Origin of the sequence: Azospirillum griseum, assembly GCF_003966125.1 — a bacterium.
GTDB lineage: Bacteria > Pseudomonadota > Alphaproteobacteria > Azospirillales > Azospirillaceae > Azospirillum > Azospirillum griseum.
Window position 1 is genome coordinate 1 of record NZ_RXMA01000007.1, and the last position, 115343, is coordinate 115343.

Consider the following 115343-nt stretch of genomic DNA (forward strand, 5'->3'; position numbering starts at 1 on the left):
CGTCATGTTCGGCGAGCGTTTCTCAAAGGCGATGAGCGCCTGAGATTAAAACCCGCCCCGCCGAGCACGAAATTCCGGATAGTCCCCGTATCGCTCAGAAATTTCCCCTCTAGGTCAGATAGGTCTTTAGGCGTAGTCCATGGAATATCGCCATCCCAATACTCAGCAACTTCGCTCTTTGGCGTAGCTCCTCCGACAATACGAGCGCATTCTTTTAATGCAACGATAGGCCACGTCATCCCAGCATCGCCTCCAGCTTGCTCAGCCCGTCGCTGATGTCCGCCTCCAACCGCCGCAGATCGGCGATGATGGCGGCGGGGCTTTCGTGGGCGACCTCTTCGTGTTCCACCTGCTTGTAGCGGTTCAGCGACAGGTCATAGGTGCCGGTGGCGGCGATGTCGGCCTTGGGCACGCAAAAGCTCTGCGCCGTGCGCGGGTTGTTCCGTTCCGCGCCGTCACGCTCGGCCCAGCGGGCCAGCGCGTCGGGCAGGTTGTTCTTGTCATGATCGCCGGATTCCAGCGCCATGGCCGGGATCGGCCCCTGTTTTTCCGGGGGCAGCAGGTCGGCGCGCTTGTCATCCAGGCTGAAGCCATCGGCCTGGAGATCATAGAACCACACATGGTCGGTGCCGCCCACCCCGGTCTTGGTGAAGAACAGGATGGCGGTGGACACACCGGCGTAGGGGCGGAACACGCCCGACGGCAGTTTCAGCACCGCGTCCAGCTTGTGCCGTTCCACCAGCGTCTCGCGCAACGCCTTGTGCGCGGTGGACGATCCGAACAGCACGCCGTCCGGCACGATCACCGCCGCCCGCCCGCCGGTTTTCATCAGGCGCAGGAACAGGGCGATGAACAGCAGCTCCGTCTTCTTGGTCTTGACGATCTGCTGCAAATCCTTGGCCGTCTGTTCGTAATCCAGCGACCCGGCAAAGGGCGGGTTGGCCAGGATCAGGGAATAGCGCCCGGCGTCGCCGTCATGCTCCTGCGCCAGACTGTCGCGATAGCTGACATCCGGGTTTTCCACCCCGTGCAGCACCATGTTCATCGACCCGATGCGCAGCATGGTCGGATCGAAATCAAAGCCGTGGAACAGGCCGCTGTGGAAATGCCGACGCAGCCTCTCATCCCGGAACAGGGCCGGGTGTTTCCCCCGCAGATATTCGCCCGCCGCCACCAGGAAACCGCAGGTGCCCGCCGCCGGATCGCAGATCACATCCTGCGGCGTCGGTGCGGTCATCTCCACCATCAACTGGATGATGTGGCGCGGGGTGCGGAACTGGCCGTTCTGTCCGGCGCTGGCGATCTTGCCCAGCATGTACTCGTACAGGTCGCCCTTGGTGTCGCGATCCTCCATCGGGATCTTGTCCAGCAGGTCGACGGCCTTGGCCAGCAGGGCGGCGTTGGAAAAGCCCAGGCGCGCGTCGCGCATGTGCTCGCCATAGCTCGACCCCTCCTCCCCCATCTGGCGCAGGAAGGGGAACACGCGGTCGGCCACCACCTCCATCATGGCGCGGGCCTCGAAATTCCGGAAGCGCGACCAGCGCAGGTCCGACCAGTCACACCCCTGCGCATCCTGCCCATCGGGGAAGATGCGCCGTTCCATCGGGATGCCCAGATTGGCGGCCTTGTTCTCCTCCAGCGTGTGCAGATCGTCCAGCCGCTTGATGAACAGCAGGTAGGTGATCTGTTCGATCACCGACAATGGGTTCGACACCCCGCCCGACCAGAAGGCGTTCCAGATTTGATCGACCTTGTTCCGAATGTCACCCGTCAGCATGCCGCCTCTGCACCCATTGGAAGATTTGCCCGCCATCGGTTTCTAGCATAGCCAATCCCCAAAAGGGTGCGTGATCCTTTTTCTGCAATCGCACGAAGTATGGATGGCGGGGCATGGATGGCGGGCATGTCGACCGGATCGGGTCGGCCCGCACACCGCCGCCGGACACCGCTGCGTCACCGCCGGTCAGGACGGTTGCGGGGCGTCGGCCAGGGGCGCGGGCTGGCCCGAAGGCGGCACCGGCGCCGCCGCCGGAGGCGGTTCGCTGGGGGTGGGGTGGGGCGGATGGGTGGGGCCGGTGACAACATCGAAATCGAACATGGGAACCTCCTCGTGTGGAAAACGAGGCCGCCCCGCGATCCGTTTGGGATCCGTCCTGATTTGGATTGAATGCCGTACCGCCGGGTACACAACACGAAAGCCGCCTCAAGGACTTGGGGCGGCTTCGGGATGGGGCAACGTGTGCGCGATCCTAGGCCGCCGGGTTAAACCAGCGGCCAAAATATCGGGACAGGCCCGAAGACGAGAGGATGAGCGCGTGTTGCATGGGCGAACCCTAACCCAGCCGGTGGGCGTTTGCCAAGCGATTCTTGCCCTGGGGCGAACCGTGCGGCGAACAGGGCTTCCTCCTCCACCGGCCCACCCGCAAGGCTCCATACCTGTTGGGTATTGATTTCGGATGCAAACGGTCTTGGACGCCCACAAATCCCTGCGGCAATCTCGCGACGGATCAATCGACAATCCGCACCACACAGCGATCGGGGACAGCGTCGTGACGACAATCGAGCGGGTTGAAACCTTCATTCTGGATCTGCCCACCATCCGCCAGCATGTGTTGGCGATGGCGACGATGAAGACGCAATCCGTCGTTCTGGTCCGCATCACCGCGTCCGACGGCGTGGTCGGCTGGGGCGAGGGGACGACCATCGGCGGTCTGAGCTATGGCGAGGAGTCGGTGGAGGGGATGGCGCTGGCCATCGACACCTACATGACCCCGCTGCTGATCGGGCTGGACGCCGACGCGGTCGGCGCGGCGATGGCGCGGGTCGGGGTGTTCGTCCAGGGCAACAACACCGCCAAATGCGCGGTCGAAACCGCGTTGCAGGACGGTGCCGCCCGGCGGTTGGGCGTGCCGCTGTCCAGCCTGTTCGGCGGGCGGGTGCGCGACCGCATGGCCTGCGCCTGGACCCTGGCCAGCGGCCAATCCGATCTGGACATCGCCGAGGCCGAACGGCTGCTCGACGCCCGCCGCCACAACATTTTCAAGCTGAAGATCGGCAAGCGCGCGCTGGCCGACGACATCGCCCACATCGCCGCGATCAAGCGCGCGCTGGGCAACCGCGCCAGCGTCCGGGTGGACGTCAACCAGGCCTGGAGCGTGACGGAGGCCCGGCGCGGGCTGGCCGCCCTGGCCGACGCCGGGGCCGATCTGGTCGAACAGCCGGTGCGCCGCCAGCATCTGGCCGCGCTCGCCCAACTGACACGGGATTTCCCCATCGCGGTGATGGCCGACGAAATCCTGCGCGGGCCGGAGGACGCCTTTCGCGTGGCGGCGGCGGGCGGGGCGGATGTCTTTTCCGTCAAGCTCTCGCAATCGGGCGGCGTCGGCCCGGCGGCCAAGGTCGCCGCCATCGCCGAGGCCGCCGGGATCGGCCTGTATGGCGGGACCATGATCGAAACCGGGGTGGGCACGGCGGCGGCGGCCCAGCTTTTCGCCACCGTCCCCCGGCTGGACTGGGGAACCGAGCTGTTCGGCCCCCTGCTGTTCACCGACGAGCTGTTGACCGCGCCCCTGCGGTACGAGGATTTCACCCTGATCGTGCCGGACGGGCCGGGCATCGGGGTGGACATCGACCCCGCGCGGCTGGACGATCTGCGCCGAGACCGGCGGCGCTCCGTCCATGTCGCGCGGGCCACCACCCACGCGGGAGAGTGACCCCATGCTGTTTCATGTGACGATGACCGTGCGCCTGCCCGCCGACATGCCGCCGGACGTCGCGGCCGATCTGAAGGCGCGGGAAAAGACGCTCGCCGCCGATCTGCAACGGGCGGGCAAATGGCGTCACCTGTGGCGGGTGGCCGGGCAATACGCCAACGTCAGCGTGTTCGACGTCGCCGACAACGGCGAGCTGCACGATCTTCTGATCGGCCTGCCGCTGTTCCCCTACATGGACATCGCGGTGACGCCGCTGTGCCGACACCCCTCCTCGGTGCGCGACGGCGACGCCTGACCGCCCACCATCCCAACAATCAAAAGCAAGCGACCCCCTAGGGAGACTCCAAGCCATGCAAGCCAAGGACATCGACGCGCTGCTGACCCGTTTCGCCCAGCCGACGGAGGGCAAGACGCCCAACCCGCGCGTCAAGGCCATCGTCGACCGGATCGTCCGCGACCTGTTCCACACGATGAACGATTTCGATGTGACCCCCGATGAGTTTTGGGCCGCCTGCAACTATCTGACCGAGCTGTGCAAGGGCAACGAGATCGGGTTGCTGGCTCCGGGGTTGGGCTTCGAGCATTTCATCGATTTGCAGGTGGAGGAGCGCGAGGCCGCCGCCGGTCTGAACGGCCACGGAACCCCGCGCACCATCGAAGGCCCGCTGCACGTCGTCGGCGCGCCGGAGTTCGAGGGCAACGCCCGCATCGACGACGGTCTGGACACCGAGGCCGAGCCGCTGTTCATGTCCGGGACCGTGCGCGACGGGACCGGCAAGCCGATTCCCCACGCGGTGGTGGAGGTCTGGCACGCCAACAGCATGGGCAATTATTCGATCTTCGACAGCTCGCAAACCCCGTTCAACAACCGGGGCACGATCAAGACCGGGGCCGATGGCCGCTATGCCTTCCGCTCGATCATGCCGTCGGGCTACGCCTGCCCGCCGGGCAGCCGCACGCTGTTCCTGCTGGATCTGCTGGGCCGCCACGGTGCCCGCCCGGCCCACATCCACTTTTTCGTCAGCGCGCCGGGTTATCGCAAGCTGACCACCCAGATCAACATCCAGGGCGATCCGCTGATCGACGACGATTTCGCCTTCGCCACCCGCGATGGTCTGGTCCCGGAGTTGCGCCACGTCAGCGATCCGACGGCGATGGAGGCCCGTGGCGTCGATCGGCCCTTTGCCGAGATCGCCTTTGATTTCCGGCTGGTCGAGGCGCGCGACGGCCTGCCGAGCGATCTGGTGGACCGTCCGCGCGTGGCCGCCTGATCCCCTGCCTGTTCCGGCACAGCCGAACCCCGCCCATCCGGCGGGGTTCGGTCGTTTCCACTCCCCGCAAGAGGCTGCTGCCAACCGGTCCATTTTTTGCTTAGACTCCTCATTGTTGCGAAGACCGTTCCCATCCCAGAGGATGCGCTGTCATGGCCCTGAATCCCGCTCTTCACGCTCAAAACGCGTCCGCGCTGCGCCTGTGCCGTGTGTTCGAAACGCCGGATCTGGACGACGCGCGCGAGCGGATTTCCAAGGTGATGCAGCCGCACACGCTGGTGGCGGGTGGGCGGCGGGGCGGCCGGTCCTCGCACATGGATTTCCTCAAGATGAAGGGCATGGGGATCGGCACGATCCAGTTTGGCGAGGCGTCGATCACCGTGCCGCCGCTGGATGACTATTATCTGGCCATTCTCTGCCTCAGCGGCAGCGCGGAAATCCGCATGGGACGCGACAGCTACGCGGTGGATCACGCCAACGGCGTGTTTTGCGCGCCGGGCAGCGCCATCGCCGGGCGCTTCTCCCCCGATTGCGAACAGCTGGTGCTGAAGATCGACCGCCAGCGCTTCGCCGCCTTCACCGGCCCGCGTCCGGTGCGGCTGGGCGCGCGGCTCGACCTGCGCAGCCCGCGCCTGACGCCGTGGCTGGTGGCGCTGCGCAGCGTCATCGGCGATCCCGACACCGTGCGCCTGATCCAAAGCGACCCGCTGGTCGCCGCCGAATACGAGCAATTGGTGCTGCGCCTGTTCCTGGCCGGGCAGGAGGAGGCCGACGCGCGCGAGCGGTCGGATCGGGTTTCGGGCGCGCGCCCGGCCTCGGTGCGGCGGGCCATCGCCTTTTTGCAGGAGAACGCCAGCGCGGCCATCACCCTGGCCGACATCGCCCAGGCCGCCGGGGTGCCGGAACGCACGCTGCACGATTCCTTCAAGCGCTTTGAAGGGGTCAGCCCGCTGCGCTATCTGCGCGATCTGCGGCTGGACGAGGTGCAGCGGCGGCTGCGCGCGGGTGATGAGGCCAACGTGACGACCATCGCCTTCAACGCCGGTTTCACCCATCTGGGTCGCTTTGCCCAGGAGTATGCCGAACGGTTTGGCGAACGCCCGTCCGACACACTGCGCCGCGCGCGCGGGTGAGGCGCGCGCGGCGAGGGGGAGCGCCTTCTCACATGTGCAGATAGGCGCTTTGCACGTCGTCGGCCTGTTTCAGCGCGTCGCTGCTGCCGCTCCACACCGTGCGGCCCTTTTCGATGACCGCGCAGTTGTCGGCCAGTCGCAGCACCGCCGACAGGTTCTTGTCCACCAGCAGGATGGACAGCCCTTCCCGTTTCAGGATGTCGAGCACCGCCCAAATCTCGCCCCGGATCACCGGGGCCAACCCCTCGGTCGCCTCGTCCAGGATCAGCAGGCGGGGGTTGGTCATCAGCGCCCGGCCGATGGCGAGCATTTGCTGTTCGCCGCCCGACAGGCGGTTGCCCAGATTGCGTCGGCGCTCCTTCAGCCGGGGGAACAGGTCCCACACCGCTTCCAGCGTCCAGCGCGCCGGGCCATCGCCGGGCGCGGCGGCGGTGGCGACAAGGTTTTCCTCCACCGTCAGGGTGGGGAAGATCTGGCGGCCTTCCGGGACCAGCCCCACCCCCAGCCGGGCGACGCGGTGGGAGGGCAAACGGCTGGTGTCCCGGCCGTCCAGGGTGACGACCCCGCCCCAGCGGGGAATCATCCCCATCAGGGCGGAAATGGTGGTGGTCTTGCCCATGCCGTTGCGGCCCAGCAGGGCCAGCACCTGTCCGGCCTGGATGGACAGCGACACGTCGAACAGAACCTGGCTCTGGCCGTAACCGGCGGTGAGATGATCGATGTTCAGCATCACGCCAACGCGTCCTCTCCAAGATAGGCGGTGCGGACCTCCGGGTGGCTGCGGATCTCGTCCACCGTGCCGGTGACGATGATGCGGCCATAGACCAGAACGGAAATGCGGTCGGCCAGCGCGAACACGGCCTGCATGTCGTGCTCCACCAGCAGGATGCCGTAGCGGCGGCGCAGGTCGCGCAGGATGCCGATCAGCCGGTCGGTCTCCTCCGGCCCGGCTCCGGCCAGCGGTTCGTCCAGCAGCAGCAGGCGGGGATTCATCGCGATGGCGATGGCCAACTCAAGCTGGCGTTTCTCGCCGTGCGACAGGGCGGCGGCGGGGGTGCCGGCCACCCGCCCCAGCCCGACGGTGTCCAGCGCGGCGCGGGCCTCGTCGTTCAGGGCCGTTTCGGCGCTGACCGGTCGCAGGAAGCGGAAGGAGGAGCCGCTGCGCGCCTGCACCGCGAGCGCGACGTTGTCCAGCGCGGTGAAGCCGGGAACGACGCTGGTGATCTGGAAGCTGCGCGCCAGCCCCAGCCGGGCGCGGCGTTCAAACGGCAGGGCGGTCACGTCGCGCCCGACAAAGCGGATGCTTCCGCGATCCGGGCGCAGGGTTCCGCTGATCTGGTGGATGAGCGTGGTCTTGCCCGCCCCGTTGGGGCCGATGATCGCGTGGATCTCCCCCGGTCGAACGGTCAGCGACAGGTCGGAGGTGACGGCCAGCGCGCCAAAGCTTTTGCACAGCCCGTTCAACTCCAGCAAGGGTTCGTCAGGCATTGGCGTTTCTCCGGGTCCAGGGCAGGAGGCGCAGGGCGGCGCGCGTGCGTGGGATCACGCCGATCAGGCCGCCATGCAGGAACAGAACCGACAGAACCAGCAGCGGCCCGAACACCAGCCGCCAATAGACCAGCAGGTGCGACAGCCATTCCTCCAGCAGCACGATGGCCAGCGCGCCCAGGATCGCCCCGCTCAACGAACCGACCCCGCCCAGGATGACCATGAACATCAGCTCGCCCGACCGGGTCCAGGACAGCAGCGCGGGGGAGACGAACTCCGACGCGTTGGCCAGCAAGGCCCCGGCCAGACCGCTGACCGCCCCCGCCAGCGTGTAGGCGACCAGCCGGTAGGGGTAGGGCTGGAACCCCACCGCCAGAACCCGTTGCGGGTTCTCCTTGGCCGCGCGCAGCACCCGGCCGAAACGGCTGGCCAGCAGCCGCGAACAGCCCAGCCACACCAGCGCCAGCAGGGCCAGGCACAGGAAATGGAAGGTCAGGCGGTTGTCGAGAATCCGCGCTCCCAGCCATTCGGTGCGGGCGTAGAGCGTGTATCCGTCGTCACCCCCCAGGCTGGAGAAGGAGGACGCGGTGAAAAAGGCCATCTGGCCAAAGGCCAAGGTGATCATGATGAAATGCACGCCGCTGGTGCGCAGCGACACCGCCCCGGTGACGAGGGCGAAAAGGGCCGCCGCCGCGATGGCCGCCGGGAAGACGATCACCCCCTCGCTGACGCCCGCCGCGTCGAAGGCGACGACGGTGTAGGCCCCCACCCCCATCATCGCGGCGTGGCCCAGACTGACCAGCCCGGCCCCGCCGATCAACAGCGACAGGCTGACCGCCGCCATCCCCAGGATCATCGCGCGGGCCAGCAGGCTGAGGGCGAAGCCGTCGCCAAAACCCAGGAAGGGGGCCGCCGCCAGCGCCAGCAGCGCGGCCAGCGGCAGGCTGTGCGTGCGAAGTTGGCCGATCATGCGCGCGCCCCCGGAAACAGCCCCGCCGGGCGGAAGAAGAGAATGCCCGCCATCGCGATGTAGACGAGCATGGAGGCCAGCGCCGCCCCGGTCTGCCGCGCGGCGGACGGATCCAGCACCAGCCGCAGCGCGTCCGGCAGCATGGCCCGCCCGATGGTGTCGAGCAGCCCGACCAGCAGCGCGGCGATGAAGGCCCCCCGGATCGACCCGACGCCGCCGATCACGATGACGACGAAGCACAGGATCAACACGGTGTCGCCCATGCCCGGAGCCACCGGAAAGATCGGGCTGGCCAGCGCTCCGGCGAATCCCGCCAGCATCGCGCCAAAGGCAAAGACGACGGTGAACAGGCGGCGGATGTCCACCCCCAGCGCGGCCACCATCGCCGGGTGGGTTGCCCCCGCCCGCACCAGCATCCCCGCCCGCGTCCGTTCCACCAGAAACCACAGCAGCAGCGGAACCACCACGCCGACGCCGATGATGATGAGCCGGTAGGTGGGGTAGAGCAGACCGCCGACGATCTCCACCCCGCCCAGCGGCCCGCCGGTCAGGGCTGTCGGCTCCAGCACGGTTTGCGGGGCGCTGCCCCACAACGCGCGCGTCGCCTCCTCCACCGTCAGGATGACGCCGAAGGTGGCGAGCACCTGACTGAGATGGTCGCGGCGGTAGAGATGCCGGAACACCAGCCATTCCAGCGCCAGACCGACCAGCAGCGCCACCGGCAACGCCAGCAGCGCGCCCAGCCAGAAACTGCCGGTCCACACCCCCAGCGTGGCGGCAACATAGGCCCCCAGCATGTATTGGACCCCATGGGCCAGATTGATGAGGTCCATGACGCCGAACACCAGACTGAGTCCGGCGGCCACCAGAAACAACAACACCCCGAATTGCAGGCCGTTCAGCGCCTGCACGAGCAGCATCGACATGGCAAAGCCCCCTTGTCCGTCGGTCGGCGCGTCACCCCATCCGGCAGGCGGCGGCGTAGCTGTCGGTGTCGGCGGTCAGCACCTTGCGCACGGTTTCGGTCTGGAACTTGCCGTCGGGCCGCTTGGCGACCTTGCACAGCCAGAAATCCTGAATCGGGAAGTGGTTGGTCCCCAGCCGCAGCGCCCCGCGCACCGATGGGAATTCCCCGCTTTCCAGTGCGGCGCGCAGGGCGGGCTTGTTGGCGACGTCGCCCTTGGTCTTGCGGATCGCCGCGTCCAGCATGTGGGCGGCGTCATAGGCGTGGGCGGCGAAGTTCGACGGGACATAGCCATAGGCGGCCTCGAACTCCTGCACGAAACGGCGGCTGTGCGGGTTGTCCACATTAGGCGCCCAGGTGGCGGCGGTGAAGAAATCCAGCGCGGCGTCGCCCTGCGCGGGCAGGGTCGATTCATCGACGGTGAAGGTGGACAGGAAGGGAATGCCCGCCAACCCGGCCTGGCGGTACTGCCGCACCAGATTGACGCCCAGCGCGCCGGGCATGAAGGTGAAGATGGCGTCGGGCTTGGCGGCGGCGATCTTGGTGATCTCGGTCGAAAAATCGAGCTGGCTCAGCGGAACATAGATTTCGTCCACCACCTCGCCCTTGTAGCGGCTGCGGAACCCGGCCACCGCGTCCTTGCCCGCCTGATAGTTCGGAACCAGCACGAAGACCCGCTTGTACCCGGCGTCCTGGGCGGCCTGCCCCATCGCCGCGTGCGGCTGGTCGTTCTGATAGGCGCTGCTGAACAGGAAGGGGTTGCAGCCCTTGCCCGCCACGGTGGACGGCCCGGCGTTGGCGGTGATGAGGAAGGTGTTGCTTTCCGTCACCGGCCGGACGATGGCCTGCAACATGTTGCTGAAGACAACGCCGACCACCGCGTCCACCTTGTCGCGCTCCAGCGCCGCGCGCACTTTCGACACGGCGACGTCGGGTTTCAGCTCGTCGTCGATCACCAGCGTTTCCACCGCGCGGCCGCCCAACTGGTTGCCCAGCCGCGTCACCCCGGCGAGCCAGCCGTCGCGCAGATGGGTGCCGAGCGCGGCCCCCGGACCCGACAGCGTGGCGACGAAGGCGATCTTCACCGCCGGGCTTTGCGCGCGCAGGATCGACGGGGTGAAACCAAAACCTCCGGCGGCCACGGTGGCGGCGGTCGTGGTGAGAAAGCGGCGGCGGTTGATCGGGTGATCGTTCATCGTGATTGTCCCTGTGTTCGGATGTGTTTGGGGCACACGCCCCCCGCCCGGCTTTGGCGTCCGTGTCTCTGGCGGCGCACCGGTTGTGTGGGGAGCGTTTCGGTGGGGCCGGCGCGTGGCCGGAAACGGTCAGCGCGTTGGTTGGCGGTCGGGGTTCGGGCGGCTGGGCAGGCGTTGCACCGGGATGGTGGTGTCGGCCCAGGCGTCGGGGTCCGGCGCGTGGCCGTCCTCCAGCATCTTGCGCAGCACCCGCAGGTCGCGGGCGGCGTTGACGGCCACCGCCCCCACCGCGCGCCCGGCAGCGTCCAGCATCAGCCAACAGCCGCTTCCGGTTTCCGGTGCGCCACGGGGCAGGGCGTTGGTCCCCTGACCGGGCAGCCCCAGCATCTGGATGTTGAGCCCGTACTGGTCGGACCAGAACCACGGAACCTCGGCGTACCGCGCCGTTCCGCCCAGGGCCGCCTTGGCGGCGACGATGGCCTGATTTTGGGCGTTGGCCCAGGATTCCAGGCGCAGGGTGGCCCCGGCAAAGCCGTTGGGATGGCGGGCGACGTCCCCGGCGGCGAACACGCGCGGGTCGGAGGTGCGGCCCTGCGCGTCCACGACGATGCCGTCGTCGAGTTCCAGCCCCATGGCGGCGGCCAAGCCGACCTCCGGCTCGATGCCGATGCCGACCAGGGCAAGGTCGCCCGCCACCGTCTCGCCGTTCGCCAGGGTCGCGGTGACGCCGGTCGCCGTGGCGGCCAGGGCGGACACCCCGACGCCCGTCACCACCCGCACCCCGTGGGAGTCGTGCAGTGCCCGCAGCCAGTCGGACACCACCGGCGGCATGGTGCGGGCGCACAGGCGCGGGGCGGCCTCCACCACCGTCACCGCCAGCCCCAGTTTGCGGGCGGTGGCGGCCACCTCCAGCCCGATCCAGCCGCCGCCCAGCACCAACAGCCGCTCGGCCCCGCCCAGCGCCGCCCGCAACCGTTCGGAATCGGCCAGGGTGCGCAGGGTGTGGATGCGCTCCGACGGCGTGGACTCCAGGCCGGGGATGCGCCGCACCCGCCCGCCGGTGGCGAGATACAGCGTGTCATAGGTCACGGTCCGCCCGTCGGCGGTGGTGACGAGGCGGCGCTCCCGGTCCACCGACACCACCGGATGGCCCAGCCAGCATTCGATCCCGGCGCTGGCGGCCAGATCGGCCCCCAACAGGGTGATGGCCTCGACGCTGCCGGTTCCTTGCAGAAACTCCTTGGACAAGGCGGGGCGTTCGTAGGGCCAGCGCGGTTCGTCACCGATCAGCACCAGCCGCCCGGCAAAGCCCTCCGTCCGCAGGGTGCGGGCGATCCAGGCGGCGGCCTGCCCGCCACCGATCACGACATGGGTGGAGGTTGGGGAGTGGGTGGAGGCTGGGAGTTCACTGTCCATGATCGGCCTCAGCCCCCCAGCGCGACTTCAACGCGGTCGCCGACCACCCGCACGGGGTAGCTGCGCACCGCTTCGGTGATGGGGGCGGAGCGGGGCGCGCCGTTGCGGATGTCGATCAGGCCCTGGTGCAGCGGGCATTCGACGCAGCCGTTTTCGACGAAACCGTCGGACAGCCGGGCCGCCCCGTGGGAACAGAGATCGTGCAGGGCGAAAAATGCGCCCTCCTGCCGGAACAGGGCGACCGGCACACCGGCGATGCAAAGCGCCATCACCTCGTCATCGCCCAGGGCGTCGGTGGCGGCGGCGTCGTGCCATTCGGCCATGGTTGGGGACTCCTTGTGGGTCACGGATCGGGGTGGGTCACGGATCGGGCGGTCGATCCGGTGCGCTCAGATCGGGTAGGCCAGCAGGGTTTGCACCCGGCTGGTGTCGTAGACGCAGCGCTTGGATTTGAAGCGCAGCCCGTCCGGCGTGCGGACGACGTGGTCGAGGTAGCGCCCGGCCTGGAACACTGTGGATTCCCCCGCCGCCGAGGTGTTGATGACCACATAGCTGGTCTGGCAGCGGTAGCCGTCGGCCCCGTCGCCGGTCCATTCCAGGCCCGACAGGCAATGGCGGTAGACCGGCTGTTCGAAGATGTTGGCGTTGCGCAGGGCGACCACCCGGTCGCGCAGCATGCGGGCGTTGTCGCAATGCATGATCGGGGCGGGCAGGCCCAGATCCTCGTTCTCCTTCGAGATGATCTGATACAGACAATCCTCGGTGAACAGGGTCGGCCATTCCTCCATCCGGTCGTTGTCGATGATGGAGACGTAGCGGTCCTGGAGCGCGCTCAATTCCAGGCGGGTCATCAGGTCGTTCATGCCGGTCACTCCGCCGCGACGCTGGGCGTGTCAAAGCCCATCAAATGTTGGTAGCCGACCCAGAAACGCCGGATCAGGTTTTCGGTGATGAGGGTGTTCTGTTCCTCCGGGGCGGAGCGGGCCATTTCAATGACGGAGGTCTTGTGACCGTCGCGCACCGTGCCGCGCTGGACCAGTTCGGTCGCCTCGGTGTCTTCCATCGAGATGTAACCGGCCGGGCCGACGAGATTGGCCTGCTTGATCCGCAGCGCCCGCATCTCCGGCGTGTCGTCCTCATAGCCGAAGAAGTGGAAGACCAGCTCGAAATGGTCCGGTCCCTTGGGCAGCAATTGGCGGGCGACGAGCGTGTTGTGGATCTGCTGGATGACCAGTTGCGGGAAGATCGGCTGGATGTGGTTGGTGGTGATCTCCTCAAACTCCGGCTCCAGCGCCAGCAGCGAGTCATCCTCCAGATGGAAACCCTCGTCGTAGGAGCGGATTTTCTGCGCCTTGTAATCGGCGGAGTTCACATCCTCCTCGCTTTTCGACACATAGATGATGCTGTGCAGCCCGTGGGTGGCGTCGGGGATGCAGCGCGCCTTCATGCCGACGCGGAAGATGTTGAAGGTGGTGTGGAACAGGTGCAGCAGGCTGGCGTGGTAGGGGTCCTTGACGTTTTCGAAATACAGCTTCCAATTGCTGTCCGAATATTGCCGGGTGCAGCCCAGATAGACGACCGGCTTTGAGAAGATGCGGTCGATGAAGGGGCGCATTTCCGCGCCGATGTAGTCGGCCAGCGGGCCGACGCTGTCGCTGAAGGTGGCGAAGACCAGACCGCGATAGCTCTCCACCCGCAACTGATGCAGGTTGTGCTTGGTCGGGTCGAAATCCTTCGGCATGCCGGTGGCCCCCTTCTGGCCGCGCCGAAACGGAACGCCCTGAAGATTGCCCGCCGCGTTGAAGCTCCACTGGTGATAGACGCAGCTGTGCGACAGCGCGTTGCCGCGCGCCTTGCGGCAGACCATCGCCCCACGGTGGGAGCAGCGGTTGACCCAGGCGGCCAGCCCGCCATCCTCGGTGCGGGTCATCACGACCGGCGTGTCACCGACGAAGGTGCTCTTGTAATCGCCCACCTTGGGGATTTCCGCCTCAAGACCCAGAAAGTTCCAGGTCGGGCCGCGATAGATGCGCTCCTGCTCCAGCGCGTAAATCTCTTCGGAACTGAACACCGTGTAGGGAACACGGGACCCATCGGGATTGGGGAACACGGCCAGACGGCCTTCGGCGCATTGCTCAGTCATCAAGCTTTTCCTCTGACCCTGGATGGTCACGGGACATCGACCACCCTCCAGACCGGAAAAGCTTGGCAGAGGAGCGGCGGGGCGGACTATCCGCTGCGCGCATCCGGGTCCCGGCGTTATCCGAAAAACGCAACAATCGCCAAATGGAAATCCACAATTTCAATGCAGATATAAGCGTTGCCAAAAGAAAGCGCAGGGGATGAATGGATTTTGCTCAAGTCGCTGAAATATTGAGCTGCAGTGCAGCAAGGACAATTTTTGATCTCACTCCTCGACCATCGCCAACAGCGCGGCGGTTGCCTCGTTGTCATCGCCAGCGCGCGTGCTGACGATCATCGGCGAGGTGACGCCGGCGTCGGCGATGGGTCGGTAAATCAGATCGGCGCGCGACACCGACGCGGTTTCCGGGACCAGACACAGCCCGACCCCGCAGGCGACCAGCCCCAGCGCGGTTTGCAATTCCCCCGCCTCCACCACCGCGCTGGGCAGCAGATCGCGGTCGCGGAACAGCGCCAGCACCTGATCGGCGTAGCTGGGCCGGGGTTTGCGCGGGTAGACCAGCAGGGTTTCGCCCAGCAGGGCGGCCAGCGGCACCGGCCCGCTGTCGGTGGCGAGCGGGGACTCGCAGGACACCGCAACCACCAGCGGTTCGTCGCGCAACACCCGCTGGGCGATGCCGGATTCCTGGAAGGACAGCCGCCCGAAACCGACGGCGATGCGGTGGTCGCGCAAGGCGGGCAACTGTTCCAGCGTCGTCATTTCGATCAGGCGCACATCCAGATCGGGGCGGGAGGCGCGGAAGCGGCGCAGCACGCGCGGCAGCGACCCGTAAATGATCGAACCGACGAAGCCGATGGGATAGACGGTGCGGCGCGATCCACCCAGCGCCCGCAGGCTCCAATGAATCTCGTCCACCCGGTCCAGCACCTGCACGGCGTGCTCGTACAGCAGGCGTCCGGCCTCGGTCAGCTCCAGCGGGCGGGATCCACGCACCAGCAGTTCGGCCCCGACCTCCTCCTCCAACTGGCGGATCTGGCGGCTCAGGGGCGGTTGGGCGATGTGCAGCCGCTCCGCCGCGCGGGTGAAGCTGCGCTCCGCCGCCACCATCTGGAAATAGCGCAAATGCCGCAGTTCCATTCGCGCACCCATCGCCGCTTGTCGTTGTCGTGGAGCCACTTTGCCCGCAAAAGCGCGGATTCGCCAAGCTCCGCGCCTGCGTCGCGGATGCGCTCCATGCGGTGACGGTGACGGGGCACCGCCACCGCATGGAGATCGGGCGTCAGTGCTGGATCGCGGGTTCGGCGGCCTCCGCCTTCCGGCCCGCGCGGGCCAGCAGCAGGGTCAGGGCGGCCGACAACACCAGCAACCCGGCGACGAAATACAGCCCGCCCAGATAGCTGCCGGTCGTGTCCTTGATCCAACCGATCATCGTCGGGCCGACGAAGCCGCCCAGATTGCCGATGGAGTTGATCGTGGCGATGCCCGCCGCCGCCGCCGATCCCGACAGGAACAGGGTGGGCATGCTCCACAGCGGCGGCTTGGCGGAGCTGATGCCGATGTTGACCAGCGTCAGCGCGGCCAGCACGGTGACGACCGTCGTGGCGTATCCGGCGAAGGCCAACCCCGCCGCCGCGACCAGACAGGCCAACACCACATGCCAGGTCCGTTCGCCGGTGCGGTCGGAATGGCGCGCCCACAGCACCATGGCACCAACCGCGACGATGGCGGGAATCGCGTTCAGGAAACCAACCTGCATCGAAGTGAGGCCAAACTCCTTGATGATCTGCGGCGACCAGATGCCCAGCGTGTAGAGACCGGCCGAGGTGCCGAAATACACCAGGGACAGCGCCAGCACCCGCAGATCGGCCAGACCGCGCCACACGCTGTGGCTGGCGGCGGACGCCTTGCCCGCGTTTTCGGCGGCCATCGCGGCGATCAGCCAGTTGCGCTCCTCCGCGTCCAGCCAATCGGCCTTCTCGGGCCGGTCAGTCATATAGACCAGGACCACGCCGCCCAGCAGCACCGCCGGAACCGCTTCGATCAGGAACATCCACTGCCACCCGGCCAGCCCCATCAGCCCGTGCATCTCCAGCAGCGCCCCGGAGATCGGTGATCCCAAGGCGGTGGACAGCGGGGCGGCGGCCATGAAGATCGCGGTCACGGCGGCGCGGCGGCGGGCCGGAAACCAATAGCTGAGATACAGGATGATGCCGGGAAAGAACCCGGCCTCCGCCACACCCAGCAGGAAGCGCAGGATGTAAAAGCTGGTGCTGCCCTGCACGAAGGCCATCCCGGCCGACACGATCCCCCACGTCACCATGACGCGGGCGATCCAGATCCGCGCGCCCACCTTGTGCAGGATCAGGTTGGACGGCACTTCGAACAGGAAATAGCCCAGAAAGAAAATCCCGGCCCCGAAACCGAAGACCGCCGGTGAAAATCCCAAATCCTTGTTCATCGTCAGTGCGGCAAAGCCAATGTTCACACGATCAATGAATGCGATGAAATAGAGCAGCATGATGAAAGGAATGATGCGCCAAGACACCTTGCGCATGACACGCGTTTCGAGCGCGCTGTCCATTGCACGTCTCCCTCAAATTGTCGTTGTTTGTGGTGTTCGGATGATCGTGCAGCGCTGCGGTGCCCAACGGTTTATCAGTGAACCGAACAGTGGGAAACCGCATGGCATTGTACAAAAAAATGGTATAATCCCCCCAGACGCAGAAGGGGGAATGGCGCGTGGATCTGCATCAGTTGCGTTGCTTCCTCGCCGTGGCGGAGGAGCTGCATTTCGGTCGCGCCGCCCAGCGTCTGGGCATGCTGCCGTCCGCCCTGGGCCGTCACATCCGCTTGCTGGAAGAGGATCTGGGGACCCGGCTGATGAACCGGACCACGCGCAGCGTCGCTTTGACCGACGATGGGGCCTGCTTGTTGGAGGAGGCGCGCGCGCTGTTGCTGCAGGCGGACCGTCTGGCCGCGCGTTTCCGGTCGGGCGCGCGGGTCCAGACCTCCGTCTTGCGGGTGGGGGCGATCGACAGCGCGGCGGCGGGGCTGTTGCCGATGCTGCTTCAGGATTTCCGCGCCCGCCACCCGGACGTCGTCGTGCAGCTGACGGAGGACAAGACCATCCGCCTGTTGCCCCGGCTGCGGTCCGGGCGGCTCGATCTGGCCTTTGTCCGCCCGCCCGAGCAGCCGGATCGGGCGCTGGACGCGCTGTTCCTGTTTCACGAAACGGTCGTCGTCGCCTTGCCCGCCGATCACCCGCTGACCGGTCGGTCCAGCCTGCGGATCGAGGACATCGCCGACCAGCCGGTGATCGTGCCCGAACGGCGATCACGCCCGCACAGCCACGATCTGACGATGAAGCTGTTCGCCGAAGCCGGGCATCAGGCCCGCGTCGCCCAACTGGCCGAAGAAAAGCAAACCATCATCAATCTGGTCGGGGCCGGGTTGGGGGTCGCCATCGTCCCCCGTTGGACCGCGCGGATGGCCCCGCCCAGCGTTCGGTTCATCCCGTTGGAGGGGGTGGGCGGCGCGCCGGTGGATCGGTTGCCGTTGGCGGCGGCCTGGATGCGCGGGACCCGCGACCCGCTGCGCGACCGCATGCTCGACACGCTGCGCGACCAGCTCGCGCGCTACGCCGATCAGGCCTGACCACCAACAAAGGGCCACGAAAAACCCCCGGCGAGGCGGTGCTCACCGGGGGAGTGCGGGGGGAATGGCTGACCGGAAAGGCCGGAGCGGCGCGTCAGCGGATGAAGCCGACCTGGCTTTTGATGCGGTCCAGGATCGGCCCCTTCTTTTCGTTGAAACGGGCCTTGTTCTGTTCGAACAGGTTGTTGCCCTTGGTGTCGATGGAGATGATGAGCGGCCCGAACTCGTTGACCTTGTTGATCCACATGGTTTCGGGCATGCCCAGATCCTGCCACTCGGCCCCTTCGATCCTCTCCACCTGGGTGGCGGCCAGAACGGCGCAGCCGCCGGGGAACACGGCGTGGACGGCCTTGTGTTCGGCGCAGCCCTCGGCGGTTTCCGGCCCCATGCCGCCCTTGCCGATAACCAGCTTCACGCCGGTTTCCTTGATGAATTGCTTTTCAAACTTCTCCATCCGCATGGAGGTCGTCGGCCCGATGGAGACCATTTCGAACTCACCGGCCTCGTTCTTTTTCACGATGGGGCCGGCGTGGAAGATCGCCCCGCCTTTCAGATCGACGGGCAGTTCGCGCCCCTGGTCGATCAGGCGGCGGTGGGCGACGTCGCGGCACGTCACCAGACGCCCGGTGAGATACACGATGTCGCCGATCTTCAGATCCGCGAGATCCTCGTCCTTGATCGGGGTGGTCAGGATCTTTTTCACAGCGTCACCCCTTCGTGCGACAGGATGTTGTAAGACAGATCGGCGTTGAACTTGATGCGCCCGCGCCGGTGCGCCCAGCAGCCGGTCGACACCGCGACGCCGATGGTGGAGGGGTGGCGGGCCGAGGATTCGATGTTCACGCCCATCACGCTGCTGTTGCCGGTCAGGCCCTGCGGACCGATGCCCAATTCGTTCAGGCCCTCTTCCAGCAGCGTTTCCATCTTGGCGGCGTTGGCGTTGGGGTGGCGGGAATCCACCGGGCGCAGGATCGCCTTTTTCGACAGGCGCGCGGCGGTTTCCGCCGAGGTGGACACCCCGACCCCGACCAGCAGCGGCGGGCAGGCGTTGATCCCGCGCGAGGTGACGACGTCGAACACGAAGTCGGCCACGCCTTCATAGCCCTGACCGGGCATCAGCACGGTGGAGGCTCCGGGCAGGGTGCAGCCGCCGCCCGCCATGTAGACGTCGATGATGGCGCTGTCCTCGTTCGGGACGATTTCCCAATCCAGCCAGGGAATCCGCGATCCGGTGTTGGTGCCGGTGTTCTTCTCGTCAAACGCCTCGACCGCGTTGTGGCGCAGCGGCCCGAGTTTGGTGGCCCCGAGCGTGGCGTTGCGCAGGATCTCCTCCAACTCGCCCAGCAGCGGGAATTTCGCGCCGACGGTGATGAAATACTGGATGACGCCGGTGTCCTGGCAACTCGGGCGGTTGAGCTTGTCGGCGGCCTCCTGGTTCGCGGCCATCGAATCGAACAGGACGTTGGCCATCTCGTTCGTTTCTTTGCTGCGCAGGTCGGCCAGCTTCCCTTTCACATCGGTCGGAAGGCGTTTGCCGATGTAAGAGGTGAATTTGGTCATGACATCCGTCATGACCTCAACGGGTGATTGCTCGGTCACGGTCCCTACCTCATGGCTTTCTTGTCAAGGCCGACGTCCGGCGCGTCCGCTCTCGATTCAACAGTAAGCCTTTGATCGGGATGCCTTAAATCACCAATGATTATACAAAAATTTCAAACAATCCCACGCGCCCAGCGCCGCCACAGCGCGCGATAGACCCGCTCCATCTGCCGGGCCTTGTGCGGGCCGTTCAGGAAGGGGGCGGCGGCGATCCGGGCGCGCAGGGTGGCGCGCAGGGCGGTCAGGCGCGCCGGATCGGCGGCCAACGCGGCGGCGATGGCGACGTAGGAGTCGTCGTCGGTGGCGATCAAATCCGGCAGATCCAGCGCCGACAGCAGCGACGCCGACCAGCGGCTCATCATGTTGGCGCCGGGTCGCGTGACCACCGGAACGCCCATCCACAACGCCTCGAAACTGGTCGTCGCCCCGCAGAAGGGGAAGGGATCCAGCGCGATGTCGATGCCGTGATAGAGCGCCAGATGATGGCGGCGGTCCTGCACGCTGGCGGGGGTGAGAACGCGGGCGGGATCGACGCCCTGGTCGGCCACCATCGCGCGGGCGCGGGCCGCCAATTCCGGCGCAGCGTAGAGATTTTTGTATTTCAGCACCAGCCGGGAGCCGGGAACCGCCCGCAACACCCGGCCCCACAGCGCCAGCACGGCGTCCGATTGCTTGGCCGGGTTGTTGAAGCTGCCGAAGGTGACGCCGCCGCGCGCCAGCAGGGGCGGCGGTTCGGGCGGCGGGGCGTCGTCGATGGGGGGATAGGCGAACAGGGTGGGCAGGCGGATCGGCCGTTCGGCGAAGGATTCGGCGTCGGCCGGGGCGAAGCGCCCGCGCGGCGTCATCACCCGGTCGGTGATGAGGTAATCCATCGCCGACAGGCCGCTGGTCGCCCCGTCATACAGGCTGATCTGCACCGGTGCGGCGCGGTGGGCGGCGACCAACGGGCGGTTGGAATCGAAGCGTCCGGCGACGATCACCAGCACGTCGATGCCGTCGGCGCGGACGCGCGCCGCCGTTTCGGCATCCGACAAGCCACCGACCTCGCGCCAGCGGTCCATCAACGGGCGCAGGCGTTCGGTCGTCTCGTCCGGGCGGGCGACGTGGGCGTAGGCGGTGATCTCGAACCGTTGGTGGTCGTGGTTGGCCAGGATCGGTTCCAGATTGCGCGCCACCGGGTGGCTGCGGAAATCGGCGGACAGATAGCCGACGCGCAGGCGGCGGTTCGGATCACGATCGTTTGCGCAAGGTCGGGAGCTTGCGTACAGCGGGGCAGCGTGCAGCCGTTCGAACCGCCGGTGTTCGGCAAAGCGCATCGCCTCTGTCCAGCCCGGATCGTAGAGGATGGAGGAGAGCAGGTTGCGGTGGGCGTCCACATTGTCCGGTTCCAGCGCCTGCGCCCGGCGGTAGCCCGCCGTCGCCTCGGCGTAACGGGCGGTGGCGCGCACGATGCTGGACAGGTTGCACAGGGCGTCCCGGTGGGTGGGGTCGAGCACCAGCGTGTGGCGGTAGCCCTCCGCCGCCGCGTCGATCCGCCCCAGCTCCTGCAAATCCAAGGCGCGGTTGAAGGCGGTTCCGACCTGATCGGGGGCCAGGATCAAGGCCCGGCGGTACGCCCCCACCCCGTCACCCGCGCGGTCCAGCCCGCGCAGGGTGTGGCCCAGGTTGAACCAGGGTTCGGCCAGATCGGGGCGCAGCGCCACCACGGTGCGCAAGGGGGCCAGCGCGTCGGTCGGGCGCCGGTCGGCCAGACGCAGCAGGGCCAGATTGGCCCAGGCCCGATGATCGCTCCACAGCAGGCGGACGGTGCGGCGGTAAGCGCCGTCGGCCAGCGCTGGATCGTTGGGCGCGCTCGTCACCGCCAAGGCGAACTGCGCCTCGGCGTCGTCGGGGTGCGCGATGGTCCAGCGGGTGAAGGCGCGCACCGCCCCGGCCCGGTCGCCCGCCGCCAGACGGCAGGTTCCCAGCGCGTTCCACAGGATGGGTTCGCCCCCGCCCAACCGGATGGCTTCGGCGGCGGCCTCCGCCGCCTCGGTCTGGCGACCGCGCGCGTGAAGCTGTTGGGCCAGCCCGCGCCACGCCCCGGCCAAGCGGGGATCGAGCTTCAGCGCGTGTTGGTAATGGCGCAACCCGGCGTCGCTGGTCTGTGGCAGCCGGTTGCCGAGATTGACGTGCGCGCCGCTCAGGCCCGGATCGCCCACCACCGCCCGGCGCAGCGCCGTGGTGCTGTCGTCCAACCGCCCCAAGGCGGCCAGCGCCAGGGCCTGATGATACCAGGCCGCCCCGAAACCGGGGTCGATCCGGCCCGCGCGGGCGAAGCTGTCGGCGGCCTCCGCCGTGCGGCCCAGGGCGCGCAGGGCCAGGCCCCGGTTGTTGGCGGCGGCCGCGTGGCGCGGGTTGGCGTCCAGCGCGCGGGCGAAGGCGTCCGCCGCCGCCGCCCGCTGGCCCAGCCGGTCGAGCAGAACGCCGTGGTTGAACTGGGTGTCGGCGTGGCCGGGATCGAGCGCGGCGGCGCGGCCATAGGCGTCCGCCGCCTCGACCACCCGGCCCAACCGGTCGAGCGCCATGGCGTGATGGCGGTGGAACTCGGCCACCGTCGGATTGTGGTCAATGGCGCGGCCAATGTGATCGGCGGCGACGTCGAAGGCCCCGCACTGGGCGGCCAGCACCCCGAACAGGTGGAGCGCCGCCGCGTTGTCGGGATCGACGTCCAGGATCCGCCGGTACAGCGTTTCCGCCTCCGCCAGCCGCCCGGACTGGTGATGGTCGGCGGCGACGGCGAGGGCTTCGGCGACGGTGGCCATGGCGAGAGTGTTGACCTTGCACAGGAGCGTTGGACGCGGGTGGCGTGGCGGTCAGGATAGTGGAAGGGACGGAGTTGCGGCTATGGTGCTGTGTGTTTGCACGCGGACGCAACGCGTTCAAGCGCCGACGCGAGGGCCGTTGGTCAGGCACCGACCATGATTGGGCAGGGTCTTGATGGCCACATTGGTGGTGATGAGGATTTTGTCTGAACGGTCTTAAGGGAAAATTTGGGGAGTCGCATGAACAATCAAAATTGGGCCGTTCTTGTCCCGGAGTTGACGTGCAGGAACATTGACGTCAGCAAGAAGTTTTACTGCAACATTGTCGGGTTTTCGATGACGTTTGAGCGTGAAGAAGATCGTTTCATCTATCTTGACCTGGGCGGCGCGCAGCTGATGTTGGAGGAGAGGCACGAAGGCAGTTGGGAGACCGGGCCACTCGCTCCCCCCTTTGGTCGGGGAATCAATCTTCAGATCGAGGTTGAGGCGCTCCAACCGATTTTGGACCGATTCGCCCAGGCGGGCCTGTCCCTCTTCCGGGAGGCGGAGGAGGTTTGGTACCGAGAAGACGACATCGAGCATGGCCAGATCGAGGCGCTTGCTCAAGATCCCGACGGCTATCTTCTGCGGTTCGTCGAAATTCTCGGCACGCGCCCCGTTGCGTCCCCTGGCCCAGCGTGATGCGGGGCGGAAACCGATGCGCTTTGGTCGTCAGCCCCGCGTGACGATGCCGCGACCGGGCAGGGCGTCGCGCCCGTGGGGGCTGGTCAGATCCAGCAGCGGCCCCTTGGGCACGATGCCGGTCGGGTTGACGGTGGCGATGGAGTAATAGCCCGCCTTGATGTCGTCGATCCGCACCGTGTCGGCCACGCCCGGCCATTGGTACAGCTCGCGCAGATAGCCCGACAGGTTGGGGCAATCGGCGATGCGGTGCAGGTTGCATTTGAACGCGCCGTGATAGGCGGCGTCAAAGCGCACCAGCGTCACGAACAGCCGCCAATCGGCTTCCGTCAGCCAGTCGCCGACCAGATAGCGGTTCCGCCCCAGATGGTCTTCCAACCGCGCCAGCGTGGCAAACAGGGCGTCAAAGGCGCTGTCGTAGCTGCTCTGCGACTTGGCGAAGCCGCAGCGGTAGACACCGTTGTTGACGGTTTCGTAAATCAGCGCGTTCCACTGGTCGATGTCCGCGCGCAGCGCTTCGGGGTAGAAATCCAGCCGGTTGCCGGTCAACCCATCGAAGGCGCTGTTCAGGATGCGCAGGATGTCGGCGGATTCGTTGTTGACGATGCGCCCGTCCCGCCGATCCCACAGCACCGGAACCGACACCTTGCCGCTGTAGGTCGGATCGCTGGCGGTGTAGAGCTGGTGCTGAAAGCGGAAGCGCGGCAGGTGCGGTCCGGCGTCCTCGTCGGTGGGGTAGGTCCAGCCATCCTCACCCAGCACGGGCAGGGACACCGACAGGCCGATGATCCCTTCCAACCCCTTCAACGCGCGCAGGATCAGCGTGCGCGACGCCCAGGGGCAGAGGTAGGAGACATAGAGGTGATAGCGCCCGGCCTCGGCGGGGCGGGTCGGAGTGCCGTCGGCGTCGGGCGCGCCGTCCGGGGTGATCCAGCCGCGAAAGCGCGTCGGTTCCCGGTGAAAGGCCCCGTTCTTGATCTCGCTGGCGGCGACGTCGCCCTTGACCCACACCCCGTTGACCAGTTCCGGCATCGTCATCCCCGTCGGCAAACATCGGCAAAACAGACCGGCGCGGCGGATCGCTCCGCCGCGCCGGTCGTCGCAACCGCTTACTTGGTGGCTTCGGCTTCGATCAGCAGTTCGATGTCGTCGCCGATGTAGGGCGCGCCGTACTTCATGCCGAAATCGGTGCGCTTCAGCGTGCCGCGCGCCGAGAAGCCAACGGTGTCCAGCTTCGACGCCGGGCTGTTGCCTTCCTTGTTGAAGGTGACGGTCAGCGTCACCGGCTTGGTCACGCCCAGCATGGTGAAGTCGCCGGTCAGCGTCCCGGTCTTGTCACCGGTCTTGACGATCTTCGTGCTCTTGAAGGTCAGCTTCGGGAATTCCTTCACGTTGAAGAAATCCGGGGAGCGCAGGTGCTCGTCGCGCTTGGCGTGGTTGGTGTCCACGCTGGCGGCGTCGATGGTCATCGTCACGCTGCTCTTGTCCACGGCGTCCTTGTCAAAGCTGACGTCGCCCGAGGCGGTGTTGAAGCGGCCGATCAGGTTGGAGAAGCCCAGATGGTTGACGATGAACGCCACGCTGAGGTGGCCGGGATCGACCTTGTAGGCGACCGGGGCGGCAAAGGCCGGGGCGCTGGTCAGGGCGGCGAACAGCAGGGCGGCGGACGCGATCTTCTTCATGGAGACAGACTTTCCTGTGTGTGTGGTGTGAGGACGAAGAGAGGAAAAAGGAAGCAGAAGGGTGGCGGGGCGGCGGCGTCAGTAGGGCGACGCCTCGCCCCCGCTCAGCAGGAAGGCGGCGGCGATGGCGGCCAGCGCCGGAACCACCGCCAGAACGGTGACGGCGACCGTCGCCAGCGCCGGGCCGAACCCGGTCATGCCGATCGGCAGGCGACGGCGCAGGGCGTCGGCGGCGAGTGCGGGCAGGGCGATCAGCAGGGTGGTCGATTCCGCCTGGGTGAACAGGGTCAGGATGGTGGCGATCAGCACCGGCAGCGCCAGCGCCACCCGGCCCGACACGCCCCAGACATGGCGCTCGGTCGGCCAGTTCCACAGCAGGAATCCGCCGGTCGCGGCGGTCAGCGCCAGACCCAATTGGGCGATGGAGGCCGACGAGCCGATCAGCGCGGTGACGCCGACGGCCAGCGCCAGCGCCAGCAGGACGGCCGCCGGGCCGGTGGTCTTCTCCGCGCCCGACAGGGAGTCGGCGAAGGCCACCCACAGCCCGACGGCGGCCAGCACCACCAGGGTGACGAAGGCCCGCGCGGAGTCCAGCGCCGGAAGCGCGATCCAGACCAGCGCTGCGACGAACCACAGCCCGATCAGGGTGGAGGCCGCGCGGCCCCGCAGGCCCAGCGCGTCGGCCACCAGACCCAGCGCGAAGCCGACAACCACCGACCAGAACAGCTTGCCCATGCTCGACGGCGGCGGCAGTGCTGGCAGGCCGACCACCAGCAGGAACAGCGCCAGAAAGGCGAGCGCGATCCCCCCGCTGGCCAACAGCCGCCCGTTCCGCGCGCCGCCGACCAGGCGCAGCAGGCCCACCGCCAGCAGGCCCAGCAGCAGCGGCAGAACGCTGGATTGGACAAAGGGATCGTTCAGAAGGTCGGACATGACGAACTCATGCATCGTGAGAGTGAAACGCAGTCGCGTGAGTCTCTGGACGCCGCTGTGCGCTCCGTTATTCCCTCAGACCTTACACTGTGCGAAAATAAGCATGAATTCCGAATTGGCGCATAAGGTGTCTGCATGAACGCACAGAACGATTGGGACGACGTGCGCTATTTCCTGGCGGTGGCCCGGCAAGGCTCGTTGTCGGCGGCGGCTCGTCAGCTTGGGGTCAACCATTCCACTGTGCTGCGCCGCATCGCCGGGCTGGAGGGGGCCATGGGGGTGCGGCTGTTCGACAAGCTGCCGCGCGGCTATGTCCTGACGGCGGCGGGGGAGGAGATGCACCGCACCGCGCTGGCGATGGAAGAGACGCTGGCGGCGGCCAGTTTGCGCCTGTCCGGGCGCGACGCCCAGATCGACGGGACCCTGCGCGTCACCACGGTGGACATCATTGCCCTGCACGTCCTGCCCCGGCATCTCGCGGCCTTCCGCCAGCGCCATCCCGGCATCCGCGTCGATGTGACCATCGCCGAAGCGTCGCTCAGCCTGACCCGGCGCGAGGCGGACATCGCCATCCGCCTGATCGGCCAGCCACCGGACACGCTGGTGGGGCGGGTGGTGTCGGGGCTGGCCTTCGCCCCCTACGCCGCCGCGCCGCTGGCCGAGCGCCACGGCGACGCGCCGTTGAGCGCGGCCGCGTGGGCGAGCGTGGACGAAAGCTTTGATCACACCAGCATGGCCCGGTGGATGAAGGCCACGATTCCGGCGGAGCGCATCGCCTACCGCGTCAATTCGGTGGCCGCCCTGGTGGAGGGGGTGCGGGCCGGGTTGGGTTTCGGCCTGCTGCCCTGCGCGCTGGCCGACCGCATGCCCGACCTGCGCCGCGTCGGCCCGGCGGTGGAGGACAGCGGAATCAAGATGTGGCTGCTGACCCACCGCGACCTGCGCATGATGGGCCGTGTCCGCGCCTTCCTCGATTTCATGGCAACGGCGCTGGCCGGGGACCGCGATCTGTTGGAAGGGCGGGGCGGGCAACCCTGACAGCGTTGCTGGTTCGACTGTTGCGGGTGACGCTGTTCCGGGGCAGGCGCGTCCTTGCGCCATCGCCCCGGTCCCTGCGGGTCATCGGCGTGATCGCTGTCGCCGCAGCGGCGTGTGCCTGGAATTCACTCACCGGCCCATTGACTGCCTGTTTCTTATGCGGATGGCCTCACGCGATCATCCCGCGATGGTGGGGGAGCAGACCCTGTCTTCATCGTCAAAATTTGTCTCACTGGACAGGTTTTCCAACGTCTGAAACAATGGTGGGTATTCGGACTGTTCAGCCATCCCACCAATCTGGCCCGCCTTTTGCTGCTGGATCGGGTGAGAGACGCCAACGCGAGGACGCCGCCCCGTGCCAGCCGCCCCATCCCCCTCCCTGCCTCCCGCCCTGACCGCCGTTCCGCCCCCAGCGCCGTTCGCCGAACCGGGGGCGGAACCGGGGCGGACCATCGTCGACGTCCGCAACCTGACCCTGACCTATCAGGCCGCCGATCATCCGGTGTACGCCCTGAGCGACGTCAGCCTGTCGATTGCCCAGGGTGATTTCATCTCGCTGATCGGTCCCAGCGGCTGCGGCAAGACCACGCTGATGCGCGTCATCGCCGATCTGGAACAGCCCACCGGCGGAACCGTGCTGGTCAACGGGATGACGCCGGAACAGGCGCGGCTGAAGCGGGCCTATGGCTATGTCTTCCAGGCTCCGGCGCTCTACCCGTGGCGCACGGTGGAACGCAACGTCACCCTGCCGTTGGAGATCATGGGGATCCCGCGCGGCGAACGCCAGACCCGCGCCCGCGAGCAGCTGGAGCGCGTCGGGCTGGCCGGGTTCGAGCGCAAATTCCCCTGGCAACTCTCCGGCGGCATGCAGCAACGGGTGTCCATCGCCCGCGCCCTGGCCTTCAACCCCGACCTGCTGCTGATGGACGAACCCTTTGGCGCGCTGGATGAAATCACCCGCGACCATCTGAATCTGCAGCTGACCCAATTGTGGCGGCGCACCCGCAAGACCTGCGTCTTCGTCACCCATTCGATTGCGGAGGCGGTGTTCCTGTCCACCCGCATCGTGGTGATGAGTCCGCGCCCGGGCCGGATCCTCGACGTCATCGACTGCGCGCGGGATCTGCCGCCGGAACGCACGCTCGACATCCGCGAGTCGCCGGAGTTCCAGCGCATCGCCCACCGCGTCCGTGAAGGGCTGATGGAGGGGCATTCCTATGACGACTGACCGGATCCTGCCGGTGGCGGCGATGTCGCTGGCCATTCTGGTGCTGTGGTACGCCGGGGCGCTGTGGCTGAACGGCCCGCAGGCGGTGGAGGCGTTGAACCGGCTGGGCGACGGTTGGGGGACCGCCGATTTCGTTCGCCAAGCCTTCGCCATGAAGCGCCCGATCCTGCCCACCCCCGATCAGGTGGCGGTGGAGCTGTTCCAATCCCTGACCGGCACGCCCGTCACCCACATCCGCAACCTGCTGTACCACACCGGCGTCACCGCCGGATCGGCGCTGACCGGCTTTGCCATGGGCGTGGTTTTGGGCGTGGTGCTGGCCGTCGGCATCGTTCAGGTGCGGACGCTGGAAGCCAGCCTGCTGCCCTGGGTCATCGCCTCGCAAACCGTGCCGATCCTGGCGATTGCCCCGATGATCGTCGTCATCCTGGGCAACATGGGCTTCACCGGCCTGCTGCCCAAGGCGATCATCAGCATGTATCTGTGCTTTTTCCCCATCACGATCGGCATGGTCAAGGGGCTGCGCTCCGCCGATCCGCTGGCGCTTGATCTGATGCGCACCTACAGCGCGGGCACCGGCCAGACCTTCCGCCTGCTGCGTCTGCCGTCCTCGCTGCCCTTTCTGTTCGCCAGCCTGAAGGTGGCGGTGGCCGCCAGCGTCGTCGGCGCGATCGTGGGCGAATTGCCAACCGGCGGCCAGGCCGGGTTGGGCGCGCGCCTGCTGTCGGGATCTTATTACGGCCAGACCGTGCAGATCTGGAGCGCGCTGGTGATGGCGGCCCTGCTGGGGGTGGCGCTGGTCGCGGCGGTTGGTGTGGCCGAACGGGCGCTGGTGCGCTCCGGCCCGGGAGGTGGACGATGATCGGAGTGGCCTCTCGCCAACCGCGCCCCGCGATGGCCCCCGGGCCGCTGGTGGCGCTGCTCGCCCCGCTGTTGCCGCTGGGCGGCGTGGCCGGGCACAGCGTGGGTTTTGTGGACAGCCCGGTGGCCGTGGCCGGGCTGGTCCTGCTGGTGGGGACGCTGCTGCTGCGCCGGTTGGCCGTCGGCGCGTTGTCGGAAGCGGTGATCTTGTCGGTCGGAGTCGCGGCGGGCTATGGTGCGACGCTGCGGTTGCTGGCGGACGGCCTGGCCCCGGACGCCGGGCTGTGGTTGCTTCTGCTGGGCGCAACCCTGCTGCTGGGGCGAGTGCTGCGTCTGCTGGCGGAGGTGAGCGGCCCGGCCCGCCACGCCTGCCCGGCGCTGTTCGGGCTGGCCATCCTGCTGCTGTGGGAGATTCTGACCCGTGGCCTTCAGGTGCCCGCCATTCTGCTGCCGCCGCCCAGCGCCATCGCCGCCGCCTTTGCCACCAACGCCGCCGATCTGTGGGACGATTTCCGTCAAACCGTGCTGATTTCGGTGCTGCGCGGCTATCTGCTGGGGTGCGGGGCGGGATTCGCCGTGGCGATTCTCGCCGACCGGGTCCCGTTCCTGGCGCGCGGCCTGCTGCCGCTGGGCAATCTGGCCAGCGCCATCCCGGTGGTGGGCGTCGCGCCGATCATGGTGATGTGGTTCGGCTTCGATTGGCAATCGAAGGCGGCGGTCATCGTCGTCATGACTTTTTTCCCCATGCTCATCAACACGTTGGCCGGTTTGGCCAGCGCCGAGCGCATTCAGTTGGATCTGATGCGTTCCTACGCCGCAGGCTATTGGCGCAGCCTGTTGCTGTTGCGGTTGCCCTGCGCCTTGCCCTTCCTGTTCAACGGGTTGAAGATCAACTCGACCTTGGCCCTGATCGGGGCCATCGTGGCGGAGTTCTTCGGCACCCCGGTGGTTGGGATGGGTTTCCGCATCTCGACCCAGGTGGCGCGGATGAATCTGGATGTGGTGTGGGCGTCGATCACGGTCGCGGCCCTCACCGGATCCCTGCTCTACGGCGCGCTCGCCCTGGCGGAGCGCCGTGTCACCGCCTGGCACCCTTCGTTCCGCAAACGCTGATCTGTTTTCGCCTGCTCTGTTTTCGTCGAACACCGTCCGCTCACGCCAACTCACCAACAGCCGAGGACCATTCGCGATGAAGACCCTTGCTTCCGCCCTTCTGCTCGCCGCCACCGCGCTGACCGGTTTCTCCGCTGCGGCTTCGGCCGCTGACAAGCTGACCCTGCAACTGAAATGGGTCACGCAGGCCCAGTTCGCCGGTTATTACGTTGCGGCGGAAAAGGGCTTTTACAAGGACGCCGGGCTGGATGTGATGATCAAGGCGGGCGGCCCCGACATCAACCCGACGCAGGTCATCGCCGCCGGGGGGGCGGATGTGATCGTCGATTGGATGCCGTCGGCCCTGGCCACCCGTGAAAAGGGCGTGCCGCTGGTCAACATCGCCCAGTTCTTCCAGACCTCCGGCATGATGCTGACCTGTCGCAAGGACGCCAAGATCAGCGATCCGAAGGATTTCAAGGGCAACACGCTGGGCGTCTGGTTCTCCGGCAACGAATACCCGTTCCTGTCCTGGATGAGCAAGCTGGGCCTGTCCACCTCCGGTTCCTCACCGGATGTGAAGGTGCTGAAGCAGGGCTTCAACGTCGATCCGCTGTTGCAGAAGCAGGCGGCCTGCATTTCGACGATGACCTACAACGAATATTGGCAGTTGATCGAAGCCGGGATGAAGCCGGAAGACCTCGTCGTCTTCAAATACCAGGACCAGGGCGTGGCGACGCTGGAAGACGGGCTGTACACCACCGACAAGCAGCTGTCCGATCCGAAGATGGTGGAAAAGCTGGCGAAGTTCGTCAAGGCGTCGGCCAAGGGCTGGGAATACGCCGCCAAGAATCAGGCCGAGGCCGTCACCATCGTGCTGAACGCCGACACCACCGGCGCGCAGACCAAGGAACACCAGACGACGATGATGCAGGAGGTCGCCAAGCTGATCGCGGGCGGCAAGAAGGGGACCGGCTACCTCGACCCGGCGGATTTCGACCGCACCGTGTCGATCCTGATGTCGGGCGCCTCGGCCCCGGTCATCACCAAGAAGCCGGAAGGGGCCTTCAGCCACGCCGTGTTTGACGCGGCGGCCAAGCTGTAAACGGTGATGGCCCCGCCGCGTGTCCGCGCGGCGGGGCCATCCTTCTCATGAAGGTTACTCGAACACGGCTTCGCGCGGCTCGATGTCGCCATAGGCCATCTTCAAAAAGGCGTCGATGGTCAGATCGGCGTCGAGCAGCGCGCCATGGTGGGAAAAGCGGTCGCTGCGATCCAGCCACAGCCGATCGCACAGGGCGTCGAGCGAGCCGGAGGCACCCGGGAACCGCTCGTGCGACATCTCCTTGGTGCAGATGAAACGCTGTTCGGGGAAGAATTGCTCGCCCCAGCCGATGCGACCACCCCGGGCGAATTCGTAGTTCAGGTAATCCATCTCGTTTTCATAGGCGTGGGCGACCATCAGGTCGTCGCCGATGAAGGCCACCAGCTCGTCGGCGATCTGGGGAAAGCGCGGGGCCGTCTTCAGATCGTTGGGGCGGATGTTGTGGACCTTGATCGAATCGGGGTGGATCGGCGCGTCGGGGTTGACGCGGCTTTCCCAGGTCCGCCCCTTCACCCAATTGGCCCCGTCGCGCACAACCTCGATGCAGCCGATTTCAATGACGACACCGGGCTGGCGCATCCCCTTGGGGGCCTTGCGGATGTCCTCCAGACGGGGAATGCGGCGTCCGGTCGTTTCGATGTCGATGGCGATCAGCCGGTTGCGGTCTTCCCACGGTTGCGCGGCCATGGCGGCGTGTTCCTCGCGTGTGTGATGGTTCGAAAACGGAAAGAGCGGCATCGGACCACGCTTCGTTCCGGTTGTCGAGCCTTTGGCCCGCCCGGCCTGTTTTTCACACGCGCGGTTCAGATCGGGCGTGCGCCCAACCGCTCCCGCCAATGGGCCACGCGGGCCTTGAGCCAGGCCTGACGGGCAAAGGCCAGATCCTCCTTTGGCATCCGTTCCAATGATTCAAAGGTGAAGCCATCCGGGCCGTGCTGGTTCCAGGCCTGTTGCACATCCCGGTGCGGGTCGCCGCCGGTGCGCAGCGAGAACCACAGGCGGTTTTGCACGCTGTCCAGCGTCTGCGTTTCCCCGACCCAAATCTGGTCGGTCGGGACGCAACGGATGGCGTAGATCCCGGCTTGCGCCGTGCGTTCCTTGTAGGCGGTGATGGCGGCTTTTCGCGCATTCTGAGTCACGGGTGGTCTCCGTCGCGTGGGCAATGCGGCGGTAATACACCCGGATAAAATTCGAAACAACTATTTTATCCGGGTGTTATATGGCAACTGGACATTGCAGGCGTGCCCCCGCAAGGCCGTCATTGCCACCCTCACACCCGAACAAAGTCACCCAACGCCAATCGCATCAAATCCGCTGGACGACCACCTTGCCCTTTGCGCGGCCCGTGGCGAGAGAGCGGAGGGCCTCTTGCGCCTGATCGAACGGAAACATCTGGTCGATCACCGGACAAACACCGCGTTCATCGATGATCTTGCCAATCTCGGCCAACTGTTCCCCATCGGGGCGAACAAACAAAAGGGAATAGTGGATATCGTTTTTCTGAGAGTCTGATTCGAAAATAATCAGAACGGTATCAACACCTTGCGATACGCCGAATGAGATCCTGCCCCCTGCAATGGTGCAGGTGAGGCTGTGGGGAACCGGCCCGCCGCAGCGCCCTTCGATGGCTGGTGTAGGCGGGTCCGTTCTCCACAGCGGGGTGGTCATCGCGGTTCTTTGATAGAGTCTGATCACCACACCTCAACCCATACGAAGGGTGACCACGATGACCGACAAGATGATGGCGCTTTGGAGGACGTGACGCCTCGCACGTTGCGACACAGGGCCGCCACCTGAATGGCCGAAGCGGACGTTCCGATGCTGATGGTTTCACGCTTCCTCGGGCACACCGATTCGTCGACGACCGAGCGTGTCTACGCCCATGATTCGACCGGCTATCTGGTGTCAGCGCGGGAGGCTTTGGATCGCCGCCGGTAGGTCACTGCCCCGAACACACCCCCAACCTGGGGAAAGTTTCGTCGTAACCTATTGCGAGGATTGGCGGACCCGACGAGATTCGAACTCATGACCTCTGCCTTCGGAGGGCAGCGCTCTATCCAGCTGAGCTACGGGTCCGTCGCCTGCGGATGCGGACCATAGCGCAAGGGATCCGCCAACGCAAACACTTAGAACAAAAAAAATCGCGCTGGATGACACCCCTTGGATCAGGCCACATCCAGCCGGGCTTCGCGAAGCGCGGCCAGGAAATCGGTGAAGGTGTCGCCCTGGATGGCGATGTGGCGTTTGGTGATGTCGCGGGCGGCTGCCGGATCACCGGCGATGATGGCGCGCACGATGGCGTCGTGTTCGGCCCAGGACCGGCGCATCCGGCCGGGGTGGCGCAATTGCAAACGGCGGTAGGACGACACCCGGTTCCGCAAGGCCCGCGTCATCTCCTCCAAATGCCGGTTGTGGCTGCCGATATAGATGATGTCGTGGAACTCGCGGTTGGCCTGATAATAGGCTTCGACATCGCCGTTGTCGCTGACCGCCCCGCAGCGCTCATGCGCCGCCTGCAAACGCGCCTGCTCCTCCGGCGTCATCCGGCGGGCGCAGAGTTCGGCGCACAGAGCCTCCAAGTCGGCCATCACCTCGAACATCTCGATGATGTTGTCGAGGCTGAGGACGGCGACGACGGCCCCCTGGCGCGGGCGCATCTCCACCAAACCGGCCGAGGCCAATTGCGCCAGCGCCTCCCGCACCGGGGTGCGCGAGACGTTGAAGCGTTCGGCCAGCGCGCTTTCCTCCAACCGCGAACCGGGGGCCAGGCGGCCGGAAGCGATGTCCTCCTCGATCAGGTCGCGCAGTTGGTCCGCGCGGTTCTGTCTGGGTTCGCTGCGTTCGCCCACGCTGTCGCTCATGCTCGCTCCTGTCTCCCCTGTTGCGGCGCATCATAACCGGATTTCCTGCCGGAGAATACAGGAACGCGAAAACAATTGCCACACCAAACAAATTCTGGCATACACAAACCGTCATATCGCATACAAGAACTCGACAACACGATACAAACCGCGCGATACACGGAGGAAACCCCATGATGTGCACCCTCTGCGCCGACCCACCCGGCTGACCCTTTTTCCCCGACCGCCGCGCCGGTCGCTGGCCTTGCGGACCCTGTCCGCGCCACCGCCGTCGCCTTGATCCGCCGTCGCTTTGACCCGCTTGATCCAGTTGATTGGAAAGGTCCGCCCCATGATCGTTTCGCGACGCGCCCTGGTCGGCGCCGCTCTGGCCGCCCCCGCCATCATCGCCGCTTCCCGCCTGGGCTGGGCGGCGGACGCGCGCACCCTGAAGATCTCCCACCAATTCCCCGGCGGCACGCTGGAGGAGGGTGATTTCCGCGACCGCATCACCCGCCGTTTCGCCGCCGAGGTGGAAAAGCGCACCGCCGGAACCCTGCGGTTCGAGATTTACCCCAGCTCGTCGCTGATGAAGACGCTGGCCCAGTTCAGCGCGCTGCGCAAAGGGGCGCTGGATCTGTCGCTCTACCCGATGCCCTACGCCGGGGGCGAGGTGCCGGAGGCCAATCTGGGCCTGATGCCCTGCCTCGTCACCAGCTACGAACAGGGACGCCGCTGGCGCACCGCCGCCATCGGACAGGAACTGACCCGGATCATGGAGTCCAAGGGTGTGAAGCTGCTGACCTGGATCTGGCAGGCGGGCGGCACCGCCTCGCGCGCCGGGGCGGTGATGAACCCGGAGGATGTGAAGGGCATGAAGATCCGGGGCGGCAGCCGCGAGATGGACATGATGCTGAAGGCCGCCGGGGCGGCGGTCAGCACCATCCCGTCGAACGAGCTGTACGCCGGGATGCAGACCGGGGCGGTGGACGCCGCCATCACCTCCTCCACCAGCCTGATTTCCTTCAAGCTGGAGGAGTTGAGCAAGCATCTGACCGTGCCGCGCCAGAACAGCTATTGGTTCATGCTGGAACCGCTGATGATGTCGAAGACCGTCTTCGATTCCCTCACCCCCGATCAGCAGAAGGTGGTGGAGCAGGTCGGGTTGGAGATGGAAAATTTCGGCTACACTGCCGCGCAGGAGGACGACGCCCGCATCGCCCAGATTTACGGCAAGGCCGGGGTGTCCACCGCCGACATGACGGCGGACGCGGTGAAGCGCTGGACCGACATCGCCCGCGACACCGCGTGGAAGGACTTCGCCGAACGCACCAAGGACGGCGCGCGCCTGCTCAAGCTGGCGGAGCAAGCCTGATGTCGGCGGCGGAACGGAACCTCATCCTGGGCGGGGCCAGCGGGCCGGTGGTCCGCGCGCCCTCGCTGAAATGGATCGGGGCGGCGCTGTCGCTCATCAACCGGGTGGTCGTGGTGTTGGCCTCGATCGCCGTCGTGCTGGCCGGTGTGGTGCTGACGCAGGAGGCCATCACCCGCTACGCCTTTCATCACCCCGCCGATTGGCAGGATGAAATGGCGGTCTTCCTGCTGGTCGGGGCGACCTTCATGTCGGCGGCCTGGGTGCAGGCCCGGCGGGGCCATGTCTCCATCGACGCGTTGGCGGAACTGCTGCCGCCCGCCGTGGACCGGGTCCGCCGCTTTGTCGCCGATGTGGCGTCCTTCGCCTTCTGCGCCTTTTTCGCGTGGAAATCCTGGACGCTGTTTCACGAGGCCTGGGAAGACGGGATGGTCACGCATTCCACCTGGGCACCGCCGCTGTGGATTCCCTATTCCTTCATGGCCTTGGGCATGACGCTGCTGGCGCTGCAAATCCTGTTGCAGGTGCTCGACAGCCTGCTGGCGAACGGGGAGGCCGACTGATGGGCGCGCTGGAACTGGGTCTGATGTACGGGGCCGCCACCTTCGGCGTGCTGTTTTCGGGCATTCCCATCGCCTTTGCCCTGGGGCTGGTGGCGACGATCTTCATGATGATCTTCATGCCCGCCGCCGCGCTCGACACCGTGGCGCAGAATGTCTACGAGGAAATGGCCAGCATCACCCTGCTGACCATCCCGCTCTTCATCCTGAAGGGGGCGGCCATCGGCAAATCGCGGGCCGGTGCCGATCTCTATTCGGCGCTGCACGCCTGGTTGCACAAGGTGCCGGGCGGCTTGGGCGTGGCCAACGTCTTCGCCTGCGGCCTGTTCGCCGCCATGGCCGGATCCAGCCCGGCCACCTGCTCGGCCATCGGCAGCGCCGGCATCCCGGAAATGCGGCGGCGCGGCTATTCCGGCGGTTTTGCGGCGGGCATCATCGCGGCGGGCGGCACGCTGGGCATTCTGCTGCCGCCGTCGATCACCATGATCCTGTACGCGGTCGCCGCCGAACAGTCGCTGGGCCGCCTGTTCCTGGCCGGGATCGGGCCGGGGCTGCTGATGGTGGTGATGTTCGCGGTCTACGCCGTGATCCGTTTCCGCAAGGAAAAGCGGATGGCGATGGCGGAGGGGCGCTACGACTCGCCGCTGCTGAAGGAAGAGCATTTCACCACGCGGGAAAAGCTGTCGTCGCTGCCGCGCGTGCTGCCCTTCGTCGTGCTGCTGACCGGCGTGATGGTGGCGCTCTATGGCGGCTTCGCCACCCCGTCGGAAACGGCGGGGCTGGGCGGGGTGCTGGCGCTGGCGCTGGTCGCCGTCGTCTATGGGGCCTACCGGCTGGACCAGCTGGGGCCGATGCTGACCTCCACCCTGCGGGAATCGACGATGCTGATGATGATCATCGGCATGTCGCTGCTCTACTCCTACGTCATGAGCTATCTGCACATCAGCCAGAGCGCGGCGGAGGCCATCGTCGCCCTGAAGCTGTCGCGCTGGGTGTTGTTGACCGCCATCCTGCTGATGATCGTGGTGCTGGGCTTTTTCCTGCCGCCGGTGTCGATCATCCTGATGACGGCACCGATCATCCTGCCGCCGCTGCGCGCTGCCGGGTTCGATCTGATCTGGTTCGGCGTCATCATGATGGTGGTGATGGAAATGGGGCTGATCCACCCGCCGGTCGGCCTGAACATCTTCGTCATCAAGAACATCGCCCCCGACATTCCGCTGAAGGATGTGATCTGGGGGGTGATGCCCTTTGTCGGGCTGATGATCCTGTGCGTGCTGCTGCTGTGCTTTTTCCCGCAGATCGCCACGGCGCTGCCCGGCTGGGTGTACGGCGCATGACCCCTTCCCTCTCGTCCCTTTGCCACAGGATGCGCCGCATGCCGCACGCCTCATCCCTCCGTCCCTCGTCTCTCAGCCGCACCCTGGCTGGTGCTGCCCTATCGCTGGCGGTTCTTGGGGCTGGTCTGGGCGCATCCCTCACCGCCGCGCCCGCTGTCGCGCAAACGGCGGACCGCGCCGCCATCGCCAGCCGGGTGGAACTGCACCCGATCCCGTCGCTGACCCTGTCGGACTCGCAATTCCTGACCGGCGACAGCGCCGGGGCCACCCCCGTCACCGTGTCGGGCGAATTCCGCGTCGCCCAGGGCGAGGGGCGTTTGCCGGTGGTCGTGCTGATGCACGGCTCCGGCGGCATCGGCCCCAACGTCGAGATGTGGGCGCGGCTGCTGAACGCGCAGGGCATTTCCACCTTTGCCGTTGATGGCTTCACCGGGCGGGGGCTGGTCTCCACCTCCGCCGATCAGGCGCGGTTGGGCCGTCTCAACCTCATCATCGACCTCTACCGGTCGTTGGAGATCCTGGCCAAGCACCCGCGCGTCGATCCGCAACGCATCGTGCTGATGGGCTTTTCGCGCGGCGGGCAAGCCGCCTTCTACGCCTCCCTCGCCCGCTTCCACGCCTTGTGGAACCGGTCGGGGGCGGAGTTCGCCGGGTACATCCCCTTCTATCCCGATTGCGCCACCCGCTACATCGACGATCTGAAGCCGGTGGCCAAGCCGATCCACCTCATCCATGGCGCGGCGGACGATTACAACCCGCTGCGCACCTGCGCCGCCCAGGCCGAGCGTTTGCAAAAGGCCGGGGTCAACGTGACCCTGACCAGCTACCCCGACGCCCATCATGGCTTCGACACGCCGTTGAGCGACGGGCCGGTGGTGTCGGCCACCGCCCAGACGGTGCGGGAGTGCAGCATTGAGGAGCGCGCGCCGGGCCAACTGATCAACACCGCCACCAACGCGCCCTTTGCCTACACCGACGCCTGCGTGCAGAAGGGTCCGCAGGTCGGCGGCAACCCGGCGGCCCGTGCGGCGGCGCAAAAGGACGTGCTCGACCTCGTTCTGTCACTGGTCAAAAAAGGCTGATCTGGATTGGGGAGGCGCGCATCTCCCCGCTTTGAAGGGAACCATTCCACATGAGCGACAATTTTTACGACATCGTTGCGGCGCGCTTCCCCGCCAACCCCGACGCCCCCTTCATCGAACTGGGATCGGGGGCGGTGCTGAGCTACGGCGATCTCGCCGCCACCAGCGCCCGCTACGCCCATCTGCTGCGGTCGCTGGGGGTGGTCAAGGGCGACCGGGTGGCGGTGCAGGTGGAGAAATCGGCCGAGGCCGTCTTCCTCTATCTGGCCTGCCTGCGCGTCGGGGCCGCCTATCTGCCGCTGAACACCGCCTACACCCGCGCGGAGATTTCGTATTTCCTGACCGACGCCGCGCCGCGCGTCTTCGTCTGCGCCCCCACCACGGAGGAGGGGTTGCGCGACACCGCCGCCGAGGCCGGGGTCGGCACCGTCCTGACGCTGGGGGCCAACGGCGAGGGCAGCCTGAGCGAACGGGCCGCCGGCCAGCCGACCGGCTTCGACACCGTGGCTTGCGGGCCGGACGAGTTGGGGGCGATTCTCTACACCTCCGGGACCACCGGGCGGTCGAAGGGGGCGATGCTGACCCACCGCAACCTTGCCTCCAACGCGGCGACGCTGCACGCGCTGTGGGGCTTCCAGCCCGACGATGTGCTGCTGCACATGCTGCCGATCTTCCACACCCACGGCCTGTTCGTGGCGATCAACTGCGTGCTGATGAACGGCTCCTCCATGCTGTTCCAGGCGAAATTCGACGCCGACACCGTGTTCCGCCTGCTGCCGCGCGCCACCGTGATGATGGGCGTGCCGACCTTCTACACCCGCCTGCTGGCCGACGACCGGCTGACGCGGGAGGCGACGGCCCACATGCGGCTGTTCATCTCCGGCTCCGCCCCGCTGCTGGCCGACACCCATCGCGAGTTCTTCGCCCGCACCGGCAAGCCGATCCTGGAGCGCTATGGCATGACCGAAACCGGCATGCTGACCAGCAACCCGCTGAACGGCGAGCGCATCCCCGGGACCGTCGGTTTCCCGTTGCCCGGCGTGTCGGTGCGCGTGGCCGACGAAAAGACCGGCGAACCGCTGGCCACCGGGGCCATCGGCGTGATCGAGGTGAAGGGGCCGAACGTCTTCATCGGTTATTGGCGGATGCCGGAGAAGACGGCGCAGGAGTTCCGCGCCGACGGCTTTTTCATCACCGGCGACGTCGGCAAGATCGACGAGCAGGGCTATGTCCACATCATCGGGCGGGCCAAGGATCTGGTGATCTCCGGCGGCTTCAACGTCTACCCGAAAGAGGTGGAAACGGTGATCGACGGCATCGACGGTGTGGTCGAATCCGCCGTGGTCGGCGTCCCCCATCCCGATTTCGGCGAGGCGGTGGTCGCCGTCGTCCTGCGCAAGCCGGGGGCCGACACGCCCGACGACGCGGCGGTGATCCGCGCCTGCAAGGAGCAACTCGCCAATTTCAAGGTGCCCAAGGCGGTGGTCTTCACCGACGAGCTGCCGCGCAACACCATGGGCAAGGTGCAAAAAAACCTGCTGCGTCAGGCCCACAAGGACCTGTTCGACAAGCGCGCGGCCTGACACGCGCGGCCTGACTGGACAGCGCCTCGACAGGCCCCCAGATCCACGATCATGGGGCCGCAACGGGGCGCTGACCACGCCTGTTCAACCGGGGGAGCGATGAGATGGACGGATCCTTTTTCAGCGACCTGTTGCAAACCATCGCCGACCGGGGCCGCGCGCTGGTCGGCCTGTCGCGCGGCGACGCCGATGCGGCCAACGCCCGGCCCGACCTGATCGGGCTGTGCGACGCCCTGCTCTCGGGCCGGGGCGAGGCGTCGGGCGTGGCGCTCGCGCAGGAGATTCTGACCCGCTACGCCGCCCTGGCCCCGGCGGAGCGCAACCGCTTCCTCGCCACGCTGGCCGAACGCTTCGGCCCCGACCGCAAGCGGCTGGAACAGGCGATCGCCGCCTGGACCGCCGACCCGGACGACCGCAAGGCCATCGACCTGCACAACGCCGCCGAACCCCGGCGGCAGGAGCTGATCCGGCGGCTGAATCTGGCCCCCGGCGGCACCCACAGTCTGGTGCGGATGCGCGAGGAGGCGTTGCGCAGCGCCACCGAGATTCCAGGCTTTCCGGCGCTCGACGCCGATTTCGCCCATCTGTTTTCAAGCTGGTTCAACCGGGGCTTCCTGGTGCTGCGACGGATCGACTGGTCCACCCCGGCCAACATCCTGCAAAAGATCATCCGGTACGAAGCGGTGCACGCCATCCATGATTGGGACGATCTGCGCCGTCGCCTGGAACCACCCGACCGCCGTTGCTTCGCCTTCTTCCATCCCCAACTGGTGGATGAGCCGCTGATTTTCGTCGAGGTCGCGTTGACCGACCACATCGCCTCCTCCATCAGCGAATTGCTGTCGGAAGAGCGCGACCCGCTGCCGACCGGCCGGGCGACGACGGCGATCTTCTATTCGATCTCCAACTGCCAGGACGGCTTGCGCGGCATTTCCTTCGGCAATTTCCTCATCAAACAGGTGGTGCAGGAGTTGAGCCGCGAGTTGCCGGGCCTGACCACCTTCGTCACCCTGTCGCCGGTCCCGGCCTTTGCCGGGTGGCTGGCGAAGGAACGGGCGCGGGAGGGCGGCTTGCTGACCGCCGAGGAGAAACAGAAACTCAGCGCCCTGGACGACCCAGCCTGGAGCCAGACGCCCGCCACGGCGGACGCCCTGCAACCGCTGCTGCAATCCATCGCCGCCCGTTATTTCCTGAAGGCGCAGGGAGCCAACCAGCGCCCGGTCGATCCGGTGGCGCGCTTCCATCTCGGCAACGGCGCGCGGCTGGAGCGCATCAACCCACTGGCCGACCGTTCGGCCAAGGGGATGAAGCAGGCGCACGGTCTGATGGTCAATTACCTCTACGACCTGCGCCACATCGAACGGAACCACGAGGCCTTTGCGGAAACCGGCAAGGTGGCCGCCTCCACCGCCGTGCAAAAGCTGGTGAAGGCGGAACCGGGAACCGACTTGGTGAAATCCACCTGACAGAAAACGGCGCGGCACCGCCAACGTGTTGATGCCCGGTCAGGAAAACCGGCAAATCCGCGTGTCGGTGGCACCGGACGGGCCGGACCAGATCACGCTGAACGTCGCCGACAACGGTGGCGTTGGGGCGCAATTGGATTGTCAGGCGAAGCTGGCCCGATCTCCGCGTTCGACAGGTGACGGCGCAACGCCTCAGCCCCACCAGCGGGTCAGGTGGTTGTCCCAGCGGAAGGCCGGGCTGCGGCGTTCGGAAACCGGGGCGTCGGTGGTGGCGGTGATGCGTTCCATCACGCCCAGGCCGCTGGTCAGGGCGAAACCGTCGTCGCAGGGGGCCAGACCGCAACCGTCGGGCAGGGGAATCGCCTTGATCCAGGCCCCGGTCATGGGGTCCCACAGGCCGACCAGACCGCCCTTGGGGGAACTGGCGGCGACCAGACGGCCATCGGACGCGACGCTGCCGATGTAGCCATCCAACCGGGTCCAAACATCCTCCGGCGCGTCGAACAGGCGGACGGCCCCGCCGCCGGGCCGGTGCGCACCGACCAACGGCTGAAGCAGGCCGATGGGCCGTTCGTCCTGCACGCCAAACGCCACGCCGCCATCGGCCAGCGCGGCGATGTGGCGGATGCCGAGGTTGGCGTGCTCCTCCGGCAACCGGACCTGATCGAGCAAACGGCCACTCGCCGCCTCGACATAGGTCAAGGAGGAGTCCATGGCGTCGAGGTTGAGTTTCGCCCGCCCGGTGTCGGGGTGGGTGATGACGCCGCCGTTGGCGACCGCCAGAACCGCCCCGCCGTCCAGCGCCAACAGCTCGTGCGGGCCAAGCCCGTGGGTGGGCAGCGCGCCAAGACGGCGGTAGCCGTCGGTCGCATCGTACACGCCAATGGCCCCGGTTTCGTTCGGCACATCGTCTTCGGCCACATAGAGCAGGCGGCCATCCGCCGTGAAGGCCCCATGGCCGGTGAAACGCCGGTCCTCCGGTGCCGTGACGGGGGCGGCGGGTGTGCCGTCGCGCAAAGACAGGGGCAGGAACCAGCGGCCCGGACGGCGGGCGAAGACCACGGCCTCGCTCTGGCTCGTCCCATCCAGCGCCGGGCGGGGCACCACGCCATGGGCACGGCCCGGCGTGGCGGTGGTGAAGCGCACCGCGCCGTCGACGTCGAACGCCGCCACGCCAAAGGCCGGAGTCGCCCCGGCGGTGGCGTAGGCGTTGAGGAACAGGGTCCGGCCCGCTGTTCCCGTTGCAGCATCGCTTGCAGCGACGAGCGGTCCCGCCCAGGCCACCACCCCCAGCGCGCCCAGCAGACGCAGGGCGGTGCGCCGACCGGTCGTTGCGTGCGTCGTCACCACCGCGTTGCGCATCACCGGGTCACGCACGATCAATCCCCGTCCAACTCGTTGAACCCGATGGTGATGTCGAGCAGCGGGGCCATGGTCCCCAGCATTTCAACGCGCGCGGCCTTGATGAGACGCAGGGCGTGGTCCACCGCCTTGCGCCGGGTGGGGTCGGTGACGGCGGCGTTGAGCGGCCCCGGCACGGCGCTGATCGCGCTGATCGCGGCGGCAAAGCTTTCGTCGATGGCCTGCTTGGCGGTCTTGCCATCCTCGCTGGCGGGCAGCAGGGACGCGAAGCCCGGCCCGCCATTTTCGCCCAGCAGCAGGGCGCGGATGCCGTCCAGATTGAGCCGGATGTTGCGCAGGGCTTGACCGCTGCGCAGCGCCTCCACCGTGGTTGGCTTGGCCTCGGCCACGCTGGCCCCCAGCGGGCCGGTCAGCTTCTGATCCACCACCACCTGCATCGCGGTGATGGCGGCGGCGTACAGGGTGTTGACCGCCTCGGTCGGCGTCGGCCCCAGCGTGGTGGCCTCTCCCTTCGCCAGCGGCGCTTCCAACGCCTGCCAACCGTCGCGGGCGTCCGCCGCAATGGCCGCCAGATTGCGGGCGGCGGCGATGGCCAACTGGCCCCGGAAGCGTTTGGCGTCGTCGCCGGTGAAGGCGTCCGCCGCCACGCCCTCGTCAAACAGCAGCCGTTCCAGCAGGGTCAGGCCCTGCACCGCCGCGCTCTGGCGGGCGAGCGCGCCGGGTTGCAACAGCTTGGCGTCGCGGTCGCGCAGAAGCTGGCCGATCTGGCGCTGCACCACCCCGGCCCGTTCCGGCCAGAAGGAAAAGCGGTCCGAGCGCAATTCCAGGGTCAGCGGGCCGGAGCGCAGATGCTGCACGGCGGCCCAGGCGTCCGTCACCCCGCGATGGGCCGCGCGAGCCTCCTCCAGCCCGGCGGCGGTGGGGGCGGCGGCAAAGCGCTCCAGGGTTTCGACCAAGCGGCTGGTCGCGCTGGCCAGCGCGGTGCAACGGGGCAGGGCGTGGCTGCGCGCCATCCCGGCGAGAAAGGCGCTGTCGCGGTCCGCTGCCCGTTCGGCCAGGGCCAGACGCGGCAGCAGCAGCGCCAGGGCGGAGGCGGACATCAGACCAAGCATTATGCGGCGTCGCATAAATCCCATTCCTTGCAAGCGTGGTGGCCCGGACGGGCGGAGCGGCGGGGCGCGGTCGAACCGCCCGCCGCACAGGGTGACAGCTTTACAAACCCAGAACGTAGCGCACCAGACGTTTCCGCGCCTCGCGCGGCAACTCCATGTAGCTCCGGCGGGCGCTCTCGGCCTCCCCGCCGTGCCACAGGATCGCTTCGGCGACGCTGCGGGCGCGGCCATCGTGCAGCAGGGTCAGGCGGCCATCCTGCGCGGCGAGCCGGTTCAGCCCCCACAGCGGCGTCGTGCGCCAGTCCCGCCCGCGCGCCTCGAAGGCCGCAACGCCGTCGGCCAGCCCATCGCCCATGTCGTGCAGCAACAGGTCGCTGTGCGGAAAGATGGTCCGTTCCGACAGGGCCGGGCGGGTCGGGTCGGCGGCGGTGGTGTAGGATGGGCGGTGGCAGGACGCGCAGCCGACGGACGCGAACAGGGCGGCCCCCTCGGCGTCCTTGGGCGGCTCCAGCCCGCCGTCGGGCGGCAGATCGCGCAGAAAGCCGTCGATCAGGCCGATGACGCTGCTGGGGATCTCCAACCCCTCGAACTGTTTGGAATCGCCGTGCGGACCGGCGCGGCAGGCGGTTTGCGCCGCCGTGCAATCGCCCCAGGGGTCGCGAAAGGCCGGGGTGGACATGCCGATGTCCAGGCTGAAGGCTTCGGCATTCTGGCGGTCCAGCGTGGGATTCGCCGCCTTCCAACCAAACCGACCGACGCGGGCCACTCCGTCCACCACCACGCGGTTGGGCCGTCCGGCGACCGGGCCGCCGCTGGCGCGCTGCCGCTCCGCCTCGGCCTCGATCGCGGCGTCGGGGATGGCGTCGAGCAGCCCCATCCCGTGCACGCGCGGGGCCAGACGCGGCGACAGCACGGTTTCCGCCGCCAGCGGTCCATAGCCCAGATCGGCCACGCCATAGCTGGGACGGCGCAGCGTCACCCGCTCGCCATCGGGGAAGCGCACCGGCTCGTCGCGGTAGCGGATGGTCGGACGGCCTTCGGCGCGGTGGCCGGGGATGGCGTTGGTCTGAAGTTGCCGCCCATAAACCGGGTCGTCGTTCATCTTCAGGGCGAAGCCGACGCCCTGGTCGCTTGCAACCGCCGGATCGGGCGGACGCCCGCCGCCGCCCTTGGGATGGCAGGCGGCGCAGCCGCGCGCGTTGTAGAGCGGCCCCAGACCGTCGGCGGCCTGGGTGGCGGTGGGGGCGGCCACCCACATGCGGCGGAACAGCCCCTCGCCGATCCGGGTGTCCAGCCCATCGGCCAGAACCGGGGCCGCCAGGGGCAGCACCACCAACGCGGCCAACAATGGCCGGACAACAGACTTACGCAACGCGGATGTACCCCATCATGCCGGTGTCCTGATGTTCGATGATGTGGCAGTGGAACATCCAGTCACCGGGGTTGTCGGCCTTGATCGCCACCCGCAACCGCTCCTTCGGTTCCAACAGGACCGTGTCGGCGTGGTGCGGCGTGACCTTGCGCAGATCCGACGACAGCACCGAAAAGGTGTAGCCGTGGATGTGGATCGGGTGCAGGTGCGGCGTCAGATTCGCCAGCTCGAACACATAGCTGCGCCCGCGCTCCAGCGTGGTGATCGGCGGTGGCAAACGCTCGTGCCCGCCCTCCGGCCAGCTTTTCTGGTTGATCGCCCAAAAGGTCTTGTTCGACAGGCAGAGCGAGTCGGCAAAGGGCAGGGTGGCGAGCAGCGCGTCGTCGAACAGTTGGGCCACGGCGGTGGCGGAAAAGGCCATCGGCACGACCGTGGCGTTCTTCACGTCCGGCACCGGCAGATCGGCGGCGGGCAGCGGGCGGGGGGCAAAGCGCTTGTTCGGCAGGGCGGTGCCGACGGCGCGGAACTGGGCCAGCGGCTTGGGTTGGGCGGCGTAGACGTTGGTCAGGCGCAGGGTTTTGCCGGGATCCTTGGGCGCGCGGAACACCACGTCGAGCCGCATCGCCGGTCCCATCGGCCAGCCATCCAGCGGGCGCGGCGGCAGCGGGTTGCCGTCCACCGCGATGATCCAGGCCCCGCCGCCCGCCTCCGCCCCCTCGACCCGCAGATCGATCACGCGGGTGCTGTCGACGTTGTAGAGCCGGGCGCGGATGTCGCCGTTGGCGGGCACATCGATCACCGGTTCGATCAGGCCGTTGACGGTGGAAACGGTGCCGAAGGTCCCGGCGCGCGAGGCCCCCCGGTCGTTGGTGAAGGTGCCGAACGTCCCGTCCGGGTTGAGCTGCCAATCCTTGACCATGCAGACCAGATCGGCGTCGAAGCGGGGACCGCCCTCCTCCTCCACGATCAGGGCACCGGCCAGACCGCGCCCCAGCAGCTCCACCGTGTTGCAATGGGGGTGGAAGAAGAAGGAACCGGAATCGGGCGGGGTGAACTCGTAGACATGCCGCTCGCCGGGCTTGGTCGGCGGCTGGGTCAGAAAGGGCACGCCGTCTTCGGCGTTGGGCAGGCGGATGCCGTGCCAGTGGATGGAGGTGTGCTCATCCAGCCCGTTGACCAGGGTGGCGCGCAGCCGCTGCCCCTTGCGCAGCCGGATCACCGGGCCGGGAAAGCGTTCGGCGTAGGTGACGAGCGGGGAGGGGGCTGCCGGTTCGGGCAGGATGCGTTGCATCCGCTGTTTGGCGACCAGCTCGACCGCGACCACATCGCCAGGCGCGGCGGCGGACACTGAGGCCGCCAGACCACGCGGCCACAGGGCCGAGGCCGCGAGCGTGGCCCCCCCGACGCCCAACCCGGTTCGCAGCCCGGATCCCAGCAGGGCGCGGCGGGACAGGGAGGCAGCAAGGCGGTGCGGCATGGTTGGCATCCTGATGACGACGATCGAACGAGGGCGACCCGATGGAAACGGCAACGGGGGCGCGTTGTGATTCGCACCCCTGTCACCGATCCGGTTCCGTGATCAACTCTCGTCTGAAAACCGGCCCCGGTCCCACCCGCCACGAAGTGGCCCGGAAGGGAAGGAGAGGGCGTTCCGCCGCAGCGCGCGGAACCGGGGCCGGGCCGTTGGCTTACTTGCTCACGGCGGAGGGGTTGTCCAGGCTGTCGGAACCCTTCAGTTCGATCGACACGCCCAACGCGGCGACGGCTCCTTCCAGGGCCTTTTTCTGATCGACCAGACGGTCCACCGCCGTCGAAATCAGGGCGTTGCCGTCGGCGTTGTCGGCCCCGATCATCTGGTCATAGGCCATCTTGCCGCTGTCGGCGGTGTCCTTGATCGCCTGCATCGCCTTGCTGGTGGCGGCCAGCGCGGCCTTGACCTTGGCGTCGGCGTCGGCCGACTTGGCGGCGACGAGTTGGGACAGCGACGGGCCGGAGATCGTCTTGCCATCGGTGCGGGTGTAGGCGCCGGTGTAGACGTTCACCATCCCGACCTGATCGTAGAAATGGGAGTTGTGGGTGTTGTCGGAGAAGCAATCATGCTCCTCTTCCGGGTCGTGCAGCATGAGGCCGAGCTTCATGCGCTCGCCCGCCAATTCGCCGTAGCTGAGCGAGCCGAGGCCGGTCAGCATGCGGGCCACGCCCTCGTCGTCCTTGGCCTTGGCGATGGAGGCGCGGGCCTTGCCCTTGGCCCCCCAGGCTTCGGCCATTTCGGCCAGATCATCGACCAGCATCTGGGTGGCGACGGTCAGATACTGGACGCGGCGGTCGCAATGGTTGTGGGTGCACGCCTTGCCCTTGGCGTAATCGCTGGCCGGACGCTCGCCCGCCCCCGGACCGGTCCCGTGCAGATCCTGGCCCCACAGCAGGAATTCCACCGCGTGATAGCCGATGGCGACGTTCGCCTCGACCTTGCCGGCCCCGTGCAGCTTGTCGGCCAGCAGGCCCTTGGTGATGCGGCTGGCGTTGATGGTCTTGCCGCCCGCCGTGATCTTCGGGTTGGCGATGACGTTGGCCGTGGCGAACGGGTTGGCGTCGCCGCCGCCGTAGGACGAATCGACGTAGTCGATCAGACCCTCGTCGAGCGGCCAGGCGTTGACCTTGCCCTCCCACTCATCGACGATCGGGTTGCCGAAGCGGAAGGCCTCCGTCTGCATGTAGGGAACGCGGGCGGCCTTCCACGCCTCGCGCGCCTTGGCCAGCGTCGCGTCGTTCGGGTTGGCCACCAGCGCGTCCACCGCCTTTTTCAGCGCCTTCGCCCCGGTCAGCGCGTCGGAATAGGCGGCCTGGGCGATGTCGGCGTAGTTCTTCGCCACGTCCTTGTAGGCGGGCTTGGCCTGATCCGCCATGGCGGCGAACGGCATCAAGGCAACGACGGCGACGGCGGCGAGGCCGACAACGCGCTTCGACATGGAAATCTCCTTGGAGCGACAGCAAGAATGCGGTGGCAAGACGGTTCGAGCGGCTACGTGCGCAAGTGCGACTGAGTTGCAGGGATAACGCCGCGAATCATTCTCACTGTCAAGCCCTAACCGCGCCAAGGACTGTGGAATTTGGATGCGGCGGATCGTCCCAGGATGTTCTGGCAAGGGGGGTTGGCAAAGGGGGAGCAATCGCTTGAACCGTTTGCCAGTGCGACCGGAACAAAGGTCGGCGTGGATTGCCTTGTGAATGTTGTGGAACGCGCTTTGGTTCCATCCTTATCAAGAGCCGCAGATCGGAATGGACGAGCGGCTTCGCGGGGTGGCAATCCCCGTTTGCGTCCGTTGGAATCCGGAAGACCGGCCATGGTTGCCGCAGGCACCCGGCTCAAAGACGGGTGAGATCATCAATCTCCAGGATTGAGTCCGGCAGGGTCAGGATCAGGGCATCGAACATCTGCAACAGGGCGCGTGGGTTGCGTTCGGTTCCGCAGACCCGGTATTCCAGGCGGATTGCCTCGATCCGCCGGGGCAGGGTGCGGTTGTGGTCGCTGATGAGTTGCCAGGCCAGCACGCAGGTGTTCGTGGCGTCCTGCGCCAGCGCGTAATCATACTCGCCGTACCGGTTGCGGCGACCGCTGTCGGCCACCTTGGTTTTCAGGCCGGGAAACTCCTTGGCCAGGGTTTCGGCCAGCGTTTCAGTGGAATAGAGCGGGACCGGGAAGACGCGCGGCGGTTGGATCAGCATGCCGAGCGGGCCGTCTGGCAGGGTGTGCACATCGATGGACAGACGGTTTTCACCCGGCAGCAGCGTTGGGTTGCCCAGCACCACATTGTAAGAGCTGTAAATCGCCCCGGTGGTGCGCGCTCGTGCGGCGATGATCGGGAATTGCGGGCTGACCGGAAGCGTGACCGGCAGGGCCGCCGGTTGGATCCGCCGCCAGGGGGTTGGCAGTTGGGTGAGGTTGTTGTCCACCCAGCCGAAACACCCGCCAAGGGTCAGGGCCGTGCCAAGCACCAAGACCCGCAGCAGCCAATTGCACCCGGACATGCACGCCCCTTTTGCTTAGTAACGATAGGTGGCCATCGAGGTGACGGAAACCGCTTCGCGCGACTCCTCGGTGCTCAGACGATCATCGATGGCTTTGAACAGCGCGCGGGCTTCGTCCAACCGACGCATGTTGTACAAGGCCCATCCCCGCAACAGGCTGAGGTTGCGCGGTTCGGGAGTCAATTCCTTGCGCGCGTCGAGCAGGCGAAGCACGTCGCCGTAACGCTTGTCGTCCATGGCGCGTCCGGCTTCGGTTGCCAGCAGGCTGGCGCGGATCTCCGCCTTTTGCGTGGGTGTCATGTTGGTGCGAGGCAGGTCACGGGCCAACCCCGCGACATCCCCGGTGGCGAGCCGCGCCACGGCCTGACCATACGCGTTTTCCTGCGCCGGGCTGGCGGGCGTATCCAGCGGCCGGTCGCTCAGGCTGCGTTGACTGCTGGATTTGCCGGGCGTGTTGGCCTTGGCCGGCTCACGTGCGGCCAGCGCCTGCGCCTCGGCGAAGGCGGCTTCGGCCTCGGTTGGGCGCTTCAACTCCATCAGGCACCAGCCGCGTTGCTGCATCAGCGCGGCTGTGGGGCGGCTGTGGGTCAGCATCCGTTGAATCGCCGCCAGACACCCGGCGAAATCATCGCGGGCCAGCGCGGCGCTCAACTCGCTTTGCCCCGGTGCGCCGCCGCCTGACGCACCACGACCGCCTGAACCACTGCCGCGCGGTGGGTTGGTGACGCTTTTCAGCGCCTGATCGACACGGTTGGATTTCCCCTGCCAGGGGGCACCGGCCTCCCGCGCTTCGGCTTTTTTGCCAAGCGCGGCGAGCGCCAGGATCAAGCCTTCCGCCGCCTTGTCGGACGGGGTCCAGCCGTTGGCGTCCGCGAACCAGCGCTGGGCGTCGGCGTGCTTTTTCTGGCGCTGGAAATACCAGCCGAGCGCGATGGCCCCGTCGGCGTCCTGCTTGTCGCGGATGATCTGTTCGGCCCGCGCCAGATCGGCGGTGGACAGCGGGCCAGCTTTCGGGTTGCCCAGCTTTTCCAGCAACCGACCGGTTTCGAGTTCCCCTTCCACGGTGCGGACGGCGGTGTAATCCTCCCCCGCCACCGGGTTGGCGGTGGCCCCGATGGTGGTCAACTCGCGCACCTGCTCCGGGCTGAGGTAGCGCGATGCCTTGAAAATGGTGTCGCGCCGTTCCTTCGCCTTCGGGCATTGACTGACGATGGTCTTGTAGCGGTCGAAGGCACGGTCGAGCTGTTTCAACTCGGCGTAGGCCTCCGCCAATCGCCAGGCGTTGTCCAGCCGGTTGCACGCCACCGCCTCCGGTTGGGCAGCGGCGGCGTCGATCACGTCCTGCCAACGTTTGGTGTCGCTGGCCCCGCGCAGGCGGTTGGCACCTTCGGCGACGTCCAGTTCTTGCAGCAGCTTGGCCGACGGCTGCCAGGATGGGGTTTGACGGCGCTGTTCGGCGATGGCGGCGCGCGCCTCAGGGAATTTTCCCGCCGACACCAGCGACCAAAAGGGCGTTTCATCCACCCCCGGCCCGGCGGCCTGCGGGGTGAACAGGTCCTTGGGCGGCTCCCAACCGGGATCGAGCGCGCGCAGGCGGGCGATTTCCGCTTCCATCCGCTCCACATCGCCGATGCGGGCGTAATAGCGCAGAGCCGAATCATCCAGCGCGTTGGGGGTGGCGGCAGGGCCGCTGCCGGGGGCCGGGGCCACCTCCACCTTGACGCCGGGAACCAACGCCCGCGCGCCGGGGGTGGTCGATGTCGCCTCCGCCGCTGTTGGCGACAGCCCGAACCCGACCAACAACCCAACCAACGCGGTGCCGAAGCGCCGATTTCTGGATCCGGTCATGGCGCGATCCCCAGGGTTTGCGCGGCGAGTGCCGAGAGATGAGCCAGGGTGGTCGAGTAATAATCCTCGTTGGCCCCCAGCGGCGGCACGGTGACGGTGGTTCCGCTTGCGGCCAGCGTGCAGGCCAGCCGGTAGACCGCCATCATGCCGACCGACGCGGCGACCTGGGTGGTGGTTCCGCCGGGAAGCGAGACGGTCGCCGGGATGGGGCCGCCGCCCGATTGCGTGGCCAGCATGGCGAAGGGGCGGAAATAATAAGGGTCGCGGTGCCCGTCCATCGCCAGATAGAGCGGGACCCGCACGGCGTCATAGCCGTATTGCTTGCGGAAGCCGTCGGCCACCGCCACCCCACCATTCGCGTCGAGCGCGAGCCAGTCCGGCGGCAACTGGTGGGTGCCGAACCGCCCCTTGGCCAGCAGCACCAGCCCCGATTCGGCCAGCTTGCGCCAGCGTTCCGGGTTTGGCAGCAGCGAGGTCGGCAGGGCGGCGAAGGCGCGCAGGGCCGGAAAGACCCAATAGCTGGGATTCAGGATCAGTGTGTCGCCCTTGCGGAAACCGTCGCGGCCGGGCAGCAGCACGGTCATCCCGGCGTGCTCCACCAGAACGGCGGTGGCCAGCGCCTTCAGCAGGGCGACGGCGGCGGTGCGGTAGGCGTCGGCCTTCCACTGGTCGGCGGCGCGCAGCAAGGCCCAGGCGATCAGGATGTCGCCGTCCGACGCGTTGTTGCGGTCGGACACACCACCTTCCGGCTGCCAGCGCCACGCCGTCAACCCGTCCTCACGGATCATCAGGTTGCGTTGGGTCCAGCCCCACATCCGGTCGAAGGCCCCCCGGTCGCCCGCCGCCACGGCCAGCAGCAGGCCATAGCCCTGGCCTTCGGAATGGCTGACGCCGTTGTTGCCGGTGTCGACGATTCGGCCTTCCGGGCGCAGAAAGCGGTCGGCGTACTCACGCCACGCGGCGGCGTCGAACGGTTTGGCCGCCAACGGCAGACCCGCCGCCGCTGTGGCCAGCAGCCCGGCGGCTCCGCCGATCAGAAGGTCGCGCCGGGTCGGCGTCATGCTGCGTCCTGTTCCCTATGTGTCTGTATGGTTCCGTCGGGCGTGTCCTGGCCGCAGCAGCATGCGCATGCTGATGGTCAGAACCACCGCCGTTCCCAGCAGCAACCCGAACAGCAGTTCCAGCCGCTGCGACAGGTTGCGTGCCAGAATGAGGATCATATTGCCGATGTCAAAGGGATTGAGAATGATCTGATAAGGGCGCGATGGGGCAAGCGTGGTCATGGTCGGCGCGGCGCTGCTCCACAGGCCGGTTCCCCCCTTCAGCTTCTCCCACAACCCGCCCTCGCCCAGGCTGCGCAGGGCACGGTCGAGCGAGCGGGGGTCGGACGCGGTCAGCACCGTCCAGGTCAGCGCGTCGGTTCCCGGCGCGTGGTATTGCAACAAGGCTGCTTCCGGCAGTGTTTCGGTGTTTTCGGTCAGCGCAACCACATCCACCGGTGCGTCCACCACGGTCCAGCGGTTGACGTAACGCGCGGCCATCGCCATGCCATGACGCACCCAATCGGGAATCCAGCCCGACGCGGAGGCCGTGGCCGTTTTGCCATCCCCGGCCATGCGCTGCCAACGGCTTTGCGCCGATCCATCCACCGGCGCGGCGACGGTCGGCGCGACGGTTGGCGCGCTGGCACGGTTGGCGGTGCTGCGCGCGGTTGTTCCGCTCCATGCCCCACGCAGCCGGTCCACCAGGGCGCGGCGGTCGGCTGCGGCCATCGGTTCGCCGCGCGCGCTGGCTTGGGCGATCAGTGCCCCGGCCTCCAGCAGCCCGGCCAACCGGTCGGCGGGCAGGGGGGCGCTGGCGAAGACCGCTTGCGGCAGGGCGGCGACCGGTCCGATGATCAGCGCGTTGTTGTCGGGCGCGCCGTCCCAACCGACGTTGGGGATCAGGCGCAACAGGTCGCCGGCCCGTTGGGCCAGTCTTGCGGACATCGTCCAGGCGGCGCTGAACCAGGGAGTCTCCTTGCCCACCACCACCAGATCAAACGGAACCGCCGAGTCGCGTCCGTTCCACCCGGCGTAGGGGTAGGCGGTCTGTGCCAGCGTGGTCAGGTTGGGAAGGGTCGCCAGCCGGGCAAAGCCGGGGATCTCCAGACTGGAGCTGTCATGCAGGGTGAAGGTTGGCCGCCGCACCGCGAACACGCAGTCGGTCCCGCTGGCGGGCGGCAGTTCCGCCTCGAACTCAATGATGTTCGGCCCGGGGCGGAACAGCGACATCGGCAGTTGCATTTCACCGTTGTCGATGATGCCGCTCGACCGTTTGTCGATCTCCATCGCGGTTGCCGTCCGCCCGTTGACGCGCACGTTCAACACCGCCCCCGGCCCCAGATTGCCTTCAAACGCCCCGTTGACGTGGAACAGCACAACCCGGTCGCTGACCGGGGCGTAACCAGAGGGAAGGGTCAGCGTGACGCGCCCGGTGTAGCGATAGCCGCTGTGCTGGACGGTGGAAAAGCCCAGGTCGGACAGGCGATAGCGCCCTTCCTCCTGCACCTCGCGCGGGGACGGTGGAGCGGGCGGGGTGGGATCGGTGACAATGACGGTGGTTTGGGCGGGCAGATTGCGGGTGACGTCGGCAAAACGGGCAACCGCCTGATCCACCTCTGCCGGGTTGCGGCCCGAAACCACTCCCACAAAGGATCCGGCGGGCAGATTGGTGCCCGACACCGGGTAGACCCCCAGAAACGGGCCGACGATGGCCGCCGCGCGCGTTTCGCCCAGCAGCGGGGCGATCTGGTCGCGGGTGCCGATCAGGATGTTCTTGCTGGTCAGGCCTGGCGCATTGTCGAGCGTCACCGGCGGGGTCCCCGCCTTGGCGGGGGCAATCGGGCGGGCGACGATGCGCGGTGCCTGATCACCCAACAGCAGGCCATAGGCCTGCGCCGCCATCGCCCCCCAGCCCAGATGATCGGCGTCGATCTCCGCCCCGGCCTTCAGGATCGCCAGGGGATCCCGCGCCCGGTCGGAGGCGACGAGGAGTTGGCGCATCATCGCCAAATCGGGGTCGGGAGACGTGCCCTCAGCCTCCAACGTCAGGGAGGAGGCGGCAAGGTTGATGCGCGTCCACAGGTCGAAAGTGCCGCGCACGGTGCAGATCGCGCGGTGCTGGGCGCTGACTTCGAACTGAATGTGGTTTTCACCGGGGCGCATCAGGCTGGGCGGCAGCGAGATGGCGGCGTTGACCGGCCCCTTGAAGGCGGCCAGCGGCAGTTCCGCCACGGCCGCCCCGTTGATGAAAACGGCCAGAGCGCCCTTTTCCGGCAGTATGTCGATGCCGTTTTCGTAGGAAACGGTGAGCAGGACGGAGGACAGCGGCCCGGTCGGCGGGATGAAGACCCGGAATCCGGTGCTGTCGGTTTCGCCGTTCAGGGTGGCTTCCGGAGGCCCGTCGCGCAAGTTGGCCAGGGGAATCACCCGACGGTCGAGCGCCTGGGCGGCGGTTGCCACCAGGGACAGCATCAGGGTGGCGCACAGCGCCCACAGGCGAAACGGCAACAGACGGATCATGGCGCGCGGAACAGCAGGATGCGGCCCACGGCTCCCGGCAGCGCCAGCAGCACATGACCAAGCCGGGGCACGACGCGGGTGATGAAGAACAGCAAACCGCCGAAGAAGGTCGGAGCCTGCACGCGCTTCCGGTCCAGAAAATTGTCCCATCCCACGCTGTTGCCGAACACGAAACGGGCCATCTCGACAATGTCCTGCCGGTTGCGCGGCGAGAAACCCGCCCCAACCGCCAAGGTGCCGCCGCGCATCTCCATGCGGGACAGACGCACGCCGGTGGTGGTGGCGGCTTCCGTCTCCGTCGCGGCGATGATGAGAATCGGGCTGTCCGGCTGGGTCAGCCGTTCGCGCCAACGCGGATCGACGTCCAGCCCGACACCGCCCGCCGACGCGTCGGTGACGATCACATCGATGCGGTCGCCGTTGGCAAACACCAGCTCCGCCGCGCGTTCCATGGTGAAGCGCTCCTGGCGGCGCACCCGCTTGCGTTCATAGACCACCGCCAGCCCGCCCAGCGACAGGATGAAGCTCAAGCCGTTCCACACCGCCACCGGCACGATGGCGGCCCGGTGTTCGGGGTACAGGCTGTAACGCCAGGCGCAGGCCGCCAAGCCCAAAGCCAGCAGCAGCGTGACCAGAATGAAGGGGGTGGCCAGCGGCGAAAAGCCGTCCTTGTCGACGGATTGCCCCTTGGCCGTCACCTTGAAGACCGGGTTGCGCGGGCGCAGGAAGGTGGCGAGCGCGGCGCGCGAGACGTGGAAGCTCTGCAAATACTCGTACAGCTCGGAGAAGAGCGGCCAGCGCATCCGCCCGTGCAGGAATTGCGACAGGAACGCGGCGGCGAAGACGTGGGGCAGCACGAAGCAGGCGAAATCCGGCAGGTTGATCCGGTAAATCTCCATCCCGAACAGCGCGTAGCACAGCGGCGACAGCAGGAAGATGGGCCGCCAGAACCAGAAGAACCAATAGAGCATGGTGCTGAGATAGCACAGCCGTTGAGGCAGGCTCAGGCCACTCTTGAACAGCGGGTTTTTCAGCAGAAAGAGCTGAATCATGCCCTGGGTCCAGCGCGACCGCTGGACGATGAAGGAATCGAAGGTTTCCGGCTGCAATCCGGCGATCAGGGGGCGCGGCAGATAGGCGCTGTCCCATCCGCGCGCGTGCAGCTCCAACGCGGTTTCGCAATCCTCCGTGATGGTGTCGCCGGAAAACCCGCCAACCTCTTCCAACGCCGCGCGGCGCAGAACAGCGGCCGATCCACAGAAGAAAGACCCATTCCAGCGGTCCAACCCCGGCTGGATCGAGTAATAGAACATCTCGTTTTCGCTCGGCATCCGTTCGAACGTGCCGAGATTGTATTCAATGGGATCGGGATTGACGAAAAAGTGCGGGGTCTGGACCAGGAACAGCCGGGCGTTCTGCTGGAAAAAGCCAACCGTCGCCTTCAGGATGCCCGAGGTCGGAACATGGTCGGCGTCCAGAATCAGCATCAGATCGCCGTTGGTCTGATGGAAGGCGTGGTTGATGTTGCCCGCCTTGGCGTGTTCGTTGCGCGGACGGGTCATGTAGGTGACGTGCAGCCGTTCGCACAGCGCGGTCAGCGTGGCTCGGCGCTCGCGCGCCTCGGCGGCGGAGGCCGGATTCGGGTGGGCCAGCTTCTGATCGGTGCCGCCATCGTCCAGCAGATAGACCCGCAACTTGTCGCGCGGGTAATCAATCGACACGGCGGCGGCCAGCGTGGTTTCCAGCAGTTCCGGCTCTTCGTTGTAGGACGGGATGTAGACATCGACCGTCGGCCAGAAGGCGGGATCCCCCGTGGGTTCCACCGGCTCGCGCGTCAGCGGGTCGATGATGATGAACAGCGAGGTCAGGAACAGCACAAAGGACAGCGCCTCGGCGGCGAACAGGGTGACACCGGGGATGAAGTTCAACAGGTCGTCGGACGGCGGCAGGGTGCCGGTCAATCGCCAGAAGAAATACCGGAATGTAACAAAGGCCAGCAGCAGCACGGTCAGGGTGCGGGCGTGCCAGAATTTCTGCGCGAAACGTCCCAAGACAAACGCAGCAATCACGACCCCGGCGGAAATCGCCGCGCTGGCGACGCGGCCAACCGGCAAAGCGGCCAGAGCAAGGAAAAAACCCGACGAAAGCAACAAAAGGATGGACAGCAGGAATCCGCGAACGCTGATACGACGGCTGCGTTGGCGGGGCCGTCGATTGGTGGGTTGCGCCGTTTTGTTCAACGGACGAACGACCGTGGGAACGCTTGTCGAGGGTATCATTCGTGTCCAAAAGAAGATCGACCTCTACCATAGACAGCGGCTGCGGCATCGCTCAAGCTTCGTTACATTTTGCTACGAGATTGCGACAAAGATTGCACAATTCGAACGGAATCCTTCGCGCTCCTGTCTCCGGCACCCGCTTCCTTACCGCATAGGTCATGGCCCTGCCTTTTTTCTGGCCAGATCCCGCGATGATGCATAGGCGAATCGGTCGATCCGCGAGGACCGCGCGCCTGCTCTGCGCGAAAGCGGGAGGTGTTTGGGGTGACGACCGTTGGATTTGCCCGCATGGTGTGTGCGTGTGATCATCAAATGCACGGACCGGCACTCGACCCATGCCAATTTCGATATCATCGCTGGCCGTGCTGGCCGACACCTTTGGCGTCATCGCCCCGGTGTTGATCGTGGCCGCCATCGGCTTTGGTTGGCGGCGGGCGGGATTGCCTTACGACAATGCCTTCATCACCACCTTTGCGATCAATGTGTCGTCACCCTGCCTGGTTTTTTCGGCGCTGACCCGGTTGCACATCAGCGGGGCCGTGATGGGGGACATGGCTGTTGCGGCGGCGGTCTGCATGGGACTGGCGGGATTGCTGTCGGTCCCGATCCTGCTGGCGGCGCGTTTGTCGTTGCGCGTGTATCTTCCGGCGATGAGCTTTCCCAACGCGGGCAATCTGGGGCTCCCGGTCTGTCTCTTCGCCTTTGGCGACGAGGGGTTGAGTCTGGCCGTTCTGTTCTTTGCCGTGATGTCGGTGTCGCAATTCACCCTGGGGCCGGCCCTGGCCGCCGGGCGTTTCAGCCTGGGTCAGATGATCCGCACCCCGGTGGTCTACGCCGTCGCGTTGGCGGTGACGATGCAGATGACTGGGATCACCGCCCCTCAATGGGTGGCGAACTCAACCACTCTTCTGGGCAATTGCGCGGTGCCGCTGATGCTGCTGTCGCTCGGGGTGGCCTTGTCCTCCCTGCGTTTGACCGGCGCGCTGCGGGCGTTGTCTGTGTCAGCGCTGCGGCTGGGGTTGGGCTTTGCCATCGGCTGGATGGTGGTGTCGGTGATGGGGCTGACCGGGATCATGCGCGGCGTGGTGCTGGTGCAAAGCTCCATGCCGGTGGCCGTCTTCAACTATCTCTGGGCGCTGCGTTACGACAACGCGCCGGAGGAGGTCGCCGCGCTGGTGCTCGGCTCGACCCTGATGGCCTTTTTTGGCCTGCCAATTCTTTTGGCTGTTGTGATGTGACCGCCCACAGACGCAAGGGAAGGAACGCAACATGAGCGACAAGCAGCACCGCTACCGGGTCCGGCTCGATTGGACGGGCAATCAGGGAACCGGCACCTCCGGCTATCGGGCCTACAGCCGCGATCACAGCCTGAGCGCCGGGAGCAAAGCACCCATCGCCGCCAGCTCAGACCCGGCCTTTCGCGGCGATCCCGCCCGCTGGAACCCGGAAGAGCTGCTGGTGGGGGCGCTCTCCTCCTGTCATCAATTGTGGTATCTGCACCTCTGCGCCACCTCCGGCGTGACCGTCACCGCCTATGAGGACGACGCCGATGGGGTGATGGCGGAGCAGCCGGATGGGGCGGGCCAATTCACCGCCGTCACGCTGCGCCCGCGTGTGACCGTGGCGTCGGGATCGGATGTTGAGAAGGCCCGTGCCCTGCACCATGAGGCGGCGGAGAAATGTTTCATCGCCCGGTCGGTCAATTTCCCGGTTGCCCATGAGCCGGTCATCCTGGTGGCCGAGGGCTGATCGCCAACAGCCTTTATGCCCCGGCGAAATACTGACCGACCAGACGGCGCAACTCAGCCTCGACCCCATCGTCACCAAGAGCGGTCAGTTGGGCGTGCAGGGCGGCGGCGATGGCGGCGAAGCGGGCCAGGACCGCCGGGTCGAAATGCCGCCCTTCACCCTCCCGCAGGATGCCCATCGCCATCTCGAAGGGCATCGGCTCCTTGTAGGGGCGGCGGGAGGTCAAGGCATCGAACACGTCGGCCACGGCGAAGATGCGGGCGGTGATCGGGATGCTGTCCCCCACCAGACCGCGCGGATAGCCCGATCCGTCGAACTTCTCATGATGACCGCCCACCACATCGGTGGCGTCGGTCAGCCAGTCCGCCGCGCGCACGATGTCCAGCCCATGGACCACATGGGTCTTCATCACCGTGAACTCATCAACGTCGAGCTTGCCGGGCTTCAGCAGGATGCGGTCGGGAATGGCGATCTTGCCGACGTCGTGCAGAAAGGCCCCCTTCACCAACCGCCGGATGGCGACGGCGTCCAGCCCCATCGCCTCGGCCAAGCGGATCGCCAGCACGGTGACGCGGTAATTGTGGGCGTGGGTGTCGCTGTCGCGCTTGGCGATGGCGCTGCCCAGCACGGTGAGGATGTCGATGTTGGCGTCGAGAAGCTGGCGCGACAGGGCCATGACCCGCCGGTTGAAGGCGACGAAGATCGGCAGCAACACCAGCGCCGCCAGAATGACCGACAGCGAGGATACGGCCACCACGGTGACGGTGTCCTTGATGATCTCGTGCGAATGCTCCGGCGAGAGTTGGAAGACGCTTTCGAAATACCCCAGAACGCGCCCGTTCTGGTCGGTCAGTGATTCGATGGTCTGGATGAAGAAGCGCCCGTCGATGGTGTAGCGTTCGTACTGGAAGGTTCCGGCGGGCGGGAAATCATGGCGCGAGTTGCGCAACCGCTCCTCGGCCCACTCAGCCCCGGGGGCGATGTGCTCGCCGATCTTGACCTTGTTGGCGTCATACAGTTCGGCAACAATGAAGAGGCCGTCGGGTGATGGAGCCTGCGCGGCCTGGATCCGCCGATGCATGAAGCGCTCCAACGCTTCGCCCGGTTGCAGCGCGGACTCCCTGGGCGCGACGCCGGGCAACGTGTCGCGGGCTTCGGCCAGAAAGGCACTCGATTCCCGTTTGGCGAGATCGGACACCAATTCGTCGGCGATCTCCATCTCGACGAAGAAGGCGATGCCACCGACCGCCACCGCCACCAGCAGGGCGGCCACGGCGACGCGGATCAGGATCGAGCGGTAGGTGGGCAGGGACATCGGTGTGCGCTCGTTGCCATGGGACGGAGCGCCATCGGGCGCGCCGTCGGCATTGTCGCACTGGAGGCAGGGGCTTTCAAAGCGCTCTGTGCCAAACGCCGTTGCGATCAGCCGGCGCGCATGTGCTCAACCAGCCGTTCGACCTGTTGGCTCAGCGCGTGAATCTCGTCCAGCACGGTGGAGGAGGCGGAGAGCACCTGCCCCGCCGTCGCCCCGGATTCGGTGGCCGCCCGTGCCACCGATTCGATGCTGCCACGCACCCGCATCGACCCGTCGCTGGCGACCAGCACGTTGCGGGCGATGTCCTGGGTGGCACGGCTTTGCTCTTCGGCGGACAGGGCGACGGCGTTGGTCAGGTCGTTGATGTGGCGGATGGTGGCGTCGATGGATTGGATCGCCTCCACCGCCTCCTCCGCCACCGTGCGCATCGAGGCGATCTGCCGGGCGATGTCCTCTGTTGCGGCCCCGACCTGACCGGCCAGCGCCTTCACCTCGTGCGCCACCACGGCAAAACCCTTGCCCGCGTCGCCCGCGTGGGCGGCCTCAATCGTCGCGTTCAGCGCCAGCAGGTTGGTTTGGCTGGCGATGCCGTTGATGAGCTGCATCACCGCCCCGATCTTGCGCGTGCTGTCGGACAGCTCGTCGATGGTGCGGTTGCTGCGGGCGACCGCGCCGACGGCGTCGCGGGCGATCACGCTGGAGCGCTGCACCCGGTCGCCGATGTCGCGGATGGCGCGCGACAGGGTGTCGGTTGCCGCCGCCACCGCCTGCACGCTGTCCTCCGCCAGACGGGAGGTGTCGGCGGCGGTGGAGGTTTCCCGCGTGGTGGTGCGGGCGTTGTCGCTCATCCGCTGGGCCATGGTCTGCATGGCGTCCGCCGCCGCCGCCACCCGATCCAGCACGGAGCGCACGCGGTTCTCAAAGCTTTCGGCGAGTTCGATCATCGTCCGCCGCCGTTCCTGGGCGGCGCGCTCGCGCTCGGCCTCGGCCTGGGCGTGAGCGTCGCGCGTGCGGCTGGCGATGTCGCGGAAGACGGTCAGGGCCTGCGTCATCTCGCCGATCTCATCGGCGCGGGTCGCTGGAATCGGGGTGTCCAGCCGTCCGGCGGCGATGGCGCGCATCGCTTGCGACAGGTGATGCAGGGGAGCCAGGATCATGCGCCGCACCACCAGCCAGCCCAACGCCAGCGCGGCGATCAGGCTGACCGCCGCGACCAGGGCCAGGCTGTAGCGCCCCGCCGCCATCGCCTGAAGCGCGGCGAGCGCGTCGGTGTCGGCCTCGGCCTTGATGCGGTCGGTCTGTTCCCCCACCCGGTCGGAAAAAACAGTGGCGAGACTCCGGCTGTCGTCCAGAATCCGTTGAATGCGCTGCGCCACCGCCAGTTCGGCCCGGCGCAGGGCGAACAGGCCGCTGTCCCCCGATCCAAAGCTCAGCAGATGATCGGCGGCGTCCAGCAGACCGGTGATGCGGACGTCGGCGGTGCGGCGCAGCGGCTTCAGCCGGTTGGTCAGCAACACCCGGGCGCTGGCGAACTGCTCCTCAAGCTGGGTCAATCGCCGGTCATCCACCGCCTGCGCGGCTTCGCGCAGCAGACCGGCCACGGTGGTGGCGTGGCTGCCGATTTCCAGATAGGCGCGAAAATTGCCCAACCCTTTGGTCAGCAAAGGGGGCAGGGACTCCCGCCCCAGCGCGCGGGCGGCATCGGCGGCCCGTTGCAGGTCTTGCAGATAGGCCCCGGCCGCAACGGCGGTTTCGCGTTCCAAGGCGGCCCGGGCGGCGGCGCGCGTCGCCGGATCCGGTGCGGTCAAACGGTTGAGCGTCTCCTCCGTCGGGTCGATCGGGTGGGTGGTCGGGGCGTTTGCCCGCAGCGCGCGCAGCGAGGCGAGCGCTGTGGCGGTGGCCTCTTGAGTGTCAGAGGGTGCGCTTTCGGACAGGATGGCGACGGCGGCGCGCTGGGCCTCGGCGTTGAGCAGCCCCGCCAACGCGTCGGCCACGCCGTCCAGCTCCCAATCCAGCGACACACCCAACGTGTCGCCTTGCGTGCGCAGATCGATGCCGGTGCTCTCGATGATGGGGGCGAGTTGTTCGGTGAAGGCATCCACCCCCCGTCCCAGCGCGGCCAGGGCGTTGTCGCGCCGGGTGCGGATGGCTTGGCGCTCGGCGACGGCGGTGTTTGCTTCCTCCAGCACCGCGATCAGGGCGGAAGCGCCGTTGCGCAAGGCGGCGACGGTGGTGGTTCCGGGTTGCCGGGCTTCCAGCGCATCGACCAGACCGACCAGCGCCCGCCCGCGCGCCTGGATCTCGGCAAAGCGCCGCTCCCGCTCCTCGGGTCGGTCGGCGGCCTCCAGGGTGGGGGCGGCCATGACCAGACCGCCGCTGTCGACCGCCAGCCGCTTGGCCAGTTCCAGCCCCGGCAGGCTGTTTCCGACGATGCGGCCCAACGGATCCTCCACCGCCGCAAAGGACCACAGGCCGACCAGAACGGCGGCGATGGTCAACCCCGCCATGCCGGTGAAGGCCAGACGCAGTTTGGCGCGCACGCCGAACCGATGGCGGGAGGGCGCGGTGGATGGGGAGGAGGTGAGCATGCCGGAGAGCATCCGTTGCAAGACGGGAAGGAGTATGGCGGCGCGGCTCTGGACCGCGCCGCCACGTGTCAGGATCAGAAGACCAGGGTCGAGCGCAGCAGCACGATGTTTCCACGGTCGTTCTGGGAGGTGGTGTCGGACTTCAGGTCGAAGTGGTTGTATTCGGCTCCCAGAGCCAGACCGGGGGCCACGGTGTAGCGCAGACCGGTGGTGATGAGGTTGAAGCGGCGGTCGCCGCGCACCGTCAGATCGCCCGCGTCCTTGGAGCGCAGATAGCCCACGCCCAGCGTGTAGGCACCGGTCGTGTATTGCGCGCCGACCGTCCACACATCCTGTGCGCCGCGATCGGTCGCGCGCGTGTTGCTGCTGCGGGTGATGTACCCGCTGTCGCCGCCATTGGCGTAGCTGCCGCCGACCTTCAGCCCGCCATAGGCCGCCGACAGGCCGACATGGTAGGACGACAGCCGTTCGAAGCTGGTCCCGGTGCTGGTGTTGCGGGACTGGCCGCCAATGACGAAGACGTCACCCGCGACGGTCACGTCGCCCAGCGTGTCGGCGTAGTTGAAACCGCCTTCATAGACGTCGGAATAGCCGCCGCTGCGGAAGGAATCGGCGGCAGCCACCGTCTTGCTGCGGTCCACGCTGGTGTGGAAATTGCCGGTCTTGGGCTGGTAGCTGACCACGGCCTGGAAGCCGGAAAAGCGCGGGCTGGCGTAGAGCACGCGGGTGCCCGCGTCGCCGGTTTTGAACGCCTTCAGGTTGGTGGTCATGCTCGGCACGTTGGAGCCGGTGTTGCCAAGGAAGGCGGCGTAGCTGCCATCAACGCCGCCGGTGCCCCAATCCGATGGCGCGATCACGCCGGTCCCGTCGCTCGGCCCGCCCAGCGCCCCCGCGCTGATCTGGCCGAACCCGCCCTTGACGAACATGTAGGCCCCGTCGTCGGAGACGGTGCGGTCGCTGTTGGAAGCCTGGAGGGTGACGCGCGCGCCGTATTCCAGCCCGTTGTCGGCGGTGGCGGTCGGCGACACCTTCAACTGGAAGCGGTTGCGGAATTCGGTGGAGCGCTGCCCGCTTTTCAGCGACTGGCCGACGACGCCCGCTTCGAAATAGGCTTCGCCGCCCAGGATGATGTCGAACTTCGAGGCCGCGTTGGCGGTGGTGCTGCCAAGGGCGGCAAGGGCGATGGCGGCCACGCTGCCAAGCCAATACTGAGTCATAGGACCTCCCGTTGAGTGTGTTTTGCAAGAGAGAGCAAAGCCATGGCTTCGCCGGTCCCCCGGCTCCGTCACAGACCGGGGGTGCAGCGGACAAGCCGCAGACGTCACCGCTTCCGCCCTGTGGATGGGCAGAGCCGAAGCGGTGGATGTCGGACAGGCAAAGGGTGGAAAAACGTCCGGGTGAAGGCAGGCGACGGTTCCCGTCAATCCTGCTGGGTCCGGATTGTACGAGACACCATCAAATCGAGTCAATCGATTTAGTAAATCGTTTTATTAAATCATCGTGCAACAGCCCGGCGGAACGTTGCCGTGGCGGCGGAACGCGGGCCGCCCTGGTGCAACACTTCGGAATCATCGTTCATTTTCAGCGGCTTGATCCGCAATCCGCGCTCTCGACGGAGCCTGGTCTTCGCCGGTGAATGGAACATATGAAACACTGTGCAACACATTTCAGGCCCCTGTTCATCCGTTGCACGGCATCGTCCGTCACGGCGTTGCGGGAGCACGGAAAAGGGGTGGAGAGCAGGGGCAGCGGTGGGCATGGGACACACTCCGCAGGCAATCAGGCGTAAAGTCCTAATTGAATGGGCAGGCCCAGGCAACGGCGTGCGGAACAATCAACGCAGCGGGCGCGTTCACACCGACTGGCGGCGGATGAGCGGGCAGGGCAGGCGGATGACGGCGTTCGGTGCGACCGACCCCGCCGGGGCCAGCAGGCATTCCACCGCCTTGCGGCCAAGGTCGTAGTGGGGAAGCTGCATGGTGGTCAGGCCGGGGCGCAGCAGGCCGGCCAATTCGTGGTTGTCGTAGCCGATGATCGCCAGATCGCCGGGGATCGACAGGCCCAGCTCCTTGACCGCCTCGTAACAGCCCATCGCCACCCAATCGTTGACGCAGAACAGCGCCGTCGGCGGTTCATCCAGCGTCATCAGGGCCTTGGTGGAACGGTAGCCCCCCTCGGGGAACCAGCAGTCGGCGCGGACCAGGGCGGGATCGAAGGCGATGCCCGCCTCGTCCAGGGCGCGGCGGTGGCCAATCAGACGCTCCCGCCCGGCATCGACCTCCGGCACGCCATAGAGCATGCCGATGCGGCGATGCCCGGCGTCGATCAGGGTTCGGGTGGCGGTGTAGCCGCCCAGTTCCTCGTCGGCCAGGATCGCCGGGAAGCGGCTTTGCCGGTCATAGGCGTTGACCAGGATCGTCGGGATTTGCAACAGCGCCTCGGGCAGATCCACCCCGCACATCGACATGGCGGCGTAGATCACCCCATCGACCTGCCGGTCGCACAGCATGTCGACGGCGGCCCGCGTGATGGCGGCGTCGCCCCCGGTGTTGACGATCAACAGAACCTTGTCGTTGGCCCAACTCAGCTCTTGCGCCCCGGCGATGCTGCGCCCGGCGTAGCCGGAGGAGGCGATCACGTCGGTGATGAAACCGATGGTGTGGGTTTGCGAGGAGCTGAGCGCGCGGGCGCTGGGGTTGGGCCGGTAGCCCAGCTTGCGCACCGCCTGCACCACCCGTTCCTTGGTTGCTTCCGGGATGGCGCTGGCGTTGTTGTTGAGCACCAGCGACACCGTGGTCGGGGACACCCCGGCCTCTTCGGCGACACTGCGGATGGTGGGGCGGCGGGCCATGATCGTCCAAAGCGGATGCGGAAACCCGGCGATCCTATACCGCCGGTCTCCACTCTGGAAAGGACAGGCTGCGGCCCCTGCCCGTGGCCAATGGGGCTTTTGGGGGCGGCTTTGCTTCCTCAGACCGGCAGGGCCACGCCCGCCCCGTCGAAGACGTGCAGGGCAGTGGGATCGAAGCGGGCGTCGAAGCGGTCGCCGACCTGGAAGGGCCGACCGCCGGGAATGGCCATCGTCAGGCCGTTCGCCCCCGGTGCCGACGCGTAGAGGAAGCGGCGGTCGCCGTGATACTCGATGTCCTGGATTTCCACCGGCAGCGCGGCGCTGCCGGGGCCGTCCGGGGCGAGATGCTCGGGCCGCAGGCCGATCGTCACCGGGTCGCCCAGCCGGGTGGCCTCGCTCGCCCGGTGGTGGGTGGGGATGGGCCGACCATCGGCCAGCGCCAGCGTCAACCGCCCACCGTCCAAGGCAGCGATCTGGGCGGGCAGAAAGGACATGGCGGGCGAGCCGATGAAGCTGGCGACGAAGCGGTTGGCGGGCCGTTCGTACAGCTCCGCCGGGGTCCCGACCTGCTCCACCCGCCCGCCGTTCAGCACGACGATGCGGTCGGCCAGCGTCATCGCCTCCACCTGATCGTGCGTCACATAGATCATGGTGTTGCCCAGATCCCGGTGCAGCCGGGCGATCTCCAGCCGCGTGTTCACCCGCAGGGCGGCGTCCAGGTTCGACAGCGGTTCATCGAACAGGAACACCTTGGGGTGGCGGACGATGGCCCGCCCGATGGCCACGCGCTGGCGCTGCCCCCCCGACAGGGCGCTGGGCCGCCGGTCGAGGTAGCGTTCCAGATGCAGGATGCGCGCGGCCTCCGCCACCCGCTGCGCGATCAGGGTGCGGTCGGCCTTGGCCATCTTCAGGCCAAAGGCCATGTTGTCGCGCACCGTCATGTGCGGGTAGAGGGCGTAGGACTGGAAGACCATCGCCACGCCGCGCTCCACCGGGCTTTGATCATTGGCCCGCACCCCGTCGATCGTCAGATCGCCGCCGGTGATCTCCTCCAACCCGGCGATCATGCGCAGCAGGGTCGATTTCCCGCAACCCGACGGGCCGACGAAGACGATGAACTCGCCGTCGGCGATCTCCAGGTCGATGCCGTGGATCACCGACAGCTCATGGTAGCTTTTGCGGATCTGGCGCAGCGATACGGGGGCCATGGCGGCGCTCCCTCTGTGGGATGGGTTGCGGGGACGCGGGATAGAGCGCCGTGCCTGAAATATGGTTCAACACGGCGCTCTAAGCTTTGATTTATCGAGCAGATTCACGCGTGAAATCGATTCCGATTTAACGCGATCTGCTCTAGGGTGTGAGGCTCTCGATGCGGCCATCCGCGCCGATGCGCAGCGGCACCGGATCGGTCAGGCCGCCCAGGAAGGAGCCGTCGGGCTGGTAGCCCTGCCAGCTCAGGGCCATCGGCTGCCCATCCGGGCCGGGGGCGAATTTGGTGCCGAACAGCGCGTTGGTCTGGCCGACCGCGACCGGCCCGGCGTAGCGGAACCCGCCATAGGGGCTGTCGGACAGGGCGTAAAAGGCCCCGGTCGCCACCGGCGCGCCGCTGTCGGCCCGCACCCAACTCTTGTCGGCGTTGAAGATCAGGATGTAGCGGCCTTCCCACGGGATCACCTGCGGGATCTCCATCAGGAAAAACTCGTCCATCTCCGTCACCGGCCCTTCGACGGTCCAGGCGCGCAGATCGCGCGAGCGGGCCAGCGCGACGCACCCCGGCTTGCCGGGGCCGCCGTCGCGCCGCTGGGCGGTGATGTAGGCGAGATGGCCATCCCCCGCCGGATCGGCCATCAGGAAGGGGTCGCGCCACGCCAGTTCCTGCTGATGGTCGGGATTCTGGCCGAGGTAGCGGGCGGGATCGGCCTCGATCACCGGGTTGGCCGGGTCCTTGGTCCATTGGGTCAGATCGTCCGACCAGGCCAGACCGACGCGCTGGATCTTGCCGTCTTCGGCCCAATTGGTGCCGGTGTAGAGCATGGCCCAACGGTCGCCGACGCGGCAGACGCTGCCCGTCCAGATCGCCCGGTCGTCCCAGGACCCGGCCGGACCCGGCTCCAGCGCCATCGGCCGCTCGGTCCAATGGGTCAGGTCGCGGGACACGGCGTGGCCGCAGCGGGCGTTGGCGTGCCGCATCTCCGGGTCGGGCAGGCTGCGCGGCGCGCGCAGATAGAACAGATGCGTGTCCTTTCCGTCCTGGACGGTCCAGAAATCCCACACATACTGATCAGGCGGATTGAACATGACTTATCCTTTGACGGCCGAGCCGACGACGCTTTGGATGAACCAACGTTGAAAGGTGAGATAGGCGATGATGACCGGCAGGGAGGCCATGTTGGCGAACGCCATCACCTCCCCCCACTGGCGCGGTTCCTGGCCGAAGAACTGGGCGACGCCGACCGACAGCGGGCGGAATTCCACCCCGCGCGTGACCATCAGCGGCCAGAGATAGGCGCTCCAGAACTCCAGCCCCTGAAGGATGGCGACGGTGGCGATCACCGGGGCGCTGAGCGGCATGATGATCGACCAATAGATCCGCCACACGGACGCGCCGTCCATCGCGGCGGCTTCGTCCAGATCCTTGGGAAGCTTGGCAAAATATTGATAAAACAGGAAAATGGAGAAAGGATGCGCGATGAAGGGCACGATCTGGACGTGGTAGCTGTCCATCCAGCCCAGGTGATTGACCATCATCAGCAGCGGAACCGCGAGGCTTTCCACCGGCACGATGATGAGCGCGATGATGACCGCCAGCAGCAGATCACGCCCGCGAAAGCGGCGGCGGGCCAGACAATAGGCCGCCATCGAATTGACGATGATGCCCAGGCCGACGATGGACACGACGACGACCAGCGTGTTGACCAGGAAGCGCAGGAACGGCATCTGCTGGTCGGCCAGAACCCGCTTGTAATTCTCCAGGCTGACCGGACCGGGGATGAAGGCCGCGACCCCGCCCAGATCCTGGACGATTTGCAGCGTGTCGGGTTTCAGGCTGGTGACGAGCATGACCACCAACGGACCCAGCATGATCGACGCGGCGGCCAGCATGGCGGCGTAGGTCAGCAGGGTGGCCGGGGAGGTCAGGCGGAGGGTGCGGGATGAAACGGGGGCCATCGGTCAGATCTCCCGGTCTTCGCGGACCAGCGCGCGCTGGACCAAGGTGATGCCCAGAACCAGCAGAAAAAAAAGCACCGAGGCGGCGGAGGCAAAACCGACACGGTGCTCCCGGAAGCCGGAGTTGAAGAGGTAACGCACCAGGGTGTTGGTGCTGTCCAACGGGCCGCCCTGGGTCAGAACATCGACCTGACCGAACAGCTTGAAGGCCAGAACCGTGGTGGCGAGCACGACGAACACATGGGTGTTGCGCAGCGACGGCAGAGTGATGTGGAGGAATTGCTGAAAGCGGCTGGCCCCGTCGATCCGCGCGGCCTCGTACAGTTCGGCGTTGATCGATTGCAGACCGGCCAGATAGATGACCATCTGGAATCCCACCCCCTGCCACACCGACAGGACGATGATGGTGGGCATCGCCAGCGTCTCGTCGCCCAGCCAGTCATAGGGGCCGAGCACGCCGCCCGACAGCGTGCCGACCAGCGCGTTCAGCACGCCCTGGGGCGCGCGCAACAGCCCGGCCCAGATCACGCTGACCACCGCCATCGACAGCACCGTCGGCAGGAAATAGACGCCCCGGAACAGGTTGCGCCCCGGCAGCCCGCTGTTGACCAGAACGGCCAGCAGCAGGGCCAGCGCGCTTTGCACCGGGACCGTCACCAGGGCAAAGCGCGCCGTGTTCCAGGCCGCTTGCCAGAACCGTTCATCCTCCAGGATCGAGGCGTAATTCGCCAAGCCCACGAACAGCGTCACCGCCCGCCGGTTGAGCAGGTTGTAATTGGTGACGGACAACCCGATCGACAGCAGGAAGGGCAGCACCAGAAACAGGGCGAGCAGCAGCAGCGCCGGGGTCAGCATGAGCGCGACGGTGCGCCGGTTGGCCCTGCGGCTGGTGGTGGTGCCTGTGGTGGTGATGCCGGGGCTGGCGCTGCGGCCCCCGGCGGCTGTCGGTTGGGGTGGGTGGGATGGATCGGTCACGGCTTCGGTTCCTTCGACGACGGCGCGGCTGGTGGGCCGCGCCGCGTTCGGTCGGGATGACGGCGGCGCTGCGGTGGGGTTACTTGCTGCCGAAGGGCGGGTAGCCGCCGTTTTCGGCGATGCCGCGATCGACGCGCGAGGCGGCCTTGCGCAATTCGGTCTTCACGTCGGCCCCCGACACCACGTTGCTGACGGCGTCAGCGAAGGCGCGGGTCAGCACCGGATAGGCCGGGTGGAAGGGACGCGACACCCCAATGGTCAGCAGTTGCTTGTAATAGAGGTTCAGACGCCCGCCCTCCTTGTAGAGATCCGATTGCGGGATCGCCGCCTTGCGGCCGGGAACGGCCCCGTTGGCGTTGGCGATGCGCAGGATCTCGTCGGGCCGCATCAGGAAGGCGAGGAAGGCGGCGGCCTCCGTCGCGCGCTTGCTTTCGGCGGAGATGCCCCAGTTCCACGACCCCAGGCCGGTGACGTGGCGGGTGCCGAATTTCGGCATCGGCACCAGGATGGCGTCGGCCCCCAGGCCGCCGTCATGGTTGGGGAAGGCCCAATGGCCGACCAGCGCCAGCGCAGCGGTCTTGTCGCCGTAAAAGGCGGTGTCGCCCGCCGAGGCCGGAACCACCCAGCCGCGCTTGATCCACTCCTGGAGCTTGCCCAGGCCGCGCACCGATCCGTCGCTGTCAAGCGCACCGGCGGCCTTCCAGCTCTTGCGGTCGATCAGGTCGCCGCCGAAGGATTGCACCAGCGGCGAAAAGCCGTAGGTGAACCATTCGCCATTGCCGTAGTTCAGCTTGACGTCGAGCGGCCACTTGACGCCGTCCAGCTTGGACAGCTTGGTCATGGCGTCTTCGAATTCGGCCAGGGTCCAGGCGTCCTCCGGGGTGGTGGGAATGCGGATCTGCGCCTTTTCCAGCAGCTTGCGGTTCGCCCACAGGGCCAGGCCGCTGTCGAAGGTGCCGACGCTGTAGAGCTTGCCGTCGATCGGATAGGTCCCCTGCACCTTCAGCGAGGGCAGCAGATCGTCGATCACCTCCTGCGGCAGCAGGCCGTTCAGCGGGCGGACATGGCCCGACCAGACATAGTTGGCGAGCAGCGGGCCATCGAAATCGAGCAGGTCGGGCAGGCTGTTGCTGAGCGCGGCGGCGCTGATCTGGTCGTTGTAGCTGCCTTCGGGCAACTGCACGGCCTTGATCTCGATCTCCGGATTTTCCTTTTGGAAGCGGGTGATCTGGTCCTCCAGCACCTGCCGTTCCACCGGACGGCCGGCGTGGTACCAGACGCTGACCGTGGTTTTGGCTTCGGCGATGGTGGACAGCGCGGTGAGCGCGGTCAGCGCAAACGCGGCGACAAGACGGCGTTTCATCATTTTCCTCCGCAACGGTTGCCGGTCGGTTTCGTTGCGCGAACCGCCGGGATCTTGGACGACCGCGCGCCGTTGCGCTCTTGCGGATCCGGCCCGTTGCGGGGCGGTCCGCTGGCGCGGCGCGCGTTGTCGTTGAGGCGACTATACGCTTAGTAAAACGATTTAGTAAATCACTTTATGCGCCCCCCAAACAATTTTCCGGCGGGCCGGTCGGTGGGGTGGCGGCGGTCATTCCGGCAGATGGCCAAGCGGCAGCGCCGTGCGGTAACGCACCTGTTTCAGCGCGAAGCTGGAGCGGATGCCGGCCAGACCGGGGATGCGGGTGAGGTGGTCTTTCAGGAAGCGTTCGTAGCTGGCCAGATCGGGCACGACGACGCGCAGCAGGTAATCGGCGTCGCCGGACATCAGGTAGCATTCCAGCACCTCCGGCCGTTCCATCACGGCGGCCTCGAAGGCGTCGAGCCGTTCCTCCACCTGCCGGTCCAGGCTGACGCTGACGAAGATGTTGACCGCCAGATCGACGGTGACGGGATCGACCAACGCGACATAGCGGCTGATGACGCCCGCCTCCTCCAGCGCCTTGACCCGGCGCAGGCAGGGCGAGGGCGACAGGCCGACCCGTTCGGCCAGCTCGTTGTTGGGTTGGCGGCCATCCTCCTGCAACTGGGCCAGGATTTTACGGTCGATGCGGTCGAGCTTGATGTGGGGCATGGGATGCCAGTTTTTCGGTGGAAACAGCATCCGATGCTAAAACAGCCGCGCCTGACGCGCCACTTCGCACACATCTGCCGGACCGCAAATGATAGGCTGCGCCAATCATCAGCCTTATTGTGGAGCGCACCGCCATGGCCACCGCCACGACGACCCAATCCCCCTGTTCCGCCGCCGATCTGGCCTGTCTGCGGGAGTTGGAGCGCAAGGTTCTGTGGCTTGCGTCCTGGACCATCCACAACGCCAACCACATCCGCCCGAACCAGGACGGGTTGAAGATCGGCGGGCATCAGGCGTCCTCCGCGTCCTTGGCGGCGATCATGACGGCGCTGTATTTCTCGGTGCTGCGGCCGGAGGACCGGGTGGCGGTGAAACCGCACGCCAGCCCCAATTTCCACGCCATCCAGTATCTGTTGGGCAACCAGACCCGCGAGAAGCTGGAAAATTTCCGGGGTTACAAGGGCGCGCAATCCTACCCGTCGCGGACCAAGGACGTGGACGATGTGGATTTCTCCACCGGGTCGGTCGGGTTGGGGGTGGCGCAAACCCTGTTCGCCTCGCTGACGCAGGATTATCTGAAGGCGAAGGCGCTCGCCCCCGATCTGCCGGAAGGCCGCATGGTGTCGCTGGTCGGCGACGCCGAGATGGACGAGGGCAACATCTTCGAAGCGCTGCTGGAAGGCTGGAAGCACGGGCTGCGCAACACCTGGTGGATCGTCGATTACAACCGCCAGAGCCTGGACGCGGTGATCCGCGAAGGGCTGTGGGAGCGGTTGGAGGACATCTTCCGCGCCTTCGGCTGGGATGTGGTGATCCTGAAATACGGGTCGCTGATGCAGGCGGCCTTCCAGGAGCCGGGCGGGGAGCGGCTGCGCGACTGGATCGACCATTGCCCGAACCAGCTCTATTCCGCCCTGACCTACCAGGGTGGGGCGGCGTGGCGGCGGCGGTTGATGGATGATCTGGGCGATCAGGGGCCGGTGACGGCCTTGATCGAACGGCGCAGCGACGCGGAGCTGGCGCAACTGATGGGCAATCTGGGCGGGCATGACCTGCCGTCGCTGCTCGACGCCTTCCACGCCGCCCGCCGCCACGACCGCCCGGTCTGCTTCATCGCCTACACCATCAAGGGGGCCGGGCTGCCGCTGGCCGGGCACAAGGACAACCATTCCGGCCTGCTGACGCGCGAGCAGATGGACGGGTTCCGCGCCGCCTGCAACGTCCGCCCCGGCCAGGAGTGGGAGCCGTTCGAGGGGCTGAGCCTGCCGCCCGCCACGTTGGAGGCGTTTCTGGCGCGCGTGCCGTTCGCCCAGAAGGGGCGGCGGCGTTACCGCGCGGCGGCGGTCCCGGTTCCGGCAACCCTGCCGGTTCCGTCGCAAAAGAGCCTGTCGACCCAGGCCGCCTTCGGCCTGATCCTGAACGAGCTGGGGCGCGACCGGTCGGAACTGGCCGACCGCATCGTCACCACCGCCCCCGACGTGACGGTGTCCACCAATCTGGGCGCGTGGGTGAACCGGCGCGGCCTGTTCGCCAAGCGCGACATGGCCGATTTGTTCAAGAAAGAGCGCATCCCCTCGACCTATTCCTGGGAGTTTTCGCCCAAGGGCCAGCACATGGAACTCGGCATCGCCGAATCCAACCTGTTCATCCTGCTGTCGGCGCTGGGGCTGTCGCACTCCCTGTTCGGCGAACGGCTGCTGCCCATCGGCACGGTCTATGATCCCTTCATCATGCGCGGGGCCGACCAGCTCAACTACGCCTGTTACCAGGACGCGCGGTTCCTGCTGGTCGCCACCCCGTCGGGGGTGACGCTGGCCCCCGAAGGCGGGGCGCACCAATCCATCGCCACGCCGCTGGTGGGGATGGCGCAGGACGGCCTGGCCTATTTCGAACCGGCCTTCGCCGATGAACTGGCGGTGGTGATGCGCTGGGCCTTCGACTACATGCAGCGCGAAGGCAGCAAGGACGGGACCGAACCGGACGAACGCAACTGGCTGCGCGACGAAACCGGCGGGGCCGTCTATCTCCGCCTGTCCTCGCGCGCGTTGGAGCAGCCGACGCGGACGATGGACGACGCGCTGGCCCGCGACATCGTCGATGGCGGTTACTGGCTGCGCCGCCCGGGGCCGAACGCGCAGATCGTCATCGCCTGCACTGGCGCGATCACCCCCGAGGCGATCGAGGCGGTCGGGCTGCTGGGCGAGGACCGGCGCGACATCGGCCTGTTGGCCGTCACCTCCGCCGACCGCCTGCACGCGGGGTGGAGTGCGGCCCAACGGGCGCGCGAGCGCGGGTTGAGCCACGCCCGCGCCCACATTGAACGGTTGCTGGACGGCGTGCCGCCCCATTGCGGGCTGGTCACGGTGGCCGACGCCCATCCGGCGACGCTGGGCTGGCTGGGGTCGGTCGGCGGGCACCGCACGCGGGCGCTCGGAGTCGAGCATTTTGGCCAGACCGGAACGCTCGCCGACCTCTACCGTCATTTCGGCATCGACGCCCAGTCCATCGCCCGTTCGGCGGAAACGCTGGCACCGGGCCGCCCGGTGCGGCATCTGCGGGCTGTGACCGGCTGATTTTGGTGGCGGCTTGACCGGTGGGACAAGCTTCCGCTTCACCCCGCCGGTCAAAAATGCGACGATATCCGGACCTGTCGCCTGAGATGTTTGATGAGCCAGAGCCGGAACGCCCTTGTCGTCGATGACCAGCCGGTCAACCGTCTGTTGGCCAGCCGCATGCTGGACAAGCTGGGATGGACCGTGGCCCAGGCCGACAGCGGTCCCGCCGCCCTGGATTGGCTGGCCGCCAACCGCGCCGATCTCATCATGCTGGACATCAGCATGCCGATGATGTCGGGCAAGGAGGTGTGCCAGCGGGTCCGCGCCGAAGCCGGGTTGGGCGGGCAGGGCATCCGCATCGTCGCCTACACCGCCCACGGCCAGCCGGAGGAGCGGGCGGAGTTCCTGTCCATCGGCTTTGACGCCGTTCTGGTCAAGCCGATCAGCCGCGACAGCGTGGAAAAAGTGCTGTCCGCCTTGGCGTTGCCCGCCGCCGCACCGGCGACCGGGGCGGGGGTGGCGTGAGCGCTGCGGTGCTGGATCGCGGCCAGTTTCGCGCCTTTGACAGCCTCGACACCCCGGTGTGGGTGTTCGATCTGGAGCATCCCGGCATCTGGGACGCCAACACCGCCGCCCTGCGCCTGTGGGGGGCGGTGGACCGGGCGGAGCTGCTGGCCCGCGATTTCTCCGGCATGTCGGCCTCCACCATCACCCGGCTGAACGGCTACGCCGCCGCCTTCCGCGACGGCCGGACGGTTCAGGAGCATTGGACCTTCTACCCAAAGGACGGGCCGGTGTCGGCCCGCTGCGTCTGCCGGGGCGTGCGGATCGACGATGGCCGGTTGGCCATGCAGGTCGAAGCCCATTGGCTGCCCGGCGACAGCATCGATCAGCAATCCTCCCGCATGGTGGAGGCGCTGCGCCACACCAGCCTGCTGGTGTCGCTCTACCGGATGGACGGCACGCCGATCCTGCGCAACCCGGCGGCGGTCCGCGCCTATGGCGACCCGCAGCGGCCCGAGAGCGGCATCGGTCGGGGCGAGCCGACCGGGGCCGACGACACCGACGCCATCATCGCGGCGGTCGCCAGCGGCGACACCTCCGGTTTCAGCGGCGAGGCGCTGGCCCGCACGCTGGACGGCCCGCGCCGCCACGCCATCGACATCCGCCGCACCCACGATCCCGTCACCGGCGCGCCGATCCTGCTGGTGTCCGAACGCGACATCACCGACCGATGGGAGGCCGAACAGGAACTCGCCCGGCTGTACGAGGAGCAGCACCGCATTTTGCTGTCGGTCCCGGATGGCATTTGCCGCCTGAACCGGCACGGCGTGGTCACGATGATGAACCCCGCCGCCGCCGCCCTGTTGGGCATGACGGAGGAGGAGGCGCGCGGCGAGCTGTTCATGGCGCTGGTCGGGTTGGCCGGAAACCCCGCCAACGCCCCGGCGCTGCCCGGCCCGTCGAGCGGGGAATACCGATTCCACACCCGCACCGGACGGATCATTCCCGTGCATTGCGTCACCGCCCCGCTGGTGGAGGGGGGAAGCGGCACGGTGCTGTGTTTCCATGACCTGTCCGACCGGCTGGCCAACGAACAGGCCCTGCGGCTGGCCAAGGAGCGGGCGGAGGCGGGCGAGCGGGCCAAGATGGAATTCCTGGCGACCATGAGCCACGAAATCCGCACCCCGATGAACGGCGTTCTGGGCATGGCCAGCCTGCTGCTCGACACCGGCCTGACCGACGAGCAGCTCTATTTCACCCGCACCATCCGGGAATCGGCCGAAGCGCTGCTGACCATCATCAACGACATCCTCGATTTTTCGAAGCTGGAGGCGGGCAAGCTCGATCTGGAGGACACCGATTTCGACGTCGCCGCCCTGGTGGACAGCGTCATCGACATCCTCAGCCCGCGCGTGGAGGCCAAGGGGTTGGCCTTTGGCGCGCAGATCGCGCCGTCGGTGCCGCCGCTGGTGCGCGGCGATCCGGGGCGGCTGCGGCAAATCCTGGTCAATCTGGTCGGCAACGCGGTCAAATTCACCGCCAAGGGCCGGATCTGCCTGTCGGTGGAGCGGCTGGACGATGGAAGCGCGGCGGCCCGCTTGCGCTTTTCCGTGCGCGACACCGGCATCGGCATCGCGCCGGAGGCGCAAAGTCGGTTGTTCTCCATGTTCTCGCAGGTGGACGCGTCGATGGCGCGGCGCTATGGCGGCAGCGGGCTGGGGTTGGCGATCTGCAAGCGGTTGACCGCGATCATGGGCGGGGAGATCGGCGTCACCAGCGCGGTGGGCGACGGCAGCCTGTTCTGGGTCGAAATCCCGTTTGCCACCGACCCGCAGGCCGCCCCGCGCGCGCGCCTGCCCGCCGGAACCCGCGTGCTGGTGGTCGATGATCTCGGCATCAACGGCGAGAGCGTGCGGCGGCAGCTGGTCCCTTGGGGGGCGGAGACGCAGGTGCGCGCGACGGCGGACGAGGCAATGGCTGCCCTGGAGACGGCGCGCGCGGCGGGCCGCCCCATCGGCACGCTGATCCTGGACCGGTCGCGCGCGGAAAACAGCGGTCTGGCGGTGATCCACGCGCTGCGCGCGCGGTTCCCGGCGTCGGATCTGTCGATCCTGTTGATTCCGGCCATCGGTTTCGCCCTGCGCCGCGACCAGATCGCCGCCGCCGGGGTGGACGGTGTGTTGGTCAAGCCGGTGCGGCAAAGCCGGCTGCTGGCGCATCTGGCCAGTCTGGCGGACGGCCCGCGCGCGCCGTCGGTCCCGACGGCGGCCAAGGACACGCCCGCCAAACCGGCGCGGATGCGGTTGCTGCTGGCGGAGGACAACCCGGTCAACCAGCAGGTCGCTGTTCTGCTGCTGCGCAAGCAGGGCCACAGCATCGACGTGGCGGGCAACGGGCGCGAAGCGGTGGAGGCCGTGCGCAACACGCCGATTCCCTATGATCTGGTGCTGATGGACGTGCAGATGCCGGAGATGGACGGGCTGGAGGCCACCGCCGCCATCCGCGCCCTGCCCGGCGAGCGGCGCGACACCATCATCGTCGCCATGACCGCCAACGCCATGCAGGGCGATTCCGACATCTGCCTGAAGGCAGGGATGAATGATTACATCGCCAAGCCGGTGACGCCGGAAAAACTGTCGACCGTGCTGGCGGCCTGGAGCGCGCGGGCGGGCGCGCCGCCGGTGCCGCCGTCCCCGGAAACGACGGACAGCGTCAGCCCGCTGTTGGACGAGGCGGTGCGCGCCGATCTGCGCGATGCGTTGGACGATGGCGGGCTGCGCGCGTTGGAGCGGGTGTTCCTGGATCACACGCCCGACCAGATGCGCGCCATCGCCGCCACCCGTGATCCGGGGCAACTGGTCGCCTTGGCGCACAGCGTCAAGGGCAGCGCGGCCAATCTGGGATTGGCGGCGTTGCGCGACGCCGCCCTGGCGCTGGAACGCGCAGCCCGCGAGATCGCGCCGACGGACGAGCTGGAGCGGCGGGTGGCTGTGGTGGAGGCGCAATTCGCCCGCACCGTCCGCGCGCTGGAGGCGGCTTCGCGGCGGGCCTGACGCGTTGCGCGCGGCAACCGGTTCGCACGAGCGGTTCCGGCCCGTCTGTGGTAAGGACGGGATGCGGAGCGTGGCCCGCCGTTCATCCGGGGTTCATCCGGGGTGGGGCAGGGTCCCGGCCTCTCACCCGATCCGGGTCTTGATGGAAGCGGCAGCATGTCGAACGAAAAGGAATCGGTCGCACTGGTCTCCATGGTGGCGAGCGCGGGCCTGACGGTGGGGAAACTCACCGTGGGTGCGGCCACCGGCAGCCTGGGCATCCTGTCCGAAGGCATCCACAGCCTGCTTGATTTCGCCGCCACGGCGATGACCTACGCCGCCGTGCGGGTCAGCGACGCGCCGCCGGACGAACGCCACCCCTATGGCCATGGCAAGATCGAAAGCGTCGCCGCGTTGGCCGAAACCGCGCTGCTGTTCCTGACCAGCGCCTGGATCCTGTTCGAGGCGGTGGACCGCCTGTTCGCCGATCATGTGGAGGTGGAGGCGACCTGGTGGTCGGTGGCCATCATCCTGATTTCCATCGTGGTGGACACGCTGCGCGCGCGCGAACTGTCGCGGGTGGCGCGGGAAACCAACAGCCCGGCGTTGGAAGCCGACGCGCTGCATTTCTCCTCCGACATCCTCAGCTCCAGCGTGGTCCTGGTCGGGCTGGGGCTGGTGTGGCTGGGCTTTCCCAAGGGCGACCCGCTGGCCGCCATCGGGGTGGCGTTGTTCGTCTGTCTGGCGGGCTACCGGCTGGGACGACGCACCATCGACACGCTGATCGACGCTGCTCCGGTGGGGGTGGCCGACCGGGTGTCGGCGCTGGTGTCGTCGATCCCCGGCGTGGCGGCGGTCCGTGCGGTTCGGGTGCGCCCGGGTGGCAGCACGCTGTTTGTTGATTTCGACATCGCCATCAGCCGCCTGTTGCCGCCGGGCCGGGTCGCCGCCCTGATCGCCAAGGCCAAGAGCACCATCCGTGCGGAGATGCCGGAGGCCGAGGTCCGCATCGGCACCCAGCCGCTGGCGCTGGACGATGAGACCATTCTGGAACGGGTCAGCGTGGTGGCCGGCCATCACGGGCAGGCGGTTCACCACGTCACCGTCCAGCGGGTGGGGGAGGAGCTGTCCGTCGCCTATGACCTGGAGGTGGATGGCGATTGGCCGCTGAACCGGGCGCACGGGGTGGCCACCGCCCTGGAAGGGGCGATCCGCACCGAACTGGGCGACAGCGTGGAGGTGGAAACCCACATCGAACCGCGCAGCGGCCATCCGGTGAGCAGCCGCCCGGTCGATCCCGGAACCGCCGCCGCGTTGCAAGCGGCCCTGTCCTCGGCCATCGCCGCCCACACCGGCCTGCTGGACATCCATTCCCTGCGCGTGCGCGAGGCCGACGGGCGGCTCTACGTCGTCTTCCACTGCCACGCCGACCCGCGCATGCCGGTGTTCCAGGCCCATGAGGCGATCGACCGGGTGGAACGGCAAATCCGCGCCGATTGGCCCTCGATCCTGCGCATCGTCGGCCACATCGAGCCGGCGCATGGCGATCCGGGCCACGACGATCCGGGGCCGCTGGCGGGCTGACCGGTCACGCCGTTTCGACCGCGCGCGGCAGCCGCAGGCGGGCGCGCAGCCCGCCCAGCGGGGAATCCGACAGCTCCAGATCGCCGCCATACAGCCGGGCGAGGTCGCGGGTGACGGCCAGCCCCAACCCGGTTCCCGGCACCCGTTCGTCCAACCGCACGCCGGGCATCAGCACCGCCGCGCGCCGGTCGGCGGGCAGGCCGGGGCCGTCATCGTCCACCGTCACGATCAACCACGCGTGCGACGGGCCGTCCGGCGGGCCGGGTGGGGAATCGTCGCTGGCCGGGCGGGCGGCGATCACCACGGTGGAGCGCGCCCAGACGCAGGCGTTGTCCACCAGATTGCCCAGCGTTTCGTCCAGATCCTCGCGCTCCCCGGCGAAACGCAGGTCGGGCGGGGCGTCGGCGGTGATGGTCAGGGCGCGGGCGGCGTGCAGCTTGGTCATCACGCGGGCCAGCGCGGCGGCGCTGTCGGCCACCGGCGTGTTCAGCCCCGGCATCCCGCGCGAGGCGGCGGCACGGGCGCGGGCCATGTGATGATCGATGTGGCGGCGCATCTGGGCGATCCGCGCCACCATCGCCGCGCCGCGTTCGGCCCGCGTGGCGGCGTCGGGGCTGTCGAGCGCCTGGGCCTCGTTCGCCAGCAACGCGAGGTTGGTTTTCAGCGCGTGGGCCAGATTGCCCGCCTGGAGCCGCCCGCGCGCCACGCTGTCCTCGGCGTGGGCCAACAGGGCGTTGAGATCGTCCACCAACGGCATGATTTCGCCGGGCATCGCCTCGGTGAAGCGCTTTTCCCGCCCGGCGCGCACGGCGTTCAGGCCCTGGCGCAGCCGCGACAGCGGCCGCAGGCCGATGTGGACCTGGAACAGCGCCGCCGCGATCAGGGTCAGGGCCAGCACCCCCAGCGACAGGGCCAAGGTCTGGTTGAAACCGGTCATGATCCGCCCCAGCTCCGCCCGGTCGGCGGCCACGGCGATGCGGATCGGCGCGTCGGGCCGTTCGGGCAGCGCCACCGTGCGTTCCATCACCGCCAGGATCTGCCCCGCCGGGCCGGTGACGACGTGCTGGTGCAGGGTGCGCGCCTCCAACCGGTCGGGCGGCAGGGCCAGCACCGTGTCCCAGAGCGAGCGTGAACTCAGCACCGTTTCGCCCGGAGCCTTATCCCCCGCCACTCGATCTCCTGCCGTGCCGACCTGCCAATAGAGGCCCGACAGCGGGCGACGGAAGCGCGGGTCGCTCAAGGGCTGGCGCAGCGCCGGGTTGCCCTGGGCGTCCACCTCCAGCGAGGCCGCCAACTGCTCCAGATGGTTCAGCAACTCGTCCTGGAAGCGCTGGCGCAGCCGCTCGAAAAACAGGTTGGACAGCCCGAAACCGGCGATGGTCAGCGCCAGCGTGATCCACACGGCCGCCCCGGCCAGCAGGCGGACGCGCAGCGATTGCGGCCACCCGCCGAACCGGAACCACCGGGACCAGCGCCGATGCGGTGGCACGGGGGACGGCGCGCTCACGGTTCCTCCAGCCGATAGCCGAGGCCGCGCACGGTTTTGATGAGGTCGGCCCCGATCTTGCGGCGCAGGCGGCCGACGAACACCTCCACCGTGTTGGAATCGCGGTCGAAATCCTGGGCGTAGACGTGTTCGATCAGATCGCTGCGCGACACGACCTGCCCCTTGCGGTGCATCAGATAGGACAGCACGCGGTATTCGAAGGCGGTCAGTTCCACCGGCGCGCCATCGACCGTGACCCGGCCGCTGCGGGTGTCGAGCAGCAGCGGGCCGCAGGCCAGATCGGCGGCGGCGTGGCCCTTGGCCCGGCGGATCAGCGCGCGGATGCGGGCCAGCAGCTCTTCCATGTTGAAGGGTTTGGCGAGGTAATCGTCGGCCCCGGCGTCGATCCCCTGCACCTTTTCGTGCCAGGAGCCGCGCGCGGTCAGGATCAGCACCGGGGCCGTCACCCCGCCGTCGCGCCAGCGCCGCAGCACCGACAGCCCGTCGATCCTGGGCAGGCCCAGATCCAGGATGATGGCATCGTAGGGTTCGGTTTCGCCCAGAAACTGCCCCTCCTCGCCATCGGCGGCGTGATCGACGGCGTAGCCCTCGCTGCCCAGCCGCTGGGCCAGTTGGCGGGCCAACTCCGCCGTGTCCTCCACGATCAGCACGCGCATCGCTCACCTCGGTCCGTCGGGATGGTGACGGCGGCCCTTGACGTGGACCAGCGCGCCGGTGGCGGCGTCATACTCCACCTTCAGGATGCGGCCATCCGCCGCCATCATCTTCAGTTCATAACGCAGGCCGTTGCGCTCCTCCTCCAACTCGACGTCCAGCACCTCGCCGCCGAACTGCTCCTTGGCCTGGGCGACGATGCGCTCCAGCGGCAGGGCGCGCCCGTCGCGCACCGCCGCGCGGGCGCGGCTGTGGTCGTCCCCGCTCGCGGCGGCGGGGTGGAGACCGACCAGCGGCACCATCAGGGCAAACGCGGTCAACCAGGAGCGGGTGAGGGGCATGGGCGGGATCTCAAACGGGGTGTCTGGCCTGATGGGCAGTGTGGGGCCGACAGCCTGAACCCGGGCTGAACGGATGGAAAGAGGGGTTTTTCAGCGATGAACCGGAGGTGAACGCCGCGTTCAGCCGCGCCTCAGACCGGATCCGGCAGGCTGCGATCCATCGGGCGGCGAACCGCCCGCCCAAACACCCTTCCACCACGGAGATCCCCCATGCGTTCCGTTCGTCTGTTCGCCGCCGCCGTCCTGCTGTCCGCCATTGCCGTGCCGGTCCTGGCGGACGACGGCCACCCCAAAGCCCCGCAACCCAGCGCCCCGCGCCCCATCGCCGACGTGGTGTCGGCGGGCGGCGGCACCGTCAGCGGGGCGGTGCAGGCGGTGGGGCCGTCGGGCTTCACCGTCAGCGACGGGCGCGACAGCCTGATCGTGGCGGCGCGCGGCCTGTCGATGGACGGTTTGCGGGTCGGCGCACCGATCACCGTGGCCGGGCGCATGCACCATGGAACCTTCCGTCCGGTCCAGATCATCCGCGAGGACGGGACCAGCGTCAGCCGCAACGACCGCCACGACGGCGGGCGGGACCGCCGCCGCCACGATGATGGCCACAATGATGATTGATCCCAAACCCTACAAAGCCGGGGAGCGGGTCGGGGCGGGCAGCGCCAGCGGCGTTTCCAGACAGACCTGGTCCCGGCCCTGGTGTTTGGCCTGATACAGCGCCTCGTCGGCGCGCAGCAGCAGGCTGTCCACCGTGTCATTGGGCCGCAGGCTGGCGACGCCGACGCTGACGCTGTGCGGCCAACCGGTGGCAAAGATGTGGCCGCGCACCGCCTCGCACAGCCGCCGGGCGACGATCAGCGCCGCTTCCGCGTCGGTTTCCGGGCAGAGGATCAAGAATTCCTCCCCGCCCCAGCGGGCCACCACATCGATGCTGCGGGTGCTGGCCCGCGCGATGGCGGCGAATTCCCGCAACATCCGGTCGCCCGCCAGATGGCCGAGCCGGTCGTTGACCCGTTTGAAATGGTCCAGATCGCACATGATGACCGACAGCGGGCGTTTGTGGCGCGTCGCCCGCTCGATCTCCTTGGCGAAACGGTCGTTCAGGCTGGCGCGGTTGGCCAGACCGGTCAAGGCGTCGGTCTGCGAGGCCACCGCCAAGGTCCGGTTCAGCCGGTACAGCTTGGCGATCCAGAACAGGCTGGTCAGCAACACCAGGGTGAAGGCCAGGGCGATCTTCTGCATCAGATCGCGATCCAGGCCGGTTTGCACGGTGATGGCAACGTGCCGGTTGGCGATCAGCGCCCGATCCTGCGGCGTGAGGGTGGCGATGGCCCGGTTGAGGCGATCGCGCAACTCCGGGGCGCTTTTCAGCACACCGATGCGCAGATGGTTGTCGTAGCCGGGGATTTGCCCGGCGATCTTCAGGTTGAACCACCCCTCCGTCTTGATGGTGTAGACCGCCACGGTCAGGGAGCGGATGGTCAGATCGGCCTTGCCGCGCGACAGCAGGGCAAAGGCGTCGGCCTCGCTGTCGGTCAGCAGGATGCGCAGATTGGGATAATCGCGCCGCACCCGCTCCTCGATCGAGGTGCCTTTGGGCAGCACCAGCGTTTCATCCGACAACCCGGCCAGATCGGCAACGAAGGGATGATGTTCGTGGGTGATGATGACGTTGGGGTCGGTGAACAGCGGTTCGGTGAACAGCAGCCACGCGTCGCGCTTGGGCGTCTGGTTCAGGAAATTCAACAGGGTGCAGGCCCCGGCCTTCGACTGGCCGATGCTCTCCTCCCAATCCTTGGTCGGAACCAGATTCAAGGATAGGCCCGCCCGCCCGGCAACCAGCCGCAGCAGATCGCCGCCGATGCCGACATGCTGCCCCTGCGGAGTCAGGCTGTCGTAGGGCGGCCAATCGGGATCGACGCAGTAGGACACCGGTGCGGTGTCGCCCACCATTGCCGATCCGACCGCCACCGCGACCGGAGGTGTCCCGTCGCCCCGCCCGGCGGTGGGGGACAGCGCTAGCGCGCACAGGGCGGCAACAACGATCTTGCGGGCGAACGGCAACAGCATGAGCCTATCACGGTGACAACAAGTCCGGGTTCATACCCGAGTGTGTCGCCATGATAGCCCGTTGATGGTGCAACAGGCCATCGGTCGAACAGCAACAAGTTGCGACACGCGGTCACCGGGGGCAAATCCCGCGCGTCTCAACTTCTGGTCGATTGCCTCAAAGGTGGATCAGATCAGCTCGACCCGCTGGGCCACCGGCGCGTCGTCCGACCCGACCGCCAGATACCGGACATCCTCGCCATCGGCGACGATCTCCAGCCCGGACAGGCGCAGGGTGGCGCGGTCGAAAAACACGTCGGCCCCATCCTCCCACGGTTCGATCAGGCCGGACTGGCTGTCCAGATTGTACCAACGCACGGTTCCATAGGCCATCACCGCCGGACCCGACGGTTCAACCACACGCTCGCGACGTTCACGCGGCGGCTTGGGCTGGCGCGGCGGCTGGGCGACGGCCGGGGCCGTGTCGGCACCCTCCAGAGCGGGGCCGCGCGGCGGGCGGGCCGGGCGCGGGCGCGGGGCGGGCGGGTTTTCCGGTGGCGTCACCGAATGAATGGCGACCACCTGCGGACCCTTGGCCCCCTGGGCCATGTCGCAGACCAGAACCGTGCCTTCCACCGGGTTGGGAAGAGAGGCGGCGGCCAGAACGGAGGCGTGGAGGAAAGCCTCACCCGTGCCGTCGGCCAAACGCACGAAACCGAACCCTTTTTCCGGCTTGAACCATTTCACCGTCGCCGTGACGTTTTTCAACTCGTCGCTCAATGCTCTTCCCTTTCGCGTCCCGAAGGCCGGGGCGGGCGGCGGGCTTGAATCCCGAAGCGGCAGGGACACAGCGCGCGTCGCGACCGCAGAACAGTCCCGGCTGATCGCACCCTACCATAAAACCTGTGGGGGATAGCCAGCGCGGCTTGCGGTTTTGCCCCCGGTCGGCGCGAAATTCCGCCCCAACCGCGACCGATCAGCCCCCGGCGATCCAGGGGTGGCGTTTGGCCAGCGCGATGAAGGCGCGCAGGGCGGGGGAATGGCGGCGGCCTGACACCGTCACCAACCGGATGTCGCGGGCGATTTCCGGCTCCACGATCACCCGTGTGGCGATTCCCGGCAGAATCGGCAGATATTCCGGCATCACCGCGCAGCCCATCCCGGCCAGAATCAGGGCCTGGACCCAATCCTCGCGCTCCGTGGCGTAGCAGACGCGGACATCGACCGTGTCGGGCAGGCCCAGGGCGGAGAAATGATCGGGGTACTCGCAGTTGACGCGCGACAGGTAATCCTCCCCCTGCAATTCCTGATAGGGCACGCGGTCCATCGCCTCGAATCGGTGGCCGGGGGCGAAGGCGACGGTGTAGCGCTCGCGGTAGAGGGCCTCATGGTCGCAGCGGTCGGGCAGGTCGGGCAGACCGACGAAGGCGACGTCCAGTTCCCCCTCCATCAACAGCCGCACCACCTCGCGCCCCGGCGCGTCCTTCAGCGTCACCTCGACGTTCGGCAAATCGTGGTGCACGCGCTTGAGGAATTCCACCATCCGCCCCGGCCCGATGGTGCACATCAACCCGACCCGCAGCGGGGCGTGATCCAGCTTGCGCCAGCATTCGGCCTGATGCCGGGCCATTTCGCTGGCGTTGAACACCGCCTCCAGATGCGGGCGCATCAGGCGGCCCAGATCGGTCAGATGGGTCAACCCGCGTTCGCGCCGGAACAGCGGCCCGCCCAGTTCATCCTCCAGCTTCTTGATCGCCTTGGTCAACGATGGTTGAGTCACCCCGCAGGCGTCGGCGGCGCGGGTGAAGTTCAAGCTTTGGCACAGGGCCATGAAGTACTGAACCTGATGAATTTCCATCCCACCAACCCGCCGCCTGTGATGGCCCCGTCGCCGTTGGGGCCTTGTCCGCTACGCTTGTACGCAAGCCGGTGGTGGGAGGGTACGGAAAACCGTCGCGCTCACGAAGTCGTTACGGGAAGCGTCGCCTCTGCCGCTGAACGGCGGTTGACCGCGCCACCGCCCCGGTTGCGAACCCGTCCGCCCCTCTGTAGGAAGCGGGGGGAACGGTGGAAGCACGGGGGCGATGATGCGGGTTTGGCTGGATGGCCGGTTGCAGGAGGTCGAAACGGCGCGCATCGACCCGCGCGACCGGGGGTTCACGCTTGGCGACGGCCTGTTCGAAACGGTGCGCATCGCGCGCGGCGATCCCCAGCGCTTTGACCGGCATCTGGCGCGTTTGCGCCGGGGGGCTGATCTTCTGGGCATCGCGGTGCCTGTCTCCGACGCCGAACTGCGCGGGGCGGTGGCCGATCTGTGCGCCGCCGAAGGGATGGCGGATGCGGTGCTGCGCATCACCCTGACGCAAGGACCGGCGGCGCGCGGGTTGCTGCCGCCGCCCCAACCGGCCCCGACGCTGCTGCTGTCGGTGGCACCGGTTCCGCCGCCGCTGCCACCGGCCCAACTGATTGTGGCACGCGACACACGGCGCAACGAGCTTTCGCCGCTGAGCCGGGTCAAGTCGCTGAACTATTTGGACAATGTTCTGGCCCGGCGGGAGGCTGAACGGCGCGGCGGGAACGAGGCCGTGCTGCTGAACAGCGTCGGGCGCGTGGCCGAGACCTCGATCGCCAACCTGTTCCTGGTGCGGAACGGGCAACTGGTGACTCCGCCGGTCGCCGAAGGTGCCCTGCCGGGCGTTCTGCGCGCCGCCATCCTCGAGGCGCAGGAGGTGATCGAGCAACCGGTCGAGGTTGCCGACCTGCTGGCGGCGGATGAGATCGTTCTCAGCAACAGCCTTGGCCTGCGTCCGGTGGTGTCGCTGGAGCGCCTCCCGGTCGGCGACGGGCAGCCGGGGCCGTTCTGCGCGGCGCTCGCCCGGCGGTTGAGTCCGACGGCGGAGTGATCCAGCGGAAACGCCGCGTCGCCGCGCCACCGGCAGACGGGCGTTGCCGACCCGGACCATCCCCTTTATGGATGGGGCCGCCCTTTGCCGGGCGGCGGCATTCCCAGGGGCAAGGCGAAGGAAACCCGTGTTCGACCGTTCGATGATCGCGGAGGCCTGGATCGACGGCTCCGGCCTGCTGATCCAGGACATTCCCTATCGTGACCCTGTGGCGGCCTTCGCCCCCTGGTCGGGTGAGCCGCTCGCCGCGTTGCTGCACAGCGCCGCCGACGCAGGCGGGCGCGGGCGTTTCACCATTCTGGCGGTCGAGCCGTTCCGCCGCCTGGAAGCGTCCGGCGGCGTCGTGTCGGTCGATGGTCAGCCGGTGGACGGCGACCCCTTCACCGTGCTGCACGACCATCTGGCCTCCTGCCGACTGACGGCGGGGGCCGACCCGTCGGTCCTGCCGGTCCCCTTCCGCACCGGGGCCGTCGGCTTCCTCGGCTATGGGCTGGGGCGGGTGCTGGAACGGTTGCCCTGCCGCCACCCCGATGACAGCGGTCTGCCCGACCTGCTGTTCGGCCTCTACGACACCGCGATCGTTTTCGACGAACGGGACAAGCGCGGCTGGATCCTGTCGAGCGGCTTTCCCGAGCGTGACCCCGCCGCCCGCCGCACCCGCGCCCACGCGCGCTTGCGGGCCGTGGCGGACCGGCTGGCAGCCGCCCCGGTGCTGCCACCGCCCGCAGCCACCGCGACGGCAACGACAGGGTGGCGGCCCGAACTGGATCGCGGATCCTATGAGCGGCGCGTGGCGCGGGTGCTTGACTACATTGGTGCCGGTGATGTCTTCCAGGCCAACGTCACCGGGCGTTTTCTGGCGGATCGACCCGTCGGGCTGACGGTGTTCGACCTGTACCGTCGGCTGCTGGCGCTCAGCCCCGCCCCCTTCGCCGCCTGTCTGGTCTGGAGGGATGGGGAAGGGCAGGGGGTGGGGCCAGGGATGGGGCCAGGGATTGGGTTGGCCAGCGCCTCGCCCGAACGTTTTCTCTGCTTGACCGCCGACGGCCGGATCGAAACCCGGCCGATCAAGGGAACCCGGCCGCGCGGCACCACCCCGGCGGAGGACGCGGCCCTGGCCGAGGAACTGGCGGGAAGCGTCAAGGACCGGGCGGAAAACCTGATGATCACCGACCTGTTGCGCAACGACATCGGCCGGGTCGCCCGCATCGGCAGCGTGCGGGTGCCAACGCTGTGCGCGGTGGAGCGCTTCGCCTCCGTTCACCATCTGGTGTCGGTGGTCGAGGGGCGGTTGCGCGCCGGTCTGGGGCCGGTTGACCTGCTGCGCGCGACCTTTCCCGGCGGGTCCGTCACCGGCGCACCCAAGATACGGGCCATGGAAATCATCGACGAGGTGGAGGAGGCACGGCGCGGGGCCTATTGCGGGGCAATCGCCTGGATCGGGTTCGACGGGGCGATGGACAGCAGCGTCGTCATCCGCACCTTGAGCGTCACCGCCGACCGGGTGATCGCCCAGGCCGGAGGTGGCATCGTCGCCGATTCCGATCCCGGTCGCGAGCATGAGGAGATGATGGTGAAGATCGCCCCCTTGCTGCGCGCCCTGGACGGCGGCGGCTGAGGCCCAAGACCGGACCACCCACCACCACCCGCAGAGCAACCGTGCAAACGTCGGCTTGACACGCGTTCGTGGTATCCGATAGCGTTGAAGGCCAGGGGATGTGCGATCTCCCCGTGAGGCTTCGGCCCAAGCATCGCGTCCAGGCCCCACACATTTGGGAGGACGACGTGCCCGTTCCTGAATCCATCACCGCCAATCAATTGATGCGCCGTCTCGGTCTGCCCGACGCGCCTGTGATCATCGACGTCCGCACGGACGATGATTTCGCTTTGGACCCCCGCAAGCTGCCGGCATCCATCCGCCGGGATGCGCTGTCCGTGGCGTCGTGGGCCAGCGATTTCGCCGGTTGTGACGTCGTTGTTGTATGTCAGAAGGGACTGAAGCTCAGCCAGGGCGTTGCGGCCTGGTTGCGGCACGTCGGCGCGCGCGCCGAGGTTCTGGACGGCGGATTCCTCGCCTGGGCAACGCTCGGCGGGGCGCTGGTTCGTCCCGATCATGTTCCGGCACCGGGTCCCAACGGGGCAACCGTCTGGGTCACGCGCGCCCGACCAAAGATTGATCGCATCGCCTGCCCGTGGCTGATCCGGCGCTTCATCGATCCCAAGGCGGTGTTCCTGTTCGTCGGTGCCTCGGAGGTGCAGGCCGTCGCCGACCGCTTTCACGCCACCCCCTTTGACATCGACGCGGTTTTCTGGAGCCATCGCGGCGATCGCTGCACCTTTGACGTCATGCTGCAGGAGTTCGGCTTGGCCTCGTTCGCGCCGCTGGCCTCGCTGGCCGTGATCGTGCGCGGCGCTGACACGGCCCGGCTCGATCTTGCTCCGCAATCCGCTGGCCTGTTGGCGGCATCGCTCGGCTTCTCCCGTCTGCACCGCAGCGACCTGGCGCAGCTCGACGCCGCCATGAGTCTGTACGACGCCTTTTACATGTGGTGCCGGGATGCGGTTGCCGAAACGCACGATTGGCCCGGCACGGCGGCCAGTTCGCGCCTGAGCGCTCCGGGATAGAACCCACCTGCAGGGGTGTGAAAATCCATAATCGATATTATGGAAATGATGGGTCGCCGACAGCGTGAAGCGCCGCGCGGCGCTCTGGAGAGACATTGGCCTGGGACGCGGCAACCGCAACCCAGGCCAACCCCGAACCTGAACCGTGATACCACAAAAATCCGGCGTCAGCCGTGCAGCTTGGTGGCGATCTCCGCGACATGGCGGCCCTGAAAACGGGCGCCGTCCAACTCCACCGCGCTGGGCTGGCGGGAGCCGTCACCGCCCGCGATCGTGCTGGCCCCATAGGGCGAGTTGCCCATCACCTCGGCCACGCCCATCTGCCCCTGGAAGGAATAGGGCAGACCGACGATGACCATGCCCTGGTGCAGCAGCACGGTGTGGGTGCTGAGGATGGTGCTTTCCTGCCCGCCATGCTGGGTCCCGGTGGAGGTGAAGACGCTGCCGACCTTGCCGACCAACGCGCCCTTCATCCACAGGCCACCGGTCTGATCGAGAAAGTTCTTCATCTGCGCGGCCATGTTGCCGAACCGGGTCGGCGTGCCGAACACGATGGCGTCGTATTGGGCCAGCTCGTCCACCGTGGCGACCGGGACGTCGCTTTCATCCTTGTAATGGGCGTTCTGGCGCACGGCCTCCGGCACCAGTTCCGGCACCCGCTTCACCGCCACCTCGGTGCCGGGGACGGAGCGCGCGCCATCGGCCACCGCCTGCGCCATCGCCGAAACATGCCCCCAGCTGCTGTAATAAAGCACCAGAACCTTGGCCATCGTCAGCACTCCCCATGGTTGGCGCGGCCGGCCCGCCCTCGCGGTCCGGTGGTCGCGGTTCACAGAGATAGAGCGCCAAAGCCAAATTGGTAATGGAGGTTCTTGGCACATCATTGTTTCTGGGTGTAGAACAATGCCATGGACCGACTCGACGACATGCTCGCCTTCATCAAGGTGGTGGACACCAAAAGCTTCACCGCCGCTGCGGATCGACTGAACCTGTCGAAATCCGTGGTGTCCCGCCGCATTGGCGAGCTGGAAAACCGGCTGGGGGCACGGCTGCTCAACCGCACCACGCGCAAACTCAGCCTGACCGAGGTCGGCCAAGCCTATTACGAGCGCTGCGCCCGCATCCTCGCCGACCTGGAGGAAGCCGAACAGGCGGTCGCCGATCTGCACGCGGCACCACGCGGGCGCTTGCGGGTCAACGCCCCGGTGTCCTTCGGCGTGCGCCACCTTGCGCCCGCCGTGGCGGAGTTCATCAACCGTTACCCCTCGATCGAGGTGGAGATGGATTTGAACGACCGCTTCGTCGATCTGGTCGAGGAGGGCTATGATCTGGCCATCCGCATCGGGCGGCTGCGCGACAGCTCCCTGATCGCCCGGCGGCTGGCCCCGGCCCGCGCCGTGACCTGCGCCAGCCCGGCCTATCTGGAACAATACGGCACCCCGCAGGTGCCGGAGGATCTGAGCAACCACCGTTGCCTGATCTACACCAATCTCCCCACCCCCGACGTCTGGCAGTTCAAGGTGAACGGCGAGATCCGCGCGGTGCGCGTCTCCGGCCCGCTGCGCGGCAACAACGGCGATCTGCTGCGCGAAGCCGCCCTGTCCGGGGCGGGGATCGTGCTGTCACCGACCTTCCTGTGCGGGGAAGCCCTGTCGTCGGGCGCGCTGCGCCCCTTCCTGACCGATTGCATGATCGCGGAGGCCAGCGTCAACGCCGTCTACCCGCAGAACCGGCATCTGTCGCCCAAGGTGCGGGTGTTCGTGGATTTCCTGATTCAGCGCTTCGGCCCGCGCCCCTATTGGGATTGCGCGGTGGTCGCGGCCTTGCAGCCGGACAGCGAGCACGACATCGCGGTGTTCGAGGGGGACTGACGCCGCTTACGGCGTGGAGCGCCGTCGCGAGCGCAGGTTGAGCGCGGTGATGAGGTTGGGCTGCTGCGTGACCACCGGCCCTTGCGGAACCGGCTTTTTCGGCGCGGTGGACAGGAAACCACCGACCCGCGCCCGCAGTTCCACCGCATGACGCGCGGCGACGTCGGCGTTGGAGGCGACCTGACGGCGCACCGACGGATCCAGCGTGTTGAAGGCACGGGACGCGAATTCGAACGCCGGTTGGGATTTGGTGGCGATCACCTGCCGCAGCGCCTTGGACACCAGCACCGTGTCCAGCCCGCCCGGACCATCCACCCCATCCAGCACGTCGGCCAGAATGCCAATCGCTTGCAGCGTCTGGCTGTCGTCCAGGGAAAGGTCAAGAGCGGTCATGGGCCGGTTCCGTTCGTCGCGGGCGGGAAGAGCGGACGCCCAACCCAGATGGCACGATCATACAAGCATAATCCGTGCGCGGCCGTCTGGCAATGCAGCGCATGCGGAACACGAGTCATCCATCGAAGGACCGAGGGTGCTTTGTAGGAAGAATTTTACGCAAATCTCACACATCGCTGCTGAGAACTTCACAGACGCTGTTCCTGTTGTCCAATTCGAGCGAACATCAGAGGTGAAAATAATGCGCTGACAAACAAGACATCCCAATTCCGTCTTGTCCTTTTGTCAGCGCACCAACGTGTGCGGAAGCCGACCCGACCGGATCACGCCGCCTTTCCGCAGGCCGAAAATGGTGGCTCCGGCCTTCTCAAGGATCAAAGTCTCTTCAAGAGGCCCCTTTGCATTGAAGCGACCGCAGGGAAAATTCATAAGAAATTTCTTTCAATACGCATCCAAAGAAGTGATTGGACGCAATCAGTCAATTCGCATTCCCATGAGGGGGGAGAACGGCCTCAACCCAAGAACCACAGAAGGAATTGCGCGATGCTGCTCTATCAGCGGCCAACGTCCGGTCACAGCTACAAGGCAAGATTGCTGCTGTCGTTTCTTGGCATCGACTATGAAAGCGTTGTCATCACGGCGAAGGACGGTCGGAATCAGGTCGAAGATCGTTACTACGATCTGAATCCCCGTGGGCAGATCCCGACACTGGAGGACGACGGCGTGGTTCTTTGGGGATCGACGGCGATCCTGGTGTATCTGGCAAGGCGGTACGATCCCTCCAAAAGCTGGCTGCCAGAGGAACCCGCTCAACAAGCCGCCGTCATGCAATGGATGGAGCTTGCCCAGAACGAGGTCAACGGCCTTTTCCTGTCCCGGGCGATCCAGCGTTTCAACTACGCGGGCGATCTGGTTGCCGCGCAGAAGGCTGGCAACAAGGCTCTGGACATTCTCGAGCGGCGGTTGAGCGGCAACGACTGGCTGGCTGGCCGGGGGCCGACGATCGGCGACATCGCCTGTTTTCCCTACGCCGCCGTCGCCCACGACAATGGTTTCGATCTCGCCGCCAGACCTGCGGTGCGGGCGTGGTTTTCGCGGATACACCGGCTTCCCGGCTTTGTCCCCATGCCTGGAATGCAGGAACTGCCGTCTGAGGGAAGCGTTCCGTAGGGTCGGACATCCTGGTCCGTCCATCGGTGGGCCGACGCCAGTCTTACCGCAAGTCGCCCGAACCCGGCGTCACCCCCGGTTGACCAGCGCCACCCCGACGACCGCCACCGCCATCCCGGCGAGCGCGACCAGACCCAGCCGTTCGTCGAACATCGCCCAGGCGACCAGCGCCGTCACCGGCGGGGTCAGGTAGAACAGGCTGGCGACGCGCGCCGCCGCCCCCCGGCGGATCAGGCCGAACAGCAGGAATATGGCCCCGACCGACAGGACGAAGCCCAGCCACAGCAGCGCGAACAGGAACTCGCCGGTCCAGTGCACCTCCATCGTCTCGCACAGCGGGGCGAGCACGGCGAGCGCCAAGGCGGTGGCGGCGTATTGGATGGCGGTTCCGCTGCGCAGATCCATCGCCGCCCCGTGCCGCTTCTGATAGAGCGTGCCAAAGGTGATGCCGATCAACGCCATCGCGGCGTAACCCATGCCGACCAGATGATCGGCGTCGATGGTGAACTTCTCCCGCACCACCAACCCGACCCCGGCCAGCCCCAGCAGCAGACCCAGCCATTGCCGCCCGGTCACACGCTCCCCCAGCAACGGGCCGGACAGGGCGGCGATCAGCAGGGGTTGGATGCCGACGATCAGCGCGGTGACACCCGCCGCCAGCCCATGGGCGATGGCGAGGAACACACCGCTGAGATAGACGCCATGGACCAGCAGCCCGGCGAGCGCGATCCGCCCCGCCGCCCGCCAATCCTTGGGCCAGGGCGCGCCGGTCGCCAGAGCGACCAGGGCCAGCACGATGGACACCGCCCCCAACCGCCACAGCAGGAAGGTCAGCGGTTCGGCATAGGGCAGACCGTATTTCGCGCCGATGAAGCCGGTGCTCCACAGCAGCACGAACAGGGCGGGAGCCAGACGCACCCAGCCGGGGTTGTCCTGGGTCGTCGGGGTCATCACGGCGCTCGCGGTTGGCGGTCAGGTCTCCGCCGGGACGGGCTGCGCGGGCTGTTGGCGGCGCGCCTCGGCGACCGCCTGGAAATGGGTGCGGAGATTCGCGTCCTTCTGCACCAGGCGACGGAAATCCTTCTCATCCAGAACCAGCAATTGGCAATAGCCCATCGCGCGCACGTCTGCATTGCGCCGCTGGCGGGTCAACAGCGCCATCTCGCCGAAAAAGTCGCCCGTGCCCAGCTTCACCGGCTCCGCCAGATTGGGAACCAGCACCTCCACCGCGCCGGACGCGATGAAGAACATGGCGTCGCCCCGGTCGCCGAGCCGGACGATGGTTTCCCCCGGCAGGGCAAGACGGGGGTGCAGCAGGGTGGCAAAGGCGGCAATCCGCTCCTCCGGCAAACCGACGAACAGCGGCACGCGGCCGATCAACTCGCCCACGTCGAAGCGGACGTCCAGTTGCGGCAGCCGTTCCAAGGCCCGGCGACGGCCTTCCAACTCGCGCTCCAGATCGCTCAACACCTCTTGGCTGATGATCGATTCGGCGCGCATGGCCCGGTAGTCGGCGTGCTCCAGCCGCAGGGCGGCGCGCCCGACGTAGCGGCCTTGCAGCACGGTGGCGTAATCGGGGTATTGCAGCTTCAGGGCCGACAGCGCCTGTTCGACGATGCCCAGGCGGCCGATCAGCATCCCTTCCAACTCGCAGGCCACATCCTCGCCCAACAGCCGGGCCAGCCGGTCGCGGGTGAAGGGCAGCAGTTCGCGCAGCACGGTGCGGACGGCGACCAGCACCTCGAACCGCATCGACAGGCGGCGGGCGAGCGGGGCGTGGATGCCAAAGCGCCGTTGCAGCCACGCCGCCCCGCGCATCCAGGGGGAAAAGGCGATGAAGGGTTCCTCGAACGCCCGATACCCGTTGCGCCCCTGCGTTTTCACCGCGTCGAGCAGCCGCCCGCTGCGCCCGGCCAGCAGATCCATCACCGCGCGCGACACCACCCCTTCGGAGAAATGGGCGTAATAGAGTTCCTCTTCGCGGTTGACCAGGATGGCCAGCCCGATGGTCACGCGGTCCTCGTCGCGCAGGGGCGGATCTTTCAACCGTTGCCGGTCGATGGCCTGCAGCCGGTCGGCGTAGCGCGCCAGCATCACGTCGGTGACGGCGGCGTCGACCTCATAGGTGCGGGCCACGGCGCTGACCCGGTCGCGGATGTTTTCCATCGACAGGGCCAGGGCGCGGTTGCGCATGGCGCGTTCGACCGGGTTCAGCCGGTCAAGCTTGAGCAGATGGATCAGCGAGCGCAGCGTCGCGCCGTTGACGAACAGGGTGAAAAAGACAAAGCCCGTGACCAGAACGGCGATGAAGCTCTGCACCCGCTCCGGGACCCGGCCGTTTTCGGTCACGGCAAGCGCCAGGGTCAGCGACACCGCCCCGCGCAAGCCGCCCCACAGCATCACCGTCTTGTAGGCGTGGCTGACCTGTTGCGACAGCCCGGCCCAGGAAAACAGCGGCAGCAGCCCGAACAGCACCAGCCCGCGCGCGGCAAAGGCGGCGACGGTGACGACCAGCACCAAGCCAACCTCCTCCAACCCGGCCTGCGCCAACAGGCGCGGAACCAGGATGGCGGTCAACAGGAAGATCAGCGAATTTGCCCAAAAACCCAGCTGCTGCCACACATGCTCCAGCCCCCCCCAGGTGGTGGGCGAAATGCGGGTGCGCCCGACCGAGCCGATGACCAGGGCGGAGGTGACGACGGCGACCACGCCCGACGCCTCGACGTAATGTTCGGCCACCACATAGACCAGATAGGTTTGCGCCACCGTCAGGGTGATTTCCGCCATCGGCTGGTTGCGCACCGGTTCCACCAGCATGCAGACCACGCGGCCACAGATGTAGCCGGTGACGACCCCGCCGACGAAATCGCGCAGGAACTCCAGCGTCGCCGCCATCGCGCCGCCATCGGTCTTGCGCGTCAGCATGCCCAGCAGCAGGGTGAACAGCGCGATGGCCGCCGCGTCGTTCAGCAGACTTTCGCCCTCGACCAGGGTGGTCAGGCGGCGCGGCGCGCCCAGATCGCGGAAAATGCCGATGACCGCCGCCGGATCGGTGCTGGCGACGATGGCCCCCAGCAGCAGGCAGGCCACCAACCCCATCGAGGTGAAGAGGTTGAGCGCGTACCCCACCGCGAAGGTGCAGACGAACACCGCCACCACCGCCATCAGCAGGATCGGCGCGATGTCGTCGAACAGCCGCCGGACATCGACGGCCAAGGCGGTTTCGAACAGCAGGATCGGCAGGAAGATGTGCAGCAGAACTTCGGACGACACGTCCAGTTCGGCCAGCGAGTTCACGAAATCGCGGAACGGGCCGCCGCCCGGCATCCCGGCGAAGGTCTGGATGACCGCGCCCAACGCCACCCCGACCGCCGCCAGCAGCACGGTGAAGGGAAGCTGGAACCGCGCCGCCAGAGGAGGCAGGAAACTGACCAGGGCGAGCAACCCGGCCATCCCCAGAACATGAATGACGATGTCGTGCATGGATCCTTGCGTGCGCCGTCTGCGGCCATGGGGCTGCACGGTATCGCCCCCGTGTGGCAGGAGCAAGGCCAAGCCATGCCGCCCCATGCGGCAAATGCGAAGCCCGAACCGCAACCCCGATACGACCCAGATACGCCCTACAAACGGAAAAACCGGCGCGTTATTCCGAACGCGCCGGTTTTTGTCTCATCCCTGATGCGTCGATCAGATCGAAATGCGCAGCGACTCGCGGTTGATCGGGGGGGCATCGGCGGCCGGGACCGGCGGGCGCGGCATGGCGGCGGCGGCGGGCCGCAGACCGGGAACACCACCGCCCACACCCGGCGGGACCGCGTTCGGGGGCGGAGTTGGCGCGGTCTGCACCGGCTGCCCGGCGGCGGCCTGCGCCGCGATGAAATCATTCTGCGCCATCAACCCGCTGGCCACCGACCGGTTGATGCTGACCAGCGTTTCGATCTTGGCGAAATCCATGTCCACCAGACGGGCGGTGGTTTCACGGTCCACCAACAGAGACAGAGCGGCCAAATTGGTGCGCACCTCACGCGGGTGTCCGCAATCCTCTTCGGTCAGCGCGGCCTGAAAAATCGTCCAGAGCCGTTGGTTGAGCTGCAACGCCGCCTGAAAGGCGTCCTCATCCTTCGCGTGGCTTGCCGAAATCAAGCGCCGGGCGGCTTCCGCCAAAGCCCAGCATTCGACGTCACGCGGGTTGTCCGAGGTCGGTTTGTTGGCGTAGGTGGGTGTCGGCTTCATTCCAAACCCTCGGGTGGCGGACCCAGACCGGACGCGGACGGACTGCCCGCGTTCGTTTCTCCGCGAAGTTTCGGCCATCCCGGCGGTTTTGTCAACGCAACGGACCTATTTTCGCGAATTCGCAAGCATTTGCCGCAACTTGACTAGAATTTGTTCGCGGCCCCCAACAAATGCTGCGCAACCTCGGCAACGCGGTCTTCGGAAACGCCGTCCATCAGGCCGCTGGCGTTGGGATCCAGACCCACCCTGCGCAACAATTCCTCGCGCGGGACGCTGCCGGTGACGGCGCGGGCGGATGCCCCCCACGGCCCATAGGTTTCGGGAAAGCCCGGCCCGAACAGGCCGACGGTGGGCACCCCCACCGCCGCCGCGATGTGCATCAACCCGCTGTCGTTGCCGACATAAAGCGCGGCGCGGCGCAAACAGGCGGCGGCGGCCAAAGGGTCGGTGCGTCCCGTCAAGTCAATGGCGCGCACGCCCAACGCGGCCAACAACGGCAAGGCACGGACACGCTCCGCCCCGGCGGCCAACACGGCAACGCGGGCACCGGGCAGCGGCCCGTCCGGGCCGGTCAGCCGTTGGGCCAGCCGGGCGAACCGCTCCACCGGCCATTCCTTGCTCAACCAGTTGGCGGTCGGGCCGATGGCCAGAAAGGGGGCACGGTCGGGCGGCAGCAGGGCGTCGGCCTCGGCCTCGGCCCGGGCGTCGATCCACAGCCGTGGCGCTGGTGGGGGCGACAGGCCCAGAACCGCGCCGATCTCCTCCACCTTGTGCATCGGCCGGGCGGCCTTGCGGTGAAAGGCGCGCGTTCCGGCCAGCACCAAGCGACCGACCGCCGAGTTGCGCAGATCGACCACCATGTCCCAGCGGGTGCCGACGCAGGCCAGCCACAGCCGCCACCAATGCCGGGCATAGGGTTGTTTGGCCATCGGGATCAACCGTTCCAGCCCCGGCACCGCGCGGAACAGCGGGGCCGGCAAAGGGCCGCAGGCGATGGTCAGGCGCGCCTGCGGGTGCCGGTCGATCAGATGGCCGAGAAGGCCGGTGGACAGGACCGCGTCGCCCAACCGGTTGGAGGTGATGAACAGAATCCGGGTCACGAGGCGGAGTCTCTGGTGCCGGAATCCGTCGCCCCTGGTGCCGCCTGCTGCGATGGCTTCAAACGCAGCCCGCGCGACATCACCCAGATCGACGGAATCACCGCGCAGAAGGGCAGCACATACATCAGCGGCACAAAGGGCGTCATCTTGCCCGCCAGACTGGTCAAGCCCAGGGCCGCCGCCTGCAATCCCATCACCAGCAGAACCGCCACCGTGATCCGCCTGGACTGACCGCGCCGGTTGAACTCGCCCGACAACAGCGCGGCCAAGGCAACGGCGGCGTAGGCCAAGGCCAGCAGCGGCGAGGCGAAGCGGTGGTGCAACTCCGCGATCAGGCCGCGCCGCATGCGGTCGTCCTGCGCGATGGCTTCCGGCGCGAACAGGTCGGCGGTGGACCGCTCGCGCGCGTCGGGCCAACGCTCCTCCGCCGTCGGGGTCAGCACCTTCAGATCCACGGCGTAGCGTTCGAAAAACAGTTGCGACAGGCGGCCGGTCTTGCGGTCCAACTCCTGCCGGTTGCCGTCATAGACGACAAAGCGCGTGCCTTCCGGCCCGGTCAGCATCACGGCGCGGTCGCCCATGACGGTGACGGGCTTGACCTCGTCGCGCCCGTCATGGATCAGCACCTTGTGCAGATTGCCGTCGGAGTCCCGCTCGCGCAGGAACACGCTGAAACGGTCGCCCACCTCGTTGAACACGCCCTCGCGCAGGAACAGCTGCGAATAGTCGTTGCGCACGACATATTCCATCCGCACCAATTCGCGATGGGCCGACGGGGTGATCCAGACGTTGAGGGTGTAGACGACGCCGACCACCATCAGGGCCAACAGGACCGCCGGTTGCGCCAAGGAAAACGGCCCGACCCCGGCGGCGCGCATCACCACCAGCTCGCTGTCCGCCGTCAACCGGTTGTAGGTGAACAAAATCGCCCCGACCAGCGCCAGCGGCAGCACGATGCCGAGGAAGGTCGGGACCGTCAGCAGCAGCAGCCACAGGAACATCTGCATCGGCGCGCCGGCGCTGACCACGATCTCGATCAGGCGCAGCGACTGGCTCAACCAGATCGTCAGCGTCAGACCGGCGGTGGAATAGAGCGTGGCGATCAGCAGGTTGCGGAACAGATACCGTTGCAGTCGGTTCATGGGTCTGGCCAAAGATGCAGCACGCGCGGCAAGCTGACCGTCTCCGCCCGCCGGGTCAAGCGCTGAAAAGCCGCCGCCCCGGACGCAAGGGCGGAAAATGCTGGCGCGCGGACGGTCCGGGCGGATAGACAGGACCCCATGGCGACGATCCAGGACGTGTTGACAGCGGCGCTGTCCCACCATCAGGCCGGACGGTTGAACGAGGCGCAAGCGGGCTATCGCGCCGTGCTCGACGCCGTCCCCGGCCACCCCGACGCCGCCCATCTGCTGGGCGTCGCCCATCTCCAGGCCGGTCAGCCGGACGAGGCGGAACGCTGGATTCGCACCGCCATCCAGTCCAACCGCCGCGCGGCGGATTACCACGACAACCTCGGCAGCGCCCTGAAGGCGTTGGGCCGGTTGGACGAGGCGGTGGCCGCCCACCGGCAGGCCATCCGCTTGCGGCCCGACTTCGCCCAGGCGCTCTACAACCTCGGCAACGCGCTCGACGCGCTGGGGCGCCGGGAGGAGGCCGTCACCGCCTACCGCCAGGCCATCGCCCGCCGCCCCGGCTACGCGCGGGCGCGCTTCAATCTGGGCAACGCCCTGTCGGCGTTGGGCCGAAACGAGGACGCGCAGGCCGCTTTCCACGCCGCCATCGCCGATGACCCGGCCTTTGTCGAGGCGCACGCCAACCGGGGGGCGGCGCTGCTGGCGCTGGGCCGCCCGGTCGAGGCCGATTCGGCGCTGGCGCGCGCGCTGGCCCTGCGCCCGGATCATCCCGGCGCGTTGACCAACCGGACGGCGGCGCTTCTGGCCCAAGGGGATGGAGCCGCCGCCGACGCGGCGCGGCGGGCGGTGCGCGCCAACCCGGCCAACGCCGACGCGTGGTTGGGGTTGGGCGAGGCGCGGCAACGGGCCAACCGTCTGGGCGACGCCGCCCGCGCCTACTCCACCGCGCTGGCGCTGGATCCGGGCTTGGCCGAGGCGTGGGCCAATCTGGCCGTCGCCCGCCAGACGCAAGGGCTGTTGACGGAGGCCGAACGCGGCGACCGGCTGGCGCTCGCCCTGCGCCCGGATCTGGCGACGGTCCGCTCCAACCTTGCCTATCTGGCGTTGTTCCAGCCGGGGGCGTCGCTGGCCGGGGCGCTGGCCGCGCATCGGGCGTGGGACGCGGTGCACGGCGCGCCGCTGCGGGCCTCCTGGCCCAAACCCGCGCGGCGCAAAGCGGACGGTCCGTTGACCGTCGGCATCCTGTCGGGCGATTTCCGCCGCCACCCCGCCGGGCAATTCGCCATCCGCACGGTGGAGGCCCTGCCCGCCCACGGCGTGCGCCTGTTCCTCTACGCCAACCAGACCGAAGCCGACGACCTGACCGCCCGCTTCCAGGCGGCGGCGGAGCGCTGGATTCCGGTTGGCGCGCTGTCCGACGCCGCGCTGGCCGAGCGCATCCGCGCCGACCGGCCCGACATCCTGATCGATCTGGCCGGGCACAACGCGCGCGGGCGGCCCGGTGTCTTCGCCCGCAAACCGGTGGCGGTTCAGGTCGCGTGGTCGGGCTACATGGCCACCACCGGTCTGGCGGCGATGGACGCCCTGGTGGCCGACCATCACCACATCCCCGACGGGGCGGAGGCGTTGTATGGCGAACGCGTCCTGCGCATGCCCGACGCCTTCATCGCCTATGACCCGCCTGATGGCGCGCCGGATCTGACCCCGCCGCCCTGCCAAGCGGGCGCGCCGCCGACCTTTGGCTGCTTCAACATTCTGACCAAGCTGAACGCCGGGGTTCTGGCGGCCTGGGCGGCCATCCTGACGCGCATCCCCGACGCCCGCCTGCTGATGAAGACCAAGGCCCTGTCCTGCCCGGACACCGCCGCCCTGTGGCGCGACCGGCTGGCCGCCGCCGGGATCGCGCCGGATCGGGTGACGATGGTCGGGGCCACCAGCAATCTGGAGCATATGGGCTGGTGCGCCTCGGTCGATGTGGCGCTGGATCCCTTCCCCTTCGCGGGCAGCACGACGACGTTGGAAACGCTGTGGATGGGGGTTCCGGTGGTGACGCTGCCGGGCGAGACCTTCTCCAGCCGCCATTCGCTGGCCTTCCTGTCCGTGGCCGGGGTGGAGGGCTGCGTGGCGTCCAGCGTGGACGATTACGTGGACAAGGCCGTGGCCTGGGCGCAGGCACCCGACCGGCTGGCGGCGCTGCGCGCCGGTTTGCGCGCCCGCATGGCGGCTGGCCCCTTGTGCGACGGAAACCGGCTGGCCGCCGCCCTGGCCCCGGCGCTGCGCGGGTTGGTCGGCTGACCACAGGCGCGCCCGTGTGAAAAAGCTGTAACCCTTCCGTCATTGTCATCCGTCCGGGGCCGGGCCATCATTTCCAACCAGACGGCGCACGCGCGCCACCACCGCATCGGAGCGGCTGATGCTGACACCATCCGCAATCCGTCAGGCCATCGACGAGGTTGAACAGGCCACCAGCGCGCCCTGTGACCATGACGGCGAACCGGCCTTGCGCAAGCTCTACACCGTCTACGCCCAGAGCGTGTTGAGCGCGCACGGCATCATGGCCGATCTGGAGTCGCTGTGCTGCCAATGCTGCCGGGCCTGCCCGCCGGGGGCCTGCATCCGTGATCTCAACCGGGCCTGATCCCCGGTCCCGACGGTTTCACTTGTCGCCAATGAAGCGGACCCACGGGAAGGCCGTCCAATCGAACCAGCGCACCGCCGGCGCGATTCCGCGCTTACCCATCGCCTCCAACACACAGAAGGGGGCGGCCTGGTCGAGCATCCAGGCCCCTTCGCCCCGGTGCCAGACGTCGGCGATGAACGCGGCGGTGGCGGACAGAAACCGGCGGCTGGCGTCGGTCGGTTGGAACCAGGCAAAGCAGACGGTGATTTCCCGAGTCGGCCCCCGTCCGCGCCCATCGCGCAACAGGCCGACATCGGCCCCGGCCAGCCGGTCAGCCAGCCCGCCGAGGTCGGTCAACAGGCTGCAATCGGCGTCCACATGCACCAGCGGGCGGCGCAGCCGGTCGAGAAGCTGGCTCCAACGCACGAAGCGGATGCAGGCGTAGTAGGTGGCGCGACGGTGGGCGTCCCAGCCCGACACGTCAACCACCTCCCGGCTGTAGCCCAACGGCAACCGCGCGCGCCAGTCGGCCAACGCGGCCAACGTCGCGGCGGACGGGTTGACGACGTGAACATGCACCGCCACCCCAGCGGTGGACGGCACGACCGCCGCGATGGACGCGAGCAGATCGCCGACAAAGCGCTGGAAATAGCCATCGTCGCAGGCCACCGCGATCACCGGCCGCCCCGCCCCGCCCGGCGGCAACGCGGCGAGGATCTCCAGGGGGGCAAAATCCGGCAACAGACGGTCGAGCGCGGGCAGACGGTCGAGCATCCCCCGGTCGGCCCGGATCAGCGACCACAGGCGCAGCTCGAAATCCGCCGCGCGTTCCGCCGGGGTGAAGCGTTGCCCGATCCGCCGCATCCAGCGCGCGCCCAGATCGCTGCGCCCCCGGCGGTAAAAGTGATAGGCGACCAGGGACGCCGCGCGGGTGTCGCGCGGATCCCGCCGCAGGGCCTGCGGAGCCGCGCGCGCCGCCGCCGCAACCAGACCATCGTCGGCCCGCCCGGCTTGCAGCAGTTTCAACGCCGCGCCCAGCAGGGCATCGCCCGCCGCCGCGTGGGCGGGCTGCACGGCCAGGGCGCGACGCACCCACCCCAGACCGCGCGCCAGCTTGGCCCCGTCCAGCGCCCGCCCGGCGACCACCGGCTGATCCATCCCGGCTTCGCTCAACAGGCGAACGGCGACGGTGTGCAGGGCGTCGGCGTTCCCCGGCTCCAGCGCCATCGCCTGCCGCCGCAGGCGGGCGGCGGCGGCGTGGCGGCCCAACTCCGCCAACGCGATGGCGCGGTTGACGCGCGGTTCCGCCGCATCGGGGGTCTGGGCGATGGCCTGGGCGAAGGCGTCGGCGGCCTCATCCGTGCGACCCAGCGCCCGCAAGGCGGTGCCGATATTGTTCCAAGCCTGCGGGTAGCGGGCGCGCCGGGCGAGCGCGTGGCGGTAGAGGCCCGCCGCCGCCGCCGCGTCGCCGCGCTCCAACCACAGATTGCCCAGATTGTAAGCCGCTTCGGCCAGATCGGGGTCCAGGCGCAGGGCGCGGGCGAAGCCTTGCGCTGCCCGGTCCGCCTCCCCCGCCGCCCGCAGGGTCAGGGCCAGATCGCTGAGGAAATCGCCATCCTGCGGGGCCACCGCCACCGCCAGCCGCAAGCGCCGCCGCGCCGCCGCCTGTCGCCCGCTCTGCCCATCGAGCACCCCCAGAAGATGCAGCGCGTCGGGCTGGTCCGGCACGGCCCGCAGGATGCTAAGATACAGCGCCTCGGCCCGATCCAGGCGGCCCGCCTGATGGTGGTCGACCGCTGCGGCCAGGGCGTCGCGAAGAGATACCATCCCGCCTGTCTACACGCAGGCCAAAGAGCGAGCAAGACACGCCGATGACCACCCCCGCCCCGGCTCCTCTGGTCAGCATCATCACCCCCAGTTGGCAGCGGGAGGATTGCCTGCCCCGCCTGCACGCCTGCATCCAGGCGCAGACCCATCCGGCCATCGAATGGCTGGTGTTCGACGACAGTCCGCGCCCGTCGCCCTATCTCCAACCGTTGGCCAATCCGGATCTGAAGTATTTTTATTCGGCCAGCCGCTACGCCATCGGCGAAAAGCGCAACATCCTGGCCGAACACGCGCGCGGCGGCATCATCCTGCACATGGACGACGATGACTTCTACGCCCCCGGCTATGTCGCCCGCATGGTGGCGTGGCTGGAGAGCGGGTATGATCTGGTCAAGCTGTCGGGCTGGTTCCTGCACAGCGCCGTCCACAGGCGTTTCGGCTATTGGGACACGGCGCGCGGCGGATCGCATCACCGCTGGGGCCGCAGCGCCTGCGCCTATGTCGAGGCTCCCGACGCTCCGGCCTCTGCGGACAATCTCGACGGTTACGGCTTTTCCTACGCCTACCGCCGCGCGGTGTGGGAGGCCGGTCGCTTTCCACCGGTCAACGCCTGCGAAGACGCGCCCTTCGTGGCGGCGGCGCGCGCGGGCTTCCGCGTCGGGGCCTTTCCCGACCGCGAGGGGCTGTGCCTGCACACGCTGCACGCGCGCAGCACGAGCCTGTGCATGCCGCAATATGAGTTGCCGGAATGGTTGCTGGACCGGCTGTTCGGCCCGACCATCGCCGCTTACATCGGGGACTGAGCGCCCAGACGAGGCATCAGAAACGGGGACCCGCTCAGATCTGAACGTCGAGGAACATGCCGCGCCGGTAGTTGCGCGGCAGGGTCAGGATGCCGTTGACCACCAGTGCCGCCAGTTCGCGCACGCTGGGAATGCGTTGACGGCCCTGCGCCACCCCTTCGGCCCGCGCGCGCACCCCCACAGCCCCGGTGGAGGGGACACGCCCACCACCGACATCGGTGCGGATCGGCTCGTTTCCGCGTTCGCCTGTGCGTCGGGTTTCAACCATGTCATCAGGCTAGCAAAAGCCGAACGCCCCAGCAAGGCGACGCGTGGGCCAACCTCGCGCGAATCATCTTTGTGCGGTTCACGCCGCACATCTTGCGTCACACACCCTAAACGACACAGGAGGGGGCGGGATGAGCGGGCGACCTACTCCTCGTCCGCCTCGACCGGTTCGGTTCCATCGGTCAGGCAGGTGGCCAGCTCGTCCAACAGGCGGTAGAGCGTCGTCAGCCGCTCGTCGCCGAAGGCGGCGGTGATCTCGGCGTAACCGCGTTCGCTGTGCGGGGCGATCAGCGCGATCAGCGCCCGCCCGCTGGCGGTGATGGAGATTTGCGCGGCCCGCAGATCCTTGTCCTCCACCCCGCGTTCGATCAAGGCCCGCTTTTCCAGCGCCCGCAGGATGCGCGACAGGCTGGGCATGCTGATGCTGCTCAACCGCGCCAGTTCGCCCGCGCGGAACCCGTCGGCGCTGGTCAGGGCGCGCAACACCCGCCATTGCTGTTCGGTCAGGTCATGGGCGTGCAGGATCGGGCGGAACCGGCCCATCACCGCTTCGCGCGCCTTCAGCAACGCCATCGGCAGGGATCGGCTGAAGGCGCGGAGTTCCGCGCGCGGCTGGTCTGGAAACGTCTGATCCGGAGGCGGAGGCGCGGCGGGACTTGGATCCGGTGTCACGGCGCTGCGTTTGGATGGTCTGCCCACGGCTCTGGTCCACTGTCTTTCACGGAAAATCGGCGACGGCGCGCGATCAGGATAGCGCGCCCGCCACCGGATGCAAAACCGCTTGACACCCGGCGACGTCGATTTATATAACACGTTAAATATTAACGCGGCAATCAAATGCGGCGACCGCGTCGGCCCCACCCCTTCGGCCCGGCGCACGCGTGCCCCCCTCATCACGCCCCAAACACCAGCCCCCAAACCTGCCGCGCGCCGCCAACGCACCAAGAACCCGACCCGCAAGGAGTGAAACGCCATGACCAGCGCAACCAACGCCAGCAGCGCCACCGGAACCGCCTTTGCCGCCAACCTCGCCGCCGCCGAAACGCTGCTCACCCGCTTCCGCGCCAAACCGCTGGGCCATTTCATCGATGGTCGGGAGGTGCCGGGATCGTCCGGCGCGCTGTTCGACAACCATTCGCCCATCGACGGCGGACTCATCAATCAGGTCCACGCGGGCAACGCCGCCGATGTGGACGCCGCCGCACGGGCCGCCGAACGCGCCTTTCCCGCCTGGGCCGCGCTGTCCGGGACCGCGCGCAAGCGCATCCTGCACAAGGTCGCCGACGGCATCCTGGCCCGCGCCACCGACATCGCCATTCTGGAAAGCCTGGACAGCGGCCAGCCGATCCGCTTCATGAGCAAGGCCGCCGAACGGGCGGCGGAGAATTTCCGCTTCTTCGCCGACCGCGCGCCCGACGCCGCGAACGGCCTGTCGCTGCCCGCCGACACCCATCTGAACCTCACCCTGCGCCAGCCTCTGGGGCCGGTGGCGGTCATCACCCCGTGGAACACGCCCTTCATGCTGTCCACCTGGAAGATCGCCCCGGCGCTCGCCGCCGGTTGCACGGTGGTGCACAAGCCCGCCGAATGGAGTCCGCTGACCGCCATGCTGCTGGCCGAGATCATGACCGAGGCCGGGGTTCCGGCGGGCGTGGTCAATCTGGTCAACGGTTTGGGGGAAGAGGCGGGCAAGAGCCTGACCGAGCATCCGGCGATCAAGGCGGTGGCCTTCGTCGGCGAATCCAGCACCGGCAGCCACATCATGGCCCAGGGCGCGCCGACGCTGAAGCGCGTGCATTTCGAATTGGGTGGCAAGAATCCGGTCATCGTCTTTGACGACGCCGATCTGGATCGGGCGCTCGACGCCGTGGTCTTCATGATCTACAGCCTGAACGGCCAGCGCTGCACCTCCTCCTCCCGCCTGCTGGTCCAGCGCGGCATCCACGACGCCTTCATCGACCGGCTGGCCGAACGGGTGGCGCGCATCACGGTCGGCCACCCGCTGGATCCGGCGACGGAGGTCGGGCCGCTGGTGCACGAACGCCATCTGGGCAAGGTTCTCGGCTATTGCGCCATCGCGCGCGAGGATGGGGCGACCGTCCGCGTTGGCGGCACCCGTGCGGAGGGGTTGGGGACCGGTGGCCATTACGTCCGCCCCACCCTGTTCACCAACGCCACCAACCGGATGCGCATCGCGCAGGAGGAGATCTTCGGCCCGGTGCTGACCGCCATTCCCTTCACCGACGAGGCCGAGGCCGTCGCCATCGCCAACGACATCCCCTATGGCCTGACCGGCTATGTGTGGACGCGCGACGTCGGCCGGGCCAACCGGGTCGCCCTGAAGCTCGACGCCGGGATGGTCTGGATCAATTCGGAAAACAACCGCCATCTGCCCACCCCGTTCGGCGGCATGAAGGCCAGCGGCATCGGCCGTGACGGCGGCGATTACAGCTTTGATTTCTATATGGAAACCAAGAACATCTGCGTCGCGCTCGACACCCACGCGGTGCCAAAACTGGGCGTCTGACCCGCGCGCATCCGGAACGGACCGCCCCCGCAGCGGGCGGTCCGTTCCGCAAAACCCCTTTGCCGCCCGGACAGGAGGACGCCATAGTTTACGCCCCGCGTCCGTCCGTCAGGGTTCCGCCCGCCGTGCCGCCGATCCCCTCCACCGACCGCGAGCCGAAGACATGGGCCTCGGTCATGCAGCCGCTGGTCGATTCCATCAAGCGCCGGGGCGGTGCCCCCGACGCGCTGCTGGAACGCTACGGCCTGTCGGAAGCGCTGTTGGCCGATCCCTGCCGCGAAATCCCCCTGCGCCATTACGTCGAGGCGTTCGAGGCCGCCGCCGCCCGCGTCGGCGATCCCAATTTCGGCCTGTCGGCCGCGCGCGACGTCACCCCCTTCACCCTTGGCCCGATCGGGCTGCTGTTCATCAGTTCCCCCACCCTCGGCACGGCGCTGAAAGGCTTCATCGATTACATCGGGCTGGCCCAGCAGGCGACCACCAGCCGCATCGTGCAGGATGGGCCGACCTGCGTCTTTCAATACCGGATCGAGGATGCGCGCATCCGCCGCCGCCGCCAGGACGCCGATTATTCGCTGGCGATGGTGACGACGCTGATGCGCGCCATGGCGGGCAACGGCTGGCGGCCGCTGGAGGTGCATTTCGAACACAGCGCCCCGCTGAACCGGCAGGCGCACGACGCCTTTTTCGGCGCGCCGCTCTATTTCGACCAGGGCATCAACAGCCTGATTTTCTCCGCCGCCGATCTGGCCATCGCCGGAAACGTGATGGACCGCCGGGTCAGCCCCATCGTCGAACAGTATCTGCGCACCCTGCTGGAACGCGCCATGCCGGTGCGCTCGGTGGAGGACGAGGTGCGGCGCATCCTGTCCGATCATCTGCCCGACAGCGGGCGGTTCGGCGTCGCCAAGGCGGCGCGCGCCGTCGGCCTGTCCGCCCGCACCCTGCAACGCACCCTGCACAAATCGGGCGACAGCTTTGCCGCGATCAAACAGGACAAGCGGCGGAGCATGGCCGAAACCTATCTGGCCGACACCGACCTGTCGGTGACGGAGATCGCCCACATTCTGGGCTACGCCGATGGGGCCTGCTTCACCCGGGCCTGCCGCCGCTGGTTCGGGCTGACCCCCTCGGCCTACCGCAAGACGGCGCGCGGGCTGGCTCCGCCGTGACCGGGGGTGCGCCGGACTGGAGCCAACCGGAATGAGGCCAACCGGAATGAGGTTTGTGGCGCGAAAGGTCAAAAATCTGGCGGTGAAAATCGGGTGATGCGACGGCGGATCGGCGACCATCGTCCGCACACACCGCAATCAGCGCTCCGAACAACAACCGAGCGCCCCAGCCTTCGGAACCATCGCCGCCATGGATCACCCCCTGCCGCCCGGGCACGACCCGCGCCTGTCCCCCGCCGCTGTCCGCTTCCTGGCCCAGCCGCACGCCCTGATCGTCGGGGCGGACCGCCCGATGGCGGCCTCCGGGGCCGTGATGGCCGCGCATGATCCGGCCACCGGCCACCCCATCGCCACCGTCCCCGCCGCCGGTCCGACGGATGTGGACGCCGCCGTCCAGGCCGCCCGCCGGGCGCTGGAGGGGGAGTGGTCCCGCCTGCGCCCGGTGGAGCGTGAACGGGTCCTGCTGCGTCTGGCCGACCTGATCGAACGGCATGGCGAGGAGCTGGCCCAGATCGAAACCCTCAACAACGGCAAGCCCATCGGCCTGTCCCGCGCGGTGGAGGTCGGGGCCTCGGTCGATTTTCTGCGCTACATGGCCGGGTGGGCGACGAAGATCGAGGGCAGCACGCTGGACGTCTCCATCAACGTGCCGCCCGGAGCCCGCTTCCACGCCTACACCCGGCGGGAACCGGTCGGCGTCGTCGGGGCCATCGTGCCGTGGAATTTCCCGCTGTTGATGGCGGTGTGGAAGATCGGCCCGGCGCTCGCCACCGGCTGCACCGTGGTGCTGAAACCCGCCGACGAAACGCCGTTGACCGCCCTGCGGCTGGGCGAACTGTGCCTTGAGGCCGGAATCCCGCCCGGCGTGGTCAACATCGTCACCGGCGTCGGCGCGGTGGCCGGGGCGGCCCTGGCCGCGCATCCCGGCGTCGACAAGATCGCCTTCACCGGATCGACGCCGGTCGGGCGGCAGGTGGGCGCGGCGGCGGTCGCCCGCATGGCCCGCTTCACGCTGGAACTGGGCGGCAAATCGCCGATGATCCTGTTCCCCGACATGGATCCGGCCCAGACGGGCTTCGCCGCCCATCTCGGCGTTTTCTTCAACCAGGGACAGGTCTGCACCTGTGGGTCGCGGCTGTACATCCACGCCGACATTTTCGACCGGGTGGTCGCCGACATCGCCGGGGTGGCGCGCGGCCTGCGGCTGGGCAGCGGCCTGGATCCCGACAGCCAGATCACGCCGCTGATCTCGCCCCGCCAACAGGCGCGGGTCCAGGGCTTCGTCACCCGCGCCCTGGCCGAGGGGGCGGAGGCGCTCAGCGGCGGTGCCCCAGTGGACGGGCCGGGCTGCTTCGTCGCCCCGACGCTGCTGGTCAACACCCGCGACGATCAGGAGATTGTGCGCGAGGAAGTGTTCGGCCCGGTCGCCGTGGCCATGCCCTTCCGCGATCTCGACGCGGTCGTCGCCCGCGCCAACGACAGCCGCTATGGGCTGGCGGCGTCGGTGTGGACGCGCGATCTCGGCATCGCCCACACGGTGGCGGCGCGGCTGAAGGCCGGAACCGTCTGGGTCAACAGCCACAACATGCTCGATCCGGCGATGCCCTTCGGCGGCTTCAAGGAATCCGGCATCGGGCGCGAGCATGGCCGGGCGGTGCTGGACCATTATCTGGAAACCAAATCGGTCTGCATCGCCCTGCCGGGATGAGGCGGCGGGGGCAGCGTTTAGAGTTGCATATGTTTTGTGCAAATGTGAGCGCTGCCCATCAAATCCTCACCTGTGGCGCTGAAGATCAAATTATTGGCGCATCCTATCAAGTGGACACCGGACGGCGGTGTCATCCTGTGGTCACGTTCAAAACCCGATCACCCTCGCCCCGCGCCCTCCGGCCCCCTTGGGATCGGCCGGGCGCTGGACCGGGGAAGGTCACGCGGAAAGACGATCACCATGACCCACATCATGAACAGGCTGGATTCCCGGAACTACTACACCGCCACGCGCAAGTATGACCTGGCCTTTCCGCGCCTGACCCAGGATCTGGACGCCGATGTCGTGGTGATCGGCGGCGGCTTTTCCGGGATCAACACCGCGTTGGAGCTGGCGGAAAAGGGCATCACCAACATCGTGGTGCTGGAAGCCCGGCATCTGGGCTATGGCGGCACCGGGCGCAACGGCGGGCAGGTGATGGCCGGAATCGGCCATGACCTGGAAAAGGTGAAGAAGCACGTCGGTCCCAAGGGGATGGAAACGCTGTTCGGCATCGCCAACCTCGGGGCCGGGATCATCCGCGACCGCATCGCGCGTTATGGCATCGACGCCGATTTCCGCCATGGCTACGGCTACCTCGCCTTCAACGAGCGGCAGGAACAGACGCTGAAAACGTGGTTGGCGGAGTTCAAACAGGTCGCCCCCGACGAGGACATCGAGCTGGTCAGCGGCCCGCGCGTGCAGGAGGTGGTCGGTTCCACCGCCTACCGCGCCGCGCTGAAGCACATGGGCGGCGGCCATGTCCATTCATTGAATCTGCTGTTGGGCGAAGCCAAGGCGTTGACCGGCCACGGCGCGCGCATCTTTGAAAACAGCCCGGTCATCGCCGTGGAGTATGGCGCGCGCATCACCGTGCGCACCAACGCGGGCAGCGTGCGCGCGACCAAGCTGCTGTGGGCCTGCGATTCCTTCCTGAACAGGATGGAACCGGCCATCGCGGCGAAGACGATCAACACCTATGCCTTTCAAATGGCGACCGAACCCCTGCCGGACGAGCTGTGTTTGAAAATCAGCCCGATCCGGGGGGCCTACAGCGACATCCGCCCGGTCATCGATTACTACCGCGTCACCAACGAAAACCGCCTGCTGTTCGGTGCCGCCACCGATTTCGTCGATTACGTGCCGGGCGATCTGGCCGGGTGGAACCGGGCGCGGATGCTGGCCATCTTCCCCTACCTCGCCGATGTGAAGATCGAGTTGGCCTGGGGCGGGCCGATGGCCTGTTCGGCCAACCTGTTCCCACAGATCGGCTCCCTGCCCGGCCGCCCCAACGCCTTTTACGTCCAGGGCTATTCCGGCTTCGGCGTCACCCCCAGCCACATCGTGTGCAAGGTCCTGGCCGAGGGGATGAGCGAAGGGTCGGAGCGTTACGACCTGATGAGTTCGATCCCCCACATCGACATTGTCGGCAAGGAGCGGCTGCGCCCCGCCGTGATGTCGGCGGCCAAGACCTGGCACCAGCTTTCCGGCTTTTTCAACGGGCGTCGTTGAACGCCCGCCCCTTCCCCCACACGAAAGGATCCCTCATGCTTCCGATCAAACCCGGCCAACCGCCCGCCCTCGATCCCTGGGGGACCGTGGCCGATCTCGGCTCCACCATTCTGGAGGGCGAGGTCAAGGCCTTTGGCAAGATGGCGCATGGCGCGCCGGATTCCCCGGTCAGCTGCGGTTGGTTTTCCTGCACCCAGGGCGTCTTCCGCATGGTCTACCCCTTCACCGAACACGCCGTCGTCGTCGAGGGGACCGTCACCCTGACCAACGAGGCCACCGGCGACAGCCAGACCTACCAACCCGGCGACGGCTGGTTCATCGAAAAGGGCACGCCGATCCTGTGGCGGGTGAACAGCCCGGTCTTCACCAAGAATTATTTCGCCGTGGTCTGAGCCTGAGTTTTCCTCGCAGCCGGGAGCGCGCCCCGGCCGCCACGCGTGCCCACCAACCCGCGTTCCCTGTCCGCCGTCCATCCCGGTGGATCGGGACCGCGCACGCGGCGACCCCGCCGCCAACGACATCATGCAGGCCCGGCCCCGCCGCAACCCTGCGCCTCTCACGTCCGTGCGCCACTTGCCGGGGCCGCGCCCCGGCCCGTTTGGAGAGGGTCCAATGACACAATCGGTTCAGGGAAGTGCTTCCACCAACGAATTGAAAAAAGGCGCGCTCGGCGTCGGCTTCATCGTCTTCTTCGTGATTTCCGCCGCCGGACCGCTGGCGGCCATCGCGGGCGGCCTGCCCATCGGCATGATGCTGGGCAACGGGGCGGGAACCCCGGCGCTGCTGCTGATCGTCATCGGCATTCTGTTGATGTTTTCGGCGGGTTACACCGCCATGGCCCGCCACGTCACCCACGCGGGCGGCTTTTACGCCTTTGTTTCGCGCGGGTTCGGCGGGCGGATGGGCGGGGCCGCCGCCGCGCTCGCCATTCTGGGCTACAACGCCATGCAGGTCGGGCTGTACGGCCTGCACGGGGTGGCGACCGCCGGTTTCATGAAGGAGATGGTCGGGCTGGATTGGCCCTGGTGGGTCTGGGCCTATTCGGCGATGGCGACCGTGGCCATCTTCGGCTATCGGCAGGTCGATTTGTCGGCGCGGGTTCTGGCGCTGCTGGTCGTTGGCGAATACATCGTCGTCTTTCTGCTCGATCTCTTCATTCTGAAAAGCCAGGGCATGGACGGCGGCGGCGGGCTGACGACCGTGTCCTTCACCCTTCCGGCCCTGCTGGGCGGCGCACCGGCCATCGGGCTGCTGTTCTGCTTCGCCTCCTTCGTCGGGTTCGAGGCGACGACGATCTACGGCGAGGAGGCCAAGGATCCCGAACGCACGATCCCGCTCGCCACCTACATCTCGGTGCTGCTGATCGGCGGCTTCTACACCTTCTCGATCTGGTGTCTGGTGGTCGGCGTCGGGGCCGACAAGGTGGTGGAGACGATTTCCGCCCTGCCCGACCCGACGACCTTCACCTTCACCCTGTCCGACCGTTACGCCGGGCCATGGCTGACGGTGGCGATGAGCGCCCTTCTGGTCAGCAGCGTCTACGCCGCCCTGCTCGCCTTCCACAATTCGGCGGCGCGCTATTTCTACTCCATCGGGCGCGAGGGGCTGTTGCCGGAGGTTCTGGGCCAGACCCACCCGGTTCACCAAAGCCCGCACGCCGGATCGCTGCTGCAAACCGCCATCGCCTTCGTCGTGATGACCGCCTTCGTCGTCAGCGGCTCCGACCCGGTGCTGACGCTGTTCTCGTGGCTGACCAATCTGGCGACGCTGTGCGTCATCGCGCTGATGACCCTGACCTCCTTCGCCGTCATCCGCTTCTTTCGCGGTGTCGCGGCTCCCAGCGAAGGGCCGCTGCGGACGTTGCTGCTGCCCTTGCTGTCGGGCCTGCTGCTGGCCGGGGTTCTCGCGCTCGCCATCCTGCATTTCGACGTGCTGACCGGATCGAACGGCGTGCTGTCCTGGGCCATTCCGGCAACGCTGCCACTGGCCGCGCTGCTGGGCTGGTGGCGCGCCGTCGCCCTGCGGCGCAACGACCCGCCACACCACGCCCAACTTGGGTTGGGCAAGGTCTGACACGACTGACATCCATGTTTCAAAAGAGAATTGTGGTGATCACCACCAACCTGTGACTGCCGTCACTGAACGCGGGCCGAATCTGGAGAAACATAGCATTCAAGATAAATTGAGAATGCTTATGGAGCCAGCCATGCGCGTTGCCCGCTCTGCCCGCCTGACCAAAACCGCCGCCGCGCTGATCGGCGCGGCGGCGCTTTCTCCCGCTCTGCCCGTTCCCATGGCCTCGGCCCAGTCGGCCACCGGCATTCCGGCGGTGCTGGACACGGTGACGGCGACCGCCAACCCGGCGGGGGTTGCCCACACGTTCCAGGTGGCCGGGCCGACGGCAACCGCCGCCAACGCCTTTTTCCAATCGCTGGGCACCAACGGGCGGAGTTGCGCCACCTGCCACGACCCGCAAGCGGGCTGGAGCGTCACCCCCACCGGGATCAACGCCCGTTTCCAGGTGACACAAGGAACCGACCCGCTGTTTCGCCTGAACGACGGGGCGACCTGCTCCACCGCGCCGGTTGACACCCCGATCAACCAGATGCGCGCCTACGCGCTGCTGTTGAGCAAGGGGGTGTTCCGCATCGCCCTGCCGGTTCCGGCCAACGCACAATTCACCCTGTCGGTGACGAGCGACCCCTACGGCTGCAACACCAACCCGGCCACCGGCCTGACCAGCGCCAGCAGCGGGACCCTGTCGGTCTACCGCCGCCCCTTGCCCGCCACCAACCTGCGTTTTCAAACCAGCGTCATGTGGGATGGCCGCGAGGCGACGCTGACCACCCAGGCCGTCGCCGCCACGCTGGGCCACGCCGAGGCCACCACCGCCCCATCCCTGCCCCAGCAGGCGCAGATGGTCGCCTTCGAAAGCGGCGAATTCACCGCGCAGGCCACCACCAACGCGGCGGGTCCATTGGACCTGCTGGGGGCGACGGGTGGGGTGGGGCCGTTGGCGCAGCAGCCCTTCACCGTCGGCATGAACGATCCCAACTCCGGCCTGTTCGACCGCGCGGCGTTCAAGCTGTACACCGCCTGGCAAAGCCTGACCGGGGCGGACCCCGCCACGCTGGCGCGGCAATCCATCGCGCGCGGGGAACAGATTTTCAACACCCGCGCCTTCACCATCACCAACGTGCCGGGCCTGACCACCCAGGCCAACCCCAGCGTCCAGGGCAGTTGCACGACCTGCCACAACACACCCAACGTCGGCACCCATTCGACCAACGTGCTGATGAACATTGGCGTGTCGAACGCCAACGCCCCGGCGGCGCTGGACGTGGCGTCCCTGCCGGTCTTCACCCTGACCTGCGTGGCCGGACCGCTGGCGGGCCGGACCTTCACCGTCACCGACCCCGGTCAGGCGATGATCACGGGCCGGTGCAGCGACATCGGCCGGATGAAGGTCCCCGCCCTGCGCGGGCTGGCAGGCCGCGCGCCCTATTTCCACAACGGCAGCGCCACCACGCTGGGCAACGTCGTCGGCTTCTACAACGGTCGTTTCAACCTGGGCCTGACCCAGCAGGAGCGCACCGATCTGGTCAACTTCCTGCGGGCGTTGTAAGCGCCAACCGCTCCAACAGCGCGGTCAGGCGGATCGGGCGGCGGTCATCGCCGCCCACCAGTCCGTCAATGTGACGAAGCGAAAGCCCTTGCG

At 67.5% G+C, this 115343-nt stretch carries 99 protein-coding genes and 1 tRNA gene (1 of these 100 running past the window's edge); 39 read left to right on the plus strand and 61 right to left on the minus strand.

Annotated features, from left to right (window positions below):
- Positions 1-235: 235 nt before the first annotated feature.
- Both EJ903_RS09305 and EJ903_RS27995 read right to left on the minus strand, forming a co-directional pair.
- Entirely contained in the window at positions 236-1777 is a 1542-nt protein-coding gene (locus tag EJ903_RS09305; protein ID WP_126614442.1) for a type I restriction-modification system subunit M, read from the minus strand.
- A gap of 186 nt (positions 1778-1963) precedes the next feature.
- Positions 1964-2098 carry a hypothetical protein gene (locus EJ903_RS27995; RefSeq protein ID WP_281274758.1) on the minus strand — a complete coding sequence of 45 codons (135 nt, stop codon included), beginning with the start codon at positions 2096-2098 and terminating at the stop codon, positions 1964-1966.
- Between the two features lie 451 nt (positions 2099-2549).
- Here EJ903_RS27995 and EJ903_RS09310 point away from each other — a divergent pair, with 451 nt between their 5' ends.
- From EJ903_RS09310 to EJ903_RS09325, 4 genes are all read left to right on the plus strand, one after another.
- Positions 2550-3713, plus strand: a complete 1164-nt coding sequence (locus EJ903_RS09310) for a muconate/chloromuconate family cycloisomerase (protein WP_246015390.1) — start codon at positions 2550-2552, stop codon at positions 3711-3713.
- 4 nt (positions 3714-3717) lie between these two features.
- On the plus strand, positions 3718-4008 hold the full coding sequence (gene catC, locus EJ903_RS09315; protein ID WP_126614446.1) for a muconolactone Delta-isomerase: 291 nt from the start codon (positions 3718-3720) through the stop codon (positions 4006-4008).
- Between the two features lie 55 nt (positions 4009-4063).
- Positions 4064-4984 (plus strand): catechol 1,2-dioxygenase, encoded by a 921-nt coding sequence (gene catA, locus EJ903_RS09320; protein WP_126614448.1) that lies wholly within the window; start codon positions 4064-4066, stop codon positions 4982-4984.
- Between the two features lie 152 nt (positions 4985-5136).
- On the plus strand, positions 5137-6117 hold the full coding sequence (locus EJ903_RS09325; protein WP_126614450.1) for an AraC family transcriptional regulator: 981 nt from the start codon (positions 5137-5139) through the stop codon (positions 6115-6117).
- A gap of 28 nt (positions 6118-6145) precedes the next feature.
- Here the strand turns inward: EJ903_RS09325 and EJ903_RS09330 are convergent, their stop codons facing one another.
- The 11 genes from EJ903_RS09330 to EJ903_RS09380 all read right to left on the minus strand — a co-directional run bounded on the left by EJ903_RS09330 (position 6146) and on the right by EJ903_RS09380 (position 16875).
- A complete protein-coding gene (locus tag EJ903_RS09330; protein WP_126614452.1) occupies positions 6146-6847 on the minus strand; it encodes an ABC transporter ATP-binding protein in 702 nt (233 codons plus the stop codon).
- Positions 6847-7605 (minus strand): ABC transporter ATP-binding protein, encoded by a 759-nt coding sequence (locus EJ903_RS09335; protein ID WP_126614454.1) that lies wholly within the window; start codon positions 7603-7605, stop codon positions 6847-6849. The genes EJ903_RS09330 and EJ903_RS09335 overlap by 1 nt, the downstream gene beginning before the upstream one ends.
- Positions 7598-8575 (minus strand): branched-chain amino acid ABC transporter permease, encoded by a 978-nt coding sequence (locus EJ903_RS09340; RefSeq protein WP_126614456.1) that lies wholly within the window; start codon positions 8573-8575, stop codon positions 7598-7600. The genes EJ903_RS09335 and EJ903_RS09340 overlap by 8 nt, the downstream gene beginning before the upstream one ends.
- On the minus strand, positions 8572-9501 hold the full coding sequence (locus EJ903_RS09345; protein ID WP_126614458.1) for a branched-chain amino acid ABC transporter permease: 930 nt from the start codon (positions 9499-9501) through the stop codon (positions 8572-8574). Before EJ903_RS09345 ends, EJ903_RS09340 begins: the two co-directional genes overlap by 4 nt.
- A gap of 31 nt (positions 9502-9532) precedes the next feature.
- Positions 9533-10735, minus strand: a complete 1203-nt coding sequence (locus EJ903_RS09350; RefSeq protein ID WP_174237273.1) for an ABC transporter substrate-binding protein — start codon at positions 10733-10735, stop codon at positions 9533-9535.
- A gap of 129 nt (positions 10736-10864) precedes the next feature.
- Entirely contained in the window at positions 10865-12151 is a 1287-nt protein-coding gene (locus tag EJ903_RS09355) for an NAD(P)/FAD-dependent oxidoreductase (protein ID WP_126614460.1), read from the minus strand.
- An 8-nt stretch (positions 12152-12159) separates the two neighbouring features.
- Positions 12160-12474 (minus strand): anthranilate 1,2-dioxygenase ferredoxin subunit AndAb, encoded by a 315-nt coding sequence (gene andAb / locus EJ903_RS09360; protein WP_126614462.1) that lies wholly within the window; start codon positions 12472-12474, stop codon positions 12160-12162.
- Between the two features lie 66 nt (positions 12475-12540).
- Positions 12541-13014: an anthranilate 1,2-dioxygenase small subunit AndAd gene (andAd, locus tag EJ903_RS09365; protein WP_126614463.1), complete on the minus strand. Its 474-nt coding sequence runs from the start codon at positions 13012-13014 to the stop codon at positions 12541-12543.
- A gap of 5 nt (positions 13015-13019) precedes the next feature.
- Positions 13020-14294 (minus strand): anthranilate 1,2-dioxygenase large subunit AndAc, encoded by a 1275-nt coding sequence (andAc, locus tag EJ903_RS09370; protein WP_126614465.1) that lies wholly within the window; start codon positions 14292-14294, stop codon positions 13020-13022.
- A 264-nt stretch (positions 14295-14558) separates the two neighbouring features.
- A complete protein-coding gene (locus tag EJ903_RS09375) occupies positions 14559-15431 on the minus strand; it encodes a LysR family transcriptional regulator (protein WP_126614467.1) in 873 nt (290 codons plus the stop codon).
- 142 nt (positions 15432-15573) lie between these two features.
- Positions 15574-16875: an MFS transporter gene (locus EJ903_RS09380; protein WP_126614469.1), complete on the minus strand. Its 1302-nt coding sequence runs from the start codon at positions 16873-16875 to the stop codon at positions 15574-15576.
- A gap of 158 nt (positions 16876-17033) precedes the next feature.
- On the opposite strand from EJ903_RS09380, the gene EJ903_RS09385 reads away from it, so the two are divergent.
- A complete protein-coding gene (locus tag EJ903_RS09385) occupies positions 17034-17948 on the plus strand; it encodes a LysR family transcriptional regulator (protein WP_126614471.1) in 915 nt (304 codons plus the stop codon).
- A 94-nt stretch (positions 17949-18042) separates the two neighbouring features.
- Here the strand turns inward: EJ903_RS09385 and ttdB are convergent, their stop codons facing one another.
- The 3 genes from ttdB to EJ903_RS09400 form a co-directional block, all read right to left on the minus strand.
- Complete coding sequence (gene ttdB, locus EJ903_RS09390) at positions 18043-18651, minus strand: L(+)-tartrate dehydratase subunit beta (protein WP_126614473.1); 609 nt, start codon at positions 18649-18651, stop codon at positions 18043-18045.
- Positions 18648-19508, minus strand: a complete 861-nt coding sequence (ttdA, locus tag EJ903_RS09395) for a L(+)-tartrate dehydratase subunit alpha (protein WP_246015392.1) — start codon at positions 19506-19508, stop codon at positions 18648-18650. The genes ttdB and ttdA overlap by 4 nt, the downstream gene beginning before the upstream one ends.
- 152 nt (positions 19509-19660) lie before the next feature.
- On the minus strand, positions 19661-22351 hold the full coding sequence (locus EJ903_RS09400) for a tetratricopeptide repeat protein (RefSeq protein ID WP_126614477.1): 2691 nt from the start codon (positions 22349-22351) through the stop codon (positions 19661-19663).
- 240 nt (positions 22352-22591) lie between these two features.
- On the opposite strand from EJ903_RS09400, the gene EJ903_RS09405 reads away from it, so the two are divergent.
- Positions 22592-23032: a bleomycin resistance protein gene (locus EJ903_RS09405; RefSeq protein WP_126614479.1), complete on the plus strand. Its 441-nt coding sequence runs from the start codon at positions 22592-22594 to the stop codon at positions 23030-23032.
- A 30-nt stretch (positions 23033-23062) separates the two neighbouring features.
- Here the strand turns inward: EJ903_RS09405 and EJ903_RS09410 are convergent, their stop codons facing one another.
- The 3 genes from EJ903_RS09410 to EJ903_RS09420 all read right to left on the minus strand — a co-directional run bounded on the left by EJ903_RS09410 (position 23063) and on the right by EJ903_RS09420 (position 25647).
- The gene (locus tag EJ903_RS09410; protein ID WP_126614480.1) at positions 23063-24064 is read right to left on the minus strand and encodes a glutathione S-transferase family protein; all 1002 of its coding nucleotides are present in this window, start codon (positions 24062-24064) and stop codon (positions 23063-23065) included.
- Between the two features lie 77 nt (positions 24065-24141).
- On the minus strand, positions 24142-24714 hold the full coding sequence (locus tag EJ903_RS09415; protein ID WP_126614481.1) for a YceI family protein: 573 nt from the start codon (positions 24712-24714) through the stop codon (positions 24142-24144).
- Positions 24715-24792: 78 nt separating this feature from the next.
- Positions 24793-25647 (minus strand): hypothetical protein, encoded by an 855-nt coding sequence (locus EJ903_RS09420; protein ID WP_126614482.1) that lies wholly within the window; start codon positions 25645-25647, stop codon positions 24793-24795.
- 135 nt (positions 25648-25782) lie between these two features.
- On the opposite strand from EJ903_RS09420, the gene EJ903_RS09425 reads away from it, so the two are divergent.
- From EJ903_RS09425 to EJ903_RS09445, 5 genes are all read left to right on the plus strand, one after another.
- Positions 25783-26685, plus strand: coding sequence for a LysR family transcriptional regulator (locus tag EJ903_RS09425; RefSeq protein WP_126614483.1), 903 nt, complete (start codon positions 25783-25785; stop codon positions 26683-26685).
- A 451-nt stretch (positions 26686-27136) separates the two neighbouring features.
- Entirely contained in the window at positions 27137-27913 is a 777-nt protein-coding gene (locus EJ903_RS09430; protein ID WP_210211418.1) for an ABC transporter ATP-binding protein, read from the plus strand.
- On the plus strand, positions 27903-28775 hold the full coding sequence (locus EJ903_RS09435; protein WP_246015394.1) for an ABC transporter permease: 873 nt from the start codon (positions 27903-27905) through the stop codon (positions 28773-28775). The genes EJ903_RS09430 and EJ903_RS09435 overlap by 11 nt, the downstream gene beginning before the upstream one ends.
- Positions 28772-29887, plus strand: a complete 1116-nt coding sequence (locus EJ903_RS09440) for an ABC transporter permease (RefSeq protein ID WP_126614484.1) — start codon at positions 28772-28774, stop codon at positions 29885-29887. Before EJ903_RS09435 ends, EJ903_RS09440 begins: the two co-directional genes overlap by 4 nt.
- Before the next feature lie 76 nt (positions 29888-29963).
- Complete coding sequence (locus EJ903_RS09445) at positions 29964-30971, plus strand: ABC transporter substrate-binding protein (RefSeq protein ID WP_126614486.1); 1008 nt, start codon at positions 29964-29966, stop codon at positions 30969-30971.
- A gap of 54 nt (positions 30972-31025) precedes the next feature.
- Here EJ903_RS09445 and EJ903_RS09450 read toward each other — a convergent pair whose 3' ends face one another.
- The 5 genes from EJ903_RS09450 to EJ903_RS09470 all read right to left on the minus strand — a co-directional run bounded on the left by EJ903_RS09450 (position 31026) and on the right by EJ903_RS09470 (position 33832).
- On the minus strand, positions 31026-31658 hold the full coding sequence (locus tag EJ903_RS09450; protein ID WP_126614488.1) for a 3'-5' exonuclease: 633 nt from the start codon (positions 31656-31658) through the stop codon (positions 31026-31028).
- Between the two features lie 116 nt (positions 31659-31774).
- A complete protein-coding gene (locus EJ903_RS09455; protein WP_126614490.1) occupies positions 31775-32110 on the minus strand; it encodes a GIY-YIG nuclease family protein in 336 nt (111 codons plus the stop codon).
- Positions 32111-32276: 166 nt separating this feature from the next.
- On the minus strand, positions 32277-32639 hold the full coding sequence (locus EJ903_RS09460) for a zinc-binding dehydrogenase (RefSeq protein WP_126614492.1): 363 nt from the start codon (positions 32637-32639) through the stop codon (positions 32277-32279).
- A gap of 331 nt (positions 32640-32970) precedes the next feature.
- A tRNA-Arg gene (locus EJ903_RS09465) sits at positions 32971-33047 on the minus strand.
- An 89-nt stretch (positions 33048-33136) separates the two neighbouring features.
- Positions 33137-33832, minus strand: a complete 696-nt coding sequence (locus EJ903_RS09470) for a GntR family transcriptional regulator (protein WP_126614494.1) — start codon at positions 33830-33832, stop codon at positions 33137-33139.
- Positions 33833-34163: 331 nt separating this feature from the next.
- Between EJ903_RS09470 and dctP the strand changes: the two genes are divergently transcribed.
- The 6 genes from dctP (at position 34164) to EJ903_RS09500 (ending at position 41214) form a co-directional block, all read left to right on the plus strand.
- Positions 34164-35186, plus strand: coding sequence for a TRAP transporter substrate-binding protein DctP (gene dctP / locus EJ903_RS09475; RefSeq protein ID WP_126614495.1), 1023 nt, complete (start codon positions 34164-34166; stop codon positions 35184-35186).
- Positions 35186-35746, plus strand: a complete 561-nt coding sequence (locus tag EJ903_RS09480) for a TRAP transporter small permease (RefSeq protein ID WP_126614497.1) — start codon at positions 35186-35188, stop codon at positions 35744-35746. The genes dctP and EJ903_RS09480 overlap by 1 nt, the downstream gene beginning before the upstream one ends.
- Positions 35746-37083, plus strand: coding sequence for a TRAP transporter large permease (locus EJ903_RS09485; RefSeq protein ID WP_126614499.1), 1338 nt, complete (start codon positions 35746-35748; stop codon positions 37081-37083). The genes EJ903_RS09480 and EJ903_RS09485 overlap by 1 nt, the downstream gene beginning before the upstream one ends.
- A gap of 38 nt (positions 37084-37121) precedes the next feature.
- Positions 37122-38165, plus strand: a complete 1044-nt coding sequence (locus EJ903_RS09490; protein WP_126614501.1) for a dienelactone hydrolase family protein — start codon at positions 37122-37124, stop codon at positions 38163-38165.
- 50 nt (positions 38166-38215) lie between these two features.
- Positions 38216-39748 carry a malonate--CoA ligase gene (locus EJ903_RS09495; RefSeq protein ID WP_126614503.1) on the plus strand — a complete coding sequence of 511 codons (1533 nt, stop codon included), beginning with the start codon at positions 38216-38218 and terminating at the stop codon, positions 39746-39748.
- 104 nt (positions 39749-39852) lie between these two features.
- Positions 39853-41214 carry a malonyl-CoA decarboxylase gene (locus EJ903_RS09500; protein ID WP_126614505.1) on the plus strand — a complete coding sequence of 454 codons (1362 nt, stop codon included), beginning with the start codon at positions 39853-39855 and terminating at the stop codon, positions 41212-41214.
- 192 nt (positions 41215-41406) lie between these two features.
- On the opposite strand, the gene EJ903_RS09505 is transcribed toward EJ903_RS09500, so the two are convergent.
- The 10 genes from EJ903_RS09505 to bcsA all read right to left on the minus strand — a co-directional run bounded on the left by EJ903_RS09505 (position 41407) and on the right by bcsA (position 56779).
- Complete coding sequence (locus EJ903_RS09505; RefSeq protein ID WP_246015396.1) at positions 41407-42591, minus strand: DUF1513 domain-containing protein; 1185 nt, start codon at positions 42589-42591, stop codon at positions 41407-41409.
- 2 nt (positions 42592-42593) lie between these two features.
- Positions 42594-43676: an imelysin family protein gene (locus EJ903_RS09510; protein WP_246015398.1), complete on the minus strand. Its 1083-nt coding sequence runs from the start codon at positions 43674-43676 to the stop codon at positions 42594-42596.
- Positions 43677-43788: 112 nt separating this feature from the next.
- A complete protein-coding gene (locus EJ903_RS09515; RefSeq protein WP_126614509.1) occupies positions 43789-45060 on the minus strand; it encodes a di-heme oxidoredictase family protein in 1272 nt (423 codons plus the stop codon).
- Complete coding sequence (locus tag EJ903_RS09520) at positions 45053-46537, minus strand: multicopper oxidase family protein (protein WP_126614511.1); 1485 nt, start codon at positions 46535-46537, stop codon at positions 45053-45055. The genes EJ903_RS09515 and EJ903_RS09520 overlap by 8 nt, the downstream gene beginning before the upstream one ends.
- Before the next feature lie 211 nt (positions 46538-46748).
- Positions 46749-48029: an imelysin family protein gene (locus EJ903_RS09525; protein ID WP_126614513.1), complete on the minus strand. Its 1281-nt coding sequence runs from the start codon at positions 48027-48029 to the stop codon at positions 46749-46751.
- A 397-nt stretch (positions 48030-48426) separates the two neighbouring features.
- A complete protein-coding gene (gene bcsN, locus EJ903_RS09530; protein WP_126614515.1) occupies positions 48427-49089 on the minus strand; it encodes a cellulose biosynthesis protein BcsN in 663 nt (220 codons plus the stop codon).
- A gap of 15 nt (positions 49090-49104) precedes the next feature.
- Positions 49105-50937, minus strand: coding sequence for a hypothetical protein (locus tag EJ903_RS09535; protein ID WP_126614517.1), 1833 nt, complete (start codon positions 50935-50937; stop codon positions 49105-49107).
- On the minus strand, positions 50934-51998 hold the full coding sequence (locus tag EJ903_RS09540) for a family 8 glycosyl hydrolase (protein ID WP_126614519.1): 1065 nt from the start codon (positions 51996-51998) through the stop codon (positions 50934-50936). The genes EJ903_RS09535 and EJ903_RS09540 overlap by 4 nt, the downstream gene beginning before the upstream one ends.
- A 15-nt stretch (positions 51999-52013) precedes the next feature.
- Positions 52014-54500, minus strand: a complete 2487-nt coding sequence (locus tag EJ903_RS09545) for a cellulose biosynthesis cyclic di-GMP-binding regulatory protein BcsB (RefSeq protein WP_126614521.1) — start codon at positions 54498-54500, stop codon at positions 52014-52016.
- Complete coding sequence (gene bcsA / locus EJ903_RS09550; RefSeq protein WP_126614523.1) at positions 54497-56779, minus strand: UDP-forming cellulose synthase catalytic subunit; 2283 nt, start codon at positions 56777-56779, stop codon at positions 54497-54499. Before bcsA ends, EJ903_RS09545 begins: the two co-directional genes overlap by 4 nt.
- 335 nt (positions 56780-57114) lie before the next feature.
- Here bcsA and EJ903_RS09555 point away from each other — a divergent pair, with 335 nt between their 5' ends.
- Positions 57115-58017 (plus strand): AEC family transporter, encoded by a 903-nt coding sequence (locus EJ903_RS09555; protein ID WP_246015400.1) that lies wholly within the window; start codon positions 57115-57117, stop codon positions 58015-58017.
- A 31-nt stretch (positions 58018-58048) separates the two neighbouring features.
- Complete coding sequence (locus EJ903_RS09560) at positions 58049-58528, plus strand: OsmC family protein (protein ID WP_126614525.1); 480 nt, start codon at positions 58049-58051, stop codon at positions 58526-58528.
- Between the two features lie 13 nt (positions 58529-58541).
- Here the strand turns inward: EJ903_RS09560 and EJ903_RS09565 are convergent, their stop codons facing one another.
- The 10 genes from EJ903_RS09565 to EJ903_RS09610 all read right to left on the minus strand — a co-directional run bounded on the left by EJ903_RS09565 (position 58542) and on the right by EJ903_RS09610 (position 71499).
- A complete protein-coding gene (locus EJ903_RS09565) occupies positions 58542-59843 on the minus strand; it encodes an HD-GYP domain-containing protein (RefSeq protein WP_126614527.1) in 1302 nt (433 codons plus the stop codon).
- A gap of 107 nt (positions 59844-59950) precedes the next feature.
- On the minus strand, positions 59951-62431 hold the full coding sequence (locus tag EJ903_RS09570) for a methyl-accepting chemotaxis protein (protein WP_158627909.1): 2481 nt from the start codon (positions 62429-62431) through the stop codon (positions 59951-59953).
- Between the two features lie 74 nt (positions 62432-62505).
- Positions 62506-63648, minus strand: coding sequence for a porin (locus EJ903_RS09575; RefSeq protein WP_126614531.1), 1143 nt, complete (start codon positions 63646-63648; stop codon positions 62506-62508).
- 635 nt (positions 63649-64283) lie between these two features.
- A complete protein-coding gene (locus tag EJ903_RS09580; RefSeq protein ID WP_210211409.1) occupies positions 64284-65282 on the minus strand; it encodes a LacI family DNA-binding transcriptional regulator in 999 nt (332 codons plus the stop codon).
- A 119-nt stretch (positions 65283-65401) separates the two neighbouring features.
- Positions 65402-66490, minus strand: coding sequence for an ABC transporter ATP-binding protein (locus EJ903_RS09585; RefSeq protein WP_126614535.1), 1089 nt, complete (start codon positions 66488-66490; stop codon positions 65402-65404).
- A gap of 142 nt (positions 66491-66632) precedes the next feature.
- Entirely contained in the window at positions 66633-67580 is a 948-nt protein-coding gene (locus tag EJ903_RS09590) for a glycoside hydrolase family protein (protein ID WP_126614537.1), read from the minus strand.
- A 3-nt stretch (positions 67581-67583) separates the two neighbouring features.
- Positions 67584-68450 (minus strand): carbohydrate ABC transporter permease, encoded by an 867-nt coding sequence (locus EJ903_RS09595; protein ID WP_174237274.1) that lies wholly within the window; start codon positions 68448-68450, stop codon positions 67584-67586.
- Between the two features lie 3 nt (positions 68451-68453).
- Positions 68454-69425, minus strand: a complete 972-nt coding sequence (locus EJ903_RS09600; RefSeq protein WP_126614539.1) for a carbohydrate ABC transporter permease — start codon at positions 69423-69425, stop codon at positions 68454-68456.
- 79 nt (positions 69426-69504) lie between these two features.
- Positions 69505-70788: an ABC transporter substrate-binding protein gene (locus EJ903_RS09605; RefSeq protein ID WP_126614541.1), complete on the minus strand. Its 1284-nt coding sequence runs from the start codon at positions 70786-70788 to the stop codon at positions 69505-69507.
- Between the two features lie 228 nt (positions 70789-71016).
- Entirely contained in the window at positions 71017-71499 is a 483-nt protein-coding gene (locus EJ903_RS09610) for an Lrp/AsnC family transcriptional regulator (protein WP_126614543.1), read from the minus strand.
- 134 nt (positions 71500-71633) lie between these two features.
- On the opposite strand from EJ903_RS09610, the gene EJ903_RS09615 reads away from it, so the two are divergent.
- The 4 genes from EJ903_RS09615 (at position 71634) to EJ903_RS09630 (ending at position 79174) form a co-directional block, all read left to right on the plus strand.
- The gene (locus EJ903_RS09615; RefSeq protein ID WP_126614545.1) at positions 71634-74072 is read left to right on the plus strand and encodes a transketolase-like TK C-terminal-containing protein; all 2439 of its coding nucleotides are present in this window, start codon (positions 71634-71636) and stop codon (positions 74070-74072) included.
- 93 nt (positions 74073-74165) lie between these two features.
- Positions 74166-74579: a response regulator gene (locus EJ903_RS09620; protein ID WP_126614547.1), complete on the plus strand. Its 414-nt coding sequence runs from the start codon at positions 74166-74168 to the stop codon at positions 74577-74579.
- On the plus strand, positions 74576-77611 hold the full coding sequence (locus EJ903_RS09625; protein ID WP_126614549.1) for a hybrid sensor histidine kinase/response regulator: 3036 nt from the start codon (positions 74576-74578) through the stop codon (positions 77609-77611). Before EJ903_RS09620 ends, EJ903_RS09625 begins: the two co-directional genes overlap by 4 nt.
- Before the next feature lie 156 nt (positions 77612-77767).
- A complete protein-coding gene (locus EJ903_RS09630; protein ID WP_126614552.1) occupies positions 77768-79174 on the plus strand; it encodes a cation-efflux pump in 1407 nt (468 codons plus the stop codon).
- Between the two features lie 4 nt (positions 79175-79178).
- On the opposite strand, the gene EJ903_RS09635 is transcribed toward EJ903_RS09630, so the two are convergent.
- The 3 genes from EJ903_RS09635 to EJ903_RS09645 are packed head-to-tail and all read right to left on the minus strand — an operon-like array spanning position 79179 to position 81676.
- Positions 79179-80681: a sensor histidine kinase gene (locus EJ903_RS09635; RefSeq protein WP_246015402.1), complete on the minus strand. Its 1503-nt coding sequence runs from the start codon at positions 80679-80681 to the stop codon at positions 79179-79181.
- Positions 80678-81337 carry a response regulator gene (locus EJ903_RS09640; RefSeq protein ID WP_126614554.1) on the minus strand — a complete coding sequence of 220 codons (660 nt, stop codon included), beginning with the start codon at positions 81335-81337 and terminating at the stop codon, positions 80678-80680. Before EJ903_RS09640 ends, EJ903_RS09635 begins: the two co-directional genes overlap by 4 nt.
- A 3-nt stretch (positions 81338-81340) precedes the next feature.
- Positions 81341-81676, minus strand: coding sequence for a PepSY domain-containing protein (locus EJ903_RS09645; protein ID WP_246015404.1), 336 nt, complete (start codon positions 81674-81676; stop codon positions 81341-81343).
- A 210-nt stretch (positions 81677-81886) separates the two neighbouring features.
- Here EJ903_RS09645 and EJ903_RS09650 point away from each other — a divergent pair, with 210 nt between their 5' ends.
- Entirely contained in the window at positions 81887-82291 is a 405-nt protein-coding gene (locus tag EJ903_RS09650; RefSeq protein ID WP_126614556.1) for a hypothetical protein, read from the plus strand.
- A gap of 9 nt (positions 82292-82300) precedes the next feature.
- On the opposite strand, the gene EJ903_RS09655 is transcribed toward EJ903_RS09650, so the two are convergent.
- The 3 genes from EJ903_RS09655 to EJ903_RS09665 all read right to left on the minus strand — a co-directional run bounded on the left by EJ903_RS09655 (position 82301) and on the right by EJ903_RS09665 (position 85580).
- Entirely contained in the window at positions 82301-83743 is a 1443-nt protein-coding gene (locus EJ903_RS09655; RefSeq protein WP_126614558.1) for a diguanylate cyclase, read from the minus strand.
- 168 nt (positions 83744-83911) lie between these two features.
- Positions 83912-84502, minus strand: coding sequence for a cold-shock protein (locus tag EJ903_RS09660; RefSeq protein ID WP_126614560.1), 591 nt, complete (start codon positions 84500-84502; stop codon positions 83912-83914).
- Positions 84503-84698: 196 nt separating this feature from the next.
- Complete coding sequence (locus EJ903_RS09665) at positions 84699-85580, minus strand: LysR family transcriptional regulator (RefSeq protein ID WP_126614562.1); 882 nt, start codon at positions 85578-85580, stop codon at positions 84699-84701.
- Between the two features lie 226 nt (positions 85581-85806).
- On the opposite strand from EJ903_RS09665, the gene EJ903_RS09670 reads away from it, so the two are divergent.
- The 3 genes from EJ903_RS09670 (at position 85807) to EJ903_RS09680 (ending at position 89250) form a co-directional block, all read left to right on the plus strand.
- The gene (locus EJ903_RS09670) at positions 85807-86625 is read left to right on the plus strand and encodes an aminotransferase class IV (protein ID WP_342772162.1); all 819 of its coding nucleotides are present in this window, start codon (positions 85807-85809) and stop codon (positions 86623-86625) included.
- A gap of 142 nt (positions 86626-86767) precedes the next feature.
- Positions 86768-88243, plus strand: coding sequence for an anthranilate synthase component I family protein (locus EJ903_RS09675; RefSeq protein WP_126614802.1), 1476 nt, complete (start codon positions 86768-86770; stop codon positions 88241-88243).
- Positions 88244-88410: 167 nt separating this feature from the next.
- Positions 88411-89250, plus strand: a complete 840-nt coding sequence (locus tag EJ903_RS09680; RefSeq protein WP_126614564.1) for a chromate resistance protein ChrB domain-containing protein — start codon at positions 88411-88413, stop codon at positions 89248-89250.
- 167 nt (positions 89251-89417) lie between these two features.
- Here EJ903_RS09680 and wrbA read toward each other — a convergent pair whose 3' ends face one another.
- Positions 89418-90020, minus strand: a complete 603-nt coding sequence (wrbA, locus tag EJ903_RS09685) for an NAD(P)H:quinone oxidoreductase (RefSeq protein ID WP_126614566.1) — start codon at positions 90018-90020, stop codon at positions 89418-89420.
- A gap of 138 nt (positions 90021-90158) precedes the next feature.
- Between wrbA and EJ903_RS09690 the strand changes: the two genes are divergently transcribed.
- Positions 90159-91121 carry a LysR family transcriptional regulator gene (locus tag EJ903_RS09690; protein ID WP_126614568.1) on the plus strand — a complete coding sequence of 321 codons (963 nt, stop codon included), beginning with the start codon at positions 90159-90161 and terminating at the stop codon, positions 91119-91121.
- A 6-nt stretch (positions 91122-91127) separates the two neighbouring features.
- On the opposite strand, the gene EJ903_RS09695 is transcribed toward EJ903_RS09690, so the two are convergent.
- Positions 91128-91514, minus strand: coding sequence for a hypothetical protein (locus EJ903_RS09695; RefSeq protein ID WP_126614570.1), 387 nt, complete (start codon positions 91512-91514; stop codon positions 91128-91130).
- Between the two features lie 543 nt (positions 91515-92057).
- Here EJ903_RS09695 and EJ903_RS09700 point away from each other — a divergent pair.
- Positions 92058-92684 (plus strand): glutathione S-transferase family protein, encoded by a 627-nt coding sequence (locus EJ903_RS09700; RefSeq protein ID WP_126614572.1) that lies wholly within the window; start codon positions 92058-92060, stop codon positions 92682-92684.
- Between the two features lie 69 nt (positions 92685-92753).
- Here EJ903_RS09700 and EJ903_RS09705 read toward each other — a convergent pair whose 3' ends face one another.
- The 5 genes from EJ903_RS09705 to lptF form a co-directional block, all read right to left on the minus strand.
- Entirely contained in the window at positions 92754-93635 is an 882-nt protein-coding gene (locus EJ903_RS09705; RefSeq protein WP_126614574.1) for a DMT family transporter, read from the minus strand.
- A gap of 21 nt (positions 93636-93656) precedes the next feature.
- Positions 93657-96167: a cation:proton antiporter gene (locus EJ903_RS09710; protein ID WP_126614576.1), complete on the minus strand. Its 2511-nt coding sequence runs from the start codon at positions 96165-96167 to the stop codon at positions 93657-93659.
- 204 nt (positions 96168-96371) lie between these two features.
- Positions 96372-96917 carry a flagellar biosynthesis regulator FlaF gene (locus EJ903_RS09715; protein ID WP_126614578.1) on the minus strand — a complete coding sequence of 182 codons (546 nt, stop codon included), beginning with the start codon at positions 96915-96917 and terminating at the stop codon, positions 96372-96374.
- Positions 96918-97060: 143 nt separating this feature from the next.
- A complete protein-coding gene (locus tag EJ903_RS09720; protein ID WP_126614580.1) occupies positions 97061-98017 on the minus strand; it encodes a glycosyltransferase family 9 protein in 957 nt (318 codons plus the stop codon).
- On the minus strand, positions 98014-99159 hold the full coding sequence (lptF, locus tag EJ903_RS09725; RefSeq protein WP_126614582.1) for an LPS export ABC transporter permease LptF: 1146 nt from the start codon (positions 99157-99159) through the stop codon (positions 98014-98016). The genes EJ903_RS09720 and lptF overlap by 4 nt, the downstream gene beginning before the upstream one ends.
- Before the next feature lie 138 nt (positions 99160-99297).
- Between lptF and EJ903_RS09730 the strand changes: the two genes are divergently transcribed.
- Both EJ903_RS09730 and EJ903_RS09735 read left to right on the plus strand, forming a co-directional pair.
- Positions 99298-101445: an O-linked N-acetylglucosamine transferase, SPINDLY family protein gene (locus tag EJ903_RS09730; protein ID WP_126614584.1), complete on the plus strand. Its 2148-nt coding sequence runs from the start codon at positions 99298-99300 to the stop codon at positions 101443-101445.
- A 118-nt stretch (positions 101446-101563) separates the two neighbouring features.
- Positions 101564-101788 carry a hypothetical protein gene (locus EJ903_RS09735; RefSeq protein ID WP_126614586.1) on the plus strand — a complete coding sequence of 75 codons (225 nt, stop codon included), beginning with the start codon at positions 101564-101566 and terminating at the stop codon, positions 101786-101788.
- 18 nt (positions 101789-101806) lie between these two features.
- Here EJ903_RS09735 and EJ903_RS09740 read toward each other — a convergent pair whose 3' ends face one another.
- Entirely contained in the window at positions 101807-103597 is a 1791-nt protein-coding gene (locus tag EJ903_RS09740; RefSeq protein ID WP_126614588.1) for a tetratricopeptide repeat protein, read from the minus strand.
- A 44-nt stretch (positions 103598-103641) separates the two neighbouring features.
- Between EJ903_RS09740 and EJ903_RS09745 the strand changes: the two genes are divergently transcribed.
- Positions 103642-104400 carry a glycosyltransferase family 2 protein gene (locus EJ903_RS09745; RefSeq protein ID WP_126614590.1) on the plus strand — a complete coding sequence of 253 codons (759 nt, stop codon included), beginning with the start codon at positions 103642-103644 and terminating at the stop codon, positions 104398-104400.
- 34 nt (positions 104401-104434) lie between these two features.
- Here EJ903_RS09745 and EJ903_RS09750 read toward each other — a convergent pair whose 3' ends face one another.
- Positions 104435-104668, minus strand: a complete 234-nt coding sequence (locus EJ903_RS09750; RefSeq protein WP_126614591.1) for a hypothetical protein — start codon at positions 104666-104668, stop codon at positions 104435-104437.
- Between the two features lie 143 nt (positions 104669-104811).
- Entirely contained in the window at positions 104812-105240 is a 429-nt protein-coding gene (gene hpaR / locus EJ903_RS09755) for a homoprotocatechuate degradation operon regulator HpaR (RefSeq protein ID WP_126614593.1), read from the minus strand.
- A gap of 400 nt (positions 105241-105640) precedes the next feature.
- Between hpaR and hpaE the strand changes: the two genes are divergently transcribed.
- The 7 genes from hpaE (at position 105641) to EJ903_RS09790 (ending at position 115250) form a co-directional block, all read left to right on the plus strand.
- Entirely contained in the window at positions 105641-107194 is a 1554-nt protein-coding gene (gene hpaE, locus EJ903_RS09760; RefSeq protein ID WP_126614595.1) for a 5-carboxymethyl-2-hydroxymuconate semialdehyde dehydrogenase, read from the plus strand.
- A gap of 125 nt (positions 107195-107319) precedes the next feature.
- Positions 107320-108366, plus strand: coding sequence for an AraC-like transcriptional regulator QhpR (gene qhpR / locus EJ903_RS09765; RefSeq protein ID WP_246015406.1), 1047 nt, complete (start codon positions 107320-107322; stop codon positions 108364-108366).
- Positions 108367-108556: 190 nt separating this feature from the next.
- Positions 108557-110074 (plus strand): aldehyde dehydrogenase family protein, encoded by a 1518-nt coding sequence (locus EJ903_RS09770; RefSeq protein WP_126614597.1) that lies wholly within the window; start codon positions 108557-108559, stop codon positions 110072-110074.
- 240 nt (positions 110075-110314) lie between these two features.
- Complete coding sequence (locus EJ903_RS09775) at positions 110315-111625, plus strand: NAD(P)/FAD-dependent oxidoreductase (RefSeq protein WP_210211410.1); 1311 nt, start codon at positions 110315-110317, stop codon at positions 111623-111625.
- Positions 111626-111660: 35 nt separating this feature from the next.
- On the plus strand, positions 111661-112017 hold the full coding sequence (locus EJ903_RS09780; protein WP_126614599.1) for a cupin domain-containing protein: 357 nt from the start codon (positions 111661-111663) through the stop codon (positions 112015-112017).
- A 220-nt stretch (positions 112018-112237) separates the two neighbouring features.
- Positions 112238-113698, plus strand: a complete 1461-nt coding sequence (locus EJ903_RS09785; protein WP_126614601.1) for an APC family permease — start codon at positions 112238-112240, stop codon at positions 113696-113698.
- Between the two features lie 133 nt (positions 113699-113831).
- Positions 113832-115250, plus strand: coding sequence for a cytochrome c peroxidase (locus EJ903_RS09790; protein WP_158627910.1), 1419 nt, complete (start codon positions 113832-113834; stop codon positions 115248-115250).
- Between the two features lie 24 nt (positions 115251-115274).
- Here the strand turns inward: EJ903_RS09790 and EJ903_RS09795 are convergent, their stop codons facing one another.
- Positions 115275-115343: the end of a polysaccharide deacetylase family protein gene (locus tag EJ903_RS09795; RefSeq protein WP_126614605.1), read on the minus strand. It continues 747 nt past the right edge of the window; the window shows 69 of its 816 coding nt (coding positions 748-816); its start codon lies off the right edge, out of view — the gene reads right to left on this strand; its stop codon occupies positions 115275-115277.

Bases quoted from the DNA above. Each gene is read 5' to 3' on its own strand.
- EJ903_RS09555 (WP_246015400.1), top strand. From the start codon at position 57,115: ATGCCAATTTCGATATCATCGCTGGCCGTGCTGGCCGACACCTTTGGC.
- bcsN (WP_126614515.1), bottom strand. From the start codon at position 49,089: ATGTCCGGGTGCAATTGGCTGCTGCGGGTCTTGGTGCTTGGCACGGCC.
- EJ903_RS09750 (WP_126614591.1), bottom strand. From the start codon at position 104,668: ATGGTTGAAACCCGACGCACAGGCGAACGCGGAAACGAGCCGATCCGC.
- EJ903_RS09375 (WP_126614467.1), bottom strand. From the start codon at position 15,431: ATGGAACTGCGGCATTTGCGCTATTTCCAGATGGTGGCGGCGGAGCGC.
- EJ903_RS09655 (WP_126614558.1), bottom strand. From the start codon at position 83,743: ATGCTGTTGCCGTTCGCCCGCAAGATCGTTGTTGCCGCCCTGTGCGCG.
- EJ903_RS09690 (WP_126614568.1), top strand. From the start codon at position 90,159: ATGGACCGACTCGACGACATGCTCGCCTTCATCAAGGTGGTGGACACC.
- EJ903_RS09730 (WP_126614584.1), top strand. From the start codon at position 99,298: ATGGCGACGATCCAGGACGTGTTGACAGCGGCGCTGTCCCACCATCAG.
- EJ903_RS09670 (WP_342772162.1), top strand. From the start codon at position 85,807: ATGATGCGGGTTTGGCTGGATGGCCGGTTGCAGGAGGTCGAAACGGCG.
- EJ903_RS09665 (WP_126614562.1), bottom strand. From the start codon at position 85,580: ATGGAAATTCATCAGGTTCAGTACTTCATGGCCCTGTGCCAAAGCTTG.
- EJ903_RS09615 (WP_126614545.1), top strand. From the start codon at position 71,634: ATGGCCACCGCCACGACGACCCAATCCCCCTGTTCCGCCGCCGATCTG.
- EJ903_RS09335 (WP_126614454.1), bottom strand. From the start codon at position 7,605: ATGCCTGACGAACCCTTGCTGGAGTTGAACGGGCTGTGCAAAAGCTTT.
- wrbA (WP_126614566.1), bottom strand. From the start codon at position 90,020: ATGGCCAAGGTTCTGGTGCTTTATTACAGCAGCTGGGGGCATGTTTCG.
- EJ903_RS09650 (WP_126614556.1), top strand. From the start codon at position 81,887: ATGCGTTCCGTTCGTCTGTTCGCCGCCGCCGTCCTGCTGTCCGCCATT.
- EJ903_RS09445 (WP_126614486.1), top strand. From the start codon at position 29,964: ATGAAGACCCTTGCTTCCGCCCTTCTGCTCGCCGCCACCGCGCTGACC.
- EJ903_RS09735 (WP_126614586.1), top strand. From the start codon at position 101,564: ATGCTGACACCATCCGCAATCCGTCAGGCCATCGACGAGGTTGAACAG.
- EJ903_RS09540 (WP_126614519.1), bottom strand. From the start codon at position 51,998: ATGACGCCGACCCGGCGCGACCTTCTGATCGGCGGAGCCGCCGGGCTG.
- EJ903_RS09620 (WP_126614547.1), top strand. From the start codon at position 74,166: ATGAGCCAGAGCCGGAACGCCCTTGTCGTCGATGACCAGCCGGTCAAC.
- EJ903_RS09770 (WP_126614597.1), top strand. From the start codon at position 108,557: ATGGATCACCCCCTGCCGCCCGGGCACGACCCGCGCCTGTCCCCCGCC.
- EJ903_RS09470 (WP_126614494.1), bottom strand. From the start codon at position 33,832: ATGAGCGACAGCGTGGGCGAACGCAGCGAACCCAGACAGAACCGCGCG.
- EJ903_RS09545 (WP_126614521.1), bottom strand. From the start codon at position 54,500: ATGATCCGTCTGTTGCCGTTTCGCCTGTGGGCGCTGTGCGCCACCCTG.
- EJ903_RS09345 (WP_126614458.1), bottom strand. From the start codon at position 9,501: ATGTCGATGCTGCTCGTGCAGGCGCTGAACGGCCTGCAATTCGGGGTG.
- EJ903_RS09705 (WP_126614574.1), bottom strand. From the start codon at position 93,635: ATGACCCCGACGACCCAGGACAACCCCGGCTGGGTGCGTCTGGCTCCC.
- EJ903_RS09435 (WP_246015394.1), top strand. From the start codon at position 27,903: ATGACGACTGACCGGATCCTGCCGGTGGCGGCGATGTCGCTGGCCATT.
- EJ903_RS09510 (WP_246015398.1), bottom strand. From the start codon at position 43,676: ATGTCCGCCTCCGCCCTGGCGCTGCTGCTGCCGCGTCTGGCCCTGGCC.
- EJ903_RS09460 (WP_126614492.1), bottom strand. From the start codon at position 32,639: ATGACCACCCCGCTGTGGAGAACGGACCCGCCTACACCAGCCATCGAA.
- catC (WP_126614446.1), top strand. From the start codon at position 3,718: ATGCTGTTTCATGTGACGATGACCGTGCGCCTGCCCGCCGACATGCCG.
- EJ903_RS09575 (WP_126614531.1), bottom strand. From the start codon at position 63,648: ATGACTCAGTATTGGCTTGGCAGCGTGGCCGCCATCGCCCTTGCCGCC.
- EJ903_RS09790 (WP_158627910.1), top strand. From the start codon at position 113,832: ATGCGCGTTGCCCGCTCTGCCCGCCTGACCAAAACCGCCGCCGCGCTG.
- EJ903_RS09500 (WP_126614505.1), top strand. From the start codon at position 39,853: ATGGACGGATCCTTTTTCAGCGACCTGTTGCAAACCATCGCCGACCGG.
- EJ903_RS09610 (WP_126614543.1), bottom strand. From the start codon at position 71,499: ATGCCCCACATCAAGCTCGACCGCATCGACCGTAAAATCCTGGCCCAG.
- EJ903_RS09525 (WP_126614513.1), bottom strand. From the start codon at position 48,029: ATGTCGAAGCGCGTTGTCGGCCTCGCCGCCGTCGCCGTCGTTGCCTTG.
- EJ903_RS09415 (WP_126614481.1), bottom strand. From the start codon at position 24,714: ATGAAGAAGATCGCGTCCGCCGCCCTGCTGTTCGCCGCCCTGACCAGC.
- EJ903_RS09745 (WP_126614590.1), top strand. From the start codon at position 103,642: ATGACCACCCCCGCCCCGGCTCCTCTGGTCAGCATCATCACCCCCAGT.
- EJ903_RS09400 (WP_126614477.1), bottom strand. From the start codon at position 22,351: ATGGCCACCGTCGCCGAAGCCCTCGCCGTCGCCGCCGACCATCACCAG.
- EJ903_RS09405 (WP_126614479.1), top strand. From the start codon at position 22,592: ATGAACAATCAAAATTGGGCCGTTCTTGTCCCGGAGTTGACGTGCAGG.
- EJ903_RS09700 (WP_126614572.1), top strand. From the start codon at position 92,058: ATGCTGCTCTATCAGCGGCCAACGTCCGGTCACAGCTACAAGGCAAGA.
- EJ903_RS09350 (WP_174237273.1), bottom strand. From the start codon at position 10,735: ATGAACGATCACCCGATCAACCGCCGCCGCTTTCTCACCACGACCGCC.
- EJ903_RS09605 (WP_126614541.1), bottom strand. From the start codon at position 70,788: ATGAAACGCCGTCTTGTCGCCGCGTTTGCGCTGACCGCGCTCACCGCG.
- EJ903_RS09695 (WP_126614570.1), bottom strand. From the start codon at position 91,514: ATGACCGCTCTTGACCTTTCCCTGGACGACAGCCAGACGCTGCAAGCG.
- EJ903_RS09485 (WP_126614499.1), top strand. From the start codon at position 35,746: ATGGGCGCGCTGGAACTGGGTCTGATGTACGGGGCCGCCACCTTCGGC.
- EJ903_RS09330 (WP_126614452.1), bottom strand. From the start codon at position 6,847: ATGCTGAACATCGATCATCTCACCGCCGGTTACGGCCAGAGCCAGGTT.
- EJ903_RS09570 (WP_158627909.1), bottom strand. From the start codon at position 62,431: ATGCTCACCTCCTCCCCATCCACCGCGCCCTCCCGCCATCGGTTCGGC.
- EJ903_RS09535 (WP_126614517.1), bottom strand. From the start codon at position 50,937: ATGACCGGATCCAGAAATCGGCGCTTCGGCACCGCGTTGGTTGGGTTG.
- hpaE (WP_126614595.1), top strand. From the start codon at position 105,641: ATGACCAGCGCAACCAACGCCAGCAGCGCCACCGGAACCGCCTTTGCC.
- EJ903_RS09585 (WP_126614535.1), bottom strand. From the start codon at position 66,490: ATGGCCCCCGTATCGCTGCGCCAGATCCGCAAAAGCTACCATGAGCTG.
- EJ903_RS09580 (WP_210211409.1), bottom strand. From the start codon at position 65,282: ATGGCCCGCCGCCCCACCATCCGCAGTGTCGCCGAAGAGGCCGGGGTG.
- EJ903_RS09675 (WP_126614802.1), top strand. From the start codon at position 86,768: ATGATCGCGGAGGCCTGGATCGACGGCTCCGGCCTGCTGATCCAGGAC.
- andAc (WP_126614465.1), bottom strand. From the start codon at position 14,294: ATGACTGAGCAATGCGCCGAAGGCCGTCTGGCCGTGTTCCCCAATCCC.
- EJ903_RS09560 (WP_126614525.1), top strand. From the start codon at position 58,049: ATGAGCGACAAGCAGCACCGCTACCGGGTCCGGCTCGATTGGACGGGC.
- bcsA (WP_126614523.1), bottom strand. From the start codon at position 56,779: ATGATACCCTCGACAAGCGTTCCCACGGTCGTTCGTCCGTTGAACAAA.
- EJ903_RS09325 (WP_126614450.1), top strand. From the start codon at position 5,137: ATGGCCCTGAATCCCGCTCTTCACGCTCAAAACGCGTCCGCGCTGCGC.
- lptF (WP_126614582.1), bottom strand. From the start codon at position 99,159: ATGAACCGACTGCAACGGTATCTGTTCCGCAACCTGCTGATCGCCACG.
- catA (WP_126614448.1), top strand. From the start codon at position 4,064: ATGCAAGCCAAGGACATCGACGCGCTGCTGACCCGTTTCGCCCAGCCG.
- EJ903_RS09630 (WP_126614552.1), top strand. From the start codon at position 77,768: ATGTCGAACGAAAAGGAATCGGTCGCACTGGTCTCCATGGTGGCGAGC.
- EJ903_RS09645 (WP_246015404.1), bottom strand. From the start codon at position 81,676: ATGCCCCTCACCCGCTCCTGGTTGACCGCGTTTGCCCTGATGGTGCCG.
- EJ903_RS09305 (WP_126614442.1), bottom strand. From the start codon at position 1,777: ATGCTGACGGGTGACATTCGGAACAAGGTCGATCAAATCTGGAACGCC.
- EJ903_RS09715 (WP_126614578.1), bottom strand. From the start codon at position 96,917: ATGAAGCCGACACCCACCTACGCCAACAAACCGACCTCGGACAACCCG.
- ttdA (WP_246015392.1), bottom strand. From the start codon at position 19,508: ATGACCAAATTCACCTCTTACATCGGCAAACGCCTTCCGACCGATGTG.
- EJ903_RS09420 (WP_126614482.1), bottom strand. From the start codon at position 25,647: ATGTCCGACCTTCTGAACGATCCCTTTGTCCAATCCAGCGTTCTGCCG.
- EJ903_RS09380 (WP_126614469.1), bottom strand. From the start codon at position 16,875: ATGGACAGCGCGCTCGAAACGCGTGTCATGCGCAAGGTGTCTTGGCGC.
- EJ903_RS09495 (WP_126614503.1), top strand. From the start codon at position 38,216: ATGAGCGACAATTTTTACGACATCGTTGCGGCGCGCTTCCCCGCCAAC.
- EJ903_RS09450 (WP_126614488.1), bottom strand. From the start codon at position 31,658: ATGGCCGCGCAACCGTGGGAAGACCGCAACCGGCTGATCGCCATCGAC.
- andAb (WP_126614462.1), bottom strand. From the start codon at position 12,474: ATGGCCGAATGGCACGACGCCGCCGCCACCGACGCCCTGGGCGATGAC.
- EJ903_RS09595 (WP_174237274.1), bottom strand. From the start codon at position 68,450: ATGGCCCCCGTTTCATCCCGCACCCTCCGCCTGACCTCCCCGGCCACC.
- EJ903_RS09710 (WP_126614576.1), bottom strand. From the start codon at position 96,167: ATGCACGACATCGTCATTCATGTTCTGGGGATGGCCGGGTTGCTCGCC.
- EJ903_RS09640 (WP_126614554.1), bottom strand. From the start codon at position 81,337: ATGCGCGTGCTGATCGTGGAGGACACGGCGGAGTTGGCCCGCCAACTG.
- EJ903_RS09775 (WP_210211410.1), top strand. From the start codon at position 110,315: ATGACCCACATCATGAACAGGCTGGATTCCCGGAACTACTACACCGCC.
- EJ903_RS09355 (WP_126614460.1), bottom strand. From the start codon at position 12,151: ATGGACAGTGAACTCCCAGCCTCCACCCACTCCCCAACCTCCACCCAT.
- andAd (WP_126614463.1), bottom strand. From the start codon at position 13,014: ATGAACGACCTGATGACCCGCCTGGAATTGAGCGCGCTCCAGGACCGC.
- EJ903_RS09425 (WP_126614483.1), top strand. From the start codon at position 25,783: ATGAACGCACAGAACGATTGGGACGACGTGCGCTATTTCCTGGCGGTG.
- EJ903_RS09780 (WP_126614599.1), top strand. From the start codon at position 111,661: ATGCTTCCGATCAAACCCGGCCAACCGCCCGCCCTCGATCCCTGGGGG.
- EJ903_RS09410 (WP_126614480.1), bottom strand. From the start codon at position 24,064: ATGCCGGAACTGGTCAACGGGGTGTGGGTCAAGGGCGACGTCGCCGCC.
- EJ903_RS09520 (WP_126614511.1), bottom strand. From the start codon at position 46,537: ATGCCGCACCGCCTTGCTGCCTCCCTGTCCCGCCGCGCCCTGCTGGGA.
- EJ903_RS09340 (WP_126614456.1), bottom strand. From the start codon at position 8,575: ATGATCGGCCAACTTCGCACGCACAGCCTGCCGCTGGCCGCGCTGCTG.
- EJ903_RS09785 (WP_126614601.1), top strand. From the start codon at position 112,238: ATGACACAATCGGTTCAGGGAAGTGCTTCCACCAACGAATTGAAAAAA.
- EJ903_RS09590 (WP_126614537.1), bottom strand. From the start codon at position 67,580: ATGTTCAATCCGCCTGATCAGTATGTGTGGGATTTCTGGACCGTCCAG.
- EJ903_RS27995 (WP_281274758.1), bottom strand. From the start codon at position 2,098: ATGTTCGATTTCGATGTTGTCACCGGCCCCACCCATCCGCCCCACCCC.
- hpaR (WP_126614593.1), bottom strand. From the start codon at position 105,240: ATGGCGTTGCTGAAGGCGCGCGAAGCGGTGATGGGCCGGTTCCGCCCG.
- EJ903_RS09565 (WP_126614527.1), bottom strand. From the start codon at position 59,843: ATGTCCCTGCCCACCTACCGCTCGATCCTGATCCGCGTCGCCGTGGCC.
- EJ903_RS09490 (WP_126614501.1), top strand. From the start codon at position 37,122: ATGCCGCACGCCTCATCCCTCCGTCCCTCGTCTCTCAGCCGCACCCTG.
- dctP (WP_126614495.1), top strand. From the start codon at position 34,164: ATGATCGTTTCGCGACGCGCCCTGGTCGGCGCCGCTCTGGCCGCCCCC.
- EJ903_RS09740 (WP_126614588.1), bottom strand. From the start codon at position 103,597: ATGGTATCTCTTCGCGACGCCCTGGCCGCAGCGGTCGACCACCATCAG.
- EJ903_RS09440 (WP_126614484.1), top strand. From the start codon at position 28,772: ATGATCGGAGTGGCCTCTCGCCAACCGCGCCCCGCGATGGCCCCCGGG.
- EJ903_RS09480 (WP_126614497.1), top strand. From the start codon at position 35,186: ATGTCGGCGGCGGAACGGAACCTCATCCTGGGCGGGGCCAGCGGGCCG.